The organism is Mesorhizobium sp. M0587, assembly GCF_040320945.1.
Taxonomy (GTDB): domain Bacteria; phylum Pseudomonadota; class Alphaproteobacteria; order Rhizobiales; family Rhizobiaceae; genus Mesorhizobium.
This window is the reverse complement of record NZ_JAMYQP010000011.1, coordinates 1-112,075: the sequence shown is the minus strand read 5'-3', so window position 1 is coordinate 112,075 and position 112,075 is coordinate 1. Positions and strand designations below refer to the sequence as shown.

Annotated in this window: 109 protein-coding genes, 2 tRNA genes, 3 pseudogenes and 2 riboswitches (1 of these 116 cut by a window edge); of the genes and pseudogenes, 39 read left to right on the top strand and 75 right to left on the bottom strand. The window is 64.0% G+C overall.

What is annotated here, in order from left to right:
• On the top strand, positions 1-699 hold the 3' portion of the coding sequence (locus tag NKI49_RS13150; protein WP_352597920.1) for a GcvT family protein. The gene continues 1,752 nt to the left of window position 1, outside the view; 699 of the gene's 2,451 nt are visible here — the last part of the coding sequence; the start codon falls outside the window, past its left edge; its stop codon occupies positions 697-699.
• 150 nt (positions 700-849) lie between these two features.
• Here NKI49_RS13150 and NKI49_RS13145 read toward each other — a convergent pair whose 3' ends face one another.
• From NKI49_RS13145 to NKI49_RS13115, 7 genes are all read right to left on the bottom strand, one after another.
• Entirely contained in the window at positions 850-1,437 is a 588-nt protein-coding gene (locus NKI49_RS13145) for an NAD(P)H-dependent oxidoreductase (protein ID WP_352597919.1), read from the bottom strand.
• The gene (locus NKI49_RS13140) at positions 1,437-2,018 is read right to left on the bottom strand and encodes an NAD(P)H-dependent oxidoreductase (protein ID WP_352597918.1); all 582 of its coding nucleotides are present in this window, start codon (positions 2,016-2,018) and stop codon (positions 1,437-1,439) included. The genes NKI49_RS13145 and NKI49_RS13140 overlap by 1 nt, the downstream gene beginning before the upstream one ends.
• Positions 2,019-2,058: 40 nt before the next feature.
• Positions 2,059-3,462, bottom strand: coding sequence for an FAD-binding oxidoreductase (locus tag NKI49_RS13135; protein ID WP_352598052.1), 1,404 nt, complete (start codon positions 3,460-3,462; stop codon positions 2,059-2,061).
• Entirely contained in the window at positions 3,462-4,772 is a 1,311-nt protein-coding gene (locus NKI49_RS13130) for a cytosine deaminase (RefSeq protein ID WP_352597917.1), read from the bottom strand. The genes NKI49_RS13135 and NKI49_RS13130 overlap by 1 nt, the downstream gene beginning before the upstream one ends.
• Before the next feature lie 178 nt (positions 4,773-4,950).
• Positions 4,951-5,802, bottom strand: coding sequence for an ABC transporter permease (locus tag NKI49_RS13125; protein ID WP_352597916.1), 852 nt, complete (start codon positions 5,800-5,802; stop codon positions 4,951-4,953).
• Entirely contained in the window at positions 5,789-6,619 is an 831-nt protein-coding gene (locus tag NKI49_RS13120) for an ABC transporter ATP-binding protein (protein WP_352597915.1), read from the bottom strand. Before NKI49_RS13120 ends, NKI49_RS13125 begins: the two co-directional genes overlap by 14 nt.
• Before the next feature lie 12 nt (positions 6,620-6,631).
• Positions 6,632-7,636: an ABC transporter substrate-binding protein gene (locus NKI49_RS13115; RefSeq protein WP_352597914.1), complete on the bottom strand. Its 1,005-nt coding sequence runs from the start codon at positions 7,634-7,636 to the stop codon at positions 6,632-6,634.
• 267 nt (positions 7,637-7,903) lie between these two features.
• Between NKI49_RS13115 and NKI49_RS13110 the strand changes: the two genes are divergently transcribed.
• Positions 7,904-8,287, top strand: coding sequence for a RidA family protein (locus NKI49_RS13110; protein WP_352597913.1), 384 nt, complete (start codon positions 7,904-7,906; stop codon positions 8,285-8,287).
• Positions 8,288-8,537: 250 nt separating this feature from the next.
• Positions 8,538-9,341, top strand: coding sequence for a creatininase family protein (locus tag NKI49_RS13105; RefSeq protein ID WP_352597912.1), 804 nt, complete (start codon positions 8,538-8,540; stop codon positions 9,339-9,341).
• A gap of 196 nt (positions 9,342-9,537) precedes the next feature.
• On the opposite strand, the gene NKI49_RS13100 is transcribed toward NKI49_RS13105, so the two are convergent.
• Positions 9,538-10,047 carry a tyrosine phosphatase family protein gene (locus NKI49_RS13100; protein ID WP_352597911.1) on the bottom strand — a complete coding sequence of 170 codons (510 nt, stop codon included), beginning with the start codon at positions 10,045-10,047 and terminating at the stop codon, positions 9,538-9,540.
• Positions 10,044-11,093, bottom strand: a complete 1,050-nt coding sequence (gene cobD, locus NKI49_RS13095) for a threonine-phosphate decarboxylase CobD (protein WP_352597910.1) — start codon at positions 11,091-11,093, stop codon at positions 10,044-10,046. Before cobD ends, NKI49_RS13100 begins: the two co-directional genes overlap by 4 nt.
• Between cobD and cbiB the strand changes: the two genes are divergently transcribed.
• Positions 11,092-12,060, top strand: a complete 969-nt coding sequence (gene cbiB / locus NKI49_RS13090; protein ID WP_352597909.1) for an adenosylcobinamide-phosphate synthase CbiB — start codon at positions 11,092-11,094, stop codon at positions 12,058-12,060. The two genes, cobD and cbiB, sit on opposite strands and share 2 nt — an antisense overlap.
• A gap of 333 nt (positions 12,061-12,393) precedes the next feature.
• On the opposite strand, the gene cobO is transcribed toward cbiB, so the two are convergent.
• The 5 genes from cobO to NKI49_RS13065 all read right to left on the bottom strand — a co-directional run bounded on the left by cobO (position 12,394) and on the right by NKI49_RS13065 (position 16,138).
• Complete coding sequence (gene cobO, locus NKI49_RS13085; RefSeq protein WP_352597908.1) at positions 12,394-13,008, bottom strand: cob(I)yrinic acid a,c-diamide adenosyltransferase; 615 nt, start codon at positions 13,006-13,008, stop codon at positions 12,394-12,396.
• A gap of 1 nt (position 13,009) precedes the next feature.
• Entirely contained in the window at positions 13,010-13,525 is a 516-nt protein-coding gene (gene cobU / locus NKI49_RS13080) for a bifunctional adenosylcobinamide kinase/adenosylcobinamide-phosphate guanylyltransferase (RefSeq protein ID WP_352597907.1), read from the bottom strand.
• Positions 13,518-14,315, bottom strand: a complete 798-nt coding sequence (locus NKI49_RS13075) for a CbtA family protein (RefSeq protein ID WP_352597906.1) — start codon at positions 14,313-14,315, stop codon at positions 13,518-13,520. The genes cobU and NKI49_RS13075 overlap by 8 nt, the downstream gene beginning before the upstream one ends.
• 15 nt (positions 14,316-14,330) lie before the next feature.
• On the bottom strand, positions 14,331-14,510 hold the full coding sequence (locus NKI49_RS13070) for a CbtB domain-containing protein (protein WP_027026005.1): 180 nt from the start codon (positions 14,508-14,510) through the stop codon (positions 14,331-14,333).
• 36 nt (positions 14,511-14,546) lie between these two features.
• Positions 14,547-14,745: riboswitch (cobalamin riboswitch) on the bottom strand.
• 193 nt (positions 14,746-14,938) lie between these two features.
• On the bottom strand, positions 14,939-16,138 hold the full coding sequence (locus tag NKI49_RS13065) for an MFS transporter (RefSeq protein ID WP_352597905.1): 1,200 nt from the start codon (positions 16,136-16,138) through the stop codon (positions 14,939-14,941).
• A gap of 215 nt (positions 16,139-16,353) precedes the next feature.
• Here NKI49_RS13065 and NKI49_RS13060 point away from each other — a divergent pair, with 215 nt between their 5' ends.
• A complete protein-coding gene (locus tag NKI49_RS13060) occupies positions 16,354-17,352 on the top strand; it encodes a heparan-alpha-glucosaminide N-acetyltransferase (protein ID WP_352597904.1) in 999 nt (332 codons plus the stop codon).
• Complete coding sequence (locus NKI49_RS13055; protein WP_352597903.1) at positions 17,349-17,825, top strand: methyltransferase family protein; 477 nt, start codon at positions 17,349-17,351, stop codon at positions 17,823-17,825. Before NKI49_RS13060 ends, NKI49_RS13055 begins: the two co-directional genes overlap by 4 nt.
• A 6-nt stretch (positions 17,826-17,831) precedes the next feature.
• Here NKI49_RS13055 and NKI49_RS13050 read toward each other — a convergent pair whose 3' ends face one another.
• The 3 genes from NKI49_RS13050 to NKI49_RS13040 form a co-directional block, all read right to left on the bottom strand.
• Positions 17,832-18,218 (bottom strand): MerR family transcriptional regulator, encoded by a 387-nt coding sequence (locus NKI49_RS13050; protein WP_006203215.1) that lies wholly within the window; start codon positions 18,216-18,218, stop codon positions 17,832-17,834.
• Positions 18,219-18,361: 143 nt separating this feature from the next.
• The gene (gene mgtE, locus NKI49_RS13045) at positions 18,362-19,780 is read right to left on the bottom strand and encodes a magnesium transporter (RefSeq protein ID WP_352597902.1); all 1,419 of its coding nucleotides are present in this window, start codon (positions 19,778-19,780) and stop codon (positions 18,362-18,364) included.
• 192 nt (positions 19,781-19,972) lie between these two features.
• A tRNA-Leu gene (locus NKI49_RS13040) sits at positions 19,973-20,057 on the bottom strand.
• 182 nt (positions 20,058-20,239) lie between these two features.
• Between NKI49_RS13040 and lipB the strand changes: the two genes are divergently transcribed.
• Complete coding sequence (lipB, locus tag NKI49_RS13035) at positions 20,240-20,983, top strand: lipoyl(octanoyl) transferase LipB (protein ID WP_352597901.1); 744 nt, start codon at positions 20,240-20,242, stop codon at positions 20,981-20,983.
• 21 nt (positions 20,984-21,004) lie between these two features.
• Here lipB and NKI49_RS13030 read toward each other — a convergent pair whose 3' ends face one another.
• From NKI49_RS13030 to NKI49_RS12915, 24 genes and pseudogenes are all read right to left on the bottom strand, one after another.
• On the bottom strand, positions 21,005-22,255 hold the full coding sequence (locus tag NKI49_RS13030) for a site-2 protease family protein (RefSeq protein WP_352597900.1): 1,251 nt from the start codon (positions 22,253-22,255) through the stop codon (positions 21,005-21,007).
• Positions 22,256-22,628: 373 nt separating this feature from the next.
• Positions 22,629-23,321 (bottom strand): ABC transporter ATP-binding protein, encoded by a 693-nt coding sequence (locus NKI49_RS13025; RefSeq protein ID WP_352597899.1) that lies wholly within the window; start codon positions 23,319-23,321, stop codon positions 22,629-22,631.
• Positions 23,318-24,604, bottom strand: a complete 1,287-nt coding sequence (locus tag NKI49_RS13020) for a lipoprotein-releasing ABC transporter permease subunit (RefSeq protein WP_352597898.1) — start codon at positions 24,602-24,604, stop codon at positions 23,318-23,320. Before NKI49_RS13020 ends, NKI49_RS13025 begins: the two co-directional genes overlap by 4 nt.
• Positions 24,601-25,929 carry a proline--tRNA ligase gene (gene proS / locus NKI49_RS13015; RefSeq protein WP_352597897.1) on the bottom strand — a complete coding sequence of 443 codons (1,329 nt, stop codon included), beginning with the start codon at positions 25,927-25,929 and terminating at the stop codon, positions 24,601-24,603. The genes NKI49_RS13020 and proS overlap by 4 nt, the downstream gene beginning before the upstream one ends.
• Before the next feature lie 664 nt (positions 25,930-26,593).
• Positions 26,594-26,878 carry a DUF1467 family protein gene (locus NKI49_RS13010; protein ID WP_352597896.1) on the bottom strand — a complete coding sequence of 95 codons (285 nt, stop codon included), beginning with the start codon at positions 26,876-26,878 and terminating at the stop codon, positions 26,594-26,596.
• On the bottom strand, positions 26,875-27,279 hold the full coding sequence (gene mce, locus NKI49_RS13005; protein ID WP_352597895.1) for a methylmalonyl-CoA epimerase: 405 nt from the start codon (positions 27,277-27,279) through the stop codon (positions 26,875-26,877). The genes NKI49_RS13010 and mce overlap by 4 nt, the downstream gene beginning before the upstream one ends.
• A 137-nt stretch (positions 27,280-27,416) precedes the next feature.
• Positions 27,417-29,087, bottom strand: a complete 1,671-nt coding sequence (locus NKI49_RS13000) for a ribonuclease J (protein WP_352597894.1) — start codon at positions 29,085-29,087, stop codon at positions 27,417-27,419.
• Between the two features lie 136 nt (positions 29,088-29,223).
• Positions 29,224-30,045, bottom strand: a complete 822-nt coding sequence (locus NKI49_RS12995) for a biotin--[acetyl-CoA-carboxylase] ligase (RefSeq protein ID WP_352597893.1) — start codon at positions 30,043-30,045, stop codon at positions 29,224-29,226.
• 4 nt (positions 30,046-30,049) lie between these two features.
• Positions 30,050-31,486, bottom strand: a complete 1,437-nt coding sequence (gene nuoN / locus NKI49_RS12990) for an NADH-quinone oxidoreductase subunit NuoN (RefSeq protein ID WP_352597892.1) — start codon at positions 31,484-31,486, stop codon at positions 30,050-30,052.
• A 20-nt stretch (positions 31,487-31,506) separates the two neighbouring features.
• Entirely contained in the window at positions 31,507-33,012 is a 1,506-nt protein-coding gene (locus NKI49_RS12985; protein WP_352597891.1) for an NADH-quinone oxidoreductase subunit M, read from the bottom strand.
• The gene (gene nuoL, locus NKI49_RS12980) at positions 33,012-34,985 is read right to left on the bottom strand and encodes an NADH-quinone oxidoreductase subunit L (protein WP_352597890.1); all 1,974 of its coding nucleotides are present in this window, start codon (positions 34,983-34,985) and stop codon (positions 33,012-33,014) included. The genes NKI49_RS12985 and nuoL overlap by 1 nt, the downstream gene beginning before the upstream one ends.
• A gap of 10 nt (positions 34,986-34,995) precedes the next feature.
• Positions 34,996-35,304, bottom strand: a complete 309-nt coding sequence (gene nuoK, locus NKI49_RS12975) for an NADH-quinone oxidoreductase subunit NuoK (protein WP_027025980.1) — start codon at positions 35,302-35,304, stop codon at positions 34,996-34,998.
• Between the two features lies 1 nt (position 35,305).
• The gene (locus NKI49_RS12970) at positions 35,306-35,926 is read right to left on the bottom strand and encodes an NADH-quinone oxidoreductase subunit J (RefSeq protein WP_027025979.1); all 621 of its coding nucleotides are present in this window, start codon (positions 35,924-35,926) and stop codon (positions 35,306-35,308) included.
• A 232-nt stretch (positions 35,927-36,158) separates the two neighbouring features.
• Complete coding sequence (gene nuoI / locus NKI49_RS12965; RefSeq protein ID WP_027025978.1) at positions 36,159-36,650, bottom strand: NADH-quinone oxidoreductase subunit NuoI; 492 nt, start codon at positions 36,648-36,650, stop codon at positions 36,159-36,161.
• Positions 36,650-37,693 carry an NADH-quinone oxidoreductase subunit NuoH gene (gene nuoH / locus NKI49_RS12960; protein ID WP_027025977.1) on the bottom strand — a complete coding sequence of 348 codons (1,044 nt, stop codon included), beginning with the start codon at positions 37,691-37,693 and terminating at the stop codon, positions 36,650-36,652. The genes nuoI and nuoH overlap by 1 nt, the downstream gene beginning before the upstream one ends.
• 2 nt (positions 37,694-37,695) lie before the next feature.
• Positions 37,696-39,777, bottom strand: a complete 2,082-nt coding sequence (nuoG, locus tag NKI49_RS12955) for an NADH-quinone oxidoreductase subunit NuoG (RefSeq protein ID WP_352597889.1) — start codon at positions 39,775-39,777, stop codon at positions 37,696-37,698.
• A 73-nt stretch (positions 39,778-39,850) separates the two neighbouring features.
• Positions 39,851-40,546, bottom strand: coding sequence for a helix-hairpin-helix domain-containing protein (locus NKI49_RS12950; protein WP_352597888.1), 696 nt, complete (start codon positions 40,544-40,546; stop codon positions 39,851-39,853).
• Between the two features lie 79 nt (positions 40,547-40,625).
• Positions 40,626-41,930, bottom strand: a complete 1,305-nt coding sequence (gene nuoF / locus NKI49_RS12945) for an NADH-quinone oxidoreductase subunit NuoF (RefSeq protein WP_352597887.1) — start codon at positions 41,928-41,930, stop codon at positions 40,626-40,628.
• Between the two features lie 10 nt (positions 41,931-41,940).
• Entirely contained in the window at positions 41,941-43,233 is a 1,293-nt protein-coding gene (locus NKI49_RS12940; protein ID WP_352597886.1) for an NADH-quinone oxidoreductase subunit E, read from the bottom strand.
• Complete coding sequence (locus NKI49_RS12935) at positions 43,234-44,424, bottom strand: NADH-quinone oxidoreductase subunit D (RefSeq protein ID WP_027025972.1); 1,191 nt, start codon at positions 44,422-44,424, stop codon at positions 43,234-43,236.
• Between the two features lie 89 nt (positions 44,425-44,513).
• Positions 44,514-44,814: pseudogene (locus NKI49_RS12930) on the bottom strand (four helix bundle protein); the annotation flags it as partial.
• A gap of 85 nt (positions 44,815-44,899) precedes the next feature.
• Entirely contained in the window at positions 44,900-45,502 is a 603-nt protein-coding gene (locus NKI49_RS12925) for an NADH-quinone oxidoreductase subunit C (RefSeq protein WP_352597885.1), read from the bottom strand.
• A gap of 4 nt (positions 45,503-45,506) precedes the next feature.
• The gene (locus NKI49_RS12920) at positions 45,507-46,088 is read right to left on the bottom strand and encodes a NuoB/complex I 20 kDa subunit family protein (RefSeq protein WP_027025969.1); all 582 of its coding nucleotides are present in this window, start codon (positions 46,086-46,088) and stop codon (positions 45,507-45,509) included.
• The gene (locus NKI49_RS12915; RefSeq protein ID WP_010910112.1) at positions 46,079-46,444 is read right to left on the bottom strand and encodes an NADH-quinone oxidoreductase subunit A; all 366 of its coding nucleotides are present in this window, start codon (positions 46,442-46,444) and stop codon (positions 46,079-46,081) included. Before NKI49_RS12915 ends, NKI49_RS12920 begins: the two co-directional genes overlap by 10 nt.
• Positions 46,445-46,774: 330 nt before the next feature.
• Here NKI49_RS12915 and NKI49_RS12910 point away from each other — a divergent pair, with 330 nt between their 5' ends.
• From NKI49_RS12910 to NKI49_RS12875, 8 genes are all read left to right on the top strand, one after another.
• Positions 46,775-47,974 (top strand): winged helix-turn-helix domain-containing protein, encoded by a 1,200-nt coding sequence (locus tag NKI49_RS12910; protein WP_352597884.1) that lies wholly within the window; start codon positions 46,775-46,777, stop codon positions 47,972-47,974.
• 28 nt (positions 47,975-48,002) lie between these two features.
• Positions 48,003-48,207: riboswitch (cobalamin riboswitch) on the top strand.
• A gap of 38 nt (positions 48,208-48,245) precedes the next feature.
• Positions 48,246-48,680, top strand: coding sequence for a DUF1636 family protein (locus NKI49_RS12905; RefSeq protein WP_352597883.1), 435 nt, complete (start codon positions 48,246-48,248; stop codon positions 48,678-48,680).
• Positions 48,677-49,729, top strand: coding sequence for a cobalamin biosynthesis protein CobW (gene cobW, locus NKI49_RS12900; RefSeq protein ID WP_352597882.1), 1,053 nt, complete (start codon positions 48,677-48,679; stop codon positions 49,727-49,729). Before NKI49_RS12905 ends, cobW begins: the two co-directional genes overlap by 4 nt.
• 18 nt (positions 49,730-49,747) lie before the next feature.
• A complete protein-coding gene (locus NKI49_RS12895) occupies positions 49,748-53,380 on the top strand; it encodes a cobaltochelatase subunit CobN (protein WP_352597881.1) in 3,633 nt (1,210 codons plus the stop codon).
• A complete protein-coding gene (gene cobG, locus NKI49_RS12890; RefSeq protein WP_502899432.1) occupies positions 53,377-54,843 on the top strand; it encodes a precorrin-3B synthase in 1,467 nt (488 codons plus the stop codon). The genes NKI49_RS12895 and cobG overlap by 4 nt, the downstream gene beginning before the upstream one ends.
• A gap of 2 nt (positions 54,844-54,845) precedes the next feature.
• Positions 54,846-55,478 carry a precorrin-8X methylmutase gene (locus NKI49_RS12885; protein WP_352597880.1) on the top strand — a complete coding sequence of 211 codons (633 nt, stop codon included), beginning with the start codon at positions 54,846-54,848 and terminating at the stop codon, positions 55,476-55,478.
• On the top strand, positions 55,475-56,245 hold the full coding sequence (locus tag NKI49_RS12880; protein ID WP_352597879.1) for a precorrin-2 C(20)-methyltransferase: 771 nt from the start codon (positions 55,475-55,477) through the stop codon (positions 56,243-56,245). The genes NKI49_RS12885 and NKI49_RS12880 overlap by 4 nt, the downstream gene beginning before the upstream one ends.
• A complete protein-coding gene (locus NKI49_RS12875; RefSeq protein WP_352597878.1) occupies positions 56,242-57,006 on the top strand; it encodes a precorrin-3B C(17)-methyltransferase in 765 nt (254 codons plus the stop codon). Before NKI49_RS12880 ends, NKI49_RS12875 begins: the two co-directional genes overlap by 4 nt.
• Here NKI49_RS12875 and NKI49_RS12870 read toward each other — a convergent pair.
• Positions 56,994-57,746, bottom strand: coding sequence for a cobalt-precorrin-6A reductase (locus tag NKI49_RS12870; RefSeq protein WP_352597877.1), 753 nt, complete (start codon positions 57,744-57,746; stop codon positions 56,994-56,996). The genes NKI49_RS12875 and NKI49_RS12870 overlap by 13 nt on opposite strands.
• Before the next feature lies 1 nt (position 57,747).
• On the opposite strand from NKI49_RS12870, the gene cbiE reads away from it, so the two are divergent.
• The 7 genes from cbiE to cobT are packed head-to-tail and all read left to right on the top strand — an operon-like array spanning position 57,748 to position 64,087.
• Positions 57,748-58,989, top strand: coding sequence for a precorrin-6y C5,15-methyltransferase (decarboxylating) subunit CbiE (cbiE, locus tag NKI49_RS12865; protein ID WP_352597876.1), 1,242 nt, complete (start codon positions 57,748-57,750; stop codon positions 58,987-58,989).
• Complete coding sequence (locus NKI49_RS12860) at positions 58,986-59,372, top strand: cobalamin biosynthesis protein (RefSeq protein WP_352597875.1); 387 nt, start codon at positions 58,986-58,988, stop codon at positions 59,370-59,372. The genes cbiE and NKI49_RS12860 overlap by 4 nt, the downstream gene beginning before the upstream one ends.
• A complete protein-coding gene (cobM, locus tag NKI49_RS12855) occupies positions 59,369-60,133 on the top strand; it encodes a precorrin-4 C(11)-methyltransferase (protein WP_352597874.1) in 765 nt (254 codons plus the stop codon). The genes NKI49_RS12860 and cobM overlap by 4 nt, the downstream gene beginning before the upstream one ends.
• Positions 60,130-60,948 (top strand): uroporphyrinogen-III C-methyltransferase, encoded by an 819-nt coding sequence (gene cobA, locus NKI49_RS12850; RefSeq protein ID WP_352597873.1) that lies wholly within the window; start codon positions 60,130-60,132, stop codon positions 60,946-60,948. Before cobM ends, cobA begins: the two co-directional genes overlap by 4 nt.
• Positions 60,945-62,264, top strand: coding sequence for a cobyrinic acid a,c-diamide synthase CobB (locus NKI49_RS12845; RefSeq protein ID WP_352597872.1), 1,320 nt, complete (start codon positions 60,945-60,947; stop codon positions 62,262-62,264). Before cobA ends, NKI49_RS12845 begins: the two co-directional genes overlap by 4 nt.
• Complete coding sequence (locus tag NKI49_RS12840; protein ID WP_352597871.1) at positions 62,261-63,037, top strand: adenosylcobinamide-GDP ribazoletransferase; 777 nt, start codon at positions 62,261-62,263, stop codon at positions 63,035-63,037. The genes NKI49_RS12845 and NKI49_RS12840 overlap by 4 nt, the downstream gene beginning before the upstream one ends.
• A gap of 39 nt (positions 63,038-63,076) precedes the next feature.
• The gene (gene cobT, locus NKI49_RS12835; protein WP_352597870.1) at positions 63,077-64,087 is read left to right on the top strand and encodes a nicotinate-nucleotide--dimethylbenzimidazole phosphoribosyltransferase; all 1,011 of its coding nucleotides are present in this window, start codon (positions 63,077-63,079) and stop codon (positions 64,085-64,087) included.
• 261 nt (positions 64,088-64,348) lie between these two features.
• Here the strand turns inward: cobT and NKI49_RS12830 are convergent.
• Both NKI49_RS12830 and NKI49_RS12825 read right to left on the bottom strand, forming a co-directional pair.
• Positions 64,349-64,424, bottom strand: a tRNA-Lys gene (locus tag NKI49_RS12830).
• A gap of 106 nt (positions 64,425-64,530) precedes the next feature.
• Positions 64,531-65,436, bottom strand: a complete 906-nt coding sequence (locus NKI49_RS12825) for a PhzF family phenazine biosynthesis protein (RefSeq protein ID WP_352597869.1) — start codon at positions 65,434-65,436, stop codon at positions 64,531-64,533.
• Positions 65,437-65,537: 101 nt separating this feature from the next.
• Here NKI49_RS12825 and NKI49_RS12820 point away from each other — a divergent pair.
• From NKI49_RS12820 to NKI49_RS12795, 6 genes and pseudogenes are all read left to right on the top strand, one after another.
• Positions 65,538-66,829: pseudogene (locus tag NKI49_RS12820) on the top strand (efflux RND transporter periplasmic adaptor subunit).
• Between the two features lie 4 nt (positions 66,830-66,833).
• Positions 66,834-67,541 carry an ABC transporter ATP-binding protein gene (locus NKI49_RS12815; RefSeq protein WP_352597868.1) on the top strand — a complete coding sequence of 236 codons (708 nt, stop codon included), beginning with the start codon at positions 66,834-66,836 and terminating at the stop codon, positions 67,539-67,541.
• Positions 67,538-68,755, top strand: a complete 1,218-nt coding sequence (locus NKI49_RS12810) for an ABC transporter permease (protein WP_352597867.1) — start codon at positions 67,538-67,540, stop codon at positions 68,753-68,755. Before NKI49_RS12815 ends, NKI49_RS12810 begins: the two co-directional genes overlap by 4 nt.
• A 118-nt stretch (positions 68,756-68,873) precedes the next feature.
• A complete protein-coding gene (locus NKI49_RS12805) occupies positions 68,874-69,101 on the top strand; it encodes a hypothetical protein (RefSeq protein ID WP_352597866.1) in 228 nt (75 codons plus the stop codon).
• 608 nt (positions 69,102-69,709) lie between these two features.
• Positions 69,710-70,702, top strand: coding sequence for an alpha/beta fold hydrolase (locus NKI49_RS12800; protein ID WP_352597865.1), 993 nt, complete (start codon positions 69,710-69,712; stop codon positions 70,700-70,702).
• 14 nt (positions 70,703-70,716) lie between these two features.
• A complete protein-coding gene (locus NKI49_RS12795) occupies positions 70,717-71,142 on the top strand; it encodes a VOC family protein (protein WP_352597864.1) in 426 nt (141 codons plus the stop codon).
• A 120-nt stretch (positions 71,143-71,262) separates the two neighbouring features.
• On the opposite strand, the pseudogene NKI49_RS12790 reads toward NKI49_RS12795, so the two are convergent.
• The 3 genes and pseudogenes from NKI49_RS12790 to NKI49_RS12780 form a co-directional block, all read right to left on the bottom strand.
• Positions 71,263-71,515, bottom strand: a pseudogene (locus NKI49_RS12790) (FitA-like ribbon-helix-helix domain-containing protein).
• Positions 71,516-71,633: 118 nt separating this feature from the next.
• Complete coding sequence (locus NKI49_RS12785; protein WP_352597863.1) at positions 71,634-72,350, bottom strand: hypothetical protein; 717 nt, start codon at positions 72,348-72,350, stop codon at positions 71,634-71,636.
• A 5-nt stretch (positions 72,351-72,355) separates the two neighbouring features.
• Positions 72,356-73,468 carry an endonuclease/exonuclease/phosphatase family protein gene (locus NKI49_RS12780; protein ID WP_352597862.1) on the bottom strand — a complete coding sequence of 371 codons (1,113 nt, stop codon included), beginning with the start codon at positions 73,466-73,468 and terminating at the stop codon, positions 72,356-72,358.
• Positions 73,469-73,652: 184 nt separating this feature from the next.
• On the opposite strand from NKI49_RS12780, the gene NKI49_RS12775 reads away from it, so the two are divergent.
• Positions 73,653-74,246: a BA14K family protein gene (locus tag NKI49_RS12775; RefSeq protein ID WP_352597861.1), complete on the top strand. Its 594-nt coding sequence runs from the start codon at positions 73,653-73,655 to the stop codon at positions 74,244-74,246.
• Positions 74,247-74,338: 92 nt separating this feature from the next.
• Here NKI49_RS12775 and ilvC read toward each other — a convergent pair whose 3' ends face one another.
• The 3 genes from ilvC to NKI49_RS12760 all read right to left on the bottom strand — a co-directional run bounded on the left by ilvC (position 74,339) and on the right by NKI49_RS12760 (position 76,749).
• Positions 74,339-75,358: a ketol-acid reductoisomerase gene (ilvC, locus tag NKI49_RS12770; protein WP_027025943.1), complete on the bottom strand. Its 1,020-nt coding sequence runs from the start codon at positions 75,356-75,358 to the stop codon at positions 74,339-74,341.
• Positions 75,359-75,495: 137 nt separating this feature from the next.
• On the bottom strand, positions 75,496-76,146 hold the full coding sequence (locus tag NKI49_RS12765; protein ID WP_502899435.1) for a TetR/AcrR family transcriptional regulator: 651 nt from the start codon (positions 76,144-76,146) through the stop codon (positions 75,496-75,498).
• Between the two features lie 144 nt (positions 76,147-76,290).
• Positions 76,291-76,749, bottom strand: a complete 459-nt coding sequence (locus NKI49_RS12760) for a MarR family winged helix-turn-helix transcriptional regulator (RefSeq protein WP_352598051.1) — start codon at positions 76,747-76,749, stop codon at positions 76,291-76,293.
• Positions 76,750-76,848: 99 nt separating this feature from the next.
• Between NKI49_RS12760 and NKI49_RS12755 the strand changes: the two genes are divergently transcribed.
• Both NKI49_RS12755 and NKI49_RS12750 read left to right on the top strand, forming a co-directional pair.
• Positions 76,849-77,154 (top strand): Rieske (2Fe-2S) protein, encoded by a 306-nt coding sequence (locus NKI49_RS12755; RefSeq protein ID WP_352597859.1) that lies wholly within the window; start codon positions 76,849-76,851, stop codon positions 77,152-77,154.
• 1 nt (position 77,155) lies between these two features.
• Positions 77,156-77,887: a glutathione S-transferase family protein gene (locus NKI49_RS12750; RefSeq protein WP_352597858.1), complete on the top strand. Its 732-nt coding sequence runs from the start codon at positions 77,156-77,158 to the stop codon at positions 77,885-77,887.
• Here NKI49_RS12750 and NKI49_RS12745 read toward each other — a convergent pair.
• Together NKI49_RS12745 and NKI49_RS12740 are read right to left on the bottom strand one after the other, a co-directional pair.
• The gene (locus NKI49_RS12745; protein WP_352597857.1) at positions 77,835-79,100 is read right to left on the bottom strand and encodes an FAD-dependent oxidoreductase; all 1,266 of its coding nucleotides are present in this window, start codon (positions 79,098-79,100) and stop codon (positions 77,835-77,837) included. The two genes, NKI49_RS12750 and NKI49_RS12745, sit on opposite strands and share 53 nt — an antisense overlap.
• 50 nt (positions 79,101-79,150) lie before the next feature.
• A complete protein-coding gene (locus tag NKI49_RS12740) occupies positions 79,151-79,561 on the bottom strand; it encodes a winged helix-turn-helix transcriptional regulator (RefSeq protein WP_352597856.1) in 411 nt (136 codons plus the stop codon).
• Positions 79,562-79,696: 135 nt separating this feature from the next.
• Between NKI49_RS12740 and NKI49_RS12735 the strand changes: the two genes are divergently transcribed.
• Positions 79,697-80,590 carry an SDR family oxidoreductase gene (locus NKI49_RS12735; RefSeq protein ID WP_352597855.1) on the top strand — a complete coding sequence of 298 codons (894 nt, stop codon included), beginning with the start codon at positions 79,697-79,699 and terminating at the stop codon, positions 80,588-80,590.
• 126 nt (positions 80,591-80,716) lie between these two features.
• Here NKI49_RS12735 and NKI49_RS12730 read toward each other — a convergent pair whose 3' ends face one another.
• Both NKI49_RS12730 and NKI49_RS12725 read right to left on the bottom strand, forming a co-directional pair.
• Positions 80,717-82,636 (bottom strand): potassium transporter Kup, encoded by a 1,920-nt coding sequence (locus tag NKI49_RS12730; protein ID WP_352597854.1) that lies wholly within the window; start codon positions 82,634-82,636, stop codon positions 80,717-80,719.
• Positions 82,637-82,739: 103 nt separating this feature from the next.
• Positions 82,740-83,480 carry a pyridoxine 5'-phosphate synthase gene (locus NKI49_RS12725; protein ID WP_352597853.1) on the bottom strand — a complete coding sequence of 247 codons (741 nt, stop codon included), beginning with the start codon at positions 83,478-83,480 and terminating at the stop codon, positions 82,740-82,742.
• 161 nt (positions 83,481-83,641) lie between these two features.
• Here NKI49_RS12725 and NKI49_RS12720 point away from each other — a divergent pair, with 161 nt between their 5' ends.
• Entirely contained in the window at positions 83,642-84,046 is a 405-nt protein-coding gene (locus tag NKI49_RS12720; protein ID WP_352597852.1) for a SpoIIAA family protein, read from the top strand.
• Positions 84,047-84,087: 41 nt separating this feature from the next.
• On the opposite strand, the gene NKI49_RS12715 is transcribed toward NKI49_RS12720, so the two are convergent.
• Complete coding sequence (locus NKI49_RS12715; RefSeq protein WP_184873422.1) at positions 84,088-85,215, bottom strand: ATP-dependent DNA helicase; 1,128 nt, start codon at positions 85,213-85,215, stop codon at positions 84,088-84,090.
• Between the two features lie 313 nt (positions 85,216-85,528).
• Between NKI49_RS12715 and NKI49_RS12710 the strand changes: the two genes are divergently transcribed.
• Positions 85,529-85,828 (top strand): DUF1330 domain-containing protein, encoded by a 300-nt coding sequence (locus NKI49_RS12710; protein WP_352597851.1) that lies wholly within the window; start codon positions 85,529-85,531, stop codon positions 85,826-85,828.
• A gap of 24 nt (positions 85,829-85,852) precedes the next feature.
• Here NKI49_RS12710 and NKI49_RS12705 read toward each other — a convergent pair whose 3' ends face one another.
• The 10 genes from NKI49_RS12705 to NKI49_RS12660 form a co-directional block, all read right to left on the bottom strand.
• Positions 85,853-86,236: a nitrile hydratase accessory protein gene (locus NKI49_RS12705; RefSeq protein ID WP_352597850.1), complete on the bottom strand. Its 384-nt coding sequence runs from the start codon at positions 86,234-86,236 to the stop codon at positions 85,853-85,855.
• Complete coding sequence (nthB, locus tag NKI49_RS12700) at positions 86,223-86,882, bottom strand: nitrile hydratase subunit beta (protein ID WP_352597849.1); 660 nt, start codon at positions 86,880-86,882, stop codon at positions 86,223-86,225. Before nthB ends, NKI49_RS12705 begins: the two co-directional genes overlap by 14 nt.
• A 10-nt stretch (positions 86,883-86,892) precedes the next feature.
• Positions 86,893-87,498: a nitrile hydratase subunit alpha gene (nthA, locus tag NKI49_RS12695; protein WP_352597848.1), complete on the bottom strand. Its 606-nt coding sequence runs from the start codon at positions 87,496-87,498 to the stop codon at positions 86,893-86,895.
• A gap of 72 nt (positions 87,499-87,570) precedes the next feature.
• Positions 87,571-90,732: an efflux RND transporter permease subunit gene (locus NKI49_RS12690; RefSeq protein ID WP_352597847.1), complete on the bottom strand. Its 3,162-nt coding sequence runs from the start codon at positions 90,730-90,732 to the stop codon at positions 87,571-87,573.
• A complete protein-coding gene (locus NKI49_RS12685) occupies positions 90,729-92,006 on the bottom strand; it encodes an efflux RND transporter periplasmic adaptor subunit (RefSeq protein WP_352597846.1) in 1,278 nt (425 codons plus the stop codon). The genes NKI49_RS12690 and NKI49_RS12685 overlap by 4 nt, the downstream gene beginning before the upstream one ends.
• 334 nt (positions 92,007-92,340) lie before the next feature.
• Complete coding sequence (locus NKI49_RS12680; RefSeq protein WP_352597845.1) at positions 92,341-92,661, bottom strand: addiction module antidote protein; 321 nt, start codon at positions 92,659-92,661, stop codon at positions 92,341-92,343.
• Complete coding sequence (locus NKI49_RS12675; protein ID WP_352597844.1) at positions 92,658-92,948, bottom strand: type II toxin-antitoxin system RelE/ParE family toxin; 291 nt, start codon at positions 92,946-92,948, stop codon at positions 92,658-92,660. Before NKI49_RS12675 ends, NKI49_RS12680 begins: the two co-directional genes overlap by 4 nt.
• Before the next feature lie 105 nt (positions 92,949-93,053).
• Positions 93,054-93,650, bottom strand: a complete 597-nt coding sequence (locus NKI49_RS12670) for a LysE family translocator (protein ID WP_352597843.1) — start codon at positions 93,648-93,650, stop codon at positions 93,054-93,056.
• A gap of 121 nt (positions 93,651-93,771) precedes the next feature.
• Positions 93,772-94,344 (bottom strand): acetolactate synthase small subunit, encoded by a 573-nt coding sequence (ilvN, locus tag NKI49_RS12665; protein ID WP_023757090.1) that lies wholly within the window; start codon positions 94,342-94,344, stop codon positions 93,772-93,774.
• A gap of 82 nt (positions 94,345-94,426) precedes the next feature.
• Positions 94,427-96,208 (bottom strand): acetolactate synthase 3 large subunit, encoded by a 1,782-nt coding sequence (locus NKI49_RS12660; RefSeq protein WP_352597842.1) that lies wholly within the window; start codon positions 96,206-96,208, stop codon positions 94,427-94,429.
• 531 nt (positions 96,209-96,739) lie between these two features.
• Between NKI49_RS12660 and NKI49_RS12655 the strand changes: the two genes are divergently transcribed.
• Positions 96,740-98,542: an NAD(P)-binding domain-containing protein gene (locus tag NKI49_RS12655; protein WP_352598050.1), complete on the top strand. Its 1,803-nt coding sequence runs from the start codon at positions 96,740-96,742 to the stop codon at positions 98,540-98,542.
• A 193-nt stretch (positions 98,543-98,735) separates the two neighbouring features.
• Here NKI49_RS12655 and NKI49_RS12650 read toward each other — a convergent pair whose 3' ends face one another.
• On the bottom strand, positions 98,736-99,041 hold the full coding sequence (locus NKI49_RS12650; RefSeq protein WP_352597841.1) for a hypothetical protein: 306 nt from the start codon (positions 99,039-99,041) through the stop codon (positions 98,736-98,738).
• Between the two features lie 4 nt (positions 99,042-99,045).
• Positions 99,046-99,609 carry a helix-turn-helix domain-containing protein gene (locus NKI49_RS12645; protein ID WP_352597840.1) on the bottom strand — a complete coding sequence of 188 codons (564 nt, stop codon included), beginning with the start codon at positions 99,607-99,609 and terminating at the stop codon, positions 99,046-99,048.
• A 154-nt stretch (positions 99,610-99,763) separates the two neighbouring features.
• Between NKI49_RS12645 and NKI49_RS12640 the strand changes: the two genes are divergently transcribed.
• Positions 99,764-101,596: an ATP-binding protein gene (locus NKI49_RS12640; protein ID WP_352597839.1), complete on the top strand. Its 1,833-nt coding sequence runs from the start codon at positions 99,764-99,766 to the stop codon at positions 101,594-101,596.
• A 277-nt stretch (positions 101,597-101,873) separates the two neighbouring features.
• Here NKI49_RS12640 and NKI49_RS12635 read toward each other — a convergent pair whose 3' ends face one another.
• Positions 101,874-102,665, bottom strand: coding sequence for a GGDEF domain-containing protein (locus NKI49_RS12635; protein ID WP_352597838.1), 792 nt, complete (start codon positions 102,663-102,665; stop codon positions 101,874-101,876).
• A gap of 105 nt (positions 102,666-102,770) precedes the next feature.
• The gene (gene miaA, locus NKI49_RS12630; protein ID WP_352597837.1) at positions 102,771-103,742 is read right to left on the bottom strand and encodes a tRNA (adenosine(37)-N6)-dimethylallyltransferase MiaA; all 972 of its coding nucleotides are present in this window, start codon (positions 103,740-103,742) and stop codon (positions 102,771-102,773) included.
• Between miaA and serB the strand changes: the two genes are divergently transcribed.
• Both serB and NKI49_RS12620 read left to right on the top strand, forming a co-directional pair.
• On the top strand, positions 103,726-104,613 hold the full coding sequence (serB, locus tag NKI49_RS12625; protein WP_352597836.1) for a phosphoserine phosphatase SerB: 888 nt from the start codon (positions 103,726-103,728) through the stop codon (positions 104,611-104,613). The genes miaA and serB overlap by 17 nt on opposite strands.
• Positions 104,610-105,182, top strand: a complete 573-nt coding sequence (locus tag NKI49_RS12620; RefSeq protein WP_352597835.1) for a GNAT family N-acetyltransferase — start codon at positions 104,610-104,612, stop codon at positions 105,180-105,182. Before serB ends, NKI49_RS12620 begins: the two co-directional genes overlap by 4 nt.
• A 37-nt stretch (positions 105,183-105,219) precedes the next feature.
• On the opposite strand, the gene NKI49_RS12615 is transcribed toward NKI49_RS12620, so the two are convergent.
• From NKI49_RS12615 to NKI49_RS12590, 6 genes are all read right to left on the bottom strand, one after another.
• Complete coding sequence (locus NKI49_RS12615; protein WP_352597834.1) at positions 105,220-106,737, bottom strand: DegQ family serine endoprotease; 1,518 nt, start codon at positions 106,735-106,737, stop codon at positions 105,220-105,222.
• Positions 106,738-106,882: 145 nt separating this feature from the next.
• The gene (locus NKI49_RS12610) at positions 106,883-107,071 is read right to left on the bottom strand and encodes a DUF2065 domain-containing protein (RefSeq protein ID WP_352597833.1); all 189 of its coding nucleotides are present in this window, start codon (positions 107,069-107,071) and stop codon (positions 106,883-106,885) included.
• A gap of 6 nt (positions 107,072-107,077) precedes the next feature.
• Positions 107,078-108,043: a protease modulator HflC gene (hflC, locus tag NKI49_RS12605; protein WP_352597832.1), complete on the bottom strand. Its 966-nt coding sequence runs from the start codon at positions 108,041-108,043 to the stop codon at positions 107,078-107,080.
• Entirely contained in the window at positions 108,043-109,158 is a 1,116-nt protein-coding gene (gene hflK / locus NKI49_RS12600) for an FtsH protease activity modulator HflK (RefSeq protein WP_027025913.1), read from the bottom strand. The genes hflC and hflK overlap by 1 nt, the downstream gene beginning before the upstream one ends.
• 152 nt (positions 109,159-109,310) lie before the next feature.
• The gene (locus NKI49_RS12595; RefSeq protein ID WP_352597831.1) at positions 109,311-109,829 is read right to left on the bottom strand and encodes a dihydrofolate reductase; all 519 of its coding nucleotides are present in this window, start codon (positions 109,827-109,829) and stop codon (positions 109,311-109,313) included.
• Positions 109,829-110,845 carry a DUF4424 domain-containing protein gene (locus tag NKI49_RS12590; protein ID WP_352597830.1) on the bottom strand — a complete coding sequence of 339 codons (1,017 nt, stop codon included), beginning with the start codon at positions 110,843-110,845 and terminating at the stop codon, positions 109,829-109,831. The genes NKI49_RS12595 and NKI49_RS12590 overlap by 1 nt, the downstream gene beginning before the upstream one ends.
• A 233-nt stretch (positions 110,846-111,078) precedes the next feature.
• Between NKI49_RS12590 and cobF the strand changes: the two genes are divergently transcribed.
• Complete coding sequence (cobF, locus tag NKI49_RS12585) at positions 111,079-111,843, top strand: precorrin-6A synthase (deacetylating) (RefSeq protein ID WP_352597829.1); 765 nt, start codon at positions 111,079-111,081, stop codon at positions 111,841-111,843.
• Positions 111,844-112,075: the final 232 nt, after the last annotated feature.

Below are 112,075 nucleotides of genomic sequence, written 5' to 3'. Positions count from 1 at the left end.
GTGCTGTGCCTGATGGGCCCGGATGCGCGAAAGCTGATCCGGAAGGTCAGTCCCAACGATTTCTCCAACGAGAAAAATCCGTTCGGCACGTTCCAGGAGATCGAGATCGGCATGGGCCTCGCCCGTGCCCACCGCGTCACCTATGTCGGCGAACTCGGCTGGGAACTCTACGTCTCGACCGAGCAGGCGGCCCATGTCTTCGAGGCGATCGACGAGGCTGGCGCCGATGTCGGCCTGAAGCTCTGCGGCCTGCACACGCTGGATTCCTGCCGCATCGAAAAGGCCTTTCGGCATTTCGGACACGACATAACCGACGAAGACAATGTGCTGGAGGCGGGCCTCGGTTTCGCGGTGAAGACGGCCAAGGGCGATTTCATCGGCCGCGACGCGGTGTTGAAAAAGAAGGAAACCGGATTGAGCCGCCGGTTGGTCCAGTTCCGGCTGAAAGACCCGCAACCGCTGCTCTTCCACAACGAAGCGATCCTGCGCGACGGCAAGATCGTCGGCCCGATCACATCGGGCAATTACGGCCATTACCTCGGCGGCGCGGTCGGGCTCGGCTATATCGAGTGCCGGGGCGAGAGCGAGGCGGAGGTGCTGGCTTCATCCTATGAGATCGAGATCGCCGGCGAGCGCTTCGCCGCCGAAGCATCGCTGAAGCCGATGTACGATCCGAAGGCGGAGCGGACGAGGATGTAGCGCCTTCTTACCCTCCCCCTTGTGGGGAGGGTCGGCTCGCAGTCGGAGCGAAGCGGAGATTGCGAGCCGGGGTGGGGGTGCGCCCTACGAGACCCCCACCCCGATCCGCTAGGCGGATCGACCCTCCCCACAAGGGGGAGGGTAAGGAACTCAAAACCTTTCCAGCTTCGCCCGCACCTTCGCCAGAAACGCGGCCCTCGTCCGCGGCGTCGACGCATCCATCAGATAGTGCGCCAGGAAGAACGTCCGGCAGCGCGTGGCGCACAGCGCCCGCATGCCGCGCAGCAAGGTCTTGCGTCCCGGCTGGCCGACGATAACGCTCCACCAGGTCGGCGCGCCGCAGGTGGTGATGACGCCGACCTTGGTCACATGCCGCATCAGCGACTTGATCCGCCCCTTGCCGGCCGGCAGCTTAAAGGCGACGTCCGTCGCCCACACCCGGTCGAGCCAGCCCTTCAGCATCGCCGGCAGCCCATACCACCAGGTCGGATAGACGAAGAGGATCGCTTCGGCCCAGATGAGCAGCTCGAAATGCGGCTTCAATCCCGGGTCCTGCGGTGCCTGGTTGTTGTACGTGCGCCGCTCCTCGCAACTCATCACCGGGTCGAATTTCTCGGCATAGAGGTCTAGCAGGCGCACCTCCCAGCCTCTCGCCTTCAGCGTCTCGACCGCAATGTCGCGGATTGCGGCGCAAAAACTATCCGGCACCGGATGGCAGTAGACCACCAGCGCGCGCATCAGAATCTGTCCATGCTGGCCGTGACCTTGGCCAAGAACGCCTCGCGCGTCTCGTCGGTCGAAAGGTTCATCGAATAATGCGCCAGATAGGAAACGGAAGCGCCCGGCTTTACGGTGGCGCGCAGCATGCGCTTGATCAGTTTGCGCGGCGGGTCCCCCATCAGCATGGCGCGGAACCGGCTTCCGCCGTAGGTGGTGACCGCTGCGACCTTGCGTACATTGTGCAGCGACGGCTGCACTTTGCCGTCGACCAGCTTGAACGACACGCCGGGCAGGAAAACGCGGTCGAAGAACCCTTTCAGGATTGCCGGAAAGCCGTAGTTCCAGACGGGATAGGAAAGCACCAGCGCATCGGCTCGCAGCAGCCGCTCGACATAGGGCGCCGCGGGGTCGGCTGAGCCGCGCGGATTGTGGTAGTCCAGCCGCTCCTGGCGCGCCAGCCGCGGGTCGAAATCCTCGGCATAGAGATCGCAGTCATCGACGGAGTGGCCCGCCGCCGTCAGCCGCTCGACGATCGTCCGGTGCAGGCCGGCATTGAAGCTGGTCTCCACGGGATGGGCGTAGAGGACGAGGATGTTCACAGGAGGACATCCTGGAGGGGGGCGTTCAAGCACAAACCTCTCATCCCGTCCTCTGCAGCCCTTTGAACAAAAAAGTCCGGCCGGAACGATAGTCGTAATCCGGGTTTTCCCAGGCGATCATCTTGCCGGGATTGAGCAATCCCTGCGGATCGGTCTCGCGCTTGAAAGCGAGCTGCACCGCATCCGTCTGCTTCATGCCGCCCTCCTCCAGCGTATAGCGATGCGGGTTGAAGATCGGGCAGCCATTCTCCTCGTGCAGGCGGATGATCTGGTCGAGCCGCGCCTCGGTGGTGAACTTGACCAGCGGCAGGCCGAAGCAGGTGATGTTGCCGTCCAGCCGCACGAATTCCAGATGCGAGAAGACTTCGCCGGGAAACATCGCGTCCATCTTTTCGACCAGCTTCAACTGGTTGGGAAAGGGATAGAGCGATTGCAGATAGGTGATCGAAGGATCAACGCGCAGCGCCCTGAGCGTGGTGTGGTTCCAGGCCAGCTCATAGGCAGGCGGCAGGCCTTTTTTCTCTTCCGGCGTCGCTGTAGCGGCGCTGAAAATGACCTCGCCGCCGGCGCGGCGGGTGAAGGCAAGGAAGGCATCCAGCCCATGCTGTGCCACCATGACGACGCAGATGCTCTGCCCCTCCCTGAAAAACTTCTGGTGCCGCTTGAAATAGAGCTGCGGCACGGGTGCGGCTATCGGCGTGATCAGCTTGGTCAGGATGCCGTCCTGGCAGGCGAGCGCATTGCCATAGCGGGCCGCGTCCATGAAAGCATCGAAGCCGACGATGACGTCGATCCAGTCATAGGCTGCGGTCAGCGGCATCTCGACTTCCGATATGATGCCATTGGTGCCGTACGCGTGGGTCACCTTGTGCAGATCCTCGCCGGTGAGTTCGAGCACCTTCGGCTCGGCTTCCATCGTTACTACACGCAGCCGCAGCACATTGCCGAAATCGCGCAGGCCGCCGAAATTGATCGAGCCGACGCCGCCCGAACCGCCGGCGATGAAGCCGCCGATCGAGGCCGTGTTGTAGGTGGAGGGCGACAGCCGCAATTCCTGGCCGGAATGCGCGCGCGTTGCGTTGTCTATATCGGCCAGCACCGCGCCCGGCCCGGTCACCACGCGCCCCGGCGCGATCGACTTGATCTCGTTCATCTCGGCGAGGTTGAGCACCACGCCGCCGGAGAGCGGCATCGCCTGGCCGTAATTGCCGGTGCCGCTGCCCCGCGGCGTTACAGGGACGGCATGCCGGTGGCAGGCGGCGAGCACGCGGATCAGTTCGGCCTCGTTCTTCGGCGTCACGATCAGATCGCCGGTGACATGATCGAGCTGCCGCTTCAGCACCGGGCTATACCAATAAAAGTCGCGGCTCTTCTGCTGGACGATCGCCGGATTGTCGTCGATCTTAAGGCCTTCGAGATCGCGCTTGAGCGCCGAAACGTCCATCATTCCACCATCAGTTCGTCGAGTTCTGCGTAGTCGGGCAGTTGGCGGTCGATCGCGCGTCCACCACGCACGACAATGCGATCCGATTCGGGCCGCGACAGCAATTCCGTCCAGCTCCGGCCCTTGAAGACGATGAAGTCGGCATCGCCGCCGGGGGCAAGCGTACCGAACCCGTCGAGCCGCATCACGCTCGCCGGCGTCGCGGTGATCGTTTGCGGCCAGTCCGCGACCGGATGATCGAAATGCAGGATGCGCGTCGCCATGCGGTAGACCTCGAGCATATCGAGATCGCCATAGGCATAGAAGGGGTCGCGCGTGTTGTCGGAAGCGACGGCGACCTGAATGCCGCGTGCCTTCATCTCGTGCAGCAGCGTCACGCCTCGCCAGCGTGGCGTGGTGCCGTCGCCGCGCCGGTCCTGCAAATAGAGGTTGCACATCGGCAGCGACACGACGGAGAGCCCGGCCTTCGCCACCTTGTCCAAGGTGTCGAGCACATTGAGATCCGGCTGGCGCGCCAGCGAGCAGCAGTGGCCGACCAGGATCTTTCCCTCGAAACCGTTCCAGAGCGACGCCTCGGCAATCTTCTTCAGAGAGATCGCGGAAACGTCGTCGGTCTCGTCGGCATGGAAATCGAGATCGAGGCCGTGCTTGATGGCTTGCGCGAAGACATGGTCGAGCAGCTCTTCAAGATCAGGCACCATATAGGTGACGACGCCAAGCACGCCCTTGGCGGCGGCGACCCGTTTTGCCAGCCTGTCGAACCACTTTTTGTCGCGCACGCCCTCGATGCCGATCAGGCAGGCGCCCTGCAACTCGACACGGCCGCGCCATCGATCGCGCATCGTCTCGAATACCGGCCAGGAGATTTCCTCCTGCGGCGCGACGCTGTCGAGATGGGTGCGCAGCGCCCGGGTGCCATGCGCGTAGGCGGAGCGCAGCGAGAAATCCATGCGCCGCGCCACGTCCTCGGCGCTCCAATGGGCAGTGCGGTCGGCCCCGGTGGCGTTCAGCGCACCCATGAAGGTGCCGTCGGGATTGGGCTTTCGCGGCCAGATATGGCCCTTGTCTATATGGGTGTGGCAGTCGACGAAGCACGGCAGGATGATGCGGCCAGCCAGGTCGATCGCATCGGCAGGCGCTTCCGATCGGCCATGTGCGGTGATGCTGGAGATCTTGCCGTCGGCGACTGCGATATCGGCAAGCGCGAAGCCATCGGAATCGAAGATGGCGGTCAGGCTGGGCGTCAGCGACGCGTGAACACGGATGTTGCCGAGTACGAACCGGCCGGAGTCCGGAATCTCGGAGCTCATCGCTGCCCCTCATCCGCCTGCCGGCACCTTCTCCCCGTATAGAGACGGGGAGAAGGGAAGCGCTCCAACGCTGACGACCCCCTCTCCCCGTCCCTATACGGGGAGAGGGTAAGGGTGAGGGGCGGCGCTAACGCCGGGAAAGATGAGAGGCAGCTTTTGCCTGCGGAAAAGGGCGTCATCACCGCTCCTGCTTCAGCGCGCTTTCGTGCCAGCGCCGCAGAATGAGATGTGAAATCAGCGACAGCACGAGGAAGATCAGGATGCCGGTGAGCGAGATCAGGAACAGCGCCGCGAACAGACGCGGCGCGTTGAGCCGGTAGCCGGCTTCGATGATGCGCGAGGCGAGCCCCGACGACTGGCCGGTGGTGCCGGCGACGAATTCGGCCACCACGGCGCCGATAAGCGACAGGCCGCCGGCGATCTTCAATCCGCCGAGGAAATACGGCATGGCTGCCGGCAATCTCAGATAGCGTAACTGCTGCCAGCGCGTCGCGCCATTGAGCTTGAACAGATCGCGCAAATTGCGGTCAACGGAGTTGAGGCCGAGCGTGGTGTTGGACAGGATCGGAAAGAAAGCGACGATCCAGGCGCAGAGCAGAAGCTTGGTCGTCTGGTTGTCGACATAGATGTTGATCAGCGGAAAGATCGCCACGATCGGCGTCACCTGCAGCACGATGGCGAACGGGAAGAACGACATCTCGACCCATTTCGATTGCGCGAACAGCACCGCCAGCCCGACCCCGCCAAAAACAGCAAGGAGCAGGCTGAGGAAGGTGATGCGCAAGGTCACCAGCAGCGCCGAGAACAGCAGGCCGGCATCGTTGTAGAGCGTCCACAGCACCACGCCGGGTCGAGGCAGGATGTATTGCGGAATCTCGTTCCACACGCAGATGCGGTCCCACAGCCAGATCGCCAGGATCATGATCGCCATCGGCAGCAGCCAGCGGCCGATCCGCTCGAACCGCTCCTGGCGCACACGGCGCGCTTCCTCGGGGTCGAGTTTGAGCGACCGCTCGTCAATGGCCGTCATGGTGCGAGCCTGCTGTTGAATTGATGGCATTGACCAGCACATCGGAGGCCTGCCGGCAGAGCGCTGCGTAATCGGTAGAGGTGCGAAACGCCTCGTCGCGCGGATAGGAAGCCTCGATCGCGAGTTCATCGAACACCCTGCCCGGCCGCGCCGCCATGACGACCACGCGATTGGAAAGGAACACGCTTTCAAAGACGCTGTGGGTGACGAAGACGACGGTGAAGCGCTCGTCCTGCCACAGTTCCAGCAGATCATTGTTGAGCTTGAAGCGCGTGATCTCGTCGAGCGCGGCGAACGGTTCGTCCATCAACAGCACGCGCGGCTTGGTCACCATGGCCCGCGCGATCGAGACGCGCATCTTCATGCCGCCCGACAGTTCGCGCGGCACCGCATCTTCGAAGCCGGTCAGGTGCACCCGCGCCAGCATCTGCGTCACCGCCGGCGCCGCCTGGGACCGGCTGATGCCTTTCAGCCTGAGCGGCAGCCAGACATTGTCGAAGACGCTGGCCCAAGGCAGCAGTGTCGGCTCCTGGAAGACGAAGCCGATGTTCGAGCGGTCGAGGGAGGCGCCGCCGCGCCAGTCGAGCACGCCGGAGGTCGGCGTGGAAAGGCCGGCAATCAGCCGCAGCGCCGTCGACTTGCCGCAGCCGGACGGTCCGAGCAGGCTGAGGAAATCGCCCTCCCGGATCGTCAGGTCGACGTCGCTCAGCGCCGTCACGCCATTGGAAAAGACCTTGCCGACGCCACGCAGCGCCAGCAATGTCGGTGCGGCGTCCGACGCACTTGCAGGCGCTTGCGCCACTTTTTCCCGCATCATGCCGGGACCGGCCTATTTCTTCAGGTCCAGCCCAACGCCCTTGTTGATGAACGTCAGCGTGTAAGCCTTCTTGATGTCAATGCCTTCAGGCGTGACCTTGGCCTTGACCATCTTGTCGTAGAAGCTCTTGATCCGTTCGTCGGTCATGGCGCCGATGCCGAGCTTTTCGGTGTCGCCGGAATCGGCAAGGCCAAACTTCTTCATCTGCTCGATCGAGAAGGCGATCTGCTCGTCGCTCATGTCAGGATTGTCTTTCTTGATCATGTCGTTGGCGGCCTTGTTGTCGCCGTAGAGATATTTGTACCAGCCCTTGGCCGAGCCATCGACGAAGCACTGGACCACCTCCGGCTTCTTGTCGATCGTGTCCTGCATCACCTCGATCGTGGTCGAATAGGTGTCCCAGCCATAGTCGGCCAGCAGGAACTGGTTCGGCACGAAGCCGCCTTCCTTCTTGACCGCGAACGGTTCCGACGTGACGTAGCCTTGCTGGATCGACTTCTTGTTGGCGAGGAAGGGAGCGGTGTTGTAGGTGTAAGGCGCGCGCTTGGCGGCGTCGAAGCCGAGTTCGATGACCATCCACTGGAAGAAGGTCTGCGCGCCCTCGTCGCCCAGAATGTATTGCTCGGCGTTCTTCAGGTCCTCCCATTTATCGAGCCCCTCGCCCGGATGGGACATGATGACCTGTGGGTCCTTCTGGAAATCGGCAGCCACCACGCGCATGGGAATGCCTTGCTGGACGGCGTCGAAGGCCGACAGCAGATTGCCGCCCATGTAGAAATCGATCTTGCCGGCCAGCAGCAACGGCCGGCCGCTGACCTGCGGGCCGCCCTGCATGATGGTGACGTCGAGGCCGCAGGCGGCATAGGTGCCGTCCGCCACGGCCTGGTAATAGCCGCCATGCTCCGGCTCAGCCAACCAGTTGGTGCCGAAGGTGACTTTTTCATTCGCCGCGGCACCCAGCGTGCTCGCCGCGAGCAGAGCCACGACAGCCACCGAGATCTTCTGTTTTCCGTACATCGACACCACCACCCTTTGTTTGCTCCGGCGCGCCACGCGCCGGGCTCGACACCAAAGATTCAAGAAGCAAGACGCATGCCACCGGCGTTCTGGCGCCGGGACCGCCCGCCTGCACCACAGCCATCTGCGAAGCCGGAAAGGTCGTGCTGCACCAGAGGCATCGTGCCTATTTTTTGGACGCCTGTCCACAATCGCCCGGGCGACATGCACCGCATCTTGCGGGTGCAACCGATCCAGCCTTAGGCTGGCGCCAAACCGGAGATTGCCATGTTCAAGTTTCTCGTCCCGAAGTCGATCAAGCCGCCCTTTGCCCGCTACAGCCATGGCATCGAAGTGCCTGCCGGCAAGCGGCTGGTGCTGTGCTCGGGCCAAGTCGCCATCACGGCGGATGACCAGATACCCGGGGATGCCGGCCCACAGGCCGAGCTCTGTTTCGAGAACATCGCCGCGATCCTCGCCGAGGCCGGGCTGGGGCTTCGAGACATCGTTCGCATCAACGCCTATGTCACCGATCGCGCACATTTGCGGCCCTACATGGATGTCCGCGACCGGCTGTTTTCCAGCCCGGCGCCGGCCTCGACGCTTATGATCGTCTCCGGTTTCGCCCGGCCGGAGTTCAAGGTCGAGGTCGAGGTGATCGCGGCTGGGTGAGAAGGATAGCGACGAGCTACGACTCGGCAGAGCAATAGGCTAAGTTTATACGAGGGTTAGTGCTGCCCCTCATCCGCCTGCCCGTCCTCCGCAGCAGCTGCGGAGGGTGGACCGGCACCTTCTCCCCGTATAGTGGACGGGGAGAAGGAAGCGCTCCAACGCTGGCGATCCCCCTCTCCCCGTTCTTCACGGGGAGAGGGTAAGGGTGAGGGGCAGCGCTGACGTAAGATCAGTTCCGTCGAGGCCCGAAATGAACGAACCAAAAAGACGCGTGTGGTGGGGCGACTACCGGACCACCGAATACGCCTCGGTCGACCCGGATGCGACGATCGCCGTGCTGCCGGTGGCGGCGATCGAGCAGCATGGGCCGCATCTGCCGGTCTCGACCGATACCTCGATCATGACCGGCATGCTCGACACGGTCATTTCGCGCCTGCCCGACGATCTCGACATCCGCATCCTGCCGGTCCAGGCGGTGGGCAAGTCGAACGAGCATCTTCACGCACCGGGTACTCTTACCTTACCGGCAACGACGCTGGTCGAAGCCTGGACCGAGCTTGGCCTGTCGATCGCGCGCGCCGGCGTGCGCAAGCTGATCGTCGTCAATTCGCATGGCGGCAACGAGGAGATCATGGGCATCGTCACGCGCGAATTGCGCGTGCGCCAAAAGATGCTGGCCGTGAAGACCAGCTGGCAGCGCTTCGGCCGGCCGGCCGGCATGTATACCGACCTCGAGGACCGTCACGGCATCCATGGCGGCGATGTGGAGACGTCGCTGATGCTGCATTTCCGGCCGGACCTTGTCGACATGGGCAAGGCCGACGATTTCGTTTCCAACGTCGCCAAGGCCGAGAAGGAATTCTCGCTGCTGCGCCACACCGGCACCCATGCCTTTGCCTGGATCGCCAGCGATCTCAACCCCAACGGCGTGGTTGGCGACGCCAGCATCGCAACGGCCGAAAAAGGCCGGCAGACCGCCGAATTTCAGGCCGACGGATTCATCAGCCTGCTGCGGGATGTACGCAAGGCGAAGCTTGCCGACTGGCTGAAGTAGCATAGTTGCCTGCCACAGATGTTCTGACCGTCAGGTGGCACATCGCGCCCTTCTGAGATTAGATTAGCGGAGCCGTTCTGACGAAGGCGGGAAGGCTTCGGCTAACCGCCAGCGGTCGCATCAGTCCGCCCGAACGAACGATGGTTGGCGCCTGGCGGACGAATTGAAGTCGATCAAAAATCACCGGGTCGAGCGACTAACTATCGATCTTCAGTTCGAACGGCGTGCCCTCGAAAGCGTCGGCGCCGCGCCCGATCGCTTCGATTGCCGCGATCATGCGGCCGTCGCGACCGAGCAGCGTGTCGGCTACCGCAATCAGCCGGGGATTGGGCGTCGCCGAAGGCGACAGCGTGCGCAGGGTCCGGGCCAGTTCGGCCTCGTCGCGTTTGGGCGCAAGTGCGGCGGCTATGATGTAGGCGGAAGCCGTCGAGCGGCTGATGCCGGCATAGCAATGCACGAGCATCGGCCTTGCCCGATCCCACCGGTGCGCGAAATCGAGCAGATTACGGACATGTTCCTCGCCCGGCATGGTCATTCCGTCCTGCGCCGCCGCTATGTCGTGCATGACCAGATGCAGGTGGTTTTGCCTCGCGATCGAGACCGGCCGGACCACCTCCGTTCCGGCGGCGAGCAGCGACAGCATTCGCTCGGCTCCGGTCCTGGCCACCATTTCCTCGATTTTCGCCAGCGAGCAAACATGGATCATCGTTTCCAACCCCTCGATTGATCCTCGCGCCGCGCCGCCCATTCGGCAAGCGCGGATTCGAGCCGCTGCCATTCCTCCTGACTCCCCGGCAGGCCGGCACGCAGCGCATGCGGCCGGTCGGCGAAATGCCGAAGCAGGATGCCGCGCTCGCCAAGCGCCGAAAACAGACCGGCGGCGTCCGGCAGCTGGAGATAGCGGAACAATGTGGTGCCGCCCGCGACAGGTACGCCGAAGCGACCGAACAGCCTGTCGAGCCGCGCCGATGCATCCGCCAGGGATGCCCGCATCGCGTCTTGCCAGCCGATGTCGGCAAGCGCGCGAATGCCGTATTCCAGCGCCGGTCCGGCAACCGCCCATGGTCCGAATTGAGTCTCCAGCCGTTCGACCGTGGACACATCGGAAAGCGCGAAGCCGAGCCGCAAGCCGGCCAGGCCGAAAAACTTGCCGAACGAGCGCAGCACGACGATGCCGCCCTGGCCGACATCGCCGGCAAGGCTGTGCTGGCGCGGACCGACATCCATGAACGCCTCGTCGACGACCAGCAGCCCGCCCTTGGCGCGCATTGCAGCGGCCAGCGCCAGCAGCTGGTCGCGCTCGATGACGCGCCCATCCGGGTTGTTGGGATTGACGATGACGGCAAGATCGGCTTGCGCCAGCGCCGCGAAGTCGCCGATCTCGGTCACTGCGTGCCCGGCGATCGCTGCTGCCCGCGCATGTTCGGCATAGGTCGGCCCCAGCACGAAGGCCTTGCCGGGCCTTACCAGCGATGCAACGCGCGGCAACAGGATCTGCGTGCCCGGTGCCGCCGCGACGTTGGCTGGCGAAGGCGCGCCATAGGTGCCGGCCGCGATCTCTGTCAGTTCACCCGCCCGCGTGGTTTCCGGCAGCCGCGACAGGGTGGTGGCGGGCAAATCGAAAAGCGGGTAGGAGTGCGGATTGATACCGGTCGAGAGGTCGACGAAAGGCCGCACGGCGTTGGGGAAAAGCGCCCTCGCCCGGCCGAGACTTCCACCATGGTCCACCGCCGCCCCATCAAGAAGCTTCATGTCAGTCCTGATCGCTTTCCTGTCATTGGCCTTTGAATTCGTCCTGGGCTACCCGGACTGGCTGTTCCGCGCCATCGGTCATCCGGTGACGTGGTTCGGCAGGCTGATATCCTTTCTCGACCACCGGCTCAACCGCGCCACTGATTCCGACGCGCTGCGTCGCCAACGGGGTGTCCAGGCGCTGCTGGTCATCGTGCTGGTGCCGGCGGCGATTGGCCTCTGCGTGCAGATCCTGCTCTGGTTCATTCCCCTGGGATTCATCTTTGCCGCTCTTCTTGCAACCTCGCTTCTGTCGCAGAAGAGCCTCCACGAACATGTCGAGGCCGTCGCCGACGCGCTCGAGACCGGTGGCCTCGCCATGGGCCGCGTTGCCGTCTCGCGGATCGTGGGGCGCGATCCCGAAACGCTCGACAGGGCCGGCGTCTGCCGCGCGGCGATCGAGAGCCTTGCCGAGAATTTTTCCGACGGCATCGTCGCCCCCGCTTTCTGGATCGGCGTCGGCGGATTGGCCGGCGGCGCCGCCTACAAGGCCGTCAATACCGCCGATTCGATGATCGGCCACCGCACGCCGCGCCACGTGGCCTTCGGCCGGGCGGCGGCACGCTTCGACGACCTGGTCAACTTGCCGGCGTCGCGGCTGACGGCCCTGCTGATCGTGCTGGCCGCTTTCCTGGTCAAGGGCGCCGATCCCCGCAATGCCTGGAACGCAGTGTTGCGCGACGCCAGGAAACACCGCTCGCCCAATGCCGGCTGGCCCGAAGCCGCGATGGCCGGCGCGCTTGGCCTCGCGCTCGCCGGACCGCGCAGCTACGGCGGCGTGCCGGTCGACGACGTTTTCATGGGCGAAGGCGGCCGGCGCGAAGCCGACAGTGCCGACATAAGACGGGCGCTGAAACTCTATCGGACGGCCGATTATTTGTTGATTGCGCTGTTCGGCGTGGTTTCGGCGATCGCCATTCTGGCATGATCTCACCCCCTCGTGAGTTCTCTCACGAAGGGGAGGAAGGGAGCCGGGCTGCAACAGGTTCGCGCCTTTCCTCTCCCCCGTCGATCGGGGGAGAGGTGGCTCGGCGGAGCCGAGACGGAGTGGGGGTCGACGAGCTCGGCAGTCGCGTTTCTCGCACCCGCCGGGTTGCCCCTGCCTGTCTGCGGACCGCGCGTTCGATAACCGCCTTCCCCCAATCCGTCGCTGCTTCGCAGCGCCACCTTTCCCCCCTCCGGAGGGAAAGGAAATGAGCCCCCTGGGAGCGTTTGGCGACCAGACTTGAATGCTCATCCACAAAAAAGGGGACAACAGCTCTCAAAACTCAATCCCCTGCTGTGCCTTCACGCCCGCCGAGAAATGATGCTTGGTCACGCCCATCTCGGTAACGAGATCGGCGGCCTCGACCAGCGCCGGCTTGGCATTGCGGCCGGTTACGACGACATGCAGGCCTTCACGACGCGCCTTCAGCGCCGCAACCACTCTGTCGAGATCGAGATAATCGTAGCGCAGCGCGATATTCAGCTCATCCAGCACCAGCAGGCTGATCGACGGATCGGCCATCAGCTCGAGCACCTTGCCCCATGCGGCTTCGGCCGCGGCGATGTCGCGCTTCAGGTCCTGCGTCTCCCAGGTGAAACCCTCGCCCATCGCGTGCCAGACGACGCGGTCGCCGAAGGCGGCGAAGGCCTCTTTCTCACCCGTATGCCATTTGCCCTTGATGAACTGGACGACGCCGACGCGCTTGCCATAGCCGAGCATTCTGAGCGCCAGGCCAAAGGCGGCTGTCGTCTTGCCTTTGCCCGGACCGGTATTGACGATGAGCAGACCCTTCTCGATCGTCTTGGCAGCGACCTCGGCGTCCTGCACCGCCTTGCGCTTGGCCATCTTGGCGCGGTGGCGTTCTTCGTCCTTTTCGTCGATATCGGTCATCTCATTTCACCTTGAGCGGCAGCCCCGCCACCATCAGCAGCACCGTATCGGCGACTGCGGCGACCTGCTGGTTGAGCCGGCCGGCGGCATCGCGAAAGCGGCGCGCCAGTGCATTGTCCGGCACAATGCCTTGGCCGACCTCGTTTGAAACCACGAACCAGGGCCCACGCGGCCGCGACAGCACGTCGGTCAGCCGCCGGCATTCCAGCTCGAGATCATGTTCGGCCAGCATATGGTTGGTCAGCCACAGCGTCAGGCAGTCGACCAGCACCGGCTGACTGTCAGGCAAAGCCGCCAGCGCGCCTGCGAGATCGAGCGGCGCGTCGATGGTCGTCCAGCCTTCGCCGCGACGCGAGCGGTGCAGTGCGATGCGTTCGCGCATCTCGTCATCGTAGGCTTGCGCGGTGGCGATATAGGCCCATGGCGAGGGCAGCGCCGTCATGAGCGTTTCGGCATGCGCGCTCTTGCCGGAGCGCGCACCGCCGATGATGAAGGTCAGCTTGCCGCGATCAGGCAAAGCTGTCGCGCAGGCTGGTCGCGGCGCCGGTGAAGCGGCCGCGCACCACGCCGGCGACGGCGCCGAGCACCAGCCAGAATACCAGGTTGGTCACCGTCACCGCCACCACGAACTGGTGGTGCAGCCCCTCCGGGATCGCCGTCTCGTAGCTGTCGGGCTGCGGCGCGCCGACGATATGCGGCGCCACCATCAAGGCCACGGCGAGGATCGCCAGCGGCAGCGACTTGCGGAAGGCGATCAGGCCAAGGCCGGTCGCCGTTGCCGCCACAGTTGCCCACCACCAGATCTGGCGTTGGGTGAGGTCGGCCGCCGGCATGGCCGGCAGTTCCGGCGGCAGGCCAAGGCCCGGCGCCAGCGTGAACACGGCAAAGCCGGCCAGGCCCCAGAACACGCCCTGGCGCCAATTGCCGATGCCGCCGGCGAATTCGGAAACCGCGACCAGGATCAGCGCGAAGCCGATGCCGGTGACGATATTGGCAAGCACGCTGAAGGCGAAACGTTCGAAACCGTCGGCAGGCGCCCAACCTTCGTCTTCCGCGGCCGGAGCAGCAGCTTCCGCAGGCGCGGCCGTGCTCATGGCATTTCCCGCCGGGGCGGCGGAACTTATGGCATTGGTGTCCGTTGCAGCCGGCGCGGCAGGGTCGTGATGATGGCCGCCGCCGGCCTGTTCGTAGACTTCCGCCTTCAGGATCAGCGGCACGGTGGCATAGGCCTGCATGCAGGCGAGAACGACGCCGGCCACGAGCCCTGCGATCGCCGCGATAAACACGACGTTGCGAAACAGGTTCATGATGTCAAATCCCTATCAGTGGCAGGGAAACGCCATCGAATGACGATAATCGTGGGCGGCATTGTGGACCGCATCGATATGCGAGAAGCCGACGAAGCCCATCACGAAAAGGCCGAGGAATCCAGCGAGAGCGAGCTGCATCAAGCGGGACTGCGAGGAAACGGAGGCGCCGAGCGAGACGGAAGCGGTATTCATGTCTTGTCCTTTCGCCCTCCACCCGAGGGCATAGAAGTCAGTTTCCTGTCGCCGGCAGGTCTCCTGGCTCGCGGATCAGCGCCCTTCCCCACCTTCCCGAAGAAAAAATCTTCAGTGGCATATGGAGAGGACTACCGCACACAGTTGCGGGGGCAGCCACGGCGTTGGGCGACAAGTCAGCCCGCACCGCATTCCCTCTTGGCTCCAAAATGGAACCGACGACATCGGCGACTATAGGCAGAATCGCCGCCTCCGGCAAACCAAATTCCGCCGGCAACTATTGCGAATGCGGCGTGCCGGCCAAGGATCGCCAACGGCGCTCAATGCGCCACAAAGCGGGCGTGCTGATGCCCGAAGAATATGAATTGCACCGCTTCCACAACTGGGTGCGCGAGCGCCACGCAGGGCTTTCACCCCAGCCCTGATCCTCACAGCGACTTCGGCAGATACCGCCAGGTCACGAAGCCGCAAACCGCGGCCAGCAGGCCGAGCGTGACGAACACCGAGCCCAGCCCGAAGAACGCCAGCACCACTGAATAGACCAGCGGCGGCGTCAGCTCGGAAAAATCGAGATAGGTGCGGTAGACCGCAGCCATCTGCGACCGCTCGTAGGACCGCACCGAGCGCATGAAGGCGGTCGAGCCCAGCGCGTCGAGCGCGATGGTAAACAACGCGCCGCAGAGCAGGAAAGCGCCGGTGAGCAGCGGTGCGCTCTCGCCGACCGCGCCCGCCGCCAACAACATGGCCGACATCGCGAAATAGGCAAAAGTTATGGTCCGCCGACCGCCGAAGCGCTTGCCCGCTCTGCCCCAGAAGATAGCCATGAACAAGAGCGCGTTACCGGCCGAAACCAGCAGGCCGCCGGCCAGCTTGCCCTCGCCGGTGATGACCATGAACAGCGGCCCATAGACAAAGAACGTCGTCCAGAAGCAGGAACGGCCGAAGGCGATCAGCCAGGCGAGCCTCAATCTGGGTTGCGCGACGAAGCGGCCGATATTGGCGAGCGGATTGACCGGGCGCGTCTTGCCCGGGCGGATCGACGGGTTGTCGCCCAGCCGATAGGTCCAGAACAGCGCCAGCAGGGCCGTCGCGAATACCGCCACCGCGCCATGCGCGGCATAGATGCCGAAGCGTGTGTAAAGAAAAATGCCAAGCGTCGGCCCGCCCGTCCAGGCGAACATCGACCACGCCATGCGCAGCGATTCCGCCTGCATGAAGTCGGTCTTGCGGATGTGGTCCATGATGTAGAGGTTGAGCGTGATCGACAGCGCGCTGGCGCCCATGACGCGGCAAAGCATGCCGGCCAATTGTCCGGCAAGCGTATGGGTAACGAAGAACAGCGAGCCGATGGCGAGCAGGCAGGCGCCGGCGGTATAGACCCAGCGCCGGGCAAAGCGGCGGATCAGCATCGGCATGAACAATGTCACCGACAGCCCAAGCAGCGCCACGACAGTGTAGAGGATCGAGACGATCTGCTCGTTGTGGAGGATTTCGTAGGCCTGGATCGGGATGACGCTCGACACCGTGGCGCGGGCAAAGGATTCGACGGCGTAGAGCGAGGCGAAGGTGCGCGCATCCGCAGCCTTGAGAGCGGGAAGCCAGATCGGATGACGCACATGGGTGGACATTGCTTCCTCAAAGCAGAATCACCGACCAAATCTGGCGTGGCGATTGCCATCCCAATAAGAGGAAACCGACGCGCGGCCGGCAAAAGCGAAGTCGGCCAAAGGCTTCCCGGCGCTGGCCTAAAGCAGCGCCTGACGCGGTGGCGACGCGCCCGGCCTTCTTCTGTCCGGTGCAACCGTGATAATCCTCCAGCGGGGCTGAATCAGATCGCGAGACCATGATTATCCAAACGCCGACCGCACCTGTTCCGGAGCAATCAAAGCGCATCGTCGCTATCGACATCTTGCGCGGCATCGCGCTCCTCGCCATGGCGAGCTATCATTTCACCTGGGACCTGGAGTTCTTCGGCTACACCGATCCCGGTCTCACCGCCTTCGGCTGGTGGAAGCTCTATGCGCGCTGCATCGCCTCGACCTTCCTGTTCCTGGTCGGCGTCAGCCTGTATCTCGCCCATGGCAGAAAGATCCGCTGGAACGGCTTCTGGCGGCGGTTCGCCATGGTCGCCGGAGCCGCTATCGCCATCTCGGTCGTCACCCGCATCGCCACGCCTGACGGCTTCATCTTTTTCGGCATATTGCACGAGATCGCGCTCGCCAGCCTGCTCGGCCTGGCGTTCCTGCGCCTGCCGGTCCTGCTGACGCTTGCCGCTGCCGCGCTGGTCGTCGCGGCGCCCGTCTATCTGCGTTCCGAGGCTTTGGACCACCCCTTCCTGTGGTGGATCGGTCTTTCCACAATCAATCCGCGCTCCAACGACTACGTGCCGCTGTTCCCATGGTTCGGCGCCGTGCTTGCAGGCATCGCGGTGGCGAAGTTCGCCTCCACCTCGGGCCTGCGGGCGCGCCTGGCGGGCCTTGCGCCCGGCCGCTGGGCCAATCCCCTGGTCTTCATCGGCCGGCACAGCCTGGCCTTCTACCTGATCCACCAGCCGCTGCTGATCGGCAGCGTCTGGCTGTTCTCGCAAGTCATGCCGGCCAAGGTCGAAACCCCGCAGGTGAACTTCCTGAAAACCTGCCAGATATCGTGCGAGCAGTCGCGCGACAGCAAGTTCTGTTCGAGCTACTGTGGCTGTATGCTGGATACGCTCGAAGGCGAGGCCACGCTTGATCGGCTCTACAACAACGACCAGACCGCGCAGTGGCGGCAGCATCTCAGCGATCTTGCCAGCACCTGTACGGCGCAGACCGACGACAAGATGACGGAGGGAGGGCCACAATGACCGACAGCCAGCCGAAGCCGGGAGTGATACCGTGGCCGCCGCTGATCTATATCGCCGCCATCGCCATCAGCATTGTCCTCGGCATGCTCTATCCCCTGCCATGGATCGGCGATCTCCTGGGCGACATCCTTTTCGCCGCCGGCTGGGTGGCGCTGCTGGCTGTCGCGGCACTCTGGTTCACCGCCATCCGCACCATGGTCCGGGCCAGGACGACGCTCAATCCCAATGCGGTGCCCGATCACCTCGTCACGACGGGCCCCTTCGGCATCACCCGCAATCCGATGTACCTCGCCAACACGCTGCTGTTGATCGGCGTCGGCTTTGTCTCGGGGATAGCCTGGTTCCTTCCGCTTGCCTTCGTCGCCGCCTTCGCCACGCAGAAGGTCGCCATCGAGCGCGAGGAAAAGGTGCTGGCGGCGAAGTTCGGCAAGAGATACCGGGATTACGCCAAAAGAGTGCGACGCTGGATTTGAGCAGCGTCAGGTGTTGACGCCGAGTTCCACCAACCGCTCGACGCAGGATTCTTCCGCCTGGTCGAGCTCGGCCAGCGTCTCCTCGAGGTCGCGGCGCTTTTGCCTGAGATCCTCGCGCTTTTCCTCTATGCGCTTGATCATCAGCTTGAGCTGGCCGACCTCGCCCGGCGGCTCCTTGTACATCTGGATGATTTCGCGGATCTCGTTGATCGAGAAGCCGAGCCGCTTTCCCCGCATGATCTGGCGAATGAGGTGGCGGTCGGACGGGCGAAACAGCCGGGTTCGGCCACGCCGCACCGGCTGCACCAGTCCCTCGTCCTCGTAGAAGCGCAGCGTCCGCGTCGACACGTCGAATTCGCGGGTCAGTTCGGTGATCGAATAATATTCCCGCATTGTGACCCCATAGCCGAGTTCGACGCGATTGCCGGCCAAGCAGCCCTACCCGTTCCCGGGTCGGACCATCTGGCCGGAATCGGCCAATGATCCCTGTTCCATGAACCTCGCATGGCATTTACGTAAAAGTCAATTGAGGCCGTTCACCTGACGCCGAACCACCAGCTTGCAAGGCCGAGGAAAGCAAAAAAGCCGACGACATCGGTAACCGTGGTGACGAAGACCGCCGAGGCGACCGCGGGGTCGACCTTGAAGCGGTCGAGCAGCAGCGGGATCAGGATTCCGGCCAGTGCCGCGACGAACATGTTGATGATCATCGCCGCCGCGATGATGCCGCCCAGATTGGGATCGCGGAACCAGGCCGCCGCGACGATGCCGATCAGGATGGCGAAGACGATGCCGTTGATGAAGCCGACGCCCATCTCGCGGCGGATGATGCGGCCGGCATTGTAGATGTCGAGATCCCTGGTCGCCAGCGCCCGCACGGTGACGGTCATGGTCTGCGAGCCGGCATTGCCGCCCATGCCGGCCACGATCGGCATCAGCACGGCGAGCGCCACGATATGTTCGATCGTGCGGTCGAACAGGCCGATCACCGACGCCGCCAGGAATGCGGTCAGGAGATTGATCAGCAGCCAGGGAACGCGCGAACGCGAGGTCGAGAAGATGCTGTCGGAAAGCTCTTCGTCGCCGACGCCGCCCATGCGCAGCAGATCTTCTTCGGCTTCCTGCTGGATGACGTCGACGACGTCGTCGATGGTCAGCACGCCGACCAGGCGCTCGTTCTCGTCGACGACGGCGGCCGACAGGAGATCGTATTGCTCGAATTCCCGCGCGGCCTCTTCCTGGTCCATGGTGGCCGGAATGGCGTGGCGCGTTTCGTGCATGACCTCCCCGACCTTGACCGCGCGCCTGGCGCGCAGGATCTGGTCGAGATCGATGGCGCCGAGCAGCTTGAAGCTGGGGTCGATGACAAAGATCTGGCTGAAGCGATCGGGGAGGTTCTTGTCCTCGCGCATGTAGTCGATGGTCTGGCCGATCGTCCAGAACGCAGGCACCGCGACGAATTCCGTCTGCATGCGCCGCCCGGCGGTCTCTTCGGGATAGTCGAGCGAACGGCGCAGCCTGATCCGCTCGGTGAACGGCAGCTGCGACAGGATCTCGTCCTGGTCTTCCTTTTCAAGGTCTTCGAGGATGTAGACGGCGTCGTCGGAATCGAGTTCCTGCACCGCCTGCGCGATCTGCGCGTTGGGCAGGTGATCGACGATCTCCATGCGGATCGCCTCGTCGACCTCGGTCAGCGCGGAAAAGTCGAAATCGGAGCCGAGCAGCTCGACCAGGGCGCGGCGCTGTTCGGGATGCAACGCCTCGATCAGGTCGCCGAGCTCCGACTGGTGCAGGTCGTCGACCTCGCGCTTGAGCGCGGGCGTGTCGCGGTCGGCGATCGCAGCGCCGATCTCAGCAAGGAAAGACGAACGAACGGCACCGTCCTCGCCGTAGATGTCGGCGTGGTGCTCGTCGGCCGCCTTGGCGGAGGTCGTCTGCTTGTCCTGGCCTTCCACCAGCGCCTCCCGCAACAAGAATCCCGGAAAAGGTGCCTGTCAGGTCTAGACCATGATCCCCGAAAGTGGAAACCGGTTTTGGAAAAATCCAATGCTCAGAAAGGAAACTGGCGTAACGTGCGGGAATATCAAACGAAATGCGCCCTGCCCCGAGGGCAGAGGCTGGCACGAATCAGGTTCTGGGAGAGAAAATGGTGCGGTCGAGAAGACTCGAACTTCCACGGGTTGCCCCACAGCGACCTCAACGCTGCGCGTCTACCAATTCCGCCACGACCGCACGTGGTAGGAGCCGGAACCGACCGGCTCGCGGCGTGTAGCAAATCGTTTCCGGCGAAACAAGTGCGCGCGCAGCAATAATATCCGGTGTCCGGCATAACGTTGCAAAGGATTGGAATATAGGGCCGGAACTGGACGTTTGCGCCGCTTGACGCCATATGGAAAGCAACAAAGAGATACGCCATGCCAGAACGCAGCCAGATCGCCACGTCGTTCCTGCCCTTGCCCGGTTCGGCGCCGGTCGAGTGGCGCATCGAGCCCGGCCTGACCGCCTATCCCGACGCGCTCACCGTCATGGAGGCGCGCGCCGAGGCGATCAGAAGCGGCGCCGCCGGCGAAATGGTCTGGCTGGTCGAACATCCGCCGCTCTACACGGCGGGCACCAGCGCCCGCGCCGAGGATCTGATCGACGCCGGCCGCTTCCCGGTCTTCGCGGCCGGACGCGGCGGCGAATATACCTATCATGGGCCGGGCCAGCGGGTCGCCTATGTCATGCTCGACCTGAAGCGGCGTCGCGAGGATGTGCGCGCCTTCGTTGCCGCGCTCGAACAGTGGATCATCGGCACGCTCGCCGCGTTCAACGTGCGCGGCGAGCGCCGCGAGGATCGCGTCGGCGTCTGGGTGGTGCGGCCCGATCGCCCTGCCCTGCCGGACGGCTCGCCGGCCGAGGACAAGATCGCCGCCATCGGCATCAGGCTCAGGCGCTGGGTGAGCTTTCACGGCATCGCCATCAATGTCGAACCCGATCTCGACCATTTCGGTGGCATCGTGCCCTGCGGCGTGCAGGACCACGGTGTCACCAGCCTTGTCGATCTCGGCCTTCCCGTGACCATGGCCGATCTTGATCTTTCCCTGAAATCCGCCTTCGAGGACGTGTTCGGTCCCGCCACGGCCTTGCCTGTCGAAGCAGCCCGCAAGGCCGGTTGAACGTCCCGCCCGAAGCCCGGTTCAGATCAGTTGCGCGGACGCCCACAGAACGCCGCAGCCATGGATGATGAACACCGCCAGCAAGCCACCGGCGATGGCAAAACGGTCGGCCGTGCGGATCGGCTCCAGCTCGTGGCGCGGCTTTACCCCGCTGCCCATGGTAAGCAGGCTGAGGATCGAAAAGATCGCCCCCGCCGCCAGCAGAAACCCGGAGGAGAAACCGGCCTGCAGGCCAAGTGCCAGGAAGGCCGAGAGCAGGAAGAACGAGGCCAGCGCCAGCGCGACAGGTCCCGGGCAGATCTGGCGCAGCACCTGGCCGCCGTCGAATTTCCATACCGGCACCAGATTGGCGATGTTGAATAGGGCCACGCAACCCGCCAGCGCCGCCAGCAGCGCTGAGACGACCTTGTGTCCCTCCGCGCCTGCAAGCACACTGGCGGCGATGACGATGGGCACCAGGAAGGCGGAAAAGCCAGCGCCCATCAGCGCCACGAAAGCCACTTCGAAACGGCTGTTGTAGGGCCGGCCGCCAATGGCGATGCCGCCGAGCAGCGGAATGAAGATCATGCGCGCCTTGCGGTGGCCCATCAGCCGGAATGCCGCCATGTGGCCAAGCTCATGCAGGGCCACCGCCGACGTCAGGATCGCGGAAAGCGCCAACCCACTGAGGTGAAGGCCGAAGAACGGCCACAGGATCAATGCAGACAATACCGCGAAGCCGAGCTGGCTCAGCGGATGCTCGAACCAGCCGCCCTTGCGGTACTGCCCCGTTCTCGCCCAATGCTGCAGCTTGCCAAGTTCGCGGCGCATGGCGAAGTAACGGAACACCAGGAAAGCGATGCCGCGGTAGCGATCTGTCCGGCCGAGCATCACCCGCGTACCGCTGCCTTCAGGAACCAGTTCGACGGTTTCGCGATAGTCCGCCCAGAACGAGGCGTCGAGCGCGGTATCCTCGATGACACGCATCGAGAAGCGGCTGCCCTCGACGACGTCCTCAAGCCGCGACGTGCGCTCGATCGGCTTGCCGTCGCGGCCTTCCCAGGACAGCAGGATGCGGGCCATTCCCTCCCCATCCAGCGCTTCGGCCGAAAGGATCTCGCCGGACCAGCCGGCGTCGCTCCCGAGCGGCCACAGTGCCTGCCAGAGGCGCTGCCGGTCCATTGCCACCACGCGGCTGAGCCTGACCGTGCGCAAACCAAGCGGCACGCTCATCAAGAGAAAGATCAGCCCGAGATTGCTGGCCACGAGGATGGCGGTGAGGATGGGCGACATCTGGACGTTGCTCTATGCCTTCAGGGGTACCCTAAGGCCGCGATGGCAAGAAAGGCTTAACGGGGAAGCGGGCTTTGCCCCCCGGGAAGCGCAGCGGCGAAGCCGCCAAATCACATGGCTCCGATCCAGATGGCCATGGAAATGAGAAAGGTGCTCATGCAGACAAGCGAGACGACATCCTGAACCAGATCGGTCATAACTCTCTCCTGTTGTTTGTATGTTCGTATTTTGTTCTATTTTTGTGCTAATGTCAATGGCCAAATTCCGGCCGCGGCCGGAATCCTCGGGCGATCGGATCGGCAGGGTTAAGGAAGGGTTGATGGCCGGCGCGACGAATGTCGGGGCAGCCCGCCAGACATATCTGGACTGGAGGTCAGCCCGAACCGAGCGGCACCACCTTGCCGTCGGCAAGCGTTATGCGCCGGTCCATGCGCGATGCCAGCTGGTGATTATGGGTGGCGATCAGCGCCGCGAGGCCCGATTGCCGCACCAGCGCCTCCAGCGCCTCGAACACGTAGGAGGCGGTGACCGGGTCGAGATTGCCGGTCGGCTCGTCGGCCAGCAGCACCAGCGGTGCGTTGGCGACCGCACGGGCGATCGCCACCCGCTGCTGCTCGCCGCCGGAAAGTTCCGACGGCCGGTGCGAGGCGCGCTTGCCGATTTGCATGTAGTCGAGCAGTTGCACCGCGCGTTCGGCCGCCTCCTTGCGCGGCAGCCCCTTGATGAGCTGCGGCATCATGATGTTTTCCAGCGCCGTAAACTCGGGCAGCAGATGATGGAACTGGTAGACGAAACCGACGTCGTTGCGGCGGATCGAGGTGCGCTCGTCGTCGGAGAGCCGCCCGCAGGCGCGGCCCGACAGGATCACGTCGCCGGCATCGGGGCGTTCCAGCAGGCCGGCCGTGTGCAGCAGCGTCGACTTGCCGGTGCCGGACGGCGCCACCAGCGCCACCATCTCGCCGCGCTTCAGCGAGAAATCGGCGCCGTTGAGAATGGTGAGCTTGCGCGGCCCCTGCACATAGTGCCGCTCGACGCTCTTCAGCTCGATAATGGCCTCGGCCATCACTCGTACCTCAAGGCTTCGACAGGATCGAGGCGGGCCGCCCGCCATGCCGGAAACACCGTTGCCAGGAAGGACAGGCCGAGCGCCATGATGACGACATAGGTGGTTTCGCGCGGATCCATCTTCGCCGGCAGCTGGCTGAGGAAATAAAGCTCGGGATTGAACAGCACCTTGCCGGTCATCCAGGAGAAGAACTCGCGGATCGATTCGATGTTGAGGCAGATGACGATGCCGAGCAGGACGCCGGCGATGGTGCCGGTGACGCCGATCGCGGCCCCCGTCATCAGGAAGATACGCAGGATGGCGCCGCGCGTGGCGCCCATGGTGCGCAGGATGGCGATGTCGTGCCCCTTGTCCTTCACCAGCATGACCAGGCCGGAAATGATGTTCAGCGCCGCCACCAGCACGATCAGCGTCAGGATCATGAACATGACGTTGCGCTCGACCTGAAGGGCGGAAAAGAAGGTCTCGTTGCGCTGTCGCCAGTCGACCAGGTCGATGGGCCGCTGCGCCGCCTCCTCCACCTTCGGTTTCAGCGCGTCGACATCGTCGGGATTGTCGACATAAATCTCGATCGTCTGCGCCCTTCCGTCCATGTTGAAATAAAGCTGCGCCTCCGAGAACGGCATGTAGACGATGGAACTGTCATATTCCGACATGCCGACTTCGAAGATCGCCGCGATCTTGTAGCCCTTCATGCGCGGCGTGGTGCCGAGCGGCGTCACGTCGCCGTCGGGCGAGATCAAGGTGATGGTGTCGCCAAGCGCCAGGCCGAGATTCTCGGCCATGCGCTTGCCGATGGCAACGCCCTCGCCGGTATCGAAATCGGCGATCGTGCCTTGCTTGATGTTGCTGGCCACGATGGCGATCTTGCCGAGGTCCTCGCCGCGTATGCCGCGCACCAGCGCACCGCTGCCGCCGCCGACATTGCCTTGCGCCAGCACCTGGCCATCGATCAGCGGCAGGGCGTATTTGACGCCGGGCACGCCGTTGATGCGGCCGGCGACCTGGGCGTAATCCTCGAGCGGCGAATCGAGCGGCTGCACGATCAGATGGCCGTTGACGCCAAGGATGCGCGTCAAAAGCTCGGCGCGGAATCCGTTCATCACCGCCATGACCACGATCAGCGTCGCGACCCCCAGCATGATGCCGAGGAACGAGATCGAGGCGATCACCGAGATCACCGTCTCCTTGCGGCGCGAGCGCAGGTAGCGCCACGCAACCGTGCGCTCGAAGATGGAAAAGGGTCCGGCGCCCGCCGATCTTGCCGCCACCGCCTCGTTCATGCGGCGGTACCGAAGCGCTTTTTCGCGTCCGCGAGCGGCAGCGTCTCGCGCTCGCCGGTCCTGCGATTCTTGATCTCGATCTCGCCGGCGGCCACGCCGCGCGGCCCGACGATCACTTGCCAGGGCAGGCCGATCAGGTCGGCGGTGGCGAACTTGCCGCCCGGGCGCTGGTCGGTGTCGTCGTAAAGCACATCCTTGCCGGCGGCGGCGAAGGCGGCATGGAGTTCGTCGCAGACGCGGTCGCAGTCGGCGTCGCCCACCTTCATGTTGATGAGCCCAATGTCGAACGGCGCCACGGCGTCCGGCCAGATGATGCCGTTTTCGTCATGGCTGGCTTCGATGATCGCCGCGACCAGCCTGGACGGCCCGATGCCGTAGGAGCCGCCGGAGACGAAATGATCCTTGCCGTCGGGCCCGGTCACCTTGGCGCCCATCGGCTTGGAATATTTGTCGCCGAAATGGAAGATGTGGCCGACCTCGATGCCGCGCGCCGAGACCTTGTCGCTTTCGCCGATCGTTGCCCAGGCCGCCTCGTCATGCATCTCGTCGGTGGCGGCGTAGGGCGTCGTCCACGTCTTGACGATGCCGGCGATCTCGGCGTCGTTGGCGAAGTCGGTGCTGGCGCCGGGCACGTCGAGCGAGAGATAGTCGCGATGGCAGAAAACCTGGCTCTCGCCGGTATCGGCCAGGATGATGAATTCGTGGCTGAGATCGCCGCCGATCGGCCCGGTATCGGCCCGCATCGGGATCGCTTGCAGGCCCATGCGCGTAAACGTCCTGAGGTAGGAGACGAACATCCTGTTATAGGCCGCTCTGGCGCCCTCGAAGTCGAGATCGAAGGAATAGGCATCCTTCATCAGGAATTCGCGCGAACGCATGACGCCGAAGCGCGGCCGCACTTCGTCGCGGAATTTCCACTGGATGTGATAGAGGTTGAGCGGCAAATCCTTGTAGGATTTCACATAGGCGCGGAATATCTCGGTGACCATCTCCTCGTTGGTCGGCCCGTAGAGCATGTCACGGTCCTGGCGGTCCTTGATGCGCAGCATCTCTTTGCCATAGTCGTTGTAGCGGCCGCTTTCGCGCCACAGGTCGGCCGACTGGATGGTCGGCATCAGGATTTCCAGCGCGCCGGCGCGGTTCTGCTCCTCGCGGATGATCTGGCAGACCTTGTCCAGCACCCGCTTGCCGAGCGGCAGCCAGGAAAAACTGCCTTGCCCCTGCTGGCGGATCATGCCCGCGCGCAGCATCAGCCGATGCGAGACGATCTCGGCCTCGCGCGGATTCTCTTTGAGGATGGGCAGGAAATAACGCGACAAACGCATGGACTGGTCCGTGGGTGAGGATGGCCGCACCAGAATCGGCGCGACGCAGGCTTGCTTGCCCCGGCTTCATAGCCATTTCATGACCGAATGGGAACCCGGCCACGCCGTCACACTCGAGCCTCCGCGCCGGATTCCGTCGGCCTTCCGCCCCGCCTCGCCACCAGTCCGGTGCGCCGAACTTCTTTCGGCCCTGGCCTCAATCTTTCTGCCCAGGCCCTTTTTCGTCGAGGCCGAAAAGGCCCGGTCATCTCTACTGGGCGTTTCGGAAGCAAAGCCTGCCGTACTATTGTGCAGTGCAGCACGAGAATGCCTGTTTCGAGGCAAAATTCTTCGTGACATTTTCATTCGCCTTAGGCTAGTGTGCCGCGATAACCGAGAGGGCGGAGAAAAATCTGCCCTCCTACGCGGTCAAAGTCTTGGGAGGATGCGATCTAGGCGCGGTTACTCGCTGCCGCCGGGAAACGGAAACAGATCGGACGCGTTTAATTGCAAGGCCTCGTGCCTTGCATTTTTTTTGTGCAATCATCCGCTTAGCGCCGCGAGTTGCAGGATTACATTACCCAGCGTCAGCGGCGGCTGGCCAGAAACAGCAGCGCCAGTCCGGACCGGGTCCGCTCTGCTCCGATGTACAAATCGCTCTATGAAAATGCCTTTGTCCGGCGGTTTACTTCGGCGGGGTCTGGCCGAAATCCGGCACGATGTGCGGGATGTCGTTGAGGCTGTATCCCAACCCATGCGTCAGGCCGTAAAAAATGCCCATGAGGACCGCCGTGGCGATGGTTGTGCGGATCACGGCGCGCAGCATATGCGGCCCGCGCGGCGCGCTGGGAACGGTGCCAAGCGTCACGTCGTGATCGTCGTCCTGCGTCCTGACGCTGAAGGGCAGCACGGTAAACAGCACCACCCACCAGGTCGCGAAAAACAGGGCCGTGAACGAAACCCAGCTCATGATTGCTCCAGTTCGATCAGCGTGCCGAAGAAATCCTTGGGGTGCAGGAACAGCACAGGTTTGCCATGCGCGCCGGTCTTCGGGTTACCGTCGCCCAACACGCGGGCGCCAGCGGCCTTGAGCCGGTCGCGCGCGGCCAGGATGTCGTCGACCTCATAGCAGAGATGATGCATGCCGCCCGATGGGTTTTTCTCCAGGAAGGCGGCAATCGGCGAACCCTCGCCCAAGGGCTCCAGCAGTTCGATCTTGGTGTTGCCGACATTGACGAACACCACGGTCACGCCATGCTCCGGCAGCGCCCGCGGTTCGCTCACCTCGGCGCCGAGCGTGTTGCGATAGGCAGCGACGGCCGCCGCCAGGTCCGGCACCGCAAGCGCGACATGGTTCAGACGTCCGAGCATGGTTTTCCTCAGGGCAGTAAGGCAATAGGGCAGTAGGGCAGTAGGGAAAAACAAGTCGAAAGGTGGGGAGCTCAACGCTGTTTGCTCTTTCCTACTCCCCTACTGCCTTACTGCCCTATTCCCCTATTCCCTGTTCGTCACCTCGTGACGAACACCGTCACCAGCGGTTTCTTGCCCCAGGCTTCGTTGGCGGCGCCGCGCACCGCGCGCCGGACCGCCTCTTGCACGAGGTCGAGGTCTTTTCGGCGCTGACGGGGGATCGAGTCCACGGCGCCGATTGCCGCATCGATCATCAGGTCCTCCAGCGTCTCGCCGCGGCTATCCGCCTCGGCGACGCCGATGGCGACCAGATCGGGGTCGCCGGCAAGCTCATACTTCTCGTCAAGCACGACGTTGACCGCGACATGACCGGCGAACGACAGCTTGCGCCGGTCGCGTATGCCCATGGACTGGTCGGTGCCGATCAGATTGCCGTCCTTGTAGACACGGCCGAACGGCACCTGGTCGATGATGGTGGCTGGGCCGGGAGCGAGCCTCAGCATGTCGCCGTCGCGCACCTGCGCCACCTGGCCGATGCCGGAGGTCGACATCAGCGATCCCTGCGCCACCAGATGCGCCGCCTCGCCATGCACGGGAACGCCGATCTGCGGCCGCACCCATTCGTACATCTTGCGCAATTCGCTGCGCCGCGGATGCCCGGAGACATGCACCAGCGCATCACCGTCCTCGATGATCTTGATGCCGAGATCGATGAGACGGTTCTTGATCTCGAGGATCGCCCTCTCATTGCCGGGAATGGTGCGCGAGGAGAACACCACCGTGTCGCCTGCCGTCAGCGACACAGACTTCATCTCGTCGCGCGACAGCTTGGCAAGGGCGGCCAGCGGCTCGCCCTGGCTGCCGGTGCAGATGATGACCAGGTTCTCGCGCGGGATGAAGCCAAAATCCTCCTCGGCGATGAACTCCGGCAGGCCATCCATGTACCCAAGTTCATCGGCGACATCGATGACGCGCTTCAGCGAGCGGCCGAGCACCAGGCACTGGCGGCCGGCATCCCGCGCCGCCCTGGCGATGGAAACGATGCGCCCGACATTGGAGGAGAAAGTGGTGACGGCGACGCGGCCCTTGGCGGCCTGGATGACGCCCTTGAGGCCCTCGCCGACCGCGACTTCCGAGGGCGACTCCCCTTCCCGCAGCGCATTGGTCGAATCGCAGACCAGCGCCAGCACGCCCTTGTCGCCATAGGCGCGAAAGCGCGCCTCGTCGGTTTTCGGGCCGATCGTCGGTTCCGGATCGATCTTCCAGTCGCCGGTATGGATGACGGTGCCTGCCGGCGACGTGATCGCCAGCGACATCGGCTCGGGGATCGAATGCGCCACCGGAATGGCCTCGATCTCGAACGGGCCGACGGTGAATTTCTCGCCCGCTTTGTAGATCGTCACCGGGATTTTCGGCGCGCCCTGCTCGCCTTGGCGCTTCGCATCCAGCAAGCCAGCGCTGAACGGCGTCATCCATACCGGCGCCTTCAGCTTCGGCCAGGTGTCGAGCAGCGCGCCGTAATGGTCCTCATGCGCATGGGTGATGATGATGCCGCGCAGATTGGCGAGGTTCTCCTCGATGAAGCGCGTATCGGGCAGGATCAGGTCGACGCCCGGATGCACAGCGTCGGGAAAGGTGACGCCGACATCGATGACGATCCACTCGCGCGCGCTGGGCGGGCCGTAGCCATAGAGGGCGAAGTTCATACCGATTTCGCCGACGCCGCCGAGCGGCACGAAGACGAGTTCGGCGTTGTCAGCTTTCGCCATGATTTTTTCCTTCCTGGCCCTCAGGCCAAGCCGTTAAAGCAATTCCAGGAAAAGCGTGTAACGGTTTTCCGTCCGGAATTGCGCAAAAACAATCAGTTGGAGCGGCTCCGTGTTTCAATCAAACACGCAACCACTTCTAGACCCGGGCAGACGCGACCGCGCCGAAATGCACGTCGCCGGCGGCGATCGTCAAAACCGAACCCTCATCGTCGCGAATCACGAAACGACAGTCCTCGTCAATGGTTTCAAACACCCCACGCACCACATTACCGTCAATTCTGACAGCAACCTCGCCGCCAAGGCCTGCCGCGCGTGCCAGCCAGCGCCGCCTGACGGCGGCAAGCCCGCGCCCTTCATCCCACAATCGGGCGTTCTCGCTCCAGGCATCCGATAGCGCCAGGAACAGCGTTTCGGCGTCGCAAGCGGCGCCCAAAGCGTGAAGCGATGTCGCGGGATACGGTAAATCCTCGGGATATGCCACAACATTGACGCCGATACCGACCGCCACCGCGAAACGGCCGCCTTCGAGGACCGCCGATTCCAGCAGGATGCCGGCGAGTTTGGCGCCGGAGGCAAGCACGTCGTTCGGCCATTTCAGCTCGAAACGGTTCTTGCCCTCACTGCCGCCGTCGAGGCCGATGGCGATCCGCCCCTTCGGCACCACGGCGTCGAGCGCATCGGCCAGCGCCAGGCCGGCGACGAAACCGAGCGTCGCGGCCAGGCGAAGCTCGCCGCCGGTGAGGACGAGCAGCGTCGCCGCCAGATTGCCCTCGGGCGTCGCCCAGACGCGGCCGCGCCGCCCGCGCCCGCTCTCCTGCTTCTTGGAAACGACCCACAATCTGCCCGGGTCGCCTGCCCGGGCGTGGTCCAGCGCCAGCGCATTTGTCGAGCCGACGCTGTCATGAGCCTCGAGCCGGAACCCTTCCGACGCCGCGGTTGGAGCCAGCCGAAATGCCATGCCGTCAGAAGAATGTCTTGGCGGCGGCTTCGGCGTAAGTGCCGATCGGCCCGCCGATCAGCACATAGAACAGCACGAAAGCGCCGGAGACGCCGAGTACGAGGCGCAATTCGCTAGCCATCGGCACGAAGCCGCCGACCGGTTCGTCGAACCACATGATCTTGATGATGCGCAGGTAATAATAGGCGCCCACCACCGAGGCCAGCACGCCGATGATCGCCAGCGCGTAGAGATTGGCGTTGATGGCGGCGAGGAACACGTACCACTTCCCCCAGAACCCGGCGAGCGGCGGAATGCCGGCCAGCGAGAACATCAGGATGGTCAGGATCGTCGCCATGATCGGGTTGGTCGAGGACAGGCCGGCCAAGTCGCTGATCTGCTCGACATTGCCTTCCTTGCGGCGCATGGCGAGGATGAAGGCGAAGGTGCCGAGCGTCATCACCAGGTAGATCAGCATGTAGATGGCGACGCCGCGCACGCCGGCCTGGCTGTTGGCGGCAAGGCCGACCAGAGCGTAGCCCATATGGCCGATCGAGGAATAGGCCATCAGCCGCTTGATGTTGGTCTGGCCGATCGCCGCGAAAGCGCCGAGCGCCATCGAGGCGATCGAAATGAAGACGATGATCTGCTGCCAGTCGGCAGCGATCGGCTTGAACGCGCCCATGGTGACGCGAACGATCAGCGCCATCGCCGCCATCTTGGGTGCCGCCGCCAGGAAAGCGGTCACCGGCGTCGGCGCGCCCTCGTAGACATCGGGCGTCCACATGTGGAATGGCACCGCCGAGATCTTGAAGGCGAGGCCGGCCAGCACGAAGACGAGACCGAAGACCAAGCCAAGCTGGCGCTCGCCGCTGCCGAGCGCCGTCGCGATCTCCTGGAAGCCGGTATTGCCGGTATAGCCATAGACCAGGCTGATGCCGTAGAGCAGCATGCCCGACGACAGCGCGCCCAGGACGAAGTATTTCAGGCCGGCCTCGGTCGAACGCAGGTTCTCGCGGTTGATCGCGCACACCACATAGATCGCCAGCGACTGCAATTCGAGGCCGAGATAGAGCCCGATCATGCCGTTGGCCGAGATCATCAGCATCATGCCGAGCGTGCTCAAAAGGATCAGCACCGGATATTCGAACTTGTCGAAACGCTCCGCCTTGGCAAAGCGCATCGACATGACCAGCGTTACCGCCGAGCCGACCAGCGACAGCAGCTTCATGAACCGGGAGAAGGAATCCTGGATGAAGGCGTTGCCGTAGGCGCTGCCCTGCCCGGTGGAGAAGATCAGCCAGGCGCCTGATATCACCAGCGCGGCGACGGCAAGGCCGGTCACCGTGTTGGCGGTGTTGGCCCGCGAATAGGCGCCGACCATCAGCAGCGCGAGCGCGCCGATGGCAAGGATCAGCTCGGGCGTCGAGAGCGACAGGCTGGAGAGAAGGTCCGGCGTCATGGTTCGCAAAACCCCTCTGGTCAGTTCGCCGCCGCGGTCTGCGCGGCGCCGATCGATGCGGTGACATTGGTGACGAGCGACTTGACCGACTGGGCCGTCGCGTCGAAGACGGGGGCGGGATAGACGCCGAAGAAGATGACCAGCACGACCAGCGGATAGATGATCGCCTTCTCGCGCGTCGACAGGTCGAGCAGGCCCTTGAGGCTGTCCTTGGTCAGCGCCCCGAAGATCACCCGGCGATAGAGCCACAGCGCGTAGGCGGCCGACAGGATGACGCCGGTGGCGGCGAAGAACGCCACCCAGGTGTTGACCCGGAACACGCCGAGCATGGTCAGGAATTCGCCGACGAAGCCGCTGGTGCCCGGCAGGCCGACATTGGCCATGGTAAAGATCAGGAACACGGTGGCGTATTTCGGCATGTTGTTGACCAGGCCGCCATAGGCGGCGATCTCACGCGTGTGCATGCGGTCGTAGATGACGCCGACGCACAGGAACAGCGCGCCCGAGACGAGGCCATGGCTGAGCATCTGGAAGATGGCGCCCTGCACGCCTTCCTGGTTCATGGCGAAGATGCCCATGGTCACGAAACCCATATGGGCGACCGACGAATAGGCGATCAGCTTCTTCATGTCCTCCTGCATCAGCGCCACCAGCGAGGTGTAGATGATGGCGACGACCGACAGCGCAAAGACCAGCGGCGCGAACATCTCTGACGCCAGCGGGAACATCGGCAAGGAGAACCGCAGGAAACCGTATCCGCCCATCTTCAACAGGATGGCGGCCAGGATCACCGAGCCGGCCGTCGGTGCCTCGACATGCGCGTCCGGCAGCCAGGTGTGCACCGGCCACATCGGCATCTTCACCGCGAAAGAGGCGAAGAAGGCGAGCCATAACCATGTCTGCATGTTGGCCGGGAAGTTGTGCGTCAAAAGCGTCGGAATATCGGTCGTGCCGGACTGGTAGAACATCGCCATGATGGCGAGCAGCATCAGCACCGAGCCGGCGAGCGTGTAGAGGAAGAATTTGAACGAGGCATAGACGCGCCGCTTGCCGCCCCAGACGCCGATGATGATGAACATCGGGATCAGGCCGGCCTCGAAGAAGACGTAGAACAGCACGATGTCGAGCGCGCAGAACACGCCGATCATCAGCGTTTCGAGCAGCAGGAAGGCGATCATGTAAGCCTTGACGCGCTTCTCGATCGCTTCCCACGACGCCAGGATGCAGAGCGGCATCAGGAACGTCGTCAGGATGACGAACAGCATCGAAATGCCGTCCACGCCCATATGGTAGGAAATGCCGGAGTCGAGCCAGGCGACCTTCTCAACGAACTGGAAGCCGGCCTCCGAATTGTCGAAACCGGTCCAGATGAACAGCGAGATGATGAACGTGAACGTCGTCGTCAGCAGCGCTATGGCGCGGATGTTGCGGCGCGCGTTTTCGCTGTCGTCGTTGATGAACAGGATGAGCAGCACACCAACCAGCGGTAGGAAGGTGACCAGCGAGAGGATTGGCCAGGCGGTCATCAGAGCATCATCCAGGTGACGAATGCGGCAACGCCGATCAGCATGGCGAAGGCATAGTGATAGAGATAGCCGGTCTGCAGCTTGACGACGCGGTTGGTGACGTCGACGACCCGCGCCGAGATGCCGTCCGGCCCGAGGCCGTCGATGACGGTGCCGTCGCCGGTCTTCCACAGGAAATGGCCGAGGCGCTTGGCGGGCCGCACGAACAGGAAGTCGTAGAGCTCGTCGAAATACCACTTGTTGAGCAGGAAGGCGTAGAGCCCGCGATGCTGTGCGGCCAGGTTTTTCGGCATCTCCGGCGCCCGGATATAGAACTGCCAGGCGATCGCAAAACCAATCAGCATGGCGACGAACGGCGCCAGTTCGACCCACAGCGGCAATTCGTGAATCTCGTGCAGGATATGGTTGTCCGGCAACGTGAACAGCGAGGCTTTCCAGAATTCGGCGTAGCCTTCGCCGATGAAGGCGCCGTGGAAGATGATGCCAGCAAACAGCGCGCCCGCAGCCAGGATGAACAGCGGCACCAGCATAACCGGCGGCGATTCATGGACGTGGTGCATCACCTCGTGGCTCGCCCGCGGCTGGCCGTGGAAAGTCATGAAGATCAGCCGCCAGGAATAGAAGGAGGTGAAGCAGGCGGCGACGACCAGGAGCACGAAGGCAAGGGCGGCGACCGAGTTGTGGCTGGCAAAGGCGCTTTCGATAATGGCGTCCTTGGAGAAGAAGCCGGCGGTGCCGATGACCGTCACCGGAATGCCGACGCCGGTCAGCGCCAGCGTGCCGATCACCATCATCCAGTAGGTGGTCGGGATCAGTCTCCTGAGGCCGCCCATCCTGCGCATGTCCTGCTCGTCGGAAACGGCATGGATGACCGAGCCCGAGCCGAGGAACAGCAGCGCCTTGAAGAAAGCATGCGTGAACAGGTGGAAGATCGCGGCACCGTAGGCGCCGACGCCGAGCGCCACGAACATGTAGCCGAGCTGCGAGCAGGTCGAATAGGCGATGACGCGCTTGATGTCGTTCTGGACCAGGCCGACGGTCGCCGCGAAGAAGGCGGTGAAGGCGCCGATGAAGGTCACCACCGTCAGCGCCGAATGCGACAGCTCGAACAGCGGCGACAGCCGCGCCAGCATGAACACGCCGGCCGTCACCATGGTGGCGGCATGGATCAGCGCGGAGACCGGCGTCGGACCTTCCATGGCGTCCGGTAGCCAGGTATGCAGCGGCACCTGCGCCGACTTGCCCATGGCGCCCATGAACAGGAGCAGGCAGACGACCGTCATTGCCGCCTGCTTGTCGAGCGCATAGCCGAGGAAGGTCAGCACCGTGGCACCTTGCGGGGCGCCTTCAGCCGGGATGAACGTCGCCGCATTGGCGAAGATGGTGCCGAGATTGACCGAGCCGAACAGCACGAACACGCCGAAGATGCCGAGCGCGAAACCGAAATCGCCGACGCGGTTGACGACGAACGCCTTGATGGCGGCGGCGTTGGCCGACGGCTTCTTGTACCAGAAGCCGATCAGCAGGTAGGAGGCGAGGCCCACCCCTTCCCAGCCGAAGAACATCTGCACCAGATTGTCGGCCGTCACCAGCATCAGCATGGCGAAGGTGAACAGCGACAGATAGGCGAAGAAGCGCGGCCGGTTCGGGTCGTGGTGCATGTAGCCGATCGAATAGATGTGGACCAGCGCCGACACCGTGTTGACCACCACCAGCATCACCACCGTCAGCGTGTCGATGCGGAGCGCCCAGGATGCTTCGAGCCCGCCCGACTCGATCCAGCGCAGCACCGGCACGGTGAACACCTCGCCATGGCCGAAGCCGACGGTGAAGAAGGCGATCCACGACAGCACGGCCGCGATCACCAGGAAGCCCGAGGTGATGTATTCGGACGCCTTGGCGCCGAGCGACGTGCCGAACAGGCCGACGATCAGGAAGCCGAGCAGCGGAAGGAAGACGATGGCCTGATACATGGTGGTTCCGTCAACCCTTCATCATGTTCACGTCTTCGACCGCGATCGAGCCGCGGTTGCGGAAGAAGACGACGAGAATGGCAAGTCCGATGGCCGCCTCGGCCGCCGCGACCGTCAGCACGAACAGCGCGAACACCTGGCCGACCAGATCGCCGAGAGCCGCCGAAAAGGCGACGAAATTGATGTTGACCGCAAGCAGGATCAATTCGATCGACATCAGGATGACGATGACGTTCTTGCGGTTCAGGAAGATGCCGAACACGCCGAGCGTGAACAGGATCGCCGATACGGTCAGATAATGTGCGATGCCGACGACCATCTCAGACTCCTTCGCCCGACTTGACCTTGCGGATTTCCATGCCGGTCGCCGCGGTGCGGCCGACCTGGGCTGCGATCGACTGCCGCTTGACCCCTTCCTTGTGACGCAACGTCAGCACGATGGCGCCGATCATGGCGACCAGCAGGATGAGGCCCGAAATCTGGAAGTAGTAGAGGTAGTCGGTATAGAGAATGTCGCCGAGTGCGGCCGTATTTGTCCGCGCGGCGAGATCCGGGATGGGTTTCGATACGGTCGAGGCCAGCTGCGGCGCGAATGTATAGCCGCCCAGCACGACGATCAGCTCCGCCGCCAGGATCAGCCCGACCAGCGCGCCGATCGGAGCGTATTGCAGGGCGCCTTCCTTCATCTCGGCGAAATCGACGTCGAGCATCATCACGACGAAGAGGAACAGCACCATCACCGCGCCGACATAGACGACGAGCAGGATCATCGCCAGGAACTCGGCGCCGGTCAGCATGAACAGGCCGGCGGCGTTGAAGAAGGTCAGGATCAGGAACAGCACCGAATGGACGGGGTTGCGCGATGAAATGACCATGAACGCCGATGCCACCGCGACAAAGGCGAAGAGGTAGAAAAAAGCCGCCTCTAGTCCACTCAGCATTGGGGATCCCCCGGATTCCTGTCCAAACAGGACAACCGTCCTGTTTGATTTTTGCCGCCGCCTCCGGCCGCAAGTTTCGTGTTCCTAGCCCATGTTTCGATCGGGTTGAAAGACCCGATCGAAAGAAACATGGACCACTGTGAATTCCGGAGCACGATCTTGTCCGAAAAGTCCGCAACTTTTCGCGATCATCCTCTGGACGAGGCCCCTCGCCTCGTCCATCCGTCAAATATCAGCGGTACGGCGCATCAAGCGAGATGTTGCGCGCCAGTTCGCGCTCCCACCGGTCGCCATTCGCCAACAGCCTGTCCTTGTCGTAATAGAGTTCCTCGCGCGTCTCCGTCGCGAATTCAAAATTCGGCCCCTCGACGATGGCGTCGACCGGGCAGGCTTCCTGGCAGAAGCCGCAATAGATGCACTTCACCATGTCGATGTCGTAGCGCACCGTGCGGCGCGTGCCGTCGTTTCGGCGCGGACCGGCCTCGATGGTGATGGCTTGCGCCGGGCAGATCGCCTCGCACAATTTGCAGGCGATGCAGCGTTCCTCGCCATTGGGATAACGGCGCAGCGCATGCTCGCCACGGAAGCGCGGGCTGATCGGCCCCTTCTCGTGCGGATAGTTGATCGTCTCCTTCGGCGCGAAGAACTGGCGCATCGACAGGAAGAAGGCGCTGACGAAATCCTGCAAAAGCAGCGATTTTGCGGCTTGGGACAGAGCGGACATCACGCAAACCCCGTGATCTTGAGGAAGGCTGCGGTGGCGACCACCATGAACAGCGAGATCGGCAGGAAGACCTTCCAGCCGAGCCGCATCAGCTGGTCGTAGCGGTAGCGCGGCACGAATGCCTTCACCATGGAGATCATGAAGAACACCACGCAGACCTTGAGTACGAACCAGATCAGCCCCGGCACCCAGGTGAAGGGCGCGAAGTTGAAGGGCGGCAGCCAGCCGCCGAGGAACAGGATGGTGGCCAGCGCGCACATCAGCACGATGGCGACATATTCGCCGAGGAAGAACAGCAGGAACGGCGTCGACGAATATTCGACCATGTGGCCGGCGACCAGTTCCGATTCGGCTTCCACCAGGTCGAAGGGCGGCCGGTTCGTCTCGGCCAGCGCCGAGATGAAGAAGATGACGAACATCGGGAACAGCGACAGCCAGTGCCAGTCGAGGAAGGTGTTGGGCAGGCCAAGCCTGGTGCCGAGCCCGTCCTGCTGCGAGAGCACGATGTCGGACAGGTTGAGCGAGCCGACGCAAAGCAGCACGGTGACGATGACGAAGCCGATCGAGACTTCGTAGGACACCATCTGCGCTGCCGAACGCAGCGCGCCGAGGAACGGATATTTCGAGTTGGATGCCCAGCCGCCCATGATCACGCCGTAGACCTCGAGCGAGGAGATGGCGAAGACATAGAGTATGCCGACATTGACGTTGGCGATCGCCCAGCCCTGGTTGACCGGAATGACCGCCCAGGCCGAGATCGCCAGCACCGCCGAGACCAGCGGCGCAAGGAGAAAAACACCCTTGTTGGCGCCGGACGGAATGACCGGTTCCTTGAAGACGAACTTCAACAGGTCGGCGAAGGCCTGCAGCGTGCCCCAGGGGCCGACCACGTTCGGACCGCGGCGCAATTGCACCGCCGCCCAGATCTTGCGGTCGGCGTAGAGGATATAGGCGACGAAGATCAGGAGCACGACGATCAGCACGACCGACTTCAGCAGGATCAGCAGCGCCGGCAGCACGTAGAAGGAAAAGAAGGTGTCCATGCTTATTCCGCCGCCTGCTTGAAGCCGCTCTTGGCCAATGCCGAGCATTCCGCCATGACGGCCGACGCGCGCGCGATCGGGTTGGTCAGGTAGAAATCCTTGACCGGCGAGGTGAACGTGCCCTTGTTCAGCCGCCCGCCGAGCTTCGCCACCCCGGTAATATCCTCGGCATTGCCGGCCGCGACCTGATCGATGCGGGCCAGATGCGGGTATTCGCCATAAAGTTTCGCGCGCAGCTGCGGCAGTGAATCGAACGGCAGCTTCTTGCCCAGCACGTCCGATAGCGCCCGCAGGATCGCCCAGTCCTCGCGGGCATCGCCCGGCGCGAAGCCGGCGCGGTTGGTCTGCTGCACGCGCCCTTCCGTGTTGACATAGGTGCCCGACTTTTCGGTATAGGCGGCGCCCGGCAGGATGACGTTGGCGCGGTGCGCGCCGGCGTCGCCATGGGTGCCGATATAGACGACGAAGGCGCCGCCGGTCTTGCCCATCTCGATCTCGTCGGCGCCGAGCAGGAACAGAACGTCGGTCTCGCCCAGCATGCCGGCGACATTCTTGCCGCCCTCGCCCGGCACGAAGCCGAGATCGAGGCCGCCGACGCGGCCGGCGGCGTTGTGCAGCACGGCAAAGCCGTTCCAGTCGGCACGGGCGGCGTTGATCGCGGTGGCTAGCCTGGCGGCCTGGCCGAGCACGGCCGCGCCATCCCCCCGCGCCAGCGCGCCCTGGCCGACGATGATAAGCGGGTGCGTCGCCTTCTTCAGCGTCTGGAAGAACTTGCCATTGCCGTCCGCCAGATCCTTCAGCGATTCCGGCCCGGCGCCAAGCTGCTCGTAGTCGTAGCGTGTATCGCCGACATCGCCGATGACGCCGACCGGCAAATTGCCGACCCGCCAGCGCTTGCGGATGCGGGTGTTGAGCACCGAGGCCTCGAAGCGCGGATTGGCGCCGATGATCAGCACCGCGTCGGCCTGCTCGATGCCTTCGATGGTCGGGTTGAAGATGTAGCTGGCGCGTCCGAGCGACGGATCGAGTGCTGCACCGTCCTGGCGGCAGTCGGTGTTCCTCGAGCCGAGCGAAGCCATCAAAAGCTTCAGCGCGTAGATTTCCTCGACCGCGGCGAGATCGCCCGAAATGGCGCCGATCCTCTCGGGTGCCGCCTTCGACACCGCGTCGTTGATCGCCGCAAAAGCCTCGGCCCAGCTCGCGGCAACCAGTCTGCCGTCCTTGCGCACATAGGGGCGGTCGAGGCGCTGCGTGCGCAAGCCGTCCCAGATGAAGCGGGTCTTGTCGGAGATCCACTCCTCGTTCACCTGCTCGTTGATGCGCGGCAGGATGCGCATCACTTCGCGGCCCCTGCTATCGACGCGGATCGCCGAACCGACGGCGTCCATCACGTCGATGGATTCGGTCTTGGTCAATTCCCAGGGACGCGCCTGGAAAGCAAAGGGCTTGGAGGTCAGCGCGCCGACCGGGCAGAGATCGATGACATTGCCCTGCAGCTCCGAGGTCATCGCCTGTTCGAGATAGGTGGTGATCTCGGCGTCCTCGCCGCGACCGATCAGGCCGAGCTCGGAAATGCCGGCAACTTCCGTGGTGAAGCGGACGCAGCGCGTGCAATGGATGCAGCGGTTCATCACCGTCTTGACCAGCGGTCCGATATACTTGTCTTCGACCGCGCGCTTGTTCTCGTGATAGCGCGAGGAATCGACGCCGAAGGCCATCGCCTGGTCCTGCAGGTCGCACTCGCCGCCCTGGTCGCAGATCGGGCAATCCAGCGGATGGTTGATCAGCAGGAATTCCATCACGCCTTCCCTGGCCTTCTTGACCATCGGCGTGTTGGTGAAGATTTCCGGCGTCTCGCCGTTCGGGCCGGGGCGCAGGTCGCGCACGCCCATGGCGCAGGAGGCCTGCGGCTTGGGCGGCCCGCCCTTCACCTCGATCAGGCACATGCGGCAATTGCCGGCGATCGACAGCCGCTCGTGGAAACAGAAGCGCGGCACTTCCGCGCCAGCGTCTTCCGCCGCCTGCAGCAGCGTGTAGTGGTCGGGTACCGTTATTTCTTTCCCGTCGACCTTGAGCTTTGCCATTCGCCTCAAATCCCTGCGGATTTCCCGCAATTCCTCGTTCCCGGCGCGGTCGAAACCGCGCCAGGCAATTCATTCACTTCTTGGCGGCCAGCGCCGCCGCCTTGGCAGTCCAGTCGTCGCGGCCGATGCGGCCGTTGAACGACAGATAATCGTCGACCCAGGCGATCTCCTGCGGCGACCAGGCCGCGATCTGGGCGAAAGTCCAGATGCCGAGGCCGTTCAGCACCTTCTCAAGCTTCGGGCCGATGCCTGGTATCGCCTTGAGGTCCGATGGCTCCTCCGGCCTGTCCATGGCCTTTGGCTGGCGGAAATCCTCCGGCATCGGCATATCGGGGACGTCGGCGGCTGCCGGGCCGGCATTCGCCGCCGGCACCACTGTGACGGCTTCCTTGGCTGCGATGTCGGTCACATCCCTCGCGAAGGACTGGGCATCGGCGATCAGGGTCTTCGCCGCCGCCCGCGCCCTGGTCGAGGAAGAGGTCGTGTCGTCGAAGCGCTCGACGCGTGCCTCGAAGTCATCGACGATCGGCTGCATCAGCCGTTGCGAGGCTTCTGCGGCTCCCGAAAGCGCGCCCATCCAGACGCCGAGCGCGTGGTTGGCGAGCCCGAGGCCAAGCGCCGACATCGCCGCCGCACCCGCGACAGGGTGCGCGAAAAGGTTGACGGCGCTGGCCATCTCCTTCGGCATCATCCTGGTCAGGTCCTGGTTCATCTTCTCGATCTGGTCCAAATTGGGCATCAATGGATGGGGTGTCGAATACGGCGCCATAGAGTTCTCCTGGTCGTTTCTTCGTTCGCCCCGCCCCGTTCTTCACGCTTCGGGCTTTCGCCCGCATTTCCGATTTATTCTATTCCGCCGCCACCATCACCGGTTCGGCCCGGTGCGCGTTGCGCGAAAACTCGTCGATGCGCCGCTCCACCTCGCCGCGGAAGTGCCGCATCAGGCCTTGGATCGGCCACGCCGCCGCGTCGCCCAGCGCGCAGATCGTGTGGCCCTCGACCTGCTTGGTGACGTCGAGCAGCATGTCGATCTCGCGCTTCTGCGCCTCGCCGCGCACCAAGCGTTCCATCACCCGCCACATCCAGCCGGTGCCCTCGCGGCACGGCGTGCACTGGCCGCAGCTCTCGTGCTTGTAGAAGTACGAAAGCCGCGCGATCGCCTTCACGACATCGGTCGACTTGTCCATGACGATGACGGCGGCCGTGCCGAGGCCGGATTTGAGGTCGCGTAGCGCGTCGAAATCCATCGGCGCGTCGATGATCTGCTCGGCCGGCACAAGCGGCACCGAGGCGCCGCCCGGAATGACCGCCAGCAGATTGTCCCAGCCGCCGCGAATGCCGCCGCAATGCGTCTCGATCAACTCGCGGAACGGGATCGACATCGCCTCTTCGACGGTGCACGGATTGTTGACGTGGCCGGAGACGCAGAACAGCTTGGTGCCGACATTGTTGGGCCGGCCGAAGGACGAGAACCATGCGGCGCCCCGGCGCAGGATGGTCGGCGCCACCGCGATGGATTCGACGTTGTTTACCGTGGTCGGGCAGCCATAGAGGCCGACATTGGCCGGGAATGGCGGCTTCAGCCTGGGCTGGCCCTTCTTGCCTTCGAGGCTTTCGAGCAGCGCCGTTTCCTCGCCGCAGATATAGGCGCCGGCGCCGTGGTGCATATAGACGTCGAAATCATAGCCGGACGTGTTGTTCTTGCCGATCAGCTTGGCCTCGTAGGCCTCCTCGATGGCACGCTGCAGCGCCTCGCGCTCACGGATGAACTCGCCGCGCACATAGATGTAGGCCGCAACCGCGCCCATGGCGAAGCCGGCGAGCAGCGCCCCCTCGACCAGCGTGTGCGGATCGTTGCGCAAGATGTCGCGGTCCTTGCAGGTGCCGGGCTCGGATTCATCGGCATTGATGACCAGGTAGCTCGGCCGGCCGTCGCTCTGCTTGGGCATGAACGACCATTTAAGGCCTGTCGGGAAACCGGCGCCGCCGCGGCCGCGCAGGCCCGACGCCTTCATCTCGTTGACGATCCAGTCGCGCCCCTTGGCGACGATGCCGGGCGTGTTGTCCCAGGCGCCGCGCGCCATCGCGCCGGCCAGCGACTTGTCGAACAGGCCATAGATATTGGTGAAGATGCGGTCTTTGTCCTGAAGCATTTTTCGTCCCTCAGACCGGTTTCTTGCCGAAGACGCGGATGTATTCGGCGACGCCGCCCTTGGCGAGCGCCTTGGCCTGCTTGACCCAGTCTTCGCGGTCGATGCGGCCGTGGAAGGAGAGATAGCCGTCCACCCATTCGCGCTCGGCCTTCTTCCACGACGCCACCTGGGCGAAGGTGAAGATGCCAAGGGAATGCAGGATGCCTTCGGTTCCCGGTCCGACACCCGAAATCAGCTTGAGATCGTCGACCAGCGCCGGCCTGGCGATGCCGGCCGGGCGGTTCTTGTCCTCGAGCGACGGTTTCTTTGTTCCGGTTTCCGCCTTGGCGGCGGGAAGCTTGGTTTCCGGCGACTTGAAGGCGGAAGCCGGCTCGGCCTTGTTCTTGGGGCCGCTGCGCTGTTTCGAGACTTTCTCGACCTCGGGCGCCGCCTTGTTGGCGTTGGCGGCCGAATGCCGGGGAGCCGCGACGCTTGCCGCCTTCTCCGTCGCCGGAGCGACCTTGACCGGCGAAGGCGATTTCAGCGCCGGGCTGGTTTCCGGCGCATCGGTTTTCGGCTTGCTGGCCTTCGACGGGGCGACAGGGACAACGGCCGGCAGTTGCGCGACTTTCGCGATTATCGCGTCCGGCGCCGCCTTGGCGGCCTTGGCGGCCTCCCTGGCCTCCTTCTCGCGGGTCGACTTGAGGATCGCCTTTTCGCTCTTCAGCGTCGTCAGCCCGGAGGCCGGCTCGGAGCCGGTGCGGCCGTTCTGCGGCCCCGGCGGCACCGAGGCGCCCTTGCCCGCGTCATAAAGATCGATGATCTCGGCCAGCCGTTCCGGCGTCAGGTCCTCGAACGTGTCCTTGAAGACCATGACCATCGGCGCGTTGACGCAGGCGCCGAGGCACTCGACTTCCTCCCACGACAAGGTGCCCTTGTCGTTGGTGTGGAACTGGTCGTGATGGATCTTCGAGCGGCACACATCCATCAACGCTTCCGAGCCGCGCAGCATGCAGGGCGTGGTGCCGCAGACCTGGATATGCGCGCGCGTGCCGACCGGATTCAGCTGGTATTGCGTATAGAAGGTCGCGACTTCGAGCCCGCGGATGCGCGGCATGCCGAGCATGTCCGAAATCGTCTCGATCGCCGCCTTGGTGACCCAGCCTTCCTGCTCCTGAGCTATCATCAAAAGCGGAATGATCGCAGACTGTTCGCGGCCCTTGGGATATTTCTTGATCCATTGCTTCGCCGCGGCCGCGTTCGCCCGGTTGAAGGCGAAGGAGGCTGGCTGGACGCTGGCTTCTGCGAGACGGCGGACTGACATTTAGCGATCGACCTCACCAAACACGATGTCGAGGGAACCGAGGACGGCGGTGACGTCGGCCAGCATGTGGCCACGGCACAGGAAATCCATGGCTTGCAGATGCGCGAAACCAGGGGCGCGCAGCTTGCAGCGATAGGGTTTGTTGGTGCCGTCGGAGACCAGATAGACGCCGAACTCGCCCTTCGGCGCCTCGACGGCGGCATAGACCTCGCCGGCCGGCACGCGATAGCCCTCGGTATAGAGCTTGAAGTGATGGATCAGCGCTTCCATCGAGCGCTTCATCGCCGCGCGCTTTGGCGGCACGACCTTGCCGTCGAGGTTCGACACCGGGCCGGTGCCTTCCTTGCCGAGCAAAAGGTCGACGCACTGGCGCATGATCTTGGCCGACTGGCGCATTTCCTCCATGCGCACGAGATAGCGGTCGAAACAGTCGCCGTTCTTTCCGATCGGAATGTCGAAATCGAGTTCCGAATAGCATTCGTAGGGCTGCGATTTGCGCAGGTCCCAGGGCGATCCCGAGCCGCGCACCATGACGCCCGAAAAGCCCCAGGCCCAGGCATCGGCGAGCGAAACGATGCCGATATCGACATTGCGCTGCTTGAAGATGCGGTTGCCGGTCAACAGCTGGTCGAGGTCGTCCAGCGACTTCAGGAACGGATCGATCCACTTGCCGATGTCCTCGACCAGCTTCTGCGGCAGGTCCTGGTGGACGCCGCCGGGCCGGAAATAGGCGGCATGCATGCGCGAGCCGGAGGCGCGCTCATAAAACACCATCAGCTTTTCGCGCTCGACGAAGCCCCACAGCGGCGGCGTCAGCGCACCGACGTCCATCGCCTGCGTCGTCACATTGAGGATGTGCGACATGATGCGGCCGATCTCGCAATAGAGCACGCGGATCAGCTGGCCGCGCTTCGGCACCTCGACGCCGAGCAGGCGCTCCGCGGCCAGCGCGAAGGCATGCTCCTGGTTCATCGGCGCGCAATAGTCGAGCCGGTCGAGATAAGGCACCGCCTGGAGATAGGTTTTTGCCTCGATCAGCTTTTCGGTGCCGCGATGCAAAAGTCCGATATGCGGATCGACGCGATCGACGACTTCGCCGTCGAGCTCAAGAACCAGCCTCAAAACACCATGCGCAGCAGGGTGTTGCGGGCCGAAGTTGATGTTGAAGTTGCGGACGGAGGTTTCAGCCATTCTGGCGCCTCTGGCGAAGAGTCAGTAGTGAGTAGTGAGTAGTGATCATCAATCTCAATGCCTGCTTCATTCCGCCTGCTTGGCCTGCACTGTTCGATAAGAGATCTCGTCATTTTTCCAATCTCTTCGCATCGCAGCAGCAGTTCAATCTCATTCTTTTCGCAGCAAGCCAACCCGGCATGCCAACAGTATGTGTGTTTCCAGTTCCTTCAACGAGCCTTGCGCCATGCGCAAAAATTGAACGAACGACCCTCTGTTTTCCCGACCGTATCCCTCTGCGACATTCGCTGCGATCGAAACCGCCGATCGGCGCATCTGAGAGGTCATGCCGTAGATCTCTTCCTTCGGAAATTCCTTGGTGTGACGGTAACAATCTTCAGCAAGCGTCATTGCCGATTGCCACACTTTCAAGTCCCGATAGGATTCGATCCGTTGCTCCAATTCTTCTCCTACTGACTACTGACTACTTCCCTACTCACTGTTTCGCTTTCTCATCCCCGGGCAGCACGTAGTCGGTGCCTTCCCATGGGGAAAGAAAATCAAAATTGCGGAATTCCTGCTTGAGCTCGACAGGCTCGTAGATGACGCGCTTGGCCTCGTCGTCGTAGCGCACTTCGACAAAGCCGGTCAGCGGGAAATCCTTGCGCAGCGGATGGCCTTCGAAACCATAATCGGTCAGCAGGCGGCGCAGATCCGGATGGCCCGAGAACAGCACGCCGTAGAGATCGTAGGTCTCGCGCTCGAACCAATCGGCGCCGGGGAACACCCCGGTGATCGACGGCACCATCGTCTCCTCGTCGGCCTGCACCTTGACCCGGATGCGCACATTCTGCTTCGGCGACAACAAATGATAGACGACGTCGAAGCGCTTGGCCCGCGACGGATAGTCGGCGCCGCAAACATCGATGATCGAGATGAACTGGCAGCGTGCATCGTCGCGCAGGAAGGTCACCACTTCGACCAGATCGCGTGGCTCGACATGGATAGTCAGTTCGCCATAGGCGATATCAGCGTCACTGACGCGGCCAATCAGTTTCTCGCCGAGATAGGTCGACAATTCGCTCAGGGATGCGGCCATGAATTTACCGTTCGATCGTGCCGGTGCGGCGGATCTTTTTCTGCAGGAGGAGAATGCCGTAGAGCAGCGCTTCGGCGCTCGGCGGGCAGCCTGGCACATAGATGTCGACCGGCACGACGCGGTCGCAGCCGCGCACCACCGAATAGGAATAGTGGTAGTAGCCGCCGCCATTGGCGCAGGAACCCATCGAGATGACGTAGCGCGGCTCCGGCATCTGGTCGTAGACCTTGCGCAGCGCCGGCGCCATCTTGTTGGTCAGCGTGCCGGCGACGATCATGATGTCGGACTGGCGCGGAGACGCGCGCGGAGCGACGCCGAACCGCTCCGAGTCGTAGCGCGGCATCGAGGTGTGGATCATCTCGACCGCGCAGCACGCAAGGCCGAACGTCATGAACATCAGCGAGCCGCTGCGCGCCCAGGTGATCAGCGCTTCGGTCGAGGTGACCAGAAAACCCTTGTCCGCGAGTTCGTTATTGATCTCGAGGAAGAACGGATCGTCGGACCCAACCGGCCTGCCGGTATTGGGATCGATCAGACCCTTTGGCTTCGGCGCGACAAGCGTGCCGGAACTGTCGCTCAATCCCATTCGAGCGCTCCTTTTTTCCATTCATAGGCAAAGCCGATGGTCAGCACCGCCAAAAACACCATCATCGACCAGAAACCCAGCATGCCGATCTTCGAGAAAGACACCGCCCACGGGAACAGGAAGGCCACTTCCAGGTCGAAGATGATGAACAGGATCGACACCAGGTAGAAACGGATGTCGAATTTCATGCGGGCGTCGTCGAACGAGTTGAAGCCGCATTCATAGGCGGAAAGCTTCTCGGGATCGGGGTTGCGGTACGCCACCAGGAAAGGCGCGGCCAGCAGCGCCAGGCCGACAACCAGCGCCACGCCGATGAACAGGACGATGGGCAAGTACGAACTCAACAGTGCGTTCATGCTGCGGCTTTCCGTTGGCGCCAATCCATTTTGATTACAGCACCGGACCTTAATGCGGAAGCGTGACAGTTTAACCGCTGAACCGTTTTAAGGGCCTATGCTGCAACGCGGCGAGGGTTAGCGCAGCACTTCCAGCGAAGCAAGTCAAACCTTGTTCAAAACACGGTGCTGGATGGCATATCGAGGAAAACTGGTCCGATCCGCTCCTGTTTGATTTCCTTCGCTTTTTACTCCACTTTTCTCTCCTGACATATATGCCGCCAAAACCCTGCTAGCATCCCGCGGAATCACAGCCCTGCCCCGCTCCAACCCCATCAGAGTCGCCTAAGGATGAAGGAAAAAATCTCGCTTGCCACGGCCCGGCGCATCGCGCTCGCCGCTCAAGGGTTCACCGATCCCCGCCCTGCCGGAACGCCCGACCGCCGCCACTTCGCCCGCGTGCTTTCCCGCACCGGCCTGCTGCAGATCGATTCCGTCAGCGCGGTGGTGCGCGCTCATTATATGCCGCTCTATTCGCGCCTTGGCGCCTACCCCTTTGCTTTGCTCGACAACGCCGCGGTGACGCGCAAGCGCACGGTGTTCGAATATTGGGCGCACGAGGCCTCCTTCCTGCCGGTCCAGACATACCCGCTGATGCGCTGGCGCATGGAGCGCGCCGAACGCGGCGATGAAATGTACCTGGGCCTCGCCAAATGGGGCCGCGAGCACGCCGCCTATATCGAAGAGATCTACCGCGAGGTCGCCGAGCGCGGGCCGATCGCCGCCTCGGCGCTGGAAGGCCAGAAGGGCTCGGGCGGCTGGTGGGGCTGGAGCCATGCCAAGCATGCGTTCGAATGGCTGTTCTGGGCCGGGCGCATCACCACGGCGCACCGCCGCGGTTTCGAGCGCTTCTACGATCTCCCCGAGCGCGTGCTGCCGCAGGCGATCCTCGACCTGCCGGTGCCTGCCGCCGAGGACGCGCACCGCGAATTGCTGCGCATCTCCGCCCGCGCCCACGGCGTGGCAACGTCCGGCGACCTGCGCGATTATTTCCGGCTGTCTCCCGCCGACATGAAAGGCCGGCTGGAGGAACTGGTTGAAACAGGCGAATTGCTGCCGGTGCGCGTCGAGGGCTGGGACAAGCCGGCCTATCTCCACAAGGACGCTCGCCTGCCGCGCAAGATCGAAGCCCGCGCCTTGCTGGCGCCGTTCGATCCGGTCGTCTTCGAACGGTCGCGCTCCGAGCGGCTGTTCGATTTCCACTATCGCATCGAGATCTACACGCCGGCCGAAAAGCGCCAGTATGGTTATTACGTCCTGCCGTTCCTGCTCGGCGACAGGATCGTGGCGCGTGTCGACCTCAAGGCAGACCGGCCGGCCAGCGTGCTGCGCGTCCACGCCGCCTATGCCGAGCCCGGCGCGCCGGCCAAGACTGCCGCCGAACTGTTCGAGGAACTGAAGCAGATGCAAGGCTGGCTCGGGCTCGAAGGCATCGAAGTGACGCCGGCCGGCGACCTCGGACAGCCCCTCGCCGACATTGCCGCGTCGTAGACGTGCGTTGACACAGCTGTCCCGACAAGCCTAAATCCGGTCAGACGGTCTCTTCTCTTCAAAGGGAGGAGCCAAGAGGGAATGCGGTGCGGGACAAAATCCCAAATCCGCGGCTGTCCCCGCAACTGTAAGCGAAGAGCCAAGGCCGAAAGCCACTGGGATGTTCCCGGGAAGGCGGCTACCCAAGGCGATGACCCGCGAGCCAGGAGACCTGCCGTCTGAGATACAAGAATCCGATCGCCTGGCGGGTTTTCCGGGCAAGGAGCCAGATTTGGGACACGACAGCGGCTTTCCGGCTGAGACAACGGATATCAGGTCAGGTCATGGCGATGCCTTGACCGGCGTGACGGTGATCGTCTGCGCCTCCTGCCGCGACGAAACCGGCTCCGACGCCCATCCCCGTGCCGGCGAACGTTTGGCCGAAGATGCGCGCCAGGCTGCAGCCAGTGACACTATCCGCATCCGTACCGTCGAATGCCTCGGCAATTGCAAGCGCCGGCTCAGCGCCGCGATCCTGCGCGACGGCTGCTGGAGTTATGTCTTCGGCGACCTGACCGCGACCAGCGGCGCCGATCTCGTCACCGGCGCAAAACTATTCGCCACCTCCACGGACGGCCTCATCCCATGGCGCGGCCGTCCCGATAGCCTCAAGCGCGGCCTCGTCGCCCGCATCCCTCCCCTCGACATGCTGAAGGACCAGACATGACCGTCCCAGTTTCCGCCGCCAATTTCTCCCGCGTTCCCTGCACCGTCGTCACCGGCTTTCTCGGCGCCGGCAAGACGACGCTGATCCGCCATCTCCTGGAAAACGCCGGCGGCAAGCGGCTGGCCATCATCGTCAACGAATTCGGCGATATCGGCATCGACGGCGAGATCCTGAAGGGCTGCGGCATCGACACTTGCCCGGAGGAAAACATCGTCGAACTGGCCAATGGCTGCATCTGCTGCACCGTCGCCGACGATTTCGTGCCGGCGCTCGACCGGATCCTGTCACTGACGCCGAAGGTCGACCATATCCTGATCGAGACCTCCGGCCTCGCCCTGCCCAAGCCACTGGTCCAGGCTTTTCAATGGCCAACGGTGAAGAGCCGCGTGACTGTCGACGGCGTCATTGCCGTGGTCGACGGACCGGCGCTGGCCGAAGGCCGTGTCGCCAACGACATGGACGCCCTTCAGGCGCAGCGCGTCAAGGATGAGACGCTCGATCATGACGACCCGGTCGAGGAAGTGTTCGAGGACCAGATCGCCTGCGCCGACCTCATCATCCTGTCGAAGAGCGACCTGATGGATAAGGCCGGTTCTGCCCGCGCCAATGCCATCATCAACGAGCACTCCGCCCGCGCCGTGAAGATCGTGCCGGTTTCGCAGGGCAAGGTCGATCCCTCCGTACTGCTCGGGCTCGGTCTCGCCGTCGAGGACGACATCGAGAACCGCAAGTCCCATCATGACGGCGCATTCGACCATGAGCACGACGACTTCGACACGTTCATTGTCGACATTGCCTCGATCGCCGATCCGGACGAGCTGGCAAAACGCGTCGCCACCGCCGCCGAGGAAGAGAACGTGCTGCGCGTAAAAGGTTTCGTCGAGGTCGGCGGCAAGCCGATGCGGTTGCTGCTGCAGGCCGTCGGGCCGCGCGTCAACCATTACTATGACCGCGCCTGGACGGCGCAGGATGATCGCCGCTCGCGCCTCGTCGTCATCGGCCTGAAGGGGCTGAACCGCCCGGCGATCGAACGTATACTCGCCGGCTGACGCAAAGCACGGGCCGCGATGCATATCCTCACCACGACCTCCGCCTCGCTCGACGATCTCGCCGAGCCGGTCGATCTGCGGCAGACGCCGGCGGACATAGTGGCCTTGTCCTTCACCGACAGCGATCTCGCCGGACTGGCGGCGGCGTGGAAGGCCGACGCGGATCGCCTGCCTTCGATGCGGCTGGCGGCACTGCGTGACCTGCGCCATCCAATGTCCGTCGACCTCTGGGTCGACAGCGTCGCCCGCCACGCCAAGATCATCCTGGTGCGCATCCTCGGCGGCTACGACTGGTGGCGCTACGGCTGCGACCAGCTCGCCTCGATCGCCCGCGAACGCGGCATAAAACTGGCGCTGCTACCCGGCGAGAGCCACGACGAGGATTTGCGCCTGATCGAAGCCTCGACGCTGCCGCGCGAAGAACTCGACGGCCTGCTCGCCTATTTCCGTGAGGGCGGCCCGGCCAACATGAGCGCGCTGGTGCGGAGATTGGCGCGGTTGGCGGGGCAGGATGGCGAGCTTGCCGAGCCGGTGAGCGTGCCCAAGGCGGGTTACTATGAGCCGAACCACGGCGTCGTCCCCCTCGAGGGGAGGGTCCGGCCGCAGGCCGGGGGTGGGGTCCTCTCCACTGCGCGCCAACGCTCTGAGGCGCGGCGGCATCAAGAAGCGCCACGTCCGGTCGCACCGACCCCACCCGGCCCTGCGGGCCACCCTCCCCTCGAGGGGGAGGGAAAGGTCATCCCCATCCTGTTCTACCGGTCGATGCTGCTGGCCGCCGATGTCGCACCGATCGATTCGCTTTTTGATGCGCTGCGCCAGCGCGGCATGGTTCCCGTGCCGATCTTCGTCTCCAGCCTCAAAGACCCAGCGTCACTCGCCTTTGTCGAGGCCGCGATTGCCCAGTTGAAACCCGCCGCCATCATCACCGCGACCGCCTTTGCATCCGGCGCCGAGCCGGGCGTCGAAACCCTGTTCGACCGCGCCGGCGTGCCCGTCTTCCAGGTCATCGTCGCCACCACGCGCCGCGACGTCTGGGAAAATAACCAGCGCGGCCTGGCGCCCGCCGACCTCGCCATGCACGTCGTGCTGCCCGAACTGGACGGGCGCATCCTCGCCGGCGCCATTTCCTTCAAGGGCGAAAGTGAGACCGATCCTGCGCTTGGCCATCGCGCCTTCGCCAACCGGCCGGAACCGGATCGCGTCGCGCAAGTCACGGAGCGTGTCGCGGCGTTCATCCGGTTGCAGGAGACGCCTCGCGCCGAGCGCAAGCTGGCTATCCTGATCCCGGATTATCCGAGCGCTCCCGGTCGCACCGGCTATGCCGTCGGGCTGGATGTGCCGTCGAGTGTTCTGGCGATGCTGCATGATCTCAAGGGACAGGGCTATGCCGTTGAGGGGATCCCGGAGACGCCGCGTGGGTTGCTGGACTTGCTGGAGCGGGGCGACAGCGGGCTGAGGCTGGAGGATTATCTCGAGTTCTCAAAAGACTTGCCGGCTGAGGCAATGGCTGCCGTCGAGGTGGCGTGGGGAAAAGCGGAAGACGAGACAGGTTTGCGCGAGGCGCCCCCCTCTGTCCTGCCGGACATCTCCCCCACGGGTGGGGAGATTGGCTGTGTCGCTGTTGGCTCACTCCCCGCAACCTTGGAGATTGGAGAAATCTCCCCCCTGGAGGGGGAGATGTCCGGCAGGACAGAGGGGGGCGCCTCGCACAAACCATCAAGCGAAAAGCACTTCCCCTTCCGCGCCGCCACCTTCGGCAACGTCACCGTGGCACTGGCACCCGATCGCGGCCGCTCGGCCGATCGCCGCGCCGACTACCATGACCCGACGCTGCCGCCGCGCCATGCGTTGATCGCCTTTGGTCTGTGGCTGCGCAACTCGCTCGGCGTCCATGCGCTCGTCCATGTCGGCGCGCACGGCACGCTGGAATGGCTGCCGGGCAAGACGGTCGCGCTCTCGGAAAACTGTTTTCCCGAGATCGTCACCGGTCCGCTGCCCGTCATCTATCCCTTCATCGTCTCCAACCCTGGCGAAGCGGCGCAAGCCAAGCGGCGCATCGCCGCCGTCACGCTTGGCCATTTGCCGCCGCCGCTGACCGGCGCCGGGCTGGACGAGGACCAGCACAAGCTTGAGCGGCTGGTGGACGAATATGCCCAGGCCGACGGGCTCGACCGCCGCCGGCGCGACCGCCTGGCCAGGCTGATCGTCGAAACCGCGCAAAAGACCGGACTTGCTTCCGAAGCCGGCGTCGCCAGGACCGACGCGCCTGACGAAGCGCTGCGCCGCATCGACGCCTGGCTCTGCGACCTCAAGGATTTCGCCATCAAGGACGGCTTGCACATCTATGGCCGCGCCCCGGAGGACGAGCCCGACGCCATGCGCCGGCAAAGCGCGGAGGCGGAAAAGACGGCGCTGCTCGCGGCGCTCGACGGCCGCCATGTCAAGGCCGGGCCGGCCGGCGCGCCGGCGCGTGGCCGCTCCGATGTGCTTCCCACTGGCCGCAATCTGTTCACGTCGGATCCGCGCACCATGCCGACGCCGACCGCCTACGATCTGGGCCGAGCGGCGGCGGAAGAAGTGGTGCGCGGCTACATGCAGTCGCATGGCGACTGGCCGCGCTCGCTGGTTATCGATCTTTGGGGCTCGGCTTCGCTGCGCACCGGCGGCGAGGAGATCGCGCAAGGCCTGTCACTGATGGGCTGCCGGCCGAAATGGGATGCCGCGACGGGCCGCATCACCGGCATCGAGGTGCTGCCGCCGGCCGCGCTCGGCCGCCCGCGCGTCGACGTCACCTGGCGCATATCGGGCCTGTTCCGCGACATGTTCCCGACCCAGATCGCGCTGATCGACGCCGCCGCCAACGCGGTTGCCACCCGCGACGAGGAGGAAGCGGAAAACCCGCTGGCGGCCAAGGCACGGGCCGACGGCAAGGTCAGCCCGCGCATCTTCGGCACCTCGCCCGGCACCTACGGGGCCGGCATCGAAGACCTCTTGTCGGGCGGCGACTGGACGGCGCGCGAGGAAATCGGCCGCGCCTATCTCGATGCCACCTCGCATGCCTATGGCGGCGCGGCGGGCGAAGGCGTCTCGGCGCCCGGCGCCTTCGAGGGCCGCATCGCCGAGGCCGATCTGCTCGTCCATACCGGCGACGACCCCGGCCGCGACATCCTGGAAGGCTCCGCCGACGTCGCCTTTATCGGCGGTTTTTCGGCCGCCCTTGCGGCACTCGGCCGGAACGCCGACGTCATCGTGCTCGACACCACGGACCCGCGGAAACCGAAGCCGCGTTCGGTTGGCGAAGCTGTGGCCCGCGTCGTGCGCGGGCGCGCCGTCAATGCCCGCTTCATATCGGGCCAGATGCGGCACGGTCCGCGCGGCGCCTCCGAATTCGCCGAAACCGTCGACCGGCTTGTCGGTTTCGCCGAAACCACGCACGCCATTTCCGGCGCGCTGATCGAGGCCGTGCATGATGCCTATGTCGGCAATCCCTTGGTTCGCGCCTTCCTCCTTCGTGAAAACCCGGCAGCGGCGAAAGTCATCGCCGAACGGTTCCAGTCGGCGCGGCGGCGCGGCCTCTGGCATCCCTTGCGCAATTCGATCGACGACGACCTCTCAGCGTTGATTGCCGAGGCCGAGGGAGTGGCGGCATGAACGCCTTCTCGCGCCGCGGCGCCTGCCCAGCCCTGTCCGCTCCCATGCAGACCGGCGACGGCCTGCTGGTGCGGCTCAATCCCGTCGCTGGAGGATTGTCGCCGAAGCTTTTGATCGGTTTGGCCGAATCCGCCCTGCGGCACGGCAACGGCATCATGGAAGTGACCGCGCGCGGCAGCCTCCAGATACGCGGCCTGACGGCGGAAAGCGCGGCACTGCTGGCGACGGAGATCGATGCGCTGGGCATCGCGGTGCGCACCGGCGTGCCTGTCGAGACCGGGCCACTGGCGGGCATCGACCCGCAGGAGATCGCCGATCCCCGGCCGCTGGCGGAGCGGATCAGGGCGGCGGTTGAAGAGGCTGGGCTGACGCAACGGCTCGGGCCGAAGGTTTCGGTCGTGGTGGACGGCGGCGGACAACTGCCGATGGATGCGGTGACGGCCGATGTGCGGCTTGTCGCAACGCGCGCCGGCAACGACATCGTTTGGAGCATATCGGTTGCCGGCGACAGCCGAAACGCGAAGGTATTGGCAAAGGTCGATGCGGATGCCGCGAGAGACATAGCCGTCGCTGCACTGAGAATGGTTGCCGAAAAAGGCCGCGAAGGCCATGCAAGGGATTTATCGGATCGACAGTTGGCCTCTCTCGCAGGCTGGCATTCTGTCACGCCCCCCTCTGTCCTGCCGGACATCTCCCCCACAAGGGGGAAGATTGCTCATTCACGCCCGCTTTCGCTAAATTCCAGGGCTGTCGAGGGAGAGCCGGCGCCGGAACTGCCAATCTCCCCCCTCGTGGGGGAGATGTCCGGCAGGACAGAGGGGGGCGCCATAGAGCGCGATCGCCCATCAATCGGCCTCTTCGACCTGAACGACGGCCACGCCCTCGGCATCGCCCTGCCCTATGGCAGCATGCCGGCGCAAAAACTGGTCGAACTTGCCACGCAAGCCTCGAGCCTCGGCACAACCGAAATCCGCCTCGCGCCAGGCCGCGCTCTGCTTTTCCTCGGCCAGCCGGCTGCCGCCAACCCCTCCCTCCAGGACACCGCGGCCACCCTCGGCTTTGTCACCGACCCAGCCGACCCGCGCACGCGCATCGCTGCTTGCCCCGGCGCGCCGGCCTGCGCTTCCGGCCGGATCGCAACGCGCGACATCGCCGAGGCCATCGCTGCTGAAAACGCCGACATTCTCGACTTCACGCTGCACATTTCCGGCTGCGCCAAGGGTTGCGCCCACCCCGGCCCGGCGGCCCTCACCATAGTCGGCGGCGAAAACGGAGCCGGACTTGTCGTGAACGCGACGGCAAAGGCCCTTCCTGCCGGCTACAGGCCGGGCTATGACGCCGCGCGCGGCATCAGCCGCGTCGCGGCAGTGATCCGCAGCGCACGACATCACGGCGAAACCGCCGCCGCTTGCCTGACAAGGCTTGGCACGGCCGGCATCGCCGAGGCTTACCGACAGGAATGAGCATGGCCGCCTACGACTATATCCACGACGGCACGGCGATCTACGAACGCTCCTTCGCCATCATTCGTGCCGAGGCCGATCTCACGCGCTTTTCGGAAGCCGAGGCCGATGTCGCGATCCGCATGATCCATGCCTGCGGCCAGGTCGAAGCCGCCAGGCATTTCGTGTTCTCCAGCGATTTCGTCGCCGCCGCGCGCGCCGCCTTGGCGGCGGGCGCGGCGATCTTCTGCGATGCCGAAATGGTCTCGCATGGCGTCACCCGCGCCCGCCTGCCGGCCGGCAACGAGGTGATCTGCACGCTGCGCGACCCGCGCACGCACGAAATCGCCAAGGCGGTCGGCAACACCCGCTCCGCCGCCGCGATCGATTTGTGGGGCGAGCGCATGGCCGGTTCGGTGGTTGCCATCGGCAATGCGCCGACCGCGCTGTTTTATCTGCTGGAAAAACTGCGCGACGGCGCGCCGAAGCCGGCAGCCATAATCGGCATGCCGGTCGGCTTCGTCGGCGCCGCCGAATCCAAGGACGCGCTGGCGCAGAATTCCTACGGCGTACCCTACGCCATCGTGGGTGGCCGGCTTGGCGGCAGCGCCATGACCGCCGCAGCACTCAATTCCCTGGCGAGGCCCGGCCTGTGAACGCGCACCACGAAGCCATTCCACGGGGTCGTCTCGTCGGCGTCGGCACCGGTCCCGGCGACCCGGAATTGCTAACGCTCAAAGCCGTCCGCGCGTTGGCCGAGGCCGATGTCGTGGCGTATTTCGCCAAGCGCGGCAACAACAGCAACGCGCGCGCCATCGTCGAAGCACAGTTCCGCCCGGGCATGGTGGAACTGCCGCTGCTTTATCCCGTGACCACGGAAATCGACAAGGATCACGACGACTACCGCGCGCAGATCACCGGTTTCTACGAGGAATCCGCCGAGGCAGTCGCCAAGCACCTCCAGGCAGGCAAGATGGTTGCGGTGCTGTCCGAGGGCGATCCACTTTTCTACGGCTCCTACATGCATCTGCATGTACGCCTGGCGCATCGTTTCCCGACCGAGGTCATTCCGGGCGTCACCGCCATGTCCGGTTGCTGGTCGGCCACCGGCCTGCCGATCGTCCAGGGCGACGACGTGCTGACGGTTCTGCCGGGCACGATGAGCGAGTTCGAGCTGACGCGCCGGCTTGCCGACACCGATGCCGCCGTGATCATGAAGGTCGGCCGCAACCTGCCCAAGATCCGGCGGGCGCTGGAAGCCACCGGCAAGCTGACGCGCGCTGTCTATGTCGAGCGCGGCACCATGACCGGCAGCGTCTCGATGAAGCTTGCCGACAAGCAGGACGACAAGGCGCCCTACTTCGCCATCGTGCTCGTCGCCGGCTGGTCCGGCCGGCCCGGCATCTCGGGAGCGCAGGCATGAGCGGCCGCGTCACCGTCATCGGGCTTGGGCCGGGAAATGCCGATCAGGTGACGCCCGAGGCCAGCCGCGCCGTGGCGGAAGCGAGATTCTTCTATGGCTACAAGCCCTATCTCGACCGGCTGGAATTGCGCCCGGACCAGACCCGCGTCGCCTCCGACAACCGCGAGGAACTCGCCCGCTCCAAGGATGCACTGGCAAAGGCCGCCGAGGGCCATGATGTCGCGGTGGTTTCCGGCGGCGATCCCGGCGTCTTCGCCATGGCGGCCGCCGTCTGCGAAGCGATCGAGGCCGGTCCGGCCGAATGGCGCGCGGTCGATGTCGCCGTCGTGCCTGGCATCACCGCCATGCTGGCTGTCGCCGCCCGCATCGGCGCGCCGCTCGGCCATGATTTCTGCGCCATCTCGCTGTCCGACAATCTGAAGCCATGGGAGTTGATCGAACTGCGCCTGCTGGCGGCGGCCGGCGCCGGCTTCGTCATCGCGCTCTACAACCCGATCAGCAAGGCACGGCCGTGGCAGCTTGGCCGCGCCTTCGAATGCCTTGCCGCCATCCTGCCCGGCACCACGCCAGTCATCTTCGGCCGCGCCGCCGGCCGCCCGGACGAACGCATCGAGGTCCACCTGTTGGCCGACGTCGAGGCCGAGAAGGCCGACATGGCGACCTGCATCATCATCGGCTCGCCGGAAACCAGGATCATCAAGCGCGGTGAGAAGCCGGCGCTGGTCTACACGCCACGCTCGTCCACGGGTCAGAGAAAATGATCGACCCAAAATCGATCGACGACGGCGGCAAGCGCTTCGACGGTTTCGGCCGAGGGAACATCGGGCAGAAGGGGTCTGCGGATCATGACCACCTCGATGCCGAGCGCCCGCGCCGCGGCGATCTTGCCGTAGGTCGCCTCGCCGCCGCTGTTCTTCGACACGACGGCGTCGATGCGATGCTTTTCGAGCAGCGCACGTTCTTCCACTTCCCGAAACGGCCCTCGGGCCAGCAGATAGGTCGCATCCGGTACCGCCAGCTTCGGCTCGACGGGATCGACGCTGCGAATGAGATAGTGGTGCTGGGGCGCCGCTTCGAAGGCGGCGACCTCTTGCCGGCCGAGCGCCAGCAAGACGCGGCGCGGCGCCGCCCCGAGCGCCTGCGCGGCATCGCCTGCTGTATCGACCTGCGTCCAGCGGTCGCCTTCGACTGGCACCCAGCCGGGCCGCCGCAGGGCAAAAATCGGCACGCCGGCCAGGCGCGCGGCGTGCGCCGCATTGGCGGAAATCCGCGCCGCATAGGGGTGCGTGGCATCGATCAGCAGGTCGATAAGCCCATCTCGCAGATAAGCGGCGAGGCCGTCGGCGCCGCCAAAACCGCCGCTCCGCACCGGCACGCCTTGCGCGACCGGGCTTTCGGTGCGCCCGGCCAGCGACAGCGTGACCGAGGCGCGCGCCGCCAGTTTGCTCGCCAGTTGCCGGGCTTCGGTGGTTCCGCCGAGGATCAGAATGCGGTGGGTCATCATGCCTGCTAAGGGTCCGCGCGGCGCCAAGATCAACCAAAAATGGCTCACCATCATCGGCATCGGCGAGGACGGTTTAGCGGGTCTCGGCGACGAGGCCAAGCAGCGGATCGCCCAGGCGGAGATCCTCTTCGGCGGCAAGCGGCACCTGGCGCTGGTCGCTTCCTTCGCCAAGGGCGAGCCCCGCCCCTGGCCGGTGCCTTTCGATGCCGGGATGGCTGACGTGCTGGCGCTTGCCGGCAGGCGCGTCTGCGTGCTCGCCTCCGGCGATCCGTTCTTTCACGGCGTCGGCGCCACGCTTGCCCGCAAGGTCAAGCCGCGGGAAATGCACGTCATTCCCGCGCCGTCGGCCATATCGCTGGCCGCCGCGCGCCTCGGCTGGGCGCTGCAGGACATCGAAACCGTGTCGCTGCATGGCCGGCCGCTCGACCTGATCCGGCCGTTGCTGCAGCCGAACGCTCGCATCCTGGCGCTGACCTCGGATGCCGAAGCACCGGCGGCGATCGCCCGCCTGCTCGTCGAACTCGATTTCGGCGCCTCGCGGCTGACGGTTCTGGAGGCGCTGGGCGGGCCGGAGGAGAACCTGCGCTCGGTTCGCGCCGATGCCTTCGATCTCAAAAACATCAATCCGCTCAATGTGCTGGCCATCGAAGTTGATTCTGGCCCGGATGCCCGCATCCTGCCGCTCACGGTTGGCCTTGCCGATCATCTGTTCGACCATGACGGCCAGATCACCAAGCGCGAGATCCGCGCCGTCACGCTGTCGGCGCTGGCGCCGAGGCGCGGCGAATTGCTGTGGGATATCGGCGCCGGCTCCGGTTCCATCGGCATCGAATGGATGCTGGCCCATCCTTCGATGCGCGCCATTGCCATCGAAGCCGACCCGATCCGCGCCGCCCGCATCGGCCGCAACGCCGCCGCTTGCGGCGTTCCGGGCCTTTTCGTGGTGGAGGGCAGCGCGCCCAAGGCGCTCACGAAGCTGGATACGCCGGATGCGATCTTCATCGGCGGCGGCGGCAGCGACACAGGCGTGTTGAACGCCGCCGTCAAGGCGCTGCGTTCCGGCGGCCGCCTGATTGCCAATGCGGTGACGCTGGAGATGGAAGCCCTGCTTCTCGCGCGCCATGTCTCGCTTGGCGGCGACCTTATCAGGATAAATATATCCCGCGCGTCGCCGGTCGGCTCGATGCAGGCATGGCGGCCGGCCATGCCGGTCACGCAATGGAGCTGGGTGAAGCCATGATGGTCGCGGGCATAGGCAGCCGAAAGGACGTGAGCGTCGAGGACGTGCTGGCGGCGATAGAAACCGCGCTCGAAGCGCATGGACTGGCAATGACGGCTCTTTCCGCACTGGCCACCGCAACACTCAAGAAGGACGAGGAAGCGATCTCTGCCGCTGGCCGGGCGCTGCGCCTTCCCCTCATCATCGCCGATGACGCAGCACTTCAGGCCGCCTTGCCGGACATGCTCAGCCATTCCGGTCTCTCGCAGGATCTGGCCGGCACGCCATCGGTCTCCGAGGCAGCCGCCCTTGCCGTCGCCGGCAAAGGCGCCAGGCTGCTCGGTCCCCGCACGGTGCTCGGCCCCGTCACTTGCGCCATCGCCATCGGCGGAGACGTGTCATGACCGTGCATTTCATCGGTGCCGGTCCGGGTGCCGCCGATCTCATCACGCTGCGCGGCGCCAGGCTCCTGGCAAGCTGCCCGGTCTGCCTGCATGCCGGTTCGATCGTCGCGCCCGAACTGTTGCAGCACTGCACGCCGGGGACGAAGCTGATCGACACCGCGCCGATGTCGCTCGACGAGATCGAGGCCGCGTATCTCGACGCCCACGGAGCCGGCCATGATGTCGCCCGCCTGCATTCCGGCGATTTGTCAGTATGGAGTGCGGTCGCCGAGCAGATCCGCCGGCTGGAGAAGCATGGCATCCCCTATACGCTGACGCCGGGCGTCCCCTCCTTCGCCGCGGCGGCCGCAGCGCTGCGCCGCGAACTGACCATCCCCGAAGTCGCGCAAAGCCTGGTGCTGACCCGAATCTCCGGCCGCGCCTCAAAAATGCCGCCCGGCGAAACGCTGGCCGGCTTCGGCCGCACCGGTGCCACGCTCGCCATTCACCTGGCCATCCATGCCATCGACCGCGTCGTCGCCGAGCTCAGGCCGCACTATGGCGGCGACTGCCCGGTGGCGATCGTCTTCCGCGCCTCCTGGCCGGACGAGCGCGTGCTGACCGGAACGCTGGAAACGATCGAGGGGCTGCTCGCCGCCGATCCGATGGAACGCACCGCGATCATCTTCGTCGGCCGTTCTCTGGCGGCGGAGGGCTTTGGCGAGAGTTCATTGTACGACGCCCACTACCAGCGGCGTTTTCGCGGACGGGACGGATTGTGAGCGCCAGCACCAAAAACACTGGCAAGAACGCCACGCTCGAACAAGCCTTGTCCCGGCTGAACTTCAAGCCGCGCCGGCTCGATCCAGGCCATGTCTGGCTGGCAGGCGCCGGTCCGGGCGATCCAGGCTGCCTGACGCTGGAAGTGCTGGCGGCCTTGGCCGAGGCGGATGCGCTGGTCTACGACGCGCTGGTCTCGCCCGATGTCGTGGCGGTGGCGTCGGCGGCCGAGCTGTTCTACGCCGGCAAGCGCGGCGGAAAACCGTCGATGAAGCAGGACGACATCACCGCTCTGCTGGTGCGGCTGGCGCGCGAAGACCGCCGCGTCGTCCGGCTGAAGGGCGGCGATCCCTATATTTTCGGCCGTGGCGGCGAAGAAGCCCTGGCGCTGGCGCGCGAAAATATCCCGTTCCGTGTGTTGCCCGGCCTGACATCGGGCCTCAGCGCGCTGGCCGCAACCGGCATCCCGGCCACCATGCGCGGCATCAACAAGGCGGTGATCCTGGCCACCGGCCATGCCGCCGGCACCGATGACGACATCGACTGGGCGGCGGTCGCCCGCACCGGCCAGCCTGTCGTCGTCTACATGGGCATGGCGAATCTACCCCTGATCGCCGCGGCATTGCTCGACGGCGGGCTCGCGCCATCGACGCCGGCGGCGGTGATCGTCGCCGCGACGACGCCGCAGGAACGAACCGTCGTCGCCACGCTGGCGACCATCGCCGAAGAAGCGGCAGCAGCCGGATTGGCCGCGCCGGCGCTGATCGTCGTCGGCGGCATCGTCGCCATGCGCGCGGCACTGGCGGGCGGGGCATGACCGCTCGCGCGATCATCATCGGCGCGCCGCGCTCCGGCTCGGGCAAGACCAGCGTCACCATCGGTATTTTGCGCGCACTCACCCGGCGCGGCCTGAAAGTGCGCGGCGCCAAATCCGGCCCCGATTACATCGATCCCGGCTTCCACACCGCCGCCACCGGTCTGTCCGGCGTCAACCTCGACAGCTGGGCGATGCCGCCGTCGCTGCTCAATGCGCTCGCGGCACAAGCGGCCGACGACGCCGATTTCGTCATCCTCGAAAGCGCCATGGGCCTGTTCGACGGCATTCCGGCCGCGCCGGGACGCAGCGGTTCGGCCGCCGATCTCGCCCGGCTCTACGGCCTGCCGGTGCTGCTGGTGCTGGACGTCTCCGGCCAGTCGACCACGGCGGCGGCCGTCGCCAAGGGTTTTGCCACCTACGATCCGGATGTGCGCATGGCCGGTGTCGTGCTCAACCGGCTGGGCAGCGAGCGCCACCGCCGGCTGTCCGGCGACGCCATCGAGGCGATCGGCCTGCCGGTCGTCGGCGCCATCCTGCGCGATCCCACGCTCAACCTGCCCGAGCGCCACCTCGGCCTCGTCCAGGCGGGCGAATATGATGACCTGATGGCGCATCTCGACCGGCTCGCCGACATGGCCGAAAAATCGCTCGACCTCGATGCCGTGATGGCGCTGGCGACACCCCTCGCCCCGGCGCCCGGCGGCTTCGACGATGCGCTGCGGCCGCCGGGGCAGCGCATCGCGCTGGCCGAGGATGCAGCCTTCACCTTCCTCTACCCGCATGTCGCCGCCTACTGGCGCAGGGCCGGCGCTGAGATCGTCCCGTTCTCGCCACTTGCAGACGAGGCACCGGCGCAGGATTGCGATGTCTGCTGGCTGCCCGGCGGTTATCCAGAGCTCCACGCCGGCCGCCTTGCGGCGGCGGCGACTTTCAAAGCCGGCATGACAAAATTCGCCGCGACGAAGCCCATCCATGGCGAGTGCGGTGGCTTCATGGTGCTGGGCGAAGCGCTGGAGGACGCGTCTGGCGAAACGCACGGGATGCTCGGCCTGCTCGGCCATTCCACCAGCTTCGCCAGGCGCAAGATGAACCTCGGCTATCGCGAAGCGCGGCTGCGCGCCGACTGCCCGCTAGGCTCCGGCGGCGCGTTGATCCGAGGCCACGAATTCCACTATGCGCAGATGCTTGCTGCCGGCAATGACGAGCCCTTGGCCGACCTCGCCGATGGCCAGGGCAATCCGATCGGTGCCTCAGGCTATCGGCGCGGCCATGTCAGCGGCACTTTCTTCCACGCCATTGCTAGGGCTAGCGCATGAAGCTCCCGAAAATCACTTTCTCTCCCAGGCAGTTCCCCAGCGACATCGCACTTTGTCTGGTCTTCTTCACCAGGCTGCCGCTGCCAGTTTTCGACTTTCGCGGCCGCGGCCTCGCCGCCGCCATCTGGGCCGCGCCGGTCGCCGGCCTCGTCGTCGGCCTGATCGGCGCGATCGTCTTTGCCACGGCGGAACGGTTCGGCCTTGCCATGGGTCCGGCGGCGGCACTTGCCCTGGCCGCAACCCTGCTCATCACCGGCTGCCTGCATGAGGATGGATTGTCCGATGTCGCCGACGGCTTTGGCGGCGGCAGTTCGCGCGGCCGCAAACTCGAGATCATGCGCGACAGCCGCATCGGCGCCTATGGCGCGGTGGCGCTCGCCCTGTCGCTGTTGATCCGCTGGAACGTGCTTTCGGAATTCGTCGATCCCACGCAGGCCCTCTTCGCCCTGGTGGCCGCGCACGCCGCCTCGCGTGGCGTGCTGGGCGCCTTCATGCATCTCTTGCCGTCGGCGCGGTCCGAGGGCCTGTCCGCCGACGCCGGTGCAGTCTCGCTCGAAACCGCCTTGGCAGGCGCCGTGCTCGGCGCGATACCGCTCCTCTTGCTCGGGCTCGGCGGCGCTATTTTCGCGCTCATCCTGCTCGGCCTGCTGTTTGCCGCGTTCCGGGCCCTCTGCCTCAACCAGATCGCCGGCCAGACCGGCGACACGATCGGCGCCTTGCAGCAAGTGAGCGAAATCGCCGTGCTGCTCGTCGCTTCCGTAGCTCTTTTCTGATTCCCTTTGGTCTGATTCTCTTTTGGAGCCTTTGCCCCCATGTCCTTCAAATCACTCGATGAACTGCGCGCCGCTTGCGCGAACCTGCCGGCCGGCAGCGACGCCGCCGCAAATGCGGTCGCCCGCCGCCAGGACACGCTGACCAAGCCGCAAGGCAGCCTTGGCCGGCTGGAAGCCACGGCCGTGTGGCTGGCGCGATGGCAGGGCCGCGACATGCCGAAACTCGACCGGGTGAAAGTCTTTGTCTTCGCCGGCAATCACGGCGTCACCGCGCAAGGCGTGTCTGCCTATCCCTCGGAAGTCACCGTGCAGATGGTGGCGAATTTCGCCGGCGGCGGCGCCGCCATCAACCAGCTCGCCCGCATCGCCGGCGCCGAACTGGACGTCATCCCGCTCGATCTCGATCATCCCACGGGCGATTTCACGCAAGGCCCGGCGATGGACGACAAGGCGTTCCTCGCCGCCGTGTCGACCGGCCATGACGCGGTAACGAAGGACCTCGACCTCGTCTGCTTCGGCGAAATGGGCATCGGCAACACCACGCCGGCGGCCGCCATCTCAGCCGCCCTGTTCGGCGGTGGCGCGGAAAAATGGACCGGGCGCGGCACCGGCGTCGACGACGCCGGCTTGAAGCGCAAGGTGGTCGCCATCGAAGCCGGCCTGAAACGTCATGCCGATACTCTTTCCGACCCGTTGAAAGTCGCCGCCAACCTTGGCGGGCGCGAACTCGCCGCCATCTTCGGCGCAACCCTCGCCGCCCGTCATCTCAGCATACCCGTGCTGCTCGACGGCTTCGTCTGCACCGCCGCCGCCGCCCCGCTGGCCAAGCTGCATCCGACCGGCCTCGCCCACACCATAGCAGCGCATGTTTCGGCCGAATCGGGCCATCGCGGCCTCCTCGAAGCGCTCGGCCTGCCGCCGCTGCTCGATCTCGGCATGCGGCTAGGCGAAGGCTCCGGCGCCTGCCTCGCCGTCAACATCGTCCGCTCGGCGCTGGAATGCCATGCCAGGATGGCGAGCTTTGCCGAGGCTGGCGTTTCGGAGAAGTAGCTTCACCCTCCGGTTCGGCAGATTTCTAAGCCGCATTTTCGCCGCAGCTAAATCGCCGTTGGAGCAATTCCAGGGAAAGTGTGAAACGGTTTTCCGTTCGGAATTGCGTAAAAACAAAGAGGTAGAGCGGTTCGGCGTTTCGATGAACCGCTCTACCGTCAAATATCGTTGCTGGTTGAAGAATCGCATTCAGGCACTTGGCCCGAGACGCGTCAAACGCGTCCCGCTTTTAGGGTCTTTCCACCAACTCTTCTAGGAATTTGGTGGGTGCGCACAGGATTGAACTGTGGACCCGCTGATTAAGAGTCAGCTGCTCTACCAACTGAGCTACGCACCCACTCGGCCGGCAAAAACCGGCGTTGGCGGGCATATAGCCGCCGATGCCGGTCCTGTCCAGCCCTGCCGGAATCATTTCCCGACAAATCGACCAAGCCTGGATACAATCAGACGAACAGCCTGCCTTCCGCAACCTTGATCGCGTTGCCGCCGATGCGCGCCGAGGCCAGTTTTCCGCCTTGCACGGTCAGTTCGAGGCGGATGCGCGACGGCCGGCCCATCTCCAGGCCCTGCTCGATCCACAGCCGCGAAATGCCGTCCGTCGGCCCGTCGAAATGCATGATGGCGCCGGCGAAGGCGGCGGCCGCCGAGCCGGTCGCGGGATCCTCATAGGAAGGCGTGCCGGGCACGATCATGCGGACATGGAACGCGCTTTCATGGTTCACCGTCTCGCGGCAATAGACATAGGGACTGGCGAAGGCCCAGTCGCTCTTGCGCGGCGCCAGTTCCGACCACGCCTGGTTGTCCAGCCGGATCCGGCCCGCCGCCTCGAGATTGGCGACCGGGATGGTCACGTAGGGCACGCCCGCCGACCAGAAGGAAACGCGGTGATTCTCGAAGCCGATCTCGTGCGGCGCCAGGCCAAGCGCGGCACCGATCGCTTCCGGATCGGCATCGAGCTTCAACGGCTCCGGCAATTTCGCCAGGTCGAACTCGGCGAAGATGGCGCCGTCATGCCTGCTGACGGCGCAGCGCACCGGACCGATGTTTTCTTCCAGCACGAAGATGCCGGCGTCCTCATCCGCGAGTTCCGCCAGCGCGATCGCCGAACCCACCGTCGGGTGGCCGGCGAACGGCATTTCATAGTCGGGCGTGAAGATGCGGATGCGATTCCGGTGCTTTGGGTTGTCCGGCGGCAACACAAAGACAGATTCGGACAGGTTGAACTCGCGCGCGATGGCTTGCATCGCGGCCGTGTCCAATCCCTTGCTGTCCAACACGACAGCCAGCGGGTTGCCGGCCAGTCGCTCGGTCGTAAACACATCGTAAAGCAAGTAATTCCGGGTTTGCATTCCTGCCTCAATCCCAACATGAGCGAAATTTAATTTGATATTTGAACCATCAGGCCTGATCTGTGCACCGATAGGGACATCTCGCATCATAGGGGTCCAGCGTGGACCAGATTGTCAATCTGCCAAAGACGGAATCGGATTCCGCCATCGAAACGGCGCTCGGGCTTGACCAAAAAGGTCTGCGCAAGACGCGCCGTCGTGGCTGGCTCTATGCGCTGCTGACCCTGATCGTGCTTGCCGCCGGGCTTGGCCTCTATCAGTGGTATGCCGGCACGCCGGCCAGCGTCGATTACACCACCGTGCCGGCCGCCAAGGCCGACCTGACCATCCAGGTATCGGCGACCGGCACGCTGCAGCCGCTCACCCAGGTCGATATTTCCAGCCAGCTCTCCGGCATCATACACTCGGTCTCGGTCGAAGAGAACCAGCAGGTGAAGAAGGGCGACGTGCTGGCGGCACTCGACACCGCCAAGCTCGAAGTCCAGATCGAGCGGGCGCAGGCGTCCGCCAAGGCGGCGGCCGCCAAGGTCGAGGACGCCACCGTCACGCTCGCCGAGAACGAAAGCACGCTGTGCGCGCGGCGGCCCTGACCAAGCGCGGCATGGCGACCGATCAATCGCTCGAGGCGGCGACCGCGACGCGCGACCGCTCCAGGGCGGCGCTCGACAGCGCCCAGGCCAATCTCGCCATCGCCAATGCCGATCTGAAGTCGCAGCAGACCGACCTCGCCAACAGCACCATATATGCGCCGATCGACGGCATCGTGCTGACGCGCTCGGTCGATCCCGGCCAGACGGTCGCCTCCTCGCTCCAGGCGCCGGTGCTGTTCATCATCGCCGCCGATTTGAGGAACATGGAACTGGTGGCGGCGGTCGACGAGGCCGATATCGGCGCGGTCAAGACCGGCCAGCATGCCCGCTTCACCGTCGACGCCTTCCCGGAGCGGCCGTTCGATGCCGAGATCCGCGACATCTCCTATGCCTCGGTCACGACAGACGGCGTCGTCACCTACAATGCGCGGCTCGAGGTCGACAACAATGAGCTTTTGCTGCGGCCCGGCATGACTGCGACGGTTTCGGTCGTCACGAGGCAGGCCAAGGATGTGCTCACCGTGCCCGCCGGCGCCTTCCGCTATCGTCCGGCGCAGCAGGCGGCACGTGGCTGGAGCCTGAGCGACCTGTTCACCGGCCGCATGGGCCGGCCTGGCGGCAATCGCCAGCGCCAGGCAGCGACGCCGCCCACGGACGGCTCGCGCACGCTCTACGTGCTGGAGAATGGGCGGCCGCATCCGGTCAACGTCAAGATCGGCTCGACCGACGGCGAACTGACCGAGATCATTTCCGGCCTGGATGAAGGCGCGCAGGTCATCACCGCGTCGCAGCAGCGGAGTTGAGGCCGTGGCCGCGGGCGCGCCCCTCATCACCTTCGACAAGGTCTGGAAAAGCTACGGCCAGGGCGAAGCCAAGGTGCACGCGCTGGCCGGCGTCGACCTTGCAATAAAGCGTGGCGAATTCGTCGCCATCATGGGCCCGTCCGGGTCCGGCAAGTCGACGGCGATGAACATCATCGGCTGCCTCGACACGCCGACGGCCGGAACCTATTCCTTCATGGGCGTCGACGCCGGCCGGCTCGACCGCAACCGCCGCGCCATGCTGCGCAACCTCTATGTCGGCTTCGTCTTCCAGGGCTACAATCTGCTCGCCCGCACCACGGCGGCGGAAAATGTCGAACTGCCGCTGATCTATCGCGGCGTGGCTAGCCGCGAGCGCCGCGAGCTTGCCATGCAGGCACTGGCTGAAGTCGGCCTTGTCGGCCGCGAACACCACACGCCGGCCGAGCTTTCCGGCGGCCAGCAGCAGCGCGTGGCGATCGCGCGCGCCATCGTCACCCGGCCGACGCTGCTCGTCGCCGACGAACCGACCGGCAATCTCGACACCGCCCGCACGCATGAGATCATGGACCTGCTGACGCGGCTGAACAGGGAACTTGGCTTGACCATCGCCATGGTTACGCACGAGGCCGACGTCGCCGAATATGCCGAACGCACCATCCGCTTCCTCGACGGCCACGTCGCCTCGGACACCATGAGTCTGGAACCGGCATGATCTGGGAAACCGTCCGCCTCTCGCTCCGCTCGATTCGCCGCAACGTGCTGCGCTCGTTCCTGACATTGCTCGGCATCGTCATCGGCGTTGCCGCCGTCATTGCCATGCTCACCATCGGCTCCGGCACCACGCAAAAGGTCAAGGCCGACATCTCCAAGCTCGGCAGCAATCTGCTGGTCGTCCGTTCCGGCCGCCCCGCCGGTCCTGGCGGTCCCGGAGGGCTCGACCAGGTGGTGCGCCCGCTGGCCGAAAAGGACCTTGCGGCGCTGGTCGCGCATTTGACCGGCGCGCGCGCCATTTCGCCGGCCTCGCAAAAGCAGGTTCGCGTCATCTTCGGCACCGAGAGCCTGACCTCTGGCGTTACCGGCACCGACAGCGCCTATCTCGATGCACGCGACTGGAAGCTGGTGTCGGGCCGCCCGTTCAGCGATTCCGAAACCCGCTCGGGCACCGGCGTGTGCCTGATCGGCGAGACGGTGCGCCAGCAGTTCTTCGGCGCCGGCGATCCCGAAGGCGAGATCATCCGCGTCAACCGCACCTCCTGCAAGATCATCGGCTTGCTCGAGCCCAAGGGCTATACCGGCTTCGGCCAGGACCAGGACAATGTCGTGTTGATGCCGCTGCATGCCTATCAACGCCGCATCGCCGGCAACCGCGACATCGACAACATCTACATCGCCGCCGACGACAGCACGCCGACCAGCGAGTTGCAGCCGCGCGTCGAGGACATCTTGCGCGATGCGCGCCGTATCACACCCGACCGCGAGAGCGATTTCGCCATCCGCGACATGACCCAGATCGCCGACGCCATGGCCAGCGCCACCACCACCATGACCGGCATGCTCGGCGCGGTCGCCGGCGTCAGCCTGCTGGTCGGCGGCATTGGCATCATGAACATCATGCTGGTCTCGGTCACCGAACGCACCCGCGAGATCGGCATCAGGCTCGCCATCGGCGCGCATGAGAAGCACATCCTCATCCAGTTCCTGGTCGAGGCGACGGTACTGTCGCTGCTCGGCGGCATCATCGGCATCCTGATCGGCCTGGCGCTGGCCGGCCTCGCCGCGGTGACGCTGATCATCCCCTTCGCGCCAAGCCCGGCGGTCATCCTGCTCGCCGTCGGTTTTTCCGCGCTGATCGGCATGGTGTTCGGCTTCTTCCCGGCCCTGCGCGGCGCCAGGCTGGATCCGATCGACGCGCTAAGGCACGAATAGACAACTCCACGGCAATCAGCGGCTATCCACAACCTTGGGATGTTTGCCGCGGCCCTGAATGTTGTCGCCGTTCGATCCACCATGCTACGCCGAAGGCATTTCTGGTCGAGGAATGGCGATGAGCAAGAAGGCGCGACTGGTCCTGGTGATGGTGGTCATCGAGGCAGCCCTGGCCGGCATCTGGTGGTATCTCGCCCGTTACGGCATGGCCAATCCGGACCGCGTCACACCGGATTTCCAGGTGGTCGTCGGCCAGACGATGGGCATGGCGATGGGCGGATTGCTGGGTATCGGCGGGGTATTGTTCGTTGTCGCTGCCCGCAATGACCGCCGCAAGGCGCTCTAGCCAAGGCAGGGCATCATAGCCCCTCGCAAAACCACCATCGCGATCGTCACCGTGCCGATAGTGTCATTAGCGCTGGATCGGAGCGTGGGGTCAACGGCCAACCGAGAAACACCTCTATGGCGGCACCCAGGATTTCCGTGCGCGGGAACCGAACCATGCTACGGCCGTTCTGGAAAAGAGTGGATCGGCTACTACGGACTTGGGCGGTTCAGGCCTATGACCCCGCCGCAGACACGGGGGATAGTTGCCCGCATGCGCCCTTGCATCACGGTTTCGCGGCTGCCTTTATCGGCATCCTGCACATCCCGGGTGTGGGGCAGTAGGACGGCATGCCGGACACGAAAACCGCCATGCACGAAATGCTGGAAACCCAGCCGTTCGGGCTGCAGGCCGCGTGTTTGGAGTGGCCGACTCCAGCAAGATGTTGACCCTCGCTCTGTAGCGGAACCCCGAGTGGCGGTTGGCGATTGGGCCGGAACGGCGAGCGGTAGCGCGAAGTTGCCGTGAGTGGAGCGCCGTTTTTGGCGCGAGAGCCGTTGAGTTCGCGAAAGAGGAGACGATTCACAGCATTCGCCCAATGGTGAGATCGCATTTCTGAAGGAGAAGCAATGAAGGGGTTTATTACCGCGCTGGCGTTGAGCGCCGCGAGCCTCAGCTTTTCGATGCAAGCAACGCCTGCTGCGTCACAGCAAACACAAACGCTAGCCGAGCGGTCTGGTCTTCCCGCAGGCTTCGATGCGCAGTTCGCCCACCGCTACGGCGAGGCCAATGGCGTCCGCCTCCATTATGTGATCGGCGGGCCAGCTGATGGGCCGATGGTGGTGTTGCTCCACGGTTGGCCGCAAACGTGGTACACGTGGCGCAACGTAATGCCGGCTTTGGCAAAGGCTGGCTACAATGTTGTCGCGATCGACTATCGGGGCGCCGGCGATTCGGAAAAGCCGCAAGACGGCTACGACAAGGCAACTATGGCCGCCGATATTCATGCCCTGGTTACCCAAATCGGCGCGCGCAAAATCAATTTGGTCGGCCGCGACATTGGCGTAATGGTCGCCTACGCCTACGCCCGCCAATGGCCGGGCGAGGTGGGCAAGCTCGTCATGCTTGACGTGCCGATTCCTGCGACCAGAGCTTGGAATGAAGCCAAGCATAAGCCTGATCCCGAGCTCTGGCATTTCGGTTTATTTCAGCAGCGCGACATCGCCGAGATGCTCGTGACCGGCCACGAATATCCGTTCATCCGTGACTTCATCTCGTCGCGCAGTTACAGGCCCATCGCCGATCAAGACGTCGCTGTGTATGCCAAGGCTTACGCCGCGCCGGGCGGTCTGCGTGCTGGGTTTGAACTCTATCGGGCCTTCCCCGAGGACGAACGCAGATTCGCGGAGTTCGAGAAAACCAAGCTGCAGGTCCCGATTCTCGCGCTGGCCGGCGACAAGAGCAACGGCGCGACCGAGCTGTCCATGGCGCGAGAAATCGGATCGGACGTGCGAGGCGGAGTCGCCCCAAATACCGGCCATTGGCTGCCCGATGAGAACCCGGATTTTCTGACGGGACAGCTTCTTGACTTCTTCGGCCGCCAGGCTCGTCAGCTCAACTGACGTGAGTGAGACCGATGCACTTCCGGGGTATTCAGCACGTCAGCATTCCGGTGAAGGACTTCACGCGCGCCCGCCACTTCTATTGCGATGTGCTCGGACTCGAACCGCATCCTGAGAAATCAAACTGGCTCGGTATCGGACAGGCTTGCCCAGTTCATCTGATAGAGCAGACGATCGCGCCTGCCGAGCTGCCACACGAGCCTGCGCGCCATTTCGCGCTTCAGGTTTCGAGACTCGAAGATGTCGTCGCGCTGCTACTCCGGAACGGTTTTAAGCCGTTCCAGTCCGACGTCCAGCAAAGGAAGCACTGCCCGGTCAGGTCGATCGAACAGCCGCTCGACTTTGGTATCGGCACCATCTTTGTCGAGGATCCAGACGACAACATCGTCGAATTTATCGAGATGGGACGTGGAATATTCGCCGAATACGATCCGAGCTGAGCTAAATGGGGCACGCTGCCCGCGCGATGGGCAGCTCTGGCACGCGACCACAAGGTGACGGCGCGCCAGCCGCAGTCAATCGCGATCGCTATTTGGTGTCGGCACAAGGCTTGGTGTGGATCATTCGAACCTCACTGGCTCGCCCGGTGTTTTGTCGCGGAGCTGCTGCAAGGCATCGACATCCTCTTGCGACAATCCGGCTTCGGCCGATGGCGGCGAGCAGCGAGCCGAGTTTGACCCGATTGGATGGCCGCACGGCCGTTTCCAGGATTTCACGCATTTCAGCTTCGGTGCTGCGGCCGTGGTGCGCTGCCCGCACCTTCAAGGCGCGGAGCGTTTCCTCTGGCAAATTGCGGATAGTGACAGCACTCATCGATATCATCCAAAGCTACAGTGATGTCATTGATAGCAATATAGCAAATTTGCTATCACAGCCACTCAGGCCATCATATGCCAGCCATTGGCGATCCGCACGGAAGGGTACTAAAATTCTAGTCCCCGTTCGCAAAATGCCACTCGATCAGCGGCTTCATGTGCGGCATCAGCCCGTGCGGCAGGTCGGCGGCATGGCGGATGATGACCGGGCCCACGATCTCCGGTTCGGCTTCGGTCGCTACGAAGGCCGAGATGCGCTGCGCGATCTCTTCGGCGGGCTCGGCAACCCGGTAGCGGCGGAAGATCACCGTGCCGCTTGCCGTCGACAGGGCATGGTAGTGCAGGCCGCGTACGGCGTCTGAAATGTCGAGGCCCGTTTCTTCCCGCACCTCGCGGATCATGTTGAAATCGACATCGACGAGGCCGTCGCGAAAATCGGCCGGCTCGAACGAGCCGGCGGCGAAATAGACACGGCCGGCAGTGACGGTGTGGGCTGCCATGCGAATCGCCACCAGCGCATTGTCGCCGGCCACAAGCATGGCGTGGGCATAGGCGTGCTCCGCGCCGGAATTCTCGCGCCGCTTACGCCAAAGCATGAAGGTGGAGTAGTTGACCGCGTGGCACCGGCCGACGAGCCGATTGTCGCGCCAGGCAAGTCGCGAGAGCAGCACCACCGGGCCGTCGAACAGCGCGGGGTTGGCCGCGATCTCGAGCTGCCAGTTCGCGGCGATCGCCTCGGCATTATCCAGCGCGAAAGGATGCGGGCCGGGGTCGAGCCGGACGTCGACGGCATCGACTGGCAGGATGACATTGCGCGGCAGGTCGAAACTCATGCCTGTCAGGCCATGTCCAGCGTGATCGCCACCGGGCAATGATCCGACGCCTTGGGCCGGTCCCAGCCGGCGCGCGGAAAGCGCTCGACCTGCTGCCCGGCCGGGAAGATGGTGCGCCAGGGCTGGCCCTTGCGGATGATGTCGGGAACGGCCGTAGCGTTTTTCGCCGCCAATCCCCTGGACAGCAGGATGTAGTCGAGCTGGCACAGATGCCGCTCTTCGGGCCCGCGCGTGTGGTAAAAGGTCCAGCGGTTCATTTCCGGCCGCCGCTCGACGACGTTTTCGCAGAAGCCGCCCGATGTCAGCACGTTGATGCAGGACCGGTCTTCGTTCGCAACCTCGAAGCGATAGCCGTCGAACTCGTCGCCGGCGATCTTCACCCGCTGCCGGTAGTCGTTCATGTCGCCGCAGATCGCCCAGCGCTTGTCGGCGGCATGATCCCCGCCGAAACGGTCCTCGATGATGCGGCGCACGGCTTGCGCCTCGGCGATGCGGATCGGCATCGTCGCCTCGCGCCCGTCGAGCCCGTTGCGAGGCGAACCCATCGACTTGAAATGCACGAGATAGAGCGTCAGCGGCACGCCGCCGACGGTCAGGTCGATCTCCAGGCAGTCGCGCCGGAAGATGCGCTCATTGGCCTGGTTGCCGAGGGCCGCCAGTTCCGGCGTGTGCAGCCCGAACTGCTCGTAGGTGACATAGGCATGGCCGGTCATGCGCACGAATTCGATCGGCTGTCCCTGGGCGGTTTCGTTGCGCATCATGACGGCGACGTCGATGCCGCGTGAATCATTGCCCGCGGTGGTGTATTTCTGCCGGTAGCCCTGCCCCACCATTTTGAACAGATAGCCGTATTCGAAGGCCTTCAGCGCCTCGATGTTGTCGACCTCCTGCATGCAGATGATGTCGGCGCGGGTCGCCGCGATCGCCAGCGCCGTCAACTGGCGCGTATCGTCGGACTGCGCGATGGCCCGGGCCTGTTCCAGCATCTTGTATTCGGCTTCGCTCTGGATATCGAACAGCGCCAGCGTTCGATCCTCGTTGAGCTGGTTGCGGTATCCGGAAAAATCGAACCTGTTCATCAGGTTCTCGACGTTGAAGGTGGCAAGGCGCAGCGACATGTCCTGACCTTTGCCCGCAAGTGCGGGAGAAAACAAGATCGCAGGATCACAAGCTGCGAGCGTTTGGTCCTGACGGCGTTCGCGCCATCGGAACCTTTCCGTTCATCCGCCGTTCAGACACAAAGATCCACTCTGGCCCATTCCTAGGGTAGGGCGTGGGGCCGGTATCTCTTGGGAGAGTGCAATGAATTCGCTCTTTTCTTCCTCCGTCAAATCCGGACTCATAGCTTTGGGCATCTTCTCCGGCATTACGGCGCCATCCGCCGCCGGGCCGATCCTGCAGCCCGATCTGTCGCTCCCGACCAGCACCGCAGCGCCGGCGGTCACGCCGGTGCGCGAGGACTGGGCCGGCGGCAACGACCGGAGTTTCAGCAACGACTGGAGATGGCGCCGGTCGGGCAACTGGCACCGCGGCAATTGGGATCGCGGTGACTGGAATCGTGGGAATTGGCATCACCGCAGCTGGGATCGTGGCGACTGGAACGGTGGAGACAATTGGCGTTGGCGCCGCCATCATTATCGCGGCCGCTATTACGATGACGCTGCGGGCGCCGCGATCCTCGGCCTCGGCCTGGGGCTCGGCCTCGGCAGCATGTACAACAACTACAATTACTATGAAGCGCCGCCCCGTCGCTACTACCGGCACTACCGTGCCGGCCGGCTTTCGAGCGCCCATGTCCAATGGTGCTACAACCGTTACCGGTCCTATCGCGCCTACGACAACACGTTCCAGCCCTACAACGGTCCGCGCCAGCAGTGCTGGTCGCCCTATAGCTGAGCCGGACCGGCCAGAACTCAGAAAAAACGGCGCCACGTGGCGCCGTTTTGATTTTGCCGTTTGAAGTAGGTCCTTGAAGCTGTGAGCCTCGCTCAGTTCTTGGCCTTGTCGACCAGCTTGTTCTTGGAAATCCACGGCATCATGGCGCGCAGCTTGGCGCCGACTTCCTCGATCTGGTGGCTGTCATTGTTGCGGCGGATGCCCTTGAAGCGCGACATGCCGGCGCGGTATTCCTGCATCCATTCCGAGGTGAATTTTCCGGTCTGGATGTCCTTCAGCACGCGCTTCATCTCGGCCTTGGTCTCGGCGGTGATGATGCGCGGGCCCGAGACATATTCGCCCCATTCGGCGGTGTTCGAGATCGAATAGTTCATGTTGGCGATGCCGCCTTCATAGATCAGGTCGACGATCAGCTTGACCTCGTGCAGGCACTCGAAATAAGCCATCTCAGGCGCATAACCGGCTTCCACCAGCGTCTCGAAGCCGGCGCGGATCAGCTCGACCAGACCGCCGCACAGCACGACCTGCTCGCCGAACAGGTCGGTCTCGCATTCCTCGCGGAAATTGGTCTCGATGATGCCCGACCGGCCACCGCCGACGCCGCAGGCGTAGGAGAGCGCGAGATCCAGCGCGTTGCCCGAGGCGTCCTGGTTGACGGCGACCAGGCACGGCACGCCGCCGCCCTTCTGGTATTCGCCGCGCACCGTATGGCCGGGGCCCTTCGGCGCGATCATGACGACGTCGACAGTCGACTTCGGCTCGATCAGGCCGAAATGCACGTTGAGGCCGTGCGCGAAGGCGATCGCGGCGCCGTCGCGAATGTTCGGCGCAATCTCGTTCTTATAGATGTCGGCCTGCAATTCGTCGGGCGTCGCCATCATCATCAGGTCGGCCCACTTGGCGGCATCCGCCACGCTCATCACCTTGAGGCCGTCGGCCTCGACCTTCTGGGCGGTCGCCGAGCCGGCCTTGAGGCCGATGGCGATCTCCTTGGCGCCCGAATCCTTGAGGTTGAGCGCATGCGCCCTGCCCTGGCTGCCATAGCCGATGATGGCGACCTTCTTGCCCTTGATCAGATTGAGATCGGCATCACGATCGTAATAGACACGCATTTCGTCTTCCTTCCCGTTTATGATCAGAGCACGATGCCGAAAAGTGTGAAGCGGTTTTCGGACGACATCATGCTCTATCTCTTTGATTTAGAGCCGGATTCAGATTTCAGGTCCACTTGACCTGAAATCATCCGGCTCTAAGGGCCTTGCGGTCCGGTTGTTGCTCCGAAAAGAGCGAGAAACTGCTGCGTCGCCCGGGCGGCATCGCCGCCGATCGCCGCATCAGTCAATTCCAGCCGGTCGCCGAGCAGCAGACGGATCTGCACGTCGCGGGCGACCAGCCCGAAAAAGGTGCGGAACGCCGTCTCGGCGTCCGAAAAGTCGAGCAGCCCGGCCCGCCTGCCAGCTTCCAGCACCGGCTTCAACCGCTTGGCCAGCGCGAAGCGGCCGTTTTCGAGCACCACGGCGCCGAGGTTATCCTTGCCGGAACCGGCATGGCCGACCGCCACGCGGTTGAGCGCGATCGAGGTGTCGCTCGAAATCACCTGGAGCCAGTCGGAGGCGAACCGTTCAAGGCTTGCCTTCAACGAGGCAAGATCGAGCCCCTTGCCGTAGACCGACGTCACCCGCACCTTCGAGGCCTGCCACTGCACCGTCGCCGTCAGCAGCCCGTCGCGGCCACCAAACCATTTGTAGAGCGTTTCCTTGGAACAGCTCGCCCGCCGCGCCACCGCGGTCATGGTCAGCTGATCGCCCTCCTCGACCAGCAGGCGCAGTGCTGCATCCAGAACGGCCTTCTGCCGCTCCGTCAGCGCTTCGCTGTTGTCGATTTCGGCGTTTGCCTGCAACACGCTGTTTTCCCGGTCGATGACGGCTGACTGGCTAGCCCAGAGCCGTACCGTACGTTACGGTTCGGCATATTGCGCAATCCGGGGACCAGCGCAAGAGCCCGTGCCGGAAAATCTGCATGCATCGGCATGAAGCCCGTAGTCTCAGTCGTCGACTCGCGGATGACGCAGCCGGTCGAGCAGCGACGAGATCACGCTCAACTCCGCGAACGAAAGCCTGGCCCCGACCAGTTCGGCGATCGAGCGCCCATAGACGGCCCACATCCGGCGGCGCGTCTCACGCCCCTTAGCTGTTATGCGAATGGTTTGCCCGCGCCCGTCATCGGCTACCGGCAGCTTCTCGACCAGGCCGTCGGCCTCGAGCCGGGCCAGCAGCCGCGAGATGTTGTACTGCGCGAACAGAGTGCGCTCGATCAATTGAAACGGCCGCAGCCCGCCCTCGCCCGCCTCGGCGATTTCATGCAGCACATCGTACCAGGCGAGCGGCGGCAGGCCAGCTTCCTTCAGCGCGTCTTCGGCCTGTTCGACGAACTCCCGCGAAACCCGCATCAGGCGGGCCCAGGCCTGGATCGCTTCGGGTGAAGGGGCTGCCTTGTTCATCATGCCGACGAGCATAGGCAATAGATGCAGTTGCATCAAGCTTGACGATAAATGCAATTGCATCTACATATATGCAGCTGCATCAATCTCTTAGGCAATCCGATGAAACACGAAATATGCAAACTCGCCGACATTCCCCAGACGGGCAGCCTGATCGCACCGTTTTTCGGCCGTGAGGTCCATGTCTGGCGCAGCGGCGAGCGAATCCGCGCCGCCGCCAATGTCTGCCTGCATTTCGGCGGGCCGCTCGACTGCAAGGACGGCAGGCTGGTCTGCCAGTGGCACGGCGCCTCCTTCGACATGTCATCAGGCGATCGCCTCGATGGGCCGGCGCCAAAGGGCTCTCGCCTGATGTTCCTGTCGACGCGCGTCGAGAACGACGCCTTGAACTATGTCTGGGGAGAGTGAGATGGCCGGCAAACTCGTTCTCGTCAGCCATCATCTGTGCCCCTACGTCCAGCGCGCGGCGATTTCGCTGGCCGAGAAGGGCGTGCCGTTCGAACGCGTCGACATCGACCTCGCCAACAAGCCGGACTGGTTCAAGGCGATCTCGCCGCTCGGCAAGGTGCCGCTGCTGCGCGTCCAACGAAATGGCGAGGAAACGGTGATCTTCGAATCCGCCGTCATCCTCGAATTCCTCGAAGAGACCGAGACCAATCCTCTCCATCCTGCCGACCCTTATGCCCGCGCCCGGCATCGTGCCTGGATCGAGTACGGCTCGGCCACCCTCAACGCCATCGGCCGGTTTTATTCAGCCTCGACCGAAGCCGGCTTCCTTGCCGAATCCGGCGCGCTGTCGGAAATGTTCGATCGTCTTGAGACCGAATTGGCGTGCGAAACTGGCCGGACTGGACCGTGGTTCGCAGGCGAGCGCTTCTCGCTCGTCGACGCAGTCTACGGCCCGATCTTCCGTTACTTCGATACCTTCGACCGGATTGGCGATTTCGGCATCCTGGACGGTAAGCCGCTCGTCCGGGCATGGCGCCAGGCATTGAGTGAACGCCCCTCGATCAAGCACGCGGTGGCGCAGGACTATCCACAGCGCCTGCATGCCTTCCTGCGGGCGAAGGGATCGTATCTTTCGACGGTCATTGGCCAATACGAGCTGGCCAACGCGCCTCGGTCAGCCCGATCCGTCTGAATGGATCGATCACCGTGCCTGCCACCATCGAGGCCAGGAACTGCGGCGCCGGCGGGATTTTTGCCACCGTAGCCACCAGCCTGTCGCGGATGAAGGGCAGCGCCACGGAATCCGACTGGTAGAACGGCGTGAACGCCAGCGACAGCGCCTGGAAGACACCCACATGCCAGCGCCGCGCCTTTGCGTAGGTTTCAAGCGCCGCTTCCACGCTCTTCGTGCGGGCCAGGGCGTGGCTGAGTGCCGCCGCATCCAGCAGCGCCATGTTCGCCTCCTGCCCGAGCTGCGGACTGGTCGAATGCGCCGCGTCGCCGATGATCGCCAGCCGCCTTCCAACCGGAAGCTTCATCGTGTGATGGCCATAGCGCGCCAGCGAAAGCTGGTCGAAACTGTCGATCTGGCTGGTGAACGCCTCGCTCTGCGGCCATAGCCGGACCAGCCTCTCCTTCCAGGCGTCGAGGCCCTGGGCGCGCACTGCGTCGGCATCTGCTGGCTTGAGGCTCCAGAAGAAGGCCGCCATCTTTTCGGCACCTGGCTCCGGCCGGCCGATCGGCAGCACGCCGATCATCACGCTGGCCTTGTCGTAGCGCTGTGAGAGCGCGTGCTCGTCGAAGCCTTCGCCGCGCCAGCCAAGCGACGCCCAGAACGCGCCATAGGCGAGTGGGCGGGGCGCGGCTGGATTGCCGGCGCATTGCCGCAGTTTCGAGCGCGAGCCGCTGGCGTCGACGACGAGATCGAATGGCCCCGCCCTTCGGCCATTGCCACGGATCAACGTGGCCCGCTCGCCCCCCTCCACGGTGTCGATTTCGACGCCGGTCTCGATGGGGATCGCCTCGCGCTGCGCGGCGCGAAAGAGCACGCCGAACAGGGCCGCCCGGTGCACCGCCAGGCCGAAACGGCCGTCGCGCTGGGCGTCATAGCGGACATCGAGAACGGTGCGGCCGGTCGAGGCGTCGGCGCCATGCAATCGGTCGATGCGGCTGCCCAGCGCCAGCACGTCGTCGAGCAGGCCAAGATCGGCCAGCACCGTCAACCCGGTCGGCTGCAGGATCAGGCCGGAGCCGACCGGCCTCGGCTCCTCGAAGCGCTCGAACACGGTCACCCGATGCCCGGCGCGCTTGAGATAGAGCGCCATGGCAAGCCCCGCCGGGCCGGCGCCCGCAATTGCGATATCGTAGGAAATGCGGATGCCCCCAAGCCGAACTGGCCGGGACAATCCTTCAGCCGCCCGGTGAAATCAAGCCACGCCTCCCGGCCTTGTCAGGCTCAAGCCTGGGCGGCATCGAAACCGGCGCGCGCCTCGCGCACCGCGTCATGATTGAGCTCGGCCCACAAGATCAGCTGGTGCAAGGCACCGAACATCGAATGTCCGAGATCGGTCAGGCTGTATTCGACGCTCGGCGGCTTGGTCGGGAACACTTCGCGATGCACATAACCGTCGCGCTGCAAATCATAGAGCGTTTGCGTCAGCATGCGTTGTGAGATGTCCGGCACCAGCCTGCGCAATTCTCCGAAGCGGTAAGGCCTTTCGGCCAGCGCCATCATCAGCAGCGAACTCCATTTGCCGCTCACCCCCTGGATGACGTCGCGGACCGGGCAATTGGAAAAATTGCCGCCGCCTGAAATGGCCTTGTAGACCTCCATCTTCGTTCTGAGATTGACGATCTTGCTGTCCACGGCTGGTTCCCTGGCTGTGCCTACCTCCCGAAAAACTGCCTTCTTTACGGCCATGGGTCAAATCCTATTTTAGTGCTGGTCTCTTTTTGAGACCGGCACTCGAACCGCGCTTCCGGCGCAATGTTGGGATTCTCCATGACCGCAACCCTTCTCGTCACCGGCGCTTCCGGCCAGCTCGGCCGCGGCGTCATTCATCATTTGCTGGACTCACTCGAGGTTCCGCCTCAACGAATCATCGCCACCACCCGCAATCCGGAAAACCTTGCCGAGCTGGCGGCGCGCGGCGTTACCATCAGGGCCGCCGACTTCGACGACACCGCATCGCTGGAGGCTGCATTCAAGGGCGCCGACAGGGTGCTGATCATCTCGACTGGAGAGATTGACCTGCTTCACGGCAAGCGCCTGAGGCAGCATGAGAACGCGGTCGCCGCCGCGAAGAAGGCCGGCGTCGGCCATCTTCTCTATACCTCGATGCCCAACCCCGAACCGGTTTCACCGGTGCTGTTCGCCAACGATCATTACGGCACCGAGCAGGCGATCGAGGCGAGCGGCATCCCCTATACGATCTTCCGCAACGGCTGGTATCAGGAGAACCTGTTCATGGCGCTGCCCCATGCGATCGCCTCGGGACAGTGGTACACGTCCGCCGGCGACGGCCGCGTTGCCCATGGCGCGCGCGACGACATGGCCGCCGCGATCGCCGCCGGCCTCGCTTCCGGCTCGACCGACAGCAAAACCTACACGCTGACTGGCCCGCAAGCGTATACGACGGCCGAGATCGCGGCCCTCGTCAGCGAAGTCACGGGCAAGCCGCTCGATGTCGTGCAAGTTCCGGACGAAGCCCTGACCGAAGGGGTGAAGGCGGCTGGCATCCCCGAGGACTTCGCCCGCATCATCGTTTCCTTCGACGCCAACACGCGTTCCGGCCGGATCGGCATGGTTACCGACGCGGTCGAGACGCTTTCCGGCCGAAAGTCAAAAACCCTGAAGCAGTTCCTGGAGGCCAACAAGGCCGCCCTGGCCGGTTGAGGCGACTTTCCGGTGTGACAGAGCGCCACCGGCGAAACTGCCAATCTCCCCCTTGTGGGGAGATGTCCGGCAGGACAGAGGGGGGCGCGAAGGAACGCGGCCGAACAGCCTTTGTTCCGCCCGCTGTTAAATGGCCACCTGCGTACCGATCTCTACCACACGGCCGGTCGGGATCTGGAAATATTCGGTCGCATCCGCCGCCGTGCGCGCCAGGCCGATGAACAACCGGTCCTGCCACACCGGCATGCCGGAATTGGGCGAGGCCTTGAGCGAGCGCCGCGACAGGAAGAAGGACGTCGTCATGATGTCGAACTTCCAGCCCTGCTTGCGGCAGATCGCCAGCGCGCGCGGAATGTTGGGCTGCTCCATATAGCCGAAGGTCAGCGTCACCCGCATGAACAGCTCGTTGACCGTCTCCATCTTGACGCGGTCGCTGTCGGGCACCACCGGCTGCGGCGCGGTCACCACCGAAAGGATTACGTTCTGCTCGTGCAGCACCTTGTAGTGCTTCAGGCTGTGCATCAGCGCGGTCGGCGCGCTGAGCGGATCGCTGGTCAGGAACACGGCGGTTCCGGACACCAGCTGCGGCTTCTTCTTCAGCAAATTGCCGGCGAGGAAATCGAGCGGGATCTCATTGCGGCGGGTCTTGTCGAACAGATAGCGGCTGCCGCGCACCCAGGTCCACATGGCCAGCACGATGGTGACGGCCACCGCCAGCGAGGCCCAGCCGCCCTCGAACACCTTGACGATGTTGGAGGCAAAGAAGCCGATATCGATGAACAGGAACAGCGCCGTCAGCGCGATTGCCGGCCAGAGATTCCATTTCCAGATGCGCGTCATGATGACGAAGAGCAGGGTCGTCGTTACCAACATGTTGCCGGTCACCGAGATGCCATAGGCCGAGGCCAGCCTGCTGGACTCGCCGAAGCCGACCACCAGCAGCATCACCACCAACGCCAGCAACAGGTTGACGCGCGGCATGTAGATCTGGCCGGACTGTTTTTCCGACGTATGCAGGATTTCGAGCCGCGGCAGCATGTTGAGCTGCACCGCCTGCCTTGTCAGCGAGAAGGCACCCGATATCACCGCCTGGCTGGCGATGACCGTCGCAGCAGTCGCCAGCACGACCATGGGAATCAGAGCCCAGCCCCCGTTCATCTCGAAGAACGGATGGCCGACGACCCCGCCATTGGCCAGCACGAAGGCGCCCTGCCCGGCATAATTGAGCAGCAGGCAAGGGAACACGATCGCCAGCCAGGCGAGCACGATCGGCTTGCGGCCGAAATGGCCGAGATCGGCATAGAGTGCTTCTGCGCCGGTGACGGCGAGGAAGACCGCGCCGACCGTAACGAAAGCCACGTCAGGCGAATTGATCAGAAAGGCGGCGATGTAGTGCGGGCTGATCGCCCACAAGATTTCCGGGTCGGCGATGATGTGGTTGAGGCCGGAAAGACCAATGGCGAGGAACCACACCGCGGTCACCGGGCCGAATACCAAGCCGACGCCACCCGTACCGAACCGCTGCACCGCGAACAATATGGCAAGAATAACCAATGTCAGCGGTACCACATAAGGCTGGAAGGTGGGCGTGACGACATTCATGCCCTCGACCGCCGACAGCACCGAAATGGCCGGCGTGATGACGGCGTCGCCGAAAAACAGCGAGGCACCGACGATGCCGATGGCGAGAATGATCGCCGACCGCTTTGCGAAGCTGCCGCGCGCCAGCGCCATCAGCGACAGCACGCCACCCTCGCCGCGGTTATCCGCGCGCAGCACGAACATGATATATTTTACAGTAACCGTGATCGTCAGCGACCAGATGATCAGCGACAGCACGCCGAGGATGTCGCCACGATCGGCGACATTGCCGCCAGACGAGGCGTGCAATGCCTCGCGGAAGGCGTAGATCGGGCTGGTGCCGATATCACCATAGACGACGCCGAGCGCCCCCAGCATCAGCACCTTGGTGCTGTGCTGCTCGATTTCAGGGTGGCTCGATTGATCTACGGTTTCTGCCTCACTACCAGCATTGGTAAGGGCCATGAACGACACTCCGATAAGCGCGCGGTGCTCTACGCTTGCTGCGATGCAATATCAAGTACCGTCACGTTATGGCTGCCATGCTTGCCAAGCTTGGCTGCCACCATCACCATCCGCAGGCCCTGAGAAACCGACCCACCGTGCCCGCCATGCCATACTCCAACGCGTCGGCTGTCAACCCGTGTCCGATCGACACTTCGGCCAATGCCGGAATGCGCTTTGCCAGCGCGGGCAGATTGCCCACCGTCAGATCGTGCCCGGCATTGACCCCAAGGCCGGCGGCCAGTGCCGCGTCTGCGGTTTTTCCCAGTCTTTCCAGCTCCTTGGCCGCCTTGGCGGAATCGGAATGATAACTGCCATAGGGGCCGGTGTAGAGCTCTACGCGGTCGGCGCCGATGTCGCGCGCGGCGGCAATTCCGGCGGGATCCGCGTCGGAAAACAGCGACACCCTGAAACCACCCTTCTTCAGCCGCCTGACGACCGGTGTCAGAAACGCGGCGTCGGCGACAAAGTTCCAGCCGTGGTCTGAGGTTGCTTGCGCAGGATCGTCGGGCACCAGCGTCACCTGTTCCGGCTGGTTTTTTTCCACAAGCGCCAGGAACGCCTCGGTCGGGTAACCCTCGATGTTGAACTCCGCCTGCGGGAACTCATCATCGATCAGCGCCCTGATCTCGGGCAGATCGGAATGGCGCGTGTGGCGCTCGTCCGGGCGCGGATGGACCGTCAGCCCATGGGCTCCAGCCGCCAGGGCAAGCCGTCCAATCCCGGTCACGCTCGGCCACGGCAGGTCGCGCCGGTTGCGCAGCATGGCGATGGCGTTGAGATTGACGGAAAGCTTTGCGGGCATGGCCTGGTGTCCGTGAAATCAGGGATTCGAGCCGCGCCACGCCATTGGTTGGGACGCGGCGCGCGTGAGACCGGGCATCTATAGCGTCTTTGACGGGAACAGATAGGGGGTTTCCGGTGTTCCAGAAGGGCAGAGGTGTTCCGCGAGAGGAGGCATCCACCGTGAATTTCCTCCAATCCGTGCCGGCGATCCGCCGCATCGACACTGATCGCGACGATCTTTTCGCCATCGAAGTGGTTGGTCATGTCTCGGCGGCCGATGCGGAGAACCTGTTCGGCCTGCTCGAGGCGGCCTATGCGCTCCATCCGCGAATCGATATGGCCGTGCGCCTTGTCGACCATGACGGCGTCGACTGGGCCGACATCCGAGACGAGACCCTGAGACAAGGTGTGGTCCATGCGCTGAAACATATAGGCCGCTGCGCGGCGATCGGTTCTCCGGACTGGACGGTGGAGGCACGGCAGACCCTGTCCCCTTCATCGCCTGTCGAATTCAGGCATTTCACCATCGAAGATGAAGCCGCCGCCTGGAAATGGCTCGGCGCCCGACCGGCCGAAGCGCGATGACGGCCAGGCCTTGGTGCCAAGATTAGCGCCCCTGCCTGCCCTTATCTGACAATCGTCAGCCGCTCGGCGGCACGGGTGATCGCGGTGTAAAGCCAGCGCTGGCGGGTTTCCTTGAAGGCCCAGCTTTCATCGAACAGAACGATCTCGTTCCACTGCGAGCCCTGCGCCTTGTGCACGGTCAGTGCGTAGCCATAGTCGAAATCGTCGAAGCGTTTCTTCTGCTGCCAGGGGATGTCGGCGTCCGGATCCTCGAAGGCGGCCTTGAGCAGCTTGATCTTGGCGACGCCGCGGTCCGGATCGTCCTCCTCGGGCGACACCAGAAGATTGATGCCGGGCTTGACCGTCTCGCGCGACGAGGTCATCACCTTCCACAGCGAGCCGTTGAGCAGACCCTTGGCCGGATCGTTGCGCAGGCAGACCAGCTTGTCGCCGGCTTGCGGATAGTCGGCGTTGAACCCTTTGAGCTCGCGCAGGCGCTGATTGTAGCGGCGGCGCGTGCGGTTGGTGCCGACCAGCACCTGGTCGGCCTTCAAAACCAGTTCCTGGGTGACGTCTTCCTTGCCGATCACCTGCGCCGTGCCATAGTCGCCGCGCATGAATTCGCGTCCCTCGCGCACATCGAGCGCCAGCCGCAGGATCGGATTGTCGCGCGCCTGGCGGTGGATTTCGGTCAGCAGGAAGTCCGGCTCGTGGTCGGTGAAGAAGCCGCCGCCCGAGATCGGCGGCAACTGGCCGGGGTCGCCCAGAACCAGGATCGGTGTGCCGAAACTCATCAGGTCGCGGCCGAGTTGCTCGTCGACCATCGAGCACTCGTCGATGACGACCAGTTTCGCACGCGATATCGGGCTCTGCCGGTTGAGCGAAAAGGTCGGCGACATCGAAGTCTTGCCGGTCACCTCGTCCGATACTGATTCCTCGCCCTTCGGCCGGTAGATCAGTGAATGGATGGTGCGGGCATTGACCGCGCCCTTGGAGCGCAGCACCTGTGCCGCTTTGCCGGTGAAGGCGGCGAACTGCACCTGGCCGTCGACATGTTCGGCGAAATAGCGCGCCAGCGTCGTCTTGCCCGTGCCGGCATAACCGAACAGCCGGAACAACTGCGGCTTGCCGGTCTTGAGCCAGCGGGCGACCGCTTGCAGCGCCTCGTCCTGTTGGGGAGAGAATTCCATCAGCGCGAGAAACCGGATTCGCAAGAGAAAGACAAGATAGGTGCCACCATCGACCAGTCGGAGGTGCCTCGCTGCCGCCGGCAGGTCAGGCTATCAGATAGGCAATGCCGAGCCGATGAGGAACAAAACGAGTGATCTGACGGGACGAAAAACCCGACAGGCGTCAAGCTGAAATGACACCGGCCCGCCGGATGAAAGAGTGAGCTGTCATAGGTCACGTCGCTATTTCCCCTACGCCTGGATAATACCTCTTGCTTAATTGCATGATCGCTAATGTGCGTGCTTCAATGCCTCTCTTCATGGAGGTAAGGGCATGGCAGCATACCTTATTGCCGATGTAGACATAACCGACGCCGCCGTTTTCGAGGAATACCGCCGGGATGTGCCCGCGACCGAAGCGCGCTACGGGGGAAGGTACATCGCTCGAGGTGGAGCCACCAAGGTGTTGGAGGGCGATTGGGAACCTCATCGCCTGGTCATTGTCGAGTTCCCAGACATGGCTTCCCTCTTGGCATGGTACGACTCTCCGGAATACGGACGGCTCAAAGCTATCCGCGAACGCTGCGCCAAGACGAGGATCATTGCTTTGGAAGGCATGATGCCCTCCGGCTAGATGGCCGGATTGCCAAAAATGAGATCAAGTCATCTGGTCATGGCCCTGACCGGTCGGCCCGGGATCGTTCTCCAGCAGGATCGGCTTGCCATGCGGCGTGGCATGCGCCGCCCGCTCCCAGGCCGCCGCCATGGCATCGACGTCAGGTCTGGCGGCCAGCCCCTTGGAGGCAAGCAGGCCTTCCAGCGCCGCCAGCCAGTGCTCGTAATAGTCATGGCCGTCGGAAGCGGCGCCCGGCTTCGTCACCTGCGCCGAGAGCGCCTGTGCCCACTCGCTCCAGGAAAACAGGCCCTTGTCGTGCAGCGCCACGGTCATGGCGAAGGCTTCGGCCTGCCAGGGCTCGGCGAAGACAGGCGCATCGACACCCGCCGGCAATTCGGCGGCGCCGTTCACCTCATGCGGGCGCAAGATAGCTCTCCCAGGCGTCGATCGACACGGTCAGCGTCGGGTCGGCGCCCTCGCCCCAGATCTCCGCCCCGTCGAACACCACGGTGTAGACCCATTGCGGATTCTCGCCTTGTCCATGCGCGTTGCTGTCGGGAAAGACGAAGCCGTCGCGCACCGCCTCGATCTTTCCATGCTTGCCGCGCGCATAGCGTGGCAGCCTGGTGTGGCCGGTCGGGTTGAAGTTCTTGGTCCTTACGCAATCGCCGGCCTTGAATCGCGCCGGCGTCGAAATGGGCCTGTCGCAAGGCCCGCCTTTGGCCAGCACCGCCGGCACGTTTTCCGCCGTCAGCACCCGCTTTGGCGTTGCCGCTGGATCGATCGCCTCGCCTGCCCTGAGATCGCGCTCGCTGACGAAGTCATGCCGCGTGAGCAGCACCTCCAGCGCCTTGATCCAGATTTCGTAATAGCTGGAGCCATAATAGTCGGCCGGATGCAGCGATTCCCGCGCATGCCGGCTTTCATCGATGTTCCATGCTCCCATGGCGCCGGCGCAGAGCGTCACGCCAAGCGCGCGTCGTTCCCATGCGGCATGGAAATACGGCTCGTCCTTTTCGGGCGCCACCGGGCCGAAGCCCATCTGCCCGCCGAGATCCTGCGGCCCGTTCATGCCGGTTCCCCTATTCCGGTACTTTGGCCAGCGCCGTGCCGATCATCGCATCGCGGCTCACCAGTTCGGCCAGCCGCTCCTCGCTCCAGCCTTCGGTGCCGTCCGGCCGCATCGGCACGACGAGATAGCGCAGTTCCGCGGTCGAATCCCATACGCGTATTTTCGTGCCGGCCGGCAGCGTCAGCCCGAACTCTTCCAGTACCCCACGCGGATCGATCACCGCGCGCGACCGATAGGGCGGCGCCTTGTACCAGACCGGCGGCAGGCCGAGCACGGACCATGGATAGCAGGAGCACAGCGTACAGACGACGAGATTGTGGGTGTCCCTGGTGTTGAAAACCGCCTGCATGTGCTCGCCTTGACGACCCGCGTAGCCGAGCGAGCCGAGCGCCGACGTCGCATCGCTTTTCAGCCAGTCGGCGAATACCGGGTCGGCCCACGCTTTCGCCACCACCCTGGCGCCGTTGCGCGGACCGATCTTGGTTTCGTAGGTGTCGACGATGACGTCGATCGCGGCCGGGTCGATCAAACCCTTCTGGGTGAGGATGGTCTCCAGCGCGCGCACGCGTGCGGCAAACGGATCGAGCTCGTTGTCGTGGTCATGATCGTGGGACATGACTGCAAACTACGGTTCCAACCCGCCGGCCGCAAGCATCACGGCTTGGGCCAGTTGGCCGTCGCCCGCCGCTTACTCGGCGGCCGCTTTTTGCGGTTCACCCGGCATGTCGTCGCCGGCATCGAACAGCGAGGGCTGGTCCCCGGCTTCGACCAGGTGCAGCTCGCCCTTTCGTTTCGGCAACAGCCCGAGCAGCCAGCCGGAGAAATGCTCCATGTAGACATAGATCACCGGCGTGACGAACAGGGTCAGTGCCTGCGAGGCGACGAGGCCGCCGACCACGGCCACGCCCAGAGGTTGGCGCAATTCGGCGCTGGCGCCGGTGCCGAGCGCGATCGGGATCGTCCCCATCAGCGCCGCCAGCGTCGTCATCATGATCGGGCGGAAACGCATGATGCAGGCCTTGTGGATGGACTCGATCGGCGACATGCCCTCTCGTCGCAATTCGAGCGCGACGTCGATCATCATGATGCCGTTCTTCTTGACGATGCCGATCAGCATCAGGATGCCGATGACGGCGATTACCGACAGGTCCATTCCCGCCAGCCGCAAGGCCACCAGCGCGCCGAGCACCGCCGAAGGCAGGCCGGTCAGGATGGTGAGCGGATGGATGAAGCTCTCATAGAGGATGCCGAGCACGATATAGATGGTCAGGATCGCGCCACCGATCAGCAGGCCCTGGTTGGCCAGCGAATCCTGGAATGTCTTGGCGGTGCCGGCGAAGGTGGTCGAGATCGCCGTCGGCATGCCGATCTTGTCCTTCAGCGCGTTGATCTCCGTCACGCTGTCGCCCAGCGCGACACCTTGCGGCAAATTGTACGAGATGGTCACCGCCGGCAGCTGTCCGAGCTGGTTGATGGTCAGCGCGCCGGCGGTCCGATCGACATGGGCAAAGGCGCCGAGCGGTACCAGGCTGCCGCTGGCGGTCCGCACCTGGATGGCCAGCATCCGTTCCGGCGACCAGGCGACCTTGGGATCGAGCTCCATGACAACCTGGTAGCTGTCGGCGGAGCCGAAGATCGTCGAAACCTGCTCGGTGCCAAACCCGCCATAGAGGCTGGAGCGCAACGTATCGGTATCGATGCCGAGCGTCGCCGCCTTGTCGCGGTCGACGACCAGCGTCGCCTGCAAGGCATTGTTCTGCAGGTCGCTGGTGACGTCGGTGAAGAACGCGTGGTCGGTCGCCATTTCGTCGTTAAGCTTCTGCGCCCAGATATCGGTCTGCCCGGTGTCCAGCCCCTGCACCACCAGCTGGTAGGCGCTGGCCGACGACCGGGCGCCGAGGCGCAGGTTCTGCACCGGCTGCATGTAGGTCTCGATCCCCGCGACGCCGGCCAGTTGCCGCCTCAGATCCGAAAGCACCTTCTCGATGTCGGGCCGCTGGTCCTTGCCCTTCAGCTGGACGAAGAGCTGCCCCTGGTTGAGCGCGTTGTTGCCGCTGCCCGCCGACCACGCCACATGGTCCACATAGGGCGAATGGGAGAAGACATTGGCCACCTGCCCTTGCAGCTTCGCCATGGCGTCGAACGAGATGTCCTGGCGGGCGATCGTCGTCACCGAGATCTGGCCGATATCCTCCTGCGGGAAGAAGCCCTTCGGCGAGACCTGGATCAGCCAGACCGACGCTGCCGCGGTCCCGACGAAGACGAGGAACACCAGGAATGTGTGCCGCAGGCAGAAGCTCAAGATCCAGTCATAGCCGCGCGTGAAGAGATCGTGCTTGCGGCTTTCGCCGTGAGCCTCGCGGTCCGCCTTCGACACCGACAGCAGCCGCGAGCACAGCATCGGCGTCAGTGTCAGCGAGACGAACATCGACGCCAGGATGGCGACCGTCACCACGACAGCGAACTCGTTGAAGATGCGTCCGATCACGCCGCCCATCAAAAGCACCGGGATGAACACCGCCACCAGCGAGATCGAGATCGAGATGATGGTGAAGCCGATTTCGCGCGCGCCCTTGAGCGACGCATCGAAGGCCGGCAGCCCCTCTTCTTCCATGTGACGGAAGATGTTTTCGAGCATGACGATGGCGTCGTCGACGACCAGGCCGACCGCCAGCGTCAATCCCATCAGGGAGATGTTGTCGATGGAAAAGCCGAACAGGAACATGGCGCCGAGCGTGGCGATCAGCGAGATCGGCACGGCCACGGCCGGGATGATCGTTGCCGTGACACGGCGCAGGAACACGAAGATCACCATCACCACCAGCGCAATGGTCAACAGCAGCGTGAACTGCACGTCGTCGACGGCGGCGCGGATCGAGGTCGAGCGGTCGTTGAGCAGCTTGATGCTGGCGGCGGCGGGCATCTGGTCCTGGAAGGACGGCAGCATCGCCTTGACCTTGTCGACGACGTCGACCGTGTTGGCGTCGGGTTGGCGCTGCACCGCCATGATGATCGCGCGGGTACCATCGTACCAGCTTGCGGTCGTGGTCGTTTGCACCGAATTGATGACGCGCGTGACCTCGCCAAGCCGCACCGGATGGCCGTTCTTGGTGGCGATGATGAGATTGGAAAATCCGGCGGCGTCGGTTAGCTGCGTGTTGGCGGTGATGGTCAGCTGCTGGCGGCTGTTCTGCAGCACGCCGAGCGGCGTATTGCTGTTGGCGGACGCGATCGCCGCCTGCAGCTGGTCGATAGAGATGCCGCGCGCGGCCAGCGCCGTCGGGTCGATCTGGATGCGCACGGCGTATTTCTGCTGGCCGAAGATCGATACTTGCGCGACGCCGTCGATCGTCGACAGCGACGGCGAGATCACGTTCTCGGCAAAGGCGTCGAGATCGGTCAGCGGAACCGTGTCGCTGACCAGCGACATCAACAGGATCGGCGCGTCGGCGGGATTGACCTTGCGGTAGCTTGGCGGGCTCGTCATCTCCGGCGGCAGCGATCTCTGCGTTCGCGCGATGGCGGCCTGCACATCCGCCGCGGCCGCGTCGATATCGCGGTTGAGCACGAACTGGATGGCGATCGACGTCGAGCCGAGCGAGTTGGTGGTCGAGATCGAATCGATGCCGGCGATGGTGGCGAACTGCTTGATCAGCGGCGTCGCCACCGAGGTCGCCATGGTTTCGGGCGAAGCGCCGGCCAGTTGCGCCGACACGTTGACCACAGGAAATTCGGCGCTCGGCAGCGCCGCCACCGGCAGGAACTTGTATGCGAACAGCCCGCCCAGCACGAGGGCGAACGACATCAGAAGGGTGGCGACGGGCCTGCGGATGCAGAACTCGGAGATCATCGGCTCGCCTCGCCGGCCCTGTCGGCTTGCGCGACCTTGGGCGAGGCCTGTTCGCCGGAGCCGGCCGCCGCCTTGCCTTCATGCACCGCGGCGCCGTTCTTCAGCCGTGTCTGGCCTTCGACGACGACCTTTTCGCCGCTTTTCAGACCGTCGCTGATGGCGCTGTTTTCACCCTCGGTGACCGCCACCTGCACCGGCCGCATCTCGACCGTATTGTCCGGCTTGACCACGTAGACGAACGGCCCCTTCTGGCTGGGCTGCACCGCGACCGTGGGAACCGAAGTCATCTGCGGCATGATGCCGGCGTCGAGCACCACATTCACATACTGGCCCGGCCACAGCGAAAGATCGGCGTTCGGTATGCTGGCTCTGGTGGCGATGGTGCCGGAAGCGGTGTCGACGCTGGAATCGACGAAATCGAGCGTGCCCTTGCCGATCGGCGTCGGGTCGCCATCCTTGGTCAGCGTCACCGCCCCTTGCTGCGGATTTGCAAGCGCCTTGTGCAGCAGCGCAAGATTGCTTTCCGGCAGGTTGAAGTTCACCTGCAGCGGATCCACCTGGGTGATGGTGACCAGCGGCGTCGACGTGCTGCTGCCGTTGCTGGTGGTGACGAGATCGCCGACCGCGACGCTGACGGCGCCCAGCCTGCCGGCAATCGGCGCCTTGATGGTGGCGTAGCTCAGCTGGACCGTGTCGGCATCGATCGTCGCCCTGTCGGCATCGGCCGTTGCCGCGGCCGCCTTCTGCGCGGCGACCGCCTGATCGTAGGTCTGCTGCGTGCCGGCCTGCTTGGCCACGAGATCCTTGGCGCGCTGAAGATCCGCCGCCGCACTTGCCAGCAAGGCCTGGTCCTTGGCCAGCGTCGCCTGGTCCTTGGCAAGTTGTGCCTTCAGCGCGCGGTCGTCGAGCGAGAACAGGATATCCCCGGCCTTCACCATCTGCCCGTCCTTGACGTCGATCGACATGATCTGGCTGGAGACCCGCGCGTTGATGTTGACCACCGCCGGTGAGGAAACGAAGCCGATGGCATAGCGCCGGATCGGGAAGTCGGCCGTCGTCGCGGTAGCGGAGACGATCGAGGCCGAGCGGGCGCCATTGCCGCCGCCCGCCTGCTTGCCCGCCGCCGGCGTGCCCGACGCCGGTTTATCCGACGCCGCGACCTGTCTTGCGCCGATGATCTGCTGAACCTTGTTCAGGGCGTCGGGTGACAGATAGAGCCAGGCCGCGCCCAGGCAGGCGACCCCAAGCAATGAAAGAATGACTTTTCCACGCATCGTCAAGGATCCTCTCCATCGACACGCCGTAGCCAGGTGGTCGCATTCTAGCTCGTTCCGGGGCGCCCGGCCGCGATTTCGCCGAATAGATAGAACACGCCTTGGGCGGAAAAGGGCCAAAACACGGCATTACGAAGATTTAATGTGCACTGCACAATGGATGGGCAACACCTGCCGACAAGACACGTTGCGGCGTCGTGAAAGGCGATCCCGCGCTTGGCCAAGCCCTCAACCAGACCAGCTTAGACGCGTCGTGCCCTGAGTGAGGGGCGACAAAACCGTCTACATCGAAGCGAGCAGCAACCACGGTTGCATACATCGCTTTTGTGGCGAGTTAGCCGGCGAGGCGCGCCTCGGCATCATTATCCTTTGGTGCGGCCTCAGCCGTCAATCTGATCCCGAGCGCCTTCATGACGCCGAGCAGGGTTGAAAGCTTGGGATCGCCCTTGTCGCTCAAGGCCTTGTATAGCGCCTCACGTGTGACGCCAGCGTCTTTGGCAATGGACGTCATGCCCCGAGCCCTAGCCACGTTGCCGAGCGCATGGGTGATAATGGCAGCGTCGCCGTCTTCGAAGGCCGCTTCGATATAGGCGACGATTGCCTCCTCGCTGTCGAGGAATTCGGAAGCATCCCATTTGGTGGTTTCGATGGTCATTTGACCTCCTTCGCCATGCCGATGGCTTTCTTGATGTCGGTCTTTTGCGATGATTTGTCCCCACCGCAGAGCAGAATGATGATTGTGTTGCCCACCTTGACGAAATAGACGCGATAGCCTGGACCATAGTCGACCCGCAATTCGCCGATGCCCTCGAAAAACTTGGCATCGCCAAGATTGCCAAGCTCGACACGATCGATCCGAACCTGAATGCGAGCCTTGGCGCGGATATCCTTGAGGGACTTGAACCAACCGACGAATTCAGCGGTTTTGCGCACTTCGATCATGGTTGATTTGTAATCCACAGTTCACATTTAGTCAAAATACAATGTGAACCGGAGTTTACAGAATGCTCACGCTTTTCGCGTGCCAGCGCTTCGAGGCCCTTAGCTTTACCGCAGCATCGGCCACAGCGTCGCCGCCAGCAGCACGCCCATGCCGACGTTGAACCATTTCAGCCGAACCGGGTCCGACAGGAAGCCGCGCAGCGCGGTGCCGAACCCCGCCCAGATCGAGACGCTCGGCAGGTTGACGACGGTGAAGGCGACCGAGATCAACACCACCGACAGGAAAGGATGCTCCGGATTGGCGTAGACGGCCATGGCGGTGATCGCCATCACCCAAGCCTTCGGATTGACCCACTGGAACGCCGCCGCGTCGATGAAACGCATCGGCTTGCCCCTCGCCTCACCCTTGCCGCTCAGCGAACGCGACATGGCGATCTTCCAGGCAAGATACATGAGATAGACCCCGCCGGCGATTTTCAGAGCGGTGTGCAGCGCCGGAAAGGCCGTCAGCACCGCCCCCAGGCCAAGCCCGACCGCCACCAGCAACACCAGGAAACCCATGCTGATACCCAGCATGTGCGGAACCGTCCTGGCGATGCCGAAATTCACCCCCGATGCCAGAAGCATGAGATTGTTCGGTCCCGGCGTGATCGAGGTCACCAAGGCGTAGACGAGCAAGGCGAGGAATGCGTCGAGCGACATGATATCCTCCCAGATAAGGCAGCGTCCTTGTCTCTTTTTAGGCGGCCGCACAAAGGCCAGCGGCCGGTCTGTGGCCGGGCCAGACTTTGCGCTTGTGGAGATTGGATCGGCTTCGCCGGCCCTACATCGCCTGTGGGCCGCGGTTCAACGCCGCCACGCCGGTGCGGCAGATTTCGACCAGGCCGAGCGGCTTCATGATGGCGATGAACTGGTCGATCTTGGAGCCCTTGCCGGTGATCTCGAAGATGAAATGCTCGGTGTTGGCGTCGATGACGCTGGCACGGAACGCGTCGGCCAAGCGCAGCGCCTCGACACGGGCCTCGCCGGTGCCGGCAACCTTGACCAGCGCCAGTTCCCGCTCCAGCGGCCGCTCCTGGCCGGATTCATGCGAGCGCACGGTCAGGTCGACCACGCGGTGGACCGGCACGATGCGCTCGAGTTGATGCTTGATCTGCTCCAGCACGTGCGGCGTGCCGCGCGTCACGATGGTGATGCGCGACAGGTGCTTTTCATGCTCGGTCTCGGAGACCGTCAGGCTCTCGATGTTGTAGCCGCGCCCGGAAAACAGGCCGATTACCCGGGCAAGCACGCCCGGCTCGTTGTCGACCAGCACGGAGAGCGTGTGGTTCTCCGGCTTTTCCGTTTCCTTGGCGATGAAGTAGGCCGACCCGGTCGGTTGTAGCTGTGCGTTCATGACATGAATCTCGATTTCAAACTCTTGATCTAAATCTCTGTTTACGCACGGCTTCTCGCGACAGCCCTGCCTTGGCCTTCAGCTACACCAGTTCCCTGCCCTTGGCGTCGATGGCGTTGGCCACCGCTTCATCCGTCGCCTCATCCGGCAGCAGCATCTCGTTGTGCGCCTTGCCCGACGGGATCATCGGGAAGCAGTTGGCGAGCGTCGCCACGCGGCAGTCGAACAGCACCGGCTTCCTGACCGAGATCATCTCCTTGATGGCGTCGTCCAGCTCGTCCGGCTTCTCGCAGCGTATGCCGTGGCCACCATAGGCCTCGGCCAGCTTGACGAAGTCCGGCATCGCCTCGGTGTAGGAATGCGACAGCCGGTTGCCGTGCAGCAGCTGCTGCCACTGCCGCACCATGCCCATATATTGGTTGTTCAAGATGAAGATCTTGATCGGCGCATCGTGCTGCACGGCCGCGCTCATCTCCTGCATGGTCATCTGCACCGAAGCGTCGCCTGCGATGTCGACGACCAGCGCGTCGGGATGCGCGATCTGCACGCCGAGCGCCGCCGGCAGGCCATAGCCCATCGTGCCCAGCCCGCCCGACGTCATCCAGCGGTTCGGCTTCTCGAAATGATAATGCTGCGCCGCCCACATCTGGTGCTGGCCGACCTCGGTGGTAATGTAGGTGTCCATGTTCTTGGTCAGTTCGTAGAGCCGCTGGATGGCATATTGCGGCATGATCACGTCGTGGTTCATCTTGAAGGCGAGCGAGTCGCGCGCACGCCATTTGGCGATCTGCTCCCACCAGGGGTGGAGCGCCTTCTTGTCGGCCTTGGCGGTCGCCCGCCACAGCCGCACCATATCCTCCAGCACCCGGCCGACATCACCAATGACAGGAACGTCGGTATGGACGTTCTTGTTGATCGACGATGGATCGATGTCGATGTGGATCTTCTTCGAATTCGGCGAAAACGCGGTCAGCCGGCCGGTGATGCGGTCATCGAAGCGTGCGCCGATGCAGATCATCACGTCGCAGTCATGCATGGCCATGTTGGCTTCATAGGTGCCGTGCATGCCGAGCATGCCGAGCCAGTTCTTGCCCGATGCCGGATAGGCGCCGAGCCCCATCAGCGTCGAGGTGATCGGGAAACCGGTGAGGTCGACCAGTTCGCGCAAGAGATGGCTGGCTTCCGGACCGGAATTGATGACGCCGCCGCCAGAGTAGATGACCGGCTTCCTTGCGCTGGCCATCAACTCGACCGCCGCCTTGATCTTCTCCAGGTCGCCCTGGACCTTGGGCTGATAGCTGGTGCGCGGCGCGATCTGCGGCGGGACATAGAAGCCGCGCGCGAACTGCACGTCCTTCGGGATATCGACCACCACGGGACCGGGACGGCCCGTCGTGGCGACATGGAAGGCTTCGTGGATGGTCGCGGCAAGCTCGTTGACGTCCTTCACCAGCCAATTGTGCTTGGTGCAGGGACGCGTGATGCCGACCGTGTCGCATTCCTGGAACGCATCGGAGCCGATCAGCGAAGTCGGCACCTGCCCCGTCAGGCAGACGAGCGGGATCGAATCCATCAGCGCGTCCTGCAATGGCGTCACCGCGTTGGTGGCGCCGGGGCCGGAGGTCACCAGCATGACGCCGGCCTTGCCGGTCGACCGCGCATAGCCTTCGGCCGCGTGGCCGGCGCCCTGCTCGTGCCGCACCAGGATGTGCTCGACCTCGTCCTGCTGGAATATCTCGTCATAGATCGGGAGTACCGCGCCGCCCGGATAGCCGAAGACGTGCTTGACGCCATTGTCCTTCAGCGCCTGCACCACCATTTCGGCGCCCGTCATTTCGCGCCGCTCGCTCTGTCCATTGCTCATCGGTCTGGTCCCGTACTGTCCGCCATCTGGCGATTGCTGGTCGTTTAGTCGTGTTTCGGGCAATAAAAAAGGCCCCCGAGGGAGCCTGTGTGTTGCGCATGGGAGGTTTTCGCCCGGCGGTTACACCGCCTTGCCCACGCGCTTTCCTACGAGAATGAGTGCCGTTTTCATGGTGGCGGACACTAAGGGCGGGCAAGGCAGCCTGTCAACGGCAAAAATCGTGCCGGCACGCACAGCATGCCGGCGCACCCCTGGGGGATCAGCCCGGCGCCTTGCAGCGGGAAACGCGCGGATCGCATCTGGTTGCCTTCTTCGCTTGCTGTCCCGGCGTCTTGGAGTCGGGACGCACGCTCCCGACGCTCTCCGTCAGCCATTGAAGCCGGCTTGGTGACCTCACAGGTAAGCCATTGAACGCAGGTGAGACTATGGTGGGGCGTGACGAAGGCTGCCATCTCTGCCGATACTTGATCGTCCGGCCTGCAAGTCGGGAGGAGCCACATGACGAATCTGGATTTCACGGGAGGAACCCTGATGCTCGATAAGACCCCCAACAAGAAACTGTCCGACCTGCTCGACCAATTCGGCGCCGCCCTTGCCGCCAACGACATCGAGAAAGCGGTCGACTGCTTTCAGGAGGATTGCTACTGGCGCGATCTCGTCACCTTCACCTGGAACATCAAGACCATGGAAGGTCGCGACCAGGTCCGCGACATGCTGAAAAGCCAGCTGTCGAAGGCCAGGCCGTCGCACTTTGCCATCGCCAAGGGCGAGGACGCGACCGAGAGCGCCGGGCTGATCGAAGGCTGGATCAGTTTCGAGACCGAGGTGGCGCGCGGCTTCGGCCAGATCAGGTTGAAGGACGGCAAGATCTGGACGCTGCTGACCACCATGGCCGAACTGAAGGGCCACGAGGAGCCCGCGGGCTTCGCGCGGCCGATGGGCGCCAAGCATGGCGCGGGCAAGAACCGTCCGACATGGAAGGAAGAGCGCGAGACTGAAGCGGCCGAGCTCGGCTTCAAGACGCAGCCCTACACCGTGATCATCGGCGGTGGCCAGGGCGGCATCGCGCTCGGTGCCCGGCTGCGGCAGCTCGGCGTGCCGACCATTATCATCGAGAAGAACGAACGCGCCGGCGACAGCTGGCGCAAGCGTTACAAATCGCTCTGCCTGCACGACCCGGTCTGGTACGACCATCTGCCTTACATCGATTTCCCGAAGAACTGGCCGGTCTTCTCGCCCAAGGACAAGATCGGCGACTGGCTGGAAATGTACACCAAGGTGATGGAGCTGAACTACTGGTCCTCGACCGAGGCCAAGAGCGCCTCCTATGACGATAGGACCAAGGAATGGACCGTCGTCGTTCACCGCGACGGCAAGGACATCACGCTGAAGCCGAAGCAGCTGGTCCTGGCCACCGGCATGTCCGGCCGGCCCAACCTGCCGAAATTCAAGGGCATGGAAAGCTTCAAGGGCGACCAGCATCACTCCTCGAAGCATCCGGGCCCCGACAAATATGCCGGCAAGAAGGTCGTCGTCATCGGCTCGAACAACTCCGCCCACGACATTTGCGCGGCACTCTGGGAGGCCGGCGTCGACGTCACGATGGTGCAGCGCTCCACCACCCATATCGTAAAGTCCGACACGCTGATGGATATCGGCCTTAGCGCGCTCTATTCGGAACAGGCGGTGCAGAACGGCATGACCACGGCCAAGGCCGACCTGATCTTCGCCTCCCTGCCCTACAAGATCCTGCACGAGTTCCAGATCCCGCTCTACCAAAAGATGAAGGACCGCGATGCCGACTTCTACAAAGGGCTGGAGAAAGCTGGGTTCATGCTCGATTGGGGCGATGACGGCTCCGGCCTGTTCATGAAATATCTCAGGCGCGGCTCCGGCTACTACATCGACATCGGTGCCTCGCAATTGATCATCGACGGCGACATCAAGCTCAAGAGCGGCGTCGACGTGAAGGAGATCAAGGAGCATTCCGTGCTGCTCAGCAACGGCACCGAACTGCCGGCCGATGTCATCGTCTACGCCACCGGTTACGGCTCGATGAATGGCTGGGCGGCGGAGCTGATCTCGAAAGAGGTAGCCGACAAAGTTGGCAAATGCTGGGGTCTTGGCTCCAACACCACCAAGGATCCCGGCCCCTGGGAAGGCGAGCAGCGCAACATGTGGAAACCGACCCAACAGGAGGCACTTTGGTTCCATGGCGGCAATCTGCACCAGTCGCGCCATTATTCGCAGTTCCTGGCGCTGCAATTGAAGGCCAGGCAGGCCGGACTGCCGACACCGGTCTACGGGCTGCAGCAGGTCCACCACCAAGGATAATAAGGCCGGGCAAATGCCAGGCGAGGTGCGGCGACCGCCGCATCTCCGGCGGATTTCGGACTTTCCACCAGCTTGGCCTTTCTGACGGGCCATCGGCCGCACGCCTGAGCAGCGCCGAACAGAACTTCCGCCAAGTCGCTGCTGACCCGCCTCTCCGCTGCAACTTGAGCGGCGGAGCTACCACGGCCGTCAATCAGAGATGGCGCACGCGGCGCCGCTTGCGCGCGGCCTTGATGGCGCTGATGCGCTCTGTGTCTTCTTCCCTGAGATGCCGTCCGCGTTCCAGAATCTCGAGCGTGTATTCCTCGTAGGTCAGGCCGAGCCGATCTGCCTTGTCCATGCGCATCAGCATGACCTCGTGGCTCGGCGCTTTCCACGCTTTGGCATGGGCCGCTTGCCAGGCAAGGAAGATGTAGGGATCGCCCTTGCCCCATGGCGGTCCCTTATAGTCGTCGAGAGGCGGCCCGCCATTGTCGGAGCGCTTTGGCCGTCTCGCCATGACGTCAGCTCCTGACCAGCGCGACGAGATAGTCGGCGCCCGGCTCCAGGGCATGAAACACGCAATCCGACGGCGCGCCCAGCGCCAGGCAATCGCCGGGTTCAAGCCTGTGCACCACATCACCCTCTGTGAATTCCAGGCGGCCGGAAATCAGCCATATCTGTTGCTTGATGAAGGCGTAGGAAGCGGCCGGAAGACCGACCCTTTTGCCCGCCGGCAGATGCACCCTGATCAGTTCCAGCGGCATATCGCTGGCCGGCGACAAATGCCGCCTGATATAACCTGTGTCGGGATCGCGCCACACCGGCTGATCGGCGTCTCGCAGCAGCCCGCCGCCTTGCAATTCCGCGCGTGCGATCAGGGTGGAGAGCGTCATGCCGAAAGCAGCGGAAATGCGCACCAGCAGCGCCGCGGTCGGACTGGTCTTGCCGCGCTCGATCGTGCTCAGCATCGCCTTGGAAACCCCGGACCGCTCGGCAAGCTCTGCCAGCGACCAGTCGCGCATGATCCTTTCGGCGTGTATCCGCCTGCCGATAGTCGAAGAAATATCGTTCGCTATACCATCCATTCGTCCATTATAACGAAATATCGGGGCTGGAGAAGAGCCGTCTCGCGACAATTTTCACGAGCTCCTTAATCCTCTCTACACCATCCGACCTCATCGCACCTTAACCCCGTTGCTGTAGGGTCGGCGCACCAGGGAAAATGGGGATTGGCTGTCCATGTATGTCGAACGCGAAGCCTCCGTCGGAGAACCGACATCGCAGGAGCGCCGTGACGCGGAGCAGAATGACAGGCGCATCCTTGGCAATGTCGTGCAATGCGACGGCGCACGCGCCACCATCGCCGCCTATGCCGACGATGTCGACGGTGCGGTCACCGGCCTGTGGACGGTCGGCAGGATGATCTCCATCAATCTGGGCACGACGCGAACCGTCGGCCTGGTCTATGCGATCGGCAAATCGGACCGCGCCTGGAGCAATGAAGGCCCGAATGCCATCGAGATCAGCATCGAGCTGATCGGCGAAGTGCGTGACGGAGCCGAGGCCGGCGCCAAGCCGGTCTTCGATCGTGGCATAACGACCTATCCGCATATCGGCGCCGTCGCCCATCGCATCCGCACCCGTGACCTGCAGGCGGTCTATGATCTGGCCGGCCGTCATTCCATCACCATCGGCTCGCTGTCGCAGGATGAGGCGATCGCCGCCAATATCGCCATCGACGACACGCTGGCGCGCCATTTCGCCATTGTCGGCACCACCGGTGTCGGCAAGTCCACCGCCGTCTCGCTGCTGTTGCGCAAGTCGATCGCGGCGCGGCCCGACCTGCGCATCCTGATCCTCGATCCGCACAATGAGTTTGCGGCGTCGCTGCCCGAATATTGTGTCAAGGTCGATTCCAAGACGCTCGATCTTCCGTTCTGGATGTTCAGGCTGGAAGAATTCGCCGAGGTGCTGTTTCGCGGACGTGAAACGGTGCCGGAAGAGATCGACGCCTTGCGCGACCTCATTCCGCTCGCCAAGAATCTTTATCGCAACCCGAATTCAGGCGCCTATCTCCGGCGCGGCAACGATGCGCTAACCGCGGACACACCGGTGCCTTACCGCATCGCCGACCTTCTCAAGCAGATCGACGAGCGCACGGGCATGCTCGAAAGCAAGAACGAGCGCCCGACGCTCAAATCGCTGAAGACGCGCATCGAATCCGCGGCCGCCGATCCGCGCTACCGCTTCATGTTCAGCTCGCGCCTGATCGAGGACACCATCCACGAGACGATCGGCAACATCTTCCGCGTGCCGCATCATGGCCGGCCGGTGACCTGCTTCGAAATGGCCGGCATGCCCTCCGAAGTGGTCAATTCGGTCTGTTCGGTGCTGGCGCGCCTGGCCTTCGACCTTGCGCTGTGGAGCGAGGGCAAGCTGCAGCTTCTGCTGCTGTGCGAAGAAGCGCACCGCTACATGCCGGCCGATGCGCGTCTCGGTTTCGCGCCGACAAGGCACGCGCTGTCGCGCATAGCCAAGGAAGGCCGCAAATATGGCTGCTATCTCGGGGTCGTTACCCAGCGTCCGGGCGAGCTCGATCCGACCATCCTGTCGCAATGCTCGACCTTCTTCGCCATGCGGCTCGCCAACGAGCAGGACCAGGCGATCATCCGCTCGGCCATTGCCGACTCTTCCGCCTCCACGCTTGCCTTCCTGTCGTCCATGGGCCAGCGCGAAGCCATTGCCTTCGGCGAGGGCGTGGCAACGACCATGCGGCTGAAATTCGAACGACTGCCGGCGGAACTGATCCCCGGCACGGCCAAGCGCGAAGAGGCCGAGTCATCGAAAACCGGCGACGATGTCGACCTGGTAGCGATCGTGGAGCGGCTGCGCAACGTGCCGAAACCGCAGCCGCAGGCCATGGCCTTCGCGGAGATCGTCGATTCAGGCCGGCAGCCCGGCGATCCCGACTACCGCAAGCCGCCGGTCGCCCGCGCGCAATCCGACGACGATTTCGACATGCGCTACGGCCTCAAGCCCGCCACCTTCGGCATGCGCCCCCAGAACGATTAGGCTAACTGCGTCACGTCTTCTACGGAAAACTATATAACCTCGTGTCCGACGTCTTGGTTCTGCCTCGCTGGCCGATCTGGGTAATCCCGTCAGAAAATTCGTCAGGCTGAGTCGGCTTCGAGAAGCCGGAGCGGAGCGGACATTCAGTCCGTGAGCACCGGCCTACGCCGGCCGTAGCCTGAACTGCCAGGACCATCGTGAGTGCTTCGGCCGGCGAAGGCCGGAAGTCGAGGAGCTGGCATCGGACGGCCAGCCTCACGAATTTAATGATGGGATTTTAGGCGCAGACGCGGTTGCGGCCCTGCCTCTTGGCCTCGTACAGCTGCCGGTCGGCGCGGCGATAGAACTCCTCCGCCGTTTCCTTGCGGTCCCAGACGGCCAGGCCGACGCTGGTGGTGATCTTGAGCCGGACATTGCCCGAGAGGACCGACATGTTGGCGATTGCCTTGCGGATGCGCTCGGCGAATTTGGACAACAATTCCGCCTCCATATTGGGCGTGACCACGGCAAACTCCTCGCCGCCCAGCCGCGCCACCACATCGTGAAAGCGCGTCATGTCCTTCAGGCAATTGGCGACAGCCCTGAGCACCTCGTCGCCGACATCGTGGCCGTGCGTATCGTTGACCTGCTTGAAGTGGTCGAGATCGAGGATCATCAGCCCGACGGGCTTTTCGATGCGTCCGAACTCCTCGAGATATTCCTTCAGCGCGTCATCGAAATAGCGCCGGTTCTGCATGCCGGTCAGGCTGTCGGTCAGCGCCGCATGCTCGAGCGTCTCCGAGCGGGCGCTGAGCGAAACCGTCATGGCGCGCAGCTTACCTTCCTCCGTCGCTTGTTTGCGGATCAGAGGGTAGATGAAGAAGATGCCGAAAAACAGCGCGGTCGCCAAAAGCACGCCTGTCGCGAACAACAGCTTGTTGAGGTAGATAACCTTGTCCATGCCGGAAGCCGTGTGGAGTTCCATGGCGAAGGATTGCAGCTGCCCATAGGCGTGGAGCGTCACCAGGCCGGCGGCCAGGATCACGAAGATAAAGACGAAAAAAGCGGATTCCGCCTTGTGGAAACGCATCTGCTCCCCGATCGAAAAGTGCCAACCGGTCTTATGGCACGGCCGGCCTTACGGAGGGTTAATTCAGACAACCACAACGGGAATCCTTCCCTCAAGATCGACTTTTCAGGTTGCATTAGCAACAGTCGCTTGGATCATGGTTTCGAGATCGCTATCGGGGCGCAATCTCTGCCATTCCGGCCCTAGCTGATGGCGGAACCAGGTCGCCTGCCGCTTGGCATATTGCCGGGTTGCGACCTTTGCGCGTTCGATCGCCTCGGCAAAGCTTGACTGCCCGGCTATCGCGGCCTGCAACTCGCGAACGCCGATCGCCTTCATCGCCGGCAAGTCCGGATCGAGACCAAGCGCTGCAAGCTGCCTGACTTCCTCCACTGCGCCCTTGTCCAGCATCTGGTCGAAGCGCCTGTCGATGCGGCCGACCAGTGCGGCCCGGTCCGGCTCGATGACGAAAAAGCGCGCGCTTTGCCGGTCGATCAACGGTTGGCCGCGCTCCGCTTGCCATTCCAGGATCGAACGGCCCGAGGCATCGAGCACCTCGAGCGCCCGCACGATGCGCTGGCTGTCGGTCGGCCTCAGTTGCATGGCGGCCCGCGAATCCTCGCGCAGCAGGATGCCATGCAGTTTGACGGCGCCTTGTTCCTTCAACTCATAACGCCAGCGGTCGCGGACCCGCTGCGGAATGGCGGGCATTTCCGAAATGCCCTCGGCCAGCGCGCGGAAGTAAAGCCCGGTGCCGCCGACGAAGATTGGTCGCCGCGACAGCGTTCCATCGTCGATGAGCCTGGTCACGTCCCGCAGCCAGGCTCCCGTCGAATAGGCAGTGCCGGGATCAACGTGACCGTAGAGAAAATGCGGCGCGCGGGCGAGGTCCGCCGCCTCCGGCCGGGCGGTCAGCACGTCGAGCACCGCGTAGCCTTGCATGGAATCGGTGTTGACGATGACGCCGCCGGTGCGTTCGGCCAGATCGAGCGCCAGCGCCGACTTGCCGCTGGCGGTCGGTCCGGCTATCAGGATCGCGTTCTTCACGCGGCCCTCGCCCGCATCCGTGCCGGAATTCTCGATGCCGCTCGTTGCCACGCTTGTTTCCCGTCCTGCTGACCGCGCTTTGTCGCCGTCGCTTGCGAATATGGCCTCAAGGTCGGTGGGCGCAAGCGGCGTTCTCTGGCTGGCCGAAGGGATTGCCTGCGATCTTGCGCTGCCGGACGGCGCCGACGCTGCTTACATGACCGCCAGCCTGCGCGCAGCACTGGCCGCGGAACCGGTCGACGTGATCGTCCAGCAGGCGCAGACACGGCGAAAGAAGATCCTCCTCGCCGACATGGATTCGACGATGATCGACCAGGAATGTATCGACGAACTGGCCGACGAGATCGGCGTCAAGGATCACGTCGCCGCCATCACCGCGCGATCCATGAACGGCGAGATCGCGTTCGAACCGGCTTTGCGCGAGCGCGTGGCGCTGCTGAAGGGTCTCGATGCGGCCGTGGTCGACCGCATCGTCGCCAATCGCCTGACACTGGCCTCCGGCGGCCGCGCACTGGTCCAAACCATGCGCGCCAACGGCGCCTGGACGGCGCTCGTGTCGGGTGGGTTCGAGGTTTTCACCATGCGCGTCGCCTCAATGCTCGGCTTCCAGGAAAACCGCGCCAACCGTCTGCTGGAACACGACGGACGCTTCAGCGGCCTGGTCGGCGAGCCGATCCTCGGCCGTGCCGCGAAGGCCGAGGCTCTGATCGAAATCGCGTCGCGGCTCGGCCTGACGCCGGCCGACGCCATCGCCGTCGGCGACGGCGCCAATGATCTCGACATGATCCGCCTTGCCGGCACCGGCGTCGCGCTGCATGCCAAGCCGGCCGTGGCGGCGCAGGCCAGCGTGCGCATCGACCATGGCGACCTCACCGCATTGCTCTATCTGCAAGGCTATCGTCAGGAAGAGTTCGTGCAATGAAACCAATGCGTACCGAGCGCCTGATCCTGCGCAACTGGGAGGATCGCGACCGCGAGCTGTTCCACCGGATCAATTCCGACGAACAGGTCATGGAGTTCTTTCCGTTCCGCCGCGACCGTGCGCAGGCGGACGTCAAGATGGACGAGTTGCGTGGCCGAATCGCCGAGGATGGCTACGGTTTCGCTCCCGCCGAGATCATTGAAACCGGCGAATGCATCGGCTTTGTCGGTCTGCTCGGTACTGACCATCTGCCGTTCCTGCCGGCCGGCACTGTCGAGATCGGCTGGCGACTGGCACCCGAATTCTGGGGCAAGGGCTACGTCACCGAGGCGGCGGAAGCCTGGCTGGCCTTCGGCTTCGAAACGCTTGACCTTGGCGAAATCGTGTCCTTTGCCGTCGGGAAGAACAAGCGCTCCACTGCCGTGATGGAACGCCTCGGCATGACCGCCGACCCATCCGCCGATTTCGACCATCCCAGCATTCCCGACAGCCACCCCGCGCTCAAGCGGCACGTGTTCTACAGGCTCTCGCGCGAGGACTGGCAGAAAAGAGAAAAGGCGGCCTGCTAGCCGCCCTCGCTCAGATCAGGCTGTTGCCTTATCAGGATCAATCCATCCGGATTGTCACGAACCGCAACTCACCGGTCTTCGACGCCAGCATCAGCAGCGCGTTCTTGCGGCCTTGCTCCTTCAGGGCACCGATCCGGTCCATGACGTCCTTGGGCGCGGCAACCGATTCCTGTGCGATCTCGGTGATCACCTCGCCCGGCTGGATGCCGCGTTCGGCAGCGGCGGAATCCTTGGCCACATCGGTGATGACGACGCCGGAGACGTCGGCGGCGATGCTGAACTTCTTGCGGGTTTCGTCGTTGAGTTCGCCGATCGTCATGCCGAGCACGGAAGCGGTCGAAACGGCCGGAGCCTTGTCGCCCTTGTCCTGATCGGTGTTGCCGCCCTGCTCGCCGCTGGCGAGCTTCTCGCTATCCTCGAGCCGGCCGAGCGTCACCTTCACCGTCTGTTCGACACCCTTGCGCACGATCAGCACGTCAACCGCCTTGCCGACCGGGCTTTCAGCGACAACGCGCGGCAGGTCGCGCATTTCGTGAATGTCCTTGCCGTCGAATTTGAGGATGACGTCGCCAGCCTGGACGGTGCCGTTGTCGACGGGACCACCCTTGATGACGCCGGCAACCAGCGCGCCCTTGGCGGTCGCCATGCCTAGGCTCTCGGCGATGTCGTCCGTCACCGGCTGGATGCGCACGCCGAGCCAGCCGCGCCGCGTCTCGCCGAACTGGCGCAACTGGTCGACCACGCCCGAGGCGAGCTGCGAGGGAATGGAGAAGCCGATCCCGATCGAGCCGCCCGACGGCGAAATGATCGCCGTGTTGATGCCGATGACCTCGCCGGCGCTGTTGAACAGCGGTCCGCCCGAATTGCCGCGATTGATCGCCGCATCGGTCTGTATGAAGTCGTCATAAGGGCCGGAATTGATGTCGCGGTTGCGCGCCGAGACGATGCCGACAGTCACCGTGCCGCCGAGGCCGAACGGATTGCCGATCGCCATCACCCAGTCGCCGACGCGCATCTTGGTGGAATCGCCGAACTTCACCGCCGTCAGCTTGTGGCCTTTCGGATCGACCTTCAGCACCGCGACATCGGTCTTGGTGTCGGTGCCGACCAGCGTCGCCTTCAAAGTGACGCCATCGGAGAAATTGACCTCGATGTCGTCGGCATCGGCAATCACGTGATTGTTGGTGACGACGATGCCTTGCTCGGCATCGATGACGAAACCGGAGCCCAGCGATTGCACTTTCTGCCCGCTATTGTCCTTGTCGCCGCCGCGATTCTTGAAGAAGTCGTCGAAGAAATCCTGGAAGGGCGAGCCCTCGGGCAGCTGCGGCATCGGCACCGCGCCCGGCCCTTCCGTACCCTTGACCGTCTGCGAGGTCGAGATGTTGACCACGGCGCCGAGCAGGCCCTGCGCCAGATCGGCGACCGAAGCGGGGCCGTCCGCGGCGAACGTCGGCGTCACGAAGGACGGCACAGCAGCGGCGCCGACGAGAAGCATGGCTGCGCCAGCGATGAACGTCCGCCGTGCCGCGCGCAAAAGGGGTGTGGATGTCATCGAGAAGCCTCCCGGCGTTTCTGAAAGAGAAAAGCGCTTCGGCGAAAACGCCGCGTCGCGCCATGATGGCAAAAAATACGGCACGTTTGCGGCTATGGCTATCGGCAGAGTGTAAATCCCGCGTTATTCGGCGGCCGCACTGCCTTTATCCGGCTCGCGCCAGCCAGACGATGCCGACGCCAGCCGCGATCGCCGCCAACCCGGCGATCCGCAACGCATTCTCCGGCATCGACAGCATGTCGCCGGCAAGTTTCCTCGCCAAGCCAGGGAAGCCGCCATAGACCAGGCCCTCTATGACGAGGACCAGGCCGATGGCGGCGAAAAAATCCTGCACCGGCCGTTACTGGCCGGTGCTGGGTGCCGTCGGCGCGGCAGGTGCCGTCGCCGGCGCGGCAGGTGCCGGCGCGGCCGGCGTCGCCGGTCCTTGCTTGCCGTCGGGATCGCGGAAGAAGCGGAAGAACTCCGAACTCGGCGACAGCACCATCGTCGTTCCGGTGTTGTCCAGCGCCGTGCCGTAAGCATTCATCGACCGGTAGAAGTCGAAGAAAGCCGGGTCGCGTTGATAGGCTCCCGCAAAGGTGGCGCTGCGCTGGGCTTCGCCCTCACCGCGCAGGATCTCGGATTCCTTCTGCGCCTCGGCAACGATCTCGACGACCTCGCGATCGGCGCGAGCCTTGATGCGCTGCGCCGCCTCGTTGCCGCGTGCCCTCAGCCGTTCGGCCTCGGCCAGACGTTCGGCCTTCATGCGATCGAAGGTCTGCTGCGAGACCTCGGCCGTAAGGTCGGTGCGGCGGATACGGACGTCCTCGATCTGCAGGCCGAGCGAGGTGGCGTCGGGCCGCAGCTGATCGCGCACTTCGCGCATCATCACCGCACGTTCTTCCGAGAGCGCCGCCTCGAAGTCACGCAGACCGTAGACGCGACGCAAGGCGGCGTCGAGACGTGTCCTCAGCCGCGCCTCGGCCAATTCGATCTGGCCGGAGACCGCCGCCCGGAACACGCGCGGGTCCGAAATGCGATAGGCGATGAAGGCGTCGACCTCGTAGAACTTGCCGCCCGAAACCTGGACGCGGATGTTGTCGAGGTCGAAGCGCAGCACCCTGTTCTCGATGATCTGCACCGTGTCGGCGTCGAAGAACGAGAACGGCGCCTTGAAGTAGATGCCGGGCGCGGTCTTGACGTCGACGATCTCGCCGAACCGCAGCACGAGCGCCTGCTGGCGCGCATTGACGACGAAGACCGACGAATAGATCAGGAACAGGATGACCGCGGCGATGACGACGAAGACGGGAAGGCGGTTGGCCATCACTGGTTACCTCCCGTGGTCGCGCCCGGGATCGCCGGAGGCGGCGTTTTCTGCTGCAATGCCGGCAACGGCAGATAGGGGACGACCCCCTGCCCGTTGCCCTGTTCGACAATCACCTTGCCCGAATCCTTCAGCACCCTCTCCATCGTTTCGAGATAAAGCCGCTTGCGCGTCACGTCGGGCGCCTTGGCATATTCGTCGTAGACCGAGATGAAGCGCTGCGCCTCACCTTCGGCTTCCTGCACCACCCGGTTCTTGTAGGCGGCCGCGTCTTCACGGATCTGTGCGGCCGCGCCGCGTGCCTGGCCGAGCTTCTGGTTGGAATACTGGTTGGCCTGCTCGACGAACTTGTCCTCGTCCTGCTCGGCGCGCTGCACCTCGTCGAAGGCATCGGCCACTTCGCGCGGCGGGGCCGCGTCCTCGATCGAGATGGCGTTGACCTGCAGGCCGGCCTTGTAGCCGTCCAGCGTCGTCTGGATGATCTCCCGGACCGAAGCCGCGATGCCCTGACGGTCGTCGCGGAAGATGTCCTGCGCCGGCCTGCGGCCGACGGCTTCGCGCATGGCGCTTTCGGCAACCTGCCGCAGCATGCCGTCCGGATCGGAGACGTCGAACAGATAGGCCCGGGGATCGGAAACCTGATAGGCCACCGAAAACTGCACGTTGACGATGTTCTGGTCGCCCGAAAGCATCAGGCCGTTGCCGCTGGTGTTTCCGCCGCCGATGTCGACGAGCTGCTCGGAAATCTTGGCCGTCTCGACGGTCTCAAGCGGCCACCAGTGGAAATGCAGGCCGGGCTGCGACAGCTCGGCCTTCGGCTTGCCGAAGCGCAGTTCGACCGCGACCTCGTCGGGTTGCACCGTATAAACCGCCTGGAATGCCCAAAGCACCACGAGTACCGCGCCGATCAGCCCGAACACGGCGGGGCTTGCGCCACCGCCGCCTGGCAGCGCGCGCCGCAGCCTGTCCTGGCCGCGGCGGATAATGTCTTCGAGGTCGGGAGGCGACCCCTGCGGGCCGCTCGGTCCCTTTGGCCCCTGCCCCCAGGGTCCCTGATTGTTGCCGCCGCCGCCCCACGGGCCGCCGCCACCGCCACTCTTGTCATTCCAGGGCATGAACGTCCTTTCGCTTGGAATTCCCTCATGCACCGGTGTTACGGCGCAAAATCCTAGTGTTGTTCTTCTATAGGGACGCCACGAGGCGCTTTCAACGCGATGCCCTGCCGACACGATCCGATTTTGGACCGGTCGCGACCCTTTGTCGTCCTTCAATGCACGTCGCGGCGACGCTCGTAAACCGTATAGCGCGTCGCGTGGCTGTCCTTTTCCCCGGCCGGGACCTCCTGCGAGCTCACGATGCCCCATGAATCAGGGTCGATCGGCGGAAAATGCGCGTCGCCGTCGACCGTGGCCAACACATGGGTGACGTGCAGCCGGTCGGCCAGCGGTAGCGCCTGGGCATAGATCTCGCCACCACCGATGACGCAGACCTCGTCCACGCCGGCCATGCAGCGCCCGCGCACCGTCGCCAGCTGGATCGCGGCTTCCAGCGTATGCGCTACCTCGACGCCCTCGGCACGCCAGGCCCTGTCGCGGGTGACGACGATGTTCAACCTGCCCGGCAGCGGCCGGCCTATGCCTTCATAGGTCTTGCGGCCCATAATGATGGGCTTGCCCATCGTGTCGGCCTTGAAACGCTTGAGATCTGAGGACAGCCGCCAGGGCAGCCCGCCATCCCGCCCGATGACGCCGTTCTGGGCGATGGCAACGTAGACCGCAACGTCCATCAGCCGCCGTTCCCGCCATTGCTGTCCGAAGGGTTGAGGATCAGGATGTCGATGTCGCGCTCGGGACAGAAATCGTCCGCCCTCATCTCGAAACTCGTCGGCCCGACCTTTTTGACATTGTCGCCGCAGAAGGAGACCAGGGCTTTCGGATTGCCCTTGTCGACCGTCAGCTTGAACTTGCCGATGCTGCCCGCCGCCCAGTTGCCGCCGGTGGTCAGGATATAGGCGATCCGGCTTTCATAATATCCGGGGTAGCCGTCGGGATTGTCCTTCGCCGCCTTGCGCACCGCGTTTTCGAACGTCTCGTCCATGCAGTACCGGGTCTTATAGGCGGCGTACTGGCCCTGGAACTTTCCGTCATAGAAGAAACTGACGGAGGACGTGCCGCCGACGCTCGGCTTGTAGCGGTGCGATACATGAACGTCCTTGTTGGCCGGAAAGGTCGAGCGCCACCAATAGGTCGAACGCAATTGCCAGAAAGGCGCATAGGTGGATTTCATGCCGCTGCCGTCGTCGACCGTATCCTCGATGATGATGCCGCGGTTGACCCAATCGTCGGCCACCGCTTGCGGCAGCTTCGCCAGCGCCGCCTTGGCCGCGTCGCCGAACGGGTTGAACGGCACGTTCTGGGCCTTCAGGTCGGCGCCGATATCGATGCCGAGCGCGAACACCTTCTGCTCGAGCTGTGGCTTTGTCGCGACCCCGTCGATGGTCACCTCGAAACCGAGAAAATTGTCGCTCTGGTTTTCGGGGATCGCCGGCATCTCCTCGGGATCGCCCGAAATGTCGGGCATCGGGAAGGCGACGATCGCGTCGACATCCTTGTCGGTGTTGTTGTGGAAGACGTAGTCGACCGTCACCTTTTCCGGCGAGATGAAGAGGTCCTCGCTCTGCATCGCCACGGCATCGCTGCGCGACAGGATCAAGCCGCCGGTGCCGAGTTCGGCAACCGAGTCATTGGCAAGGGCTGGTGTTGCGCACAGCGCGAGCGCGGCGGTCAAGACGTATCGGAACATAGAAGGCCCTCCTCGGCGAGGATATCGGCATGACCCTAGAGCAATTCCAGGAAAAGTGTGAAACGGTTTTCCGTCCGGAATTGCGTAAAAACATAAAGATAGAGCGGTTCGGCGTTTCCGTGAAACGGTGAACCGCTCTAGCGGTTTCGGCGCGGCGCTTCAAAGCCCTTCCGCGTCCTGGACGTGCCACAGCGTCTGGACTAACAGGCTCCGATCGGGCAGGAGTTCGCTCCATGCGCAAGCTCCTCGTCATCGGCATCGGCGCCGGCAATCCCAACCACATGACCGTCCAGGCAATAGACGGCCTGAACCGCGCCGATGTGCTGTTCATCCCCGACAAGGGGGCGAAGAAGAACGACCTTGCCGAACTGCGGCGCGATATATGCGACCGCTTCGTCACCAACCCGAAGTCGCGGCGCGTCGAATTCGACGTGCCGGTGCGCGCCGAGCCGGCGCCAAGCTACCGCTCGACCGTCGACGACTGGCACGAAGCGATCGCCGCCATCTACGAAGGCCTGATCCGCGACGAGATTGCCGAAGACGGCTGCGGCGCCTTCCTGATCTGGGGCGATCCGTCGCTCTACGATAGCGCGCTGCGCATTCTCGAGCGCGTGCGCCTGAGAGGTAACGTCGAGTTCGGCCTCGAGGTCATCCCGGGCATTACCGCCATCCAGGCACTTGCCGCCAGCCATGCGACGGCGCTGAACCGCATCGGCGATTCCATCCTGATCACCACCGGCCGCCGCCTGACCGATGAAGGCATGCCGCAAAATGCCGGCAGCGCCGTCGTCATGCTCGACGGCAAATGCGCCTTCAACACGCTCGCCGACCGGGACCTTTTCATCCAATGGGGTGCCTATCTCGGCACGCCGGACGAAATCATCGTCTCCGGCCGCCTCGGCGATGTCGGCGCCGAGATCGAAAGGGTCCGCGAGGAAGCCCGCCGGAAAAAGGGCTGGATCATGGACACGTATATGCTGCGGAAGGTGGGGGAGTAGGAATTGGGCAGTAGGCAGTAGGGGAGTAGGGGAGTAGGGGAGTAGGGCAGTAGGGCAGTAGGGCAGTAGGTGGAGGAGACATCAGGAGCCGATACACAAGAAAGCACACGAAAAATTTCGATGCTCCCGAGTTGGTCTGCCCTACTGCCCTACTGCCCTACTGCCCTAATGCCATAGTACCCTCCAGCCGTACTGCCGTACTGAGCGTGACGGTTGTCCAGATCTGACGAAT

What these genes read in the sequence shown, in the direction of transcription:
- NKI49_RS13145 (WP_352597919.1), bottom strand. Translation starts at nt 1,437, where the DNA reads ATGCGCGCGCTGGTGGTCTACTGCCATCCGGTGCCGGATAGTTTTTGC.
- NKI49_RS13135 (WP_352598052.1), bottom strand. Translation starts at nt 3,462, where the DNA reads ATGGACGTTTCGGCGCTCAAGCGCGATCTCGAAGGCCTTAAGATCGAC.
- NKI49_RS13130 (WP_352597917.1), bottom strand. Translation starts at nt 4,772, where the DNA reads ATGAGCTCCGAGATTCCGGACTCCGGCCGGTTCGTACTCGGCAACATC.
- NKI49_RS13125 (WP_352597916.1), bottom strand. Translation starts at nt 5,802, where the DNA reads ATGACGGCCATTGACGAGCGGTCGCTCAAACTCGACCCCGAGGAAGCG.
- NKI49_RS13120 (WP_352597915.1), bottom strand. Translation starts at nt 6,619, where the DNA reads ATGATGCGGGAAAAAGTGGCGCAAGCGCCTGCAAGTGCGTCGGACGCC.
- NKI49_RS13115 (WP_352597914.1), bottom strand. Translation starts at nt 7,636, where the DNA reads ATGTACGGAAAACAGAAGATCTCGGTGGCTGTCGTGGCTCTGCTCGCG.
- NKI49_RS13110 (WP_352597913.1), top strand. Translation starts at nt 7,904, where the DNA reads ATGTTCAAGTTTCTCGTCCCGAAGTCGATCAAGCCGCCCTTTGCCCGC.
- NKI49_RS13105 (WP_352597912.1), top strand. Translation starts at nt 8,538, where the DNA reads ATGAACGAACCAAAAAGACGCGTGTGGTGGGGCGACTACCGGACCACC.
- NKI49_RS13100 (WP_352597911.1), bottom strand. Translation starts at nt 10,047, where the DNA reads ATGATCCATGTTTGCTCGCTGGCGAAAATCGAGGAAATGGTGGCCAGG.
- cbiB (WP_352597909.1), top strand. Translation starts at nt 11,092, where the DNA reads ATGTCAGTCCTGATCGCTTTCCTGTCATTGGCCTTTGAATTCGTCCTG.
- cobD (WP_352597910.1), bottom strand. Translation starts at nt 11,093, where the DNA reads ATGAAGCTTCTTGATGGGGCGGCGGTGGACCATGGTGGAAGTCTCGGC.
- cobO (WP_352597908.1), bottom strand. Translation starts at nt 13,008, where the DNA reads ATGACCGATATCGACGAAAAGGACGAAGAACGCCACCGCGCCAAGATG.
- NKI49_RS13075 (WP_352597906.1), bottom strand. Translation starts at nt 14,315, where the DNA reads ATGAACCTGTTTCGCAACGTCGTGTTTATCGCGGCGATCGCAGGGCTC.
- NKI49_RS13070 (WP_027026005.1), bottom strand. Translation starts at nt 14,510, where the DNA reads ATGAATACCGCTTCCGTCTCGCTCGGCGCCTCCGTTTCCTCGCAGTCC.
- NKI49_RS13065 (WP_352597905.1), bottom strand. Translation starts at nt 16,138, where the DNA reads ATGTCCACCCATGTGCGTCATCCGATCTGGCTTCCCGCTCTCAAGGCT.
- NKI49_RS13060 (WP_352597904.1), top strand. Translation starts at nt 16,354, where the DNA reads ATGATTATCCAAACGCCGACCGCACCTGTTCCGGAGCAATCAAAGCGC.
- NKI49_RS13055 (WP_352597903.1), top strand. Translation starts at nt 17,349, where the DNA reads ATGACCGACAGCCAGCCGAAGCCGGGAGTGATACCGTGGCCGCCGCTG.
- NKI49_RS13050 (WP_006203215.1), bottom strand. Translation starts at nt 18,218, where the DNA reads ATGCGGGAATATTATTCGATCACCGAACTGACCCGCGAATTCGACGTG.
- lipB (WP_352597901.1), top strand. Translation starts at nt 20,240, where the DNA reads ATGCCAGAACGCAGCCAGATCGCCACGTCGTTCCTGCCCTTGCCCGGT.
- NKI49_RS13030 (WP_352597900.1), bottom strand. Translation starts at nt 22,255, where the DNA reads ATGTCGCCCATCCTCACCGCCATCCTCGTGGCCAGCAATCTCGGGCTG.
- NKI49_RS13020 (WP_352597898.1), bottom strand. Translation starts at nt 24,604, where the DNA reads ATGAACGAGGCGGTGGCGGCAAGATCGGCGGGCGCCGGACCCTTTTCC.
- proS (WP_352597897.1), bottom strand. Translation starts at nt 25,929, where the DNA reads ATGCGTTTGTCGCGTTATTTCCTGCCCATCCTCAAAGAGAATCCGCGC.
- NKI49_RS13010 (WP_352597896.1), bottom strand. Translation starts at nt 26,878, where the DNA reads ATGAGCTGGGTTTCGTTCACGGCCCTGTTTTTCGCGACCTGGTGGGTG.
- mce (WP_352597895.1), bottom strand. Translation starts at nt 27,279, where the DNA reads ATGCTCGGACGTCTGAACCATGTCGCGCTTGCGGTGCCGGACCTGGCG.
- NKI49_RS13000 (WP_352597894.1), bottom strand. Translation starts at nt 29,087, where the DNA reads ATGGCGAAAGCTGACAACGCCGAACTCGTCTTCGTGCCGCTCGGCGGC.
- NKI49_RS12995 (WP_352597893.1), bottom strand. Translation starts at nt 30,045, where the DNA reads ATGGCATTTCGGCTGGCTCCAACCGCGGCGTCGGAAGGGTTCCGGCTC.
- nuoN (WP_352597892.1), bottom strand. Translation starts at nt 31,486, where the DNA reads ATGACGCCGGACCTTCTCTCCAGCCTGTCGCTCTCGACGCCCGAGCTG.
- NKI49_RS12985 (WP_352597891.1), bottom strand. Translation starts at nt 33,012, where the DNA reads ATGACCGCCTGGCCAATCCTCTCGCTGGTCACCTTCCTACCGCTGGTT.
- nuoL (WP_352597890.1), bottom strand. Translation starts at nt 34,985, where the DNA reads ATGTATCAGGCCATCGTCTTCCTTCCGCTGCTCGGCTTCCTGATCGTC.
- nuoK (WP_027025980.1), bottom strand. Translation starts at nt 35,304, where the DNA reads ATGGTCGTCGGCATCGCACATTATCTGACCGTATCGGCGATCCTGTTC.
- NKI49_RS12970 (WP_027025979.1), bottom strand. Translation starts at nt 35,926, where the DNA reads ATGCTGAGTGGACTAGAGGCGGCTTTTTTCTACCTCTTCGCCTTTGTC.
- nuoI (WP_027025978.1), bottom strand. Translation starts at nt 36,650, where the DNA reads ATGTCCGCTCTGTCCCAAGCCGCAAAATCGCTGCTTTTGCAGGATTTC.
- nuoH (WP_027025977.1), bottom strand. Translation starts at nt 37,693, where the DNA reads ATGGACACCTTCTTTTCCTTCTACGTGCTGCCGGCGCTGCTGATCCTG.
- nuoG (WP_352597889.1), bottom strand. Translation starts at nt 39,777, where the DNA reads ATGGCAAAGCTCAAGGTCGACGGGAAAGAAATAACGGTACCCGACCAC.
- NKI49_RS12950 (WP_352597888.1), bottom strand. Translation starts at nt 40,546, where the DNA reads ATGGCGCCGTATTCGACACCCCATCCATTGATGCCCAATTTGGACCAG.
- nuoF (WP_352597887.1), bottom strand. Translation starts at nt 41,930, where the DNA reads ATGCTTCAGGACAAAGACCGCATCTTCACCAATATCTATGGCCTGTTC.
- NKI49_RS12940 (WP_352597886.1), bottom strand. Translation starts at nt 43,233, where the DNA reads ATGTCAGTCCGCCGTCTCGCAGAAGCCAGCGTCCAGCCAGCCTCCTTC.
- NKI49_RS12935 (WP_027025972.1), bottom strand. Translation starts at nt 44,424, where the DNA reads ATGGCTGAAACCTCCGTCCGCAACTTCAACATCAACTTCGGCCCGCAA.
- NKI49_RS12925 (WP_352597885.1), bottom strand. Translation starts at nt 45,502, where the DNA reads ATGGCCGCATCCCTGAGCGAATTGTCGACCTATCTCGGCGAGAAACTG.
- NKI49_RS12920 (WP_027025969.1), bottom strand. Translation starts at nt 46,088, where the DNA reads ATGGGATTGAGCGACAGTTCCGGCACGCTTGTCGCGCCGAAGCCAAAG.
- NKI49_RS12915 (WP_010910112.1), bottom strand. Translation starts at nt 46,444, where the DNA reads ATGAACGCACTGTTGAGTTCGTACTTGCCCATCGTCCTGTTCATCGGC.
- NKI49_RS12910 (WP_352597884.1), top strand. Translation starts at nt 46,775, where the DNA reads ATGAAGGAAAAAATCTCGCTTGCCACGGCCCGGCGCATCGCGCTCGCC.
- cobW (WP_352597882.1), top strand. Translation starts at nt 48,677, where the DNA reads ATGACCGTCCCAGTTTCCGCCGCCAATTTCTCCCGCGTTCCCTGCACC.
- NKI49_RS12895 (WP_352597881.1), top strand. Translation starts at nt 49,748, where the DNA reads ATGCATATCCTCACCACGACCTCCGCCTCGCTCGACGATCTCGCCGAG.
- cobG (WP_502899432.1), top strand. Translation starts at nt 53,377, where the DNA reads ATGAACGCCTTCTCGCGCCGCGGCGCCTGCCCAGCCCTGTCCGCTCCC.
- NKI49_RS12885 (WP_352597880.1), top strand. Translation starts at nt 54,846, where the DNA reads ATGGCCGCCTACGACTATATCCACGACGGCACGGCGATCTACGAACGC.
- NKI49_RS12875 (WP_352597878.1), top strand. Translation starts at nt 56,242, where the DNA reads ATGAGCGGCCGCGTCACCGTCATCGGGCTTGGGCCGGGAAATGCCGAT.
- NKI49_RS12870 (WP_352597877.1), bottom strand. Translation starts at nt 57,746, where the DNA reads ATGACCCACCGCATTCTGATCCTCGGCGGAACCACCGAAGCCCGGCAA.
- cbiE (WP_352597876.1), top strand. Translation starts at nt 57,748, where the DNA reads ATGCCTGCTAAGGGTCCGCGCGGCGCCAAGATCAACCAAAAATGGCTC.
- NKI49_RS12860 (WP_352597875.1), top strand. Translation starts at nt 58,986, where the DNA reads ATGATGGTCGCGGGCATAGGCAGCCGAAAGGACGTGAGCGTCGAGGAC.
- cobM (WP_352597874.1), top strand. Translation starts at nt 59,369, where the DNA reads ATGACCGTGCATTTCATCGGTGCCGGTCCGGGTGCCGCCGATCTCATC.
- NKI49_RS12845 (WP_352597872.1), top strand. Translation starts at nt 60,945, where the DNA reads ATGACCGCTCGCGCGATCATCATCGGCGCGCCGCGCTCCGGCTCGGGC.
- NKI49_RS12840 (WP_352597871.1), top strand. Translation starts at nt 62,261, where the DNA reads ATGAAGCTCCCGAAAATCACTTTCTCTCCCAGGCAGTTCCCCAGCGAC.
- cobT (WP_352597870.1), top strand. Translation starts at nt 63,077, where the DNA reads ATGTCCTTCAAATCACTCGATGAACTGCGCGCCGCTTGCGCGAACCTG.
- NKI49_RS12825 (WP_352597869.1), bottom strand. Translation starts at nt 65,436, where the DNA reads ATGCAAACCCGGAATTACTTGCTTTACGATGTGTTTACGACCGAGCGA.
- NKI49_RS12810 (WP_352597867.1), top strand. Translation starts at nt 67,538, where the DNA reads ATGATCTGGGAAACCGTCCGCCTCTCGCTCCGCTCGATTCGCCGCAAC.
- NKI49_RS12805 (WP_352597866.1), top strand. Translation starts at nt 68,874, where the DNA reads ATGAGCAAGAAGGCGCGACTGGTCCTGGTGATGGTGGTCATCGAGGCA.
- NKI49_RS12800 (WP_352597865.1), top strand. Translation starts at nt 69,710, where the DNA reads ATGAAGGGGTTTATTACCGCGCTGGCGTTGAGCGCCGCGAGCCTCAGC.
- NKI49_RS12795 (WP_352597864.1), top strand. Translation starts at nt 70,717, where the DNA reads ATGCACTTCCGGGGTATTCAGCACGTCAGCATTCCGGTGAAGGACTTC.
- NKI49_RS12785 (WP_352597863.1), bottom strand. Translation starts at nt 72,350, where the DNA reads ATGAGTTTCGACCTGCCGCGCAATGTCATCCTGCCAGTCGATGCCGTC.
- NKI49_RS12780 (WP_352597862.1), bottom strand. Translation starts at nt 73,468, where the DNA reads ATGTCGCTGCGCCTTGCCACCTTCAACGTCGAGAACCTGATGAACAGG.
- NKI49_RS12775 (WP_352597861.1), top strand. Translation starts at nt 73,653, where the DNA reads ATGAATTCGCTCTTTTCTTCCTCCGTCAAATCCGGACTCATAGCTTTG.
- ilvC (WP_027025943.1), bottom strand. Translation starts at nt 75,358, where the DNA reads ATGCGTGTCTATTACGATCGTGATGCCGATCTCAATCTGATCAAGGGC.
- NKI49_RS12760 (WP_352598051.1), bottom strand. Translation starts at nt 76,749, where the DNA reads ATGATGAACAAGGCAGCCCCTTCACCCGAAGCGATCCAGGCCTGGGCC.
- NKI49_RS12755 (WP_352597859.1), top strand. Translation starts at nt 76,849, where the DNA reads ATGAAACACGAAATATGCAAACTCGCCGACATTCCCCAGACGGGCAGC.
- NKI49_RS12750 (WP_352597858.1), top strand. Translation starts at nt 77,156, where the DNA reads ATGGCCGGCAAACTCGTTCTCGTCAGCCATCATCTGTGCCCCTACGTC.
- NKI49_RS12735 (WP_352597855.1), top strand. Translation starts at nt 79,697, where the DNA reads ATGACCGCAACCCTTCTCGTCACCGGCGCTTCCGGCCAGCTCGGCCGC.
- NKI49_RS12730 (WP_352597854.1), bottom strand. Translation starts at nt 82,636, where the DNA reads ATGGCCCTTACCAATGCTGGTAGTGAGGCAGAAACCGTAGATCAATCG.
- NKI49_RS12725 (WP_352597853.1), bottom strand. Translation starts at nt 83,480, where the DNA reads ATGCCCGCAAAGCTTTCCGTCAATCTCAACGCCATCGCCATGCTGCGC.
- NKI49_RS12715 (WP_184873422.1), bottom strand. Translation starts at nt 85,215, where the DNA reads ATGGAATTCTCTCCCCAACAGGACGAGGCGCTGCAAGCGGTCGCCCGC.
- NKI49_RS12710 (WP_352597851.1), top strand. Translation starts at nt 85,529, where the DNA reads ATGGCAGCATACCTTATTGCCGATGTAGACATAACCGACGCCGCCGTT.
- nthB (WP_352597849.1), bottom strand. Translation starts at nt 86,882, where the DNA reads ATGAACGGGCCGCAGGATCTCGGCGGGCAGATGGGCTTCGGCCCGGTG.
- nthA (WP_352597848.1), bottom strand. Translation starts at nt 87,498, where the DNA reads ATGTCCCACGATCATGACCACGACAACGAGCTCGATCCGTTTGCCGCA.
- NKI49_RS12690 (WP_352597847.1), bottom strand. Translation starts at nt 90,732, where the DNA reads ATGATCTCCGAGTTCTGCATCCGCAGGCCCGTCGCCACCCTTCTGATG.
- NKI49_RS12685 (WP_352597846.1), bottom strand. Translation starts at nt 92,006, where the DNA reads ATGCGTGGAAAAGTCATTCTTTCATTGCTTGGGGTCGCCTGCCTGGGC.
- NKI49_RS12680 (WP_352597845.1), bottom strand. Translation starts at nt 92,661, where the DNA reads ATGACCATCGAAACCACCAAATGGGATGCTTCCGAATTCCTCGACAGC.
- NKI49_RS12675 (WP_352597844.1), bottom strand. Translation starts at nt 92,948, where the DNA reads ATGATCGAAGTGCGCAAAACCGCTGAATTCGTCGGTTGGTTCAAGTCC.
- NKI49_RS12670 (WP_352597843.1), bottom strand. Translation starts at nt 93,650, where the DNA reads ATGTCGCTCGACGCATTCCTCGCCTTGCTCGTCTACGCCTTGGTGACC.
- ilvN (WP_023757090.1), bottom strand. Translation starts at nt 94,344, where the DNA reads ATGAACGCACAGCTACAACCGACCGGGTCGGCCTACTTCATCGCCAAG.
- NKI49_RS12660 (WP_352597842.1), bottom strand. Translation starts at nt 96,208, where the DNA reads ATGAGCAATGGACAGAGCGAGCGGCGCGAAATGACGGGCGCCGAAATG.
- NKI49_RS12655 (WP_352598050.1), top strand. Translation starts at nt 96,740, where the DNA reads ATGCTCGATAAGACCCCCAACAAGAAACTGTCCGACCTGCTCGACCAA.
- NKI49_RS12650 (WP_352597841.1), bottom strand. Translation starts at nt 99,041, where the DNA reads ATGGCGAGACGGCCAAAGCGCTCCGACAATGGCGGGCCGCCTCTCGAC.
- NKI49_RS12645 (WP_352597840.1), bottom strand. Translation starts at nt 99,609, where the DNA reads ATGGATGGTATAGCGAACGATATTTCTTCGACTATCGGCAGGCGGATA.
- NKI49_RS12640 (WP_352597839.1), top strand. Translation starts at nt 99,764, where the DNA reads ATGTATGTCGAACGCGAAGCCTCCGTCGGAGAACCGACATCGCAGGAG.
- NKI49_RS12635 (WP_352597838.1), bottom strand. Translation starts at nt 102,665, where the DNA reads ATGCGTTTCCACAAGGCGGAATCCGCTTTTTTCGTCTTTATCTTCGTG.
- serB (WP_352597836.1), top strand. Translation starts at nt 103,726, where the DNA reads ATGCCGCTCGTTGCCACGCTTGTTTCCCGTCCTGCTGACCGCGCTTTG.
- NKI49_RS12620 (WP_352597835.1), top strand. Translation starts at nt 104,610, where the DNA reads ATGAAACCAATGCGTACCGAGCGCCTGATCCTGCGCAACTGGGAGGAT.
- NKI49_RS12615 (WP_352597834.1), bottom strand. Translation starts at nt 106,737, where the DNA reads ATGACATCCACACCCCTTTTGCGCGCGGCACGGCGGACGTTCATCGCT.
- hflC (WP_352597832.1), bottom strand. Translation starts at nt 108,043, where the DNA reads ATGGCCAACCGCCTTCCCGTCTTCGTCGTCATCGCCGCGGTCATCCTG.
- hflK (WP_027025913.1), bottom strand. Translation starts at nt 109,158, where the DNA reads ATGCCCTGGAATGACAAGAGTGGCGGTGGCGGCGGCCCGTGGGGCGGC.
- NKI49_RS12595 (WP_352597831.1), bottom strand. Translation starts at nt 109,829, where the DNA reads ATGGACGTTGCGGTCTACGTTGCCATCGCCCAGAACGGCGTCATCGGG.
- NKI49_RS12590 (WP_352597830.1), bottom strand. Translation starts at nt 110,845, where the DNA reads ATGTTCCGATACGTCTTGACCGCCGCGCTCGCGCTGTGCGCAACACCA.
- cobF (WP_352597829.1), top strand. Translation starts at nt 111,079, where the DNA reads ATGCGCAAGCTCCTCGTCATCGGCATCGGCGCCGGCAATCCCAACCAC.